Source organism: Gracilimonas amylolytica (assembly GCF_002911695.1).
Lineage (GTDB): Bacteria > Bacteroidota > Rhodothermia > Balneolales > Balneolaceae > Gracilimonas > Gracilimonas amylolytica.
Genome location: NZ_PQBS01000008.1, coordinates 1 through 89,027 on the forward strand (window position 1 = coordinate 1; position 89,027 = coordinate 89,027).

Genomic DNA, 89,027 nt, shown 5'->3' on the forward strand with positions numbered 1-89,027 from the left:
GGGGCTGAAGTAGCTAAGACTTGAATAAGGTGCTAAATTAGTTACTATGTATGAACGCAAAAGTCGATTAACCCCACACCAACAAAGCCGGCTGATAGAACATTTTGTAGCAGGTACTACGGCCCGTGCAGCCTCGGAATTGATTGGTGTTCAAGCTAACACCGCTATACGGTTTTTTATGAGACTACGTCAACTCATTGCAAGTAAACTACCCAGTTATGAATTATCTGGGGAAGTGGAAGCCGATGAAAGCTATTTTGGAGGCAAGCGTAAAGGTAAGCGTGGCCGTGGATCTACCGGCAAAGTAGCTGTATTTGGATTACTTAAGCGTGGAGGTAAAGTGTACACGGCTATTATTCCGAATGCTAAAACAGAAACCTTGCTACCAATTATTCAACAGAATGTGCAGCCGGATAGTATTGTTTATACCGATACTTTTCGCTCCTACAATGCCCTGGATATCTCTGAGTTCCACCACATGCGAATTAACCACAGTGAACTCTTTGCAGATCAACTGAATCACATAAATGGAATAGAGAATTTCTGGAATCAAGCCAAGCGTCATATGCGCAAATTTAACGGCATCAAAGCAGATAATTTTTACTGGTTTTTAAAGGAATGTGAGTGGCGCTTCAACGGAGGCAATCATGCAGAGCTCTTAAAGCAATTAAAATCATGGTATAAGCAAACCAAACATTAACCCTTAGCTACTTCAGCCCCTATGATTATTATAAGGGAACTTTAAATATTTGAATATTTATGTCCCATTTCTCCAAATGGCAAATGAAATGGTCTCAACTGGGATATATACATTCTATTGTTTTACCTCTCTTTATTATTGTCCGCAACAATCTCTATATCTGATTGAACTTGTGAACTTCCAGCCAACAAAGCAATCACCCCATACACATATCCAATAGCTTCAACGATTGCCAGAATAATAAGTACCGTCTCATCCATTTCTCCAGCATTAATTCGTCCGGTTGTAATCACTCCAGAGATACCTAAGCTGGTTAGCCCGCTTTTGGCAATGTCTTTTCCTTCCTGCGGGGTTTCTTTTCTGAAAAGCGTAATGAGTGTTGGTACGGATTTGATGACGTTTCTAAGTAGTTTTTTCATGAGTAATAAGACTAAATTAGGTTAATAAGGCTTATTCACGCCCTCGTTCAAGGGATTGAATGCGTTGTTCGTGATTGGTTAGTTCCTGGTCGGTTTTAGTTTGAAAGACCTCGATGGACTGCTTCAATGATTCCAGGTCAACGCCCTGAATCTTCTGCTCAGCACGGATATTGATCATTAGCTCGTACCACCGTTTGATTTCAGCTGTTTGGTTGTTTATCGAGTCATAAATCCCGGTCAAAAACAGGCAAATAATGGTCGTAATGATCAGCTCTTTATACTTGCTGAGGTAATGCTCGGGCTTTGGTGCTTTGCTCATAGCTTTGCTCGTAGTCCTGAATGGCTTCTGGAAGCGTTATGGTTTGTTTGTTCTGTCGGCAGTAAAACCGTCCGGTTTTCGTCGACTGGTAGTAGTAATGACCATCAATCCGTAGCCATCGCAGTGGTCGCTCGTTGATCTGCTTGCCACTCCACCCGTCCACATGCAAGCCAATAGCCGGGATCTTCTTTTGGCTTAGTTTATGTGTGAACTCCCAATCGAGATACAATCCCACTCCCTGAAAGGGCCACGTGGTTGCAAGCAGCCAGTGCTGAAGCGGGCTTGCCTGCTTAATAAGCCACTCGGTAAAGAGCAGGCAGTCAATGGCCAGGCCTTTTCCATGTGATTTTGGATCACCATCTCGCCAGGCGGAAGTGATCAGGGTTTTGGTTCCCGTCCAATCTCGCCAGGCTAAAAAAGACCGTAGAAAATCCACATCCATTCGGGAGATATCGCCCTGGATTTCAAAGTCGGGCAAGGAAAAATTGCCCCCATAGCTTTCTATAAGGGCAATGTAGTCGCCTCGTTTCATGGCTATTTCTTGAACTTTAGCCACAGAAAGCCAGCGCCAAGGGCAATGGCAGCCGCTTTGTACTTCATCGGCACGTCGCCGTTGATATACTTTTTGGCTGTATCCACCAAGTCCATTTTGGTGTTTTCGGCTTCGGTATTTTTAACGGCCACAACGGGGGAAGAACCGATTCCGGCTCCGTTGCATCCGCAGCCGCATCCAAGGCCGGTATCAGAGGTATAGCTTGATTTACTCATTGGTTTTCAGGTTAGGTTAGCGTAAGATTTTAAAGAGGATTCCGGCTCCAACGATACCGGCCCCGGCCAGTGCGATCATCTTCTTACTAATCGGTTTTTTTTGTGTGGCCACCGGCTCGCTTTTGGTTGTAGAAGGCTGGGCCGTTGCCGTAGGTTTTTTGGTCAAATCACGAACAACTGGTGTCACTTTTGTTGGTTTGATCTTAGGCAACCTTGGCAGAACCGGTTTCCTGATTCTGGGAGAAATGGAAATGGTGGGTCGTATTCTGCTGATGGATGAGACCGGTTGGATTGCCGTATTTAGTTCTGTGGGTAAAGTCGGGTCAAGCATCATACGCCCCAAACCGGGAGAGCTTTCCTCGCTGTAGATGTAACCGGAAGATGATTTCATAGTGGTTATTGAGTGTTAAAGATTTGGTAGGAAATAAATCCTGTGATGATTAGTGGCAGAATTACCATGCTGGCCGTGGACGCTTTGGAAATGCCCAGCGTGGACTCGACGATTTCTTTTCGGCGGAGCACATCGGAGGCGTAGTTTTGCCCGGTGGTTACCAAATTGGGATCAATGCCAGCACTTATCGTATTTCGTACTTTTGAGTAGCCCGCGTTGTACGCCGCCACGGCTGGGGTAAGCTTACCTCCAAACTTTCTGATCAGGTCTGCAAGGAACTTGCTGCCATAGTGGATGTTGGCGCGATGATCATTATTGGCATGGGAGCTCGTAAAGTCCGAATGATACCGACGGTCAATTTGCATGATACCGATGCCGTTTCCGTTGTCGCCCGTCCAGTTGCTGTCCAACGTCAGTCCCATATGGCTTTCCCTGGAGGCAATAGCCAACAGCAGGGAAACCGGCACATTATTCGCCCGAGAAGCCTCATAGAAATGCCCCATGATGCCTTTCACACGGATGTAGCTGAGCTGGGAGGATATGGACAGCGCGCTACTCACTTATACAATCGCCTTGCAGTTGAAGGTGACCTTTGCCGTTTCGCCTGCTCCGATAGTAAACTGATCGACAGGAGCCAATGCTTTACGAGCCAACAGGTGCGGGGAAATCTGGTTTGAATTATTTTTGTTTCCAAATAAACCAATCTCGCGAACCGTAATCGGTGTTGCGCCTCGATTTTCAAAAATGCGCTCGACTGGGAAGTACACTTCATTAGCTACGTCATCAACGACAAGCTCGCCGATATGCGTGCCGTGATGTACCAGTTCCCCGTCTCCATAGCCATGTGGAACACCGTTCACTTCTGCATTTTCCGGAGTCAGTGATTGGTCGGTCATGGAAACAAACTTGTTGGACTCACCCACACGAACGCCAAATTTCCAGCCGTCCAGGTTACGATAATAGTCAAAATTGACACCTGTGCCCCCACCACCCAATCCAGCGGTAAAATGATACTCGTTTTCCCAATTGTGAGCTGCACTTGGGTTAGCAATACGATGCAGGATGTACATGAAATTCTCCGTCCACCCGCCATTGGTTCCATTAGCGTCCGTGTCTTGATTGAAGTTCTCAATCATGGAAATGATCTCATAATCCAGCGACAAGGTGGAAGTGTCTCCAAGACTGATGGGTGCCCCAAGTACGTCGCGAGCCATTAGCATATAGGCGCTGCGGTAATCCCCTGACATGATTCCAATTTCTTTAATATCACGAATAGCTCCAGACATGTTCGTGAACGGTCGGGAGAGCGTAAATTTGGAGCTTTCCTGATCGGTTATAAGCGAGGTTATGGATACCGCCCCTTGGGTGCACCCCCGCTTGAAATACCCCGGAAGGCATAAATCTGAGGCTTTCACGGCCTGGTCGCTCATGCCAATAATGGGATTCCAGTTAATTGGCAAGTGATAATCATTAGACGCCCACTGGATTCGGTATTTAGCCGCAATCGAAACCCCTGAATTTCCATCCCACACCCCGGTCAGGTGAGGCACAATTCCTCGAATGAAATACTTGTACCGGCTATGGCGGTCAAGCGGAAATGGCCCCTTGGTGTTGTCGTGATAGTACACCCCGTTTAATCCCTCCAGACCAATAACTCCCTGAATGGTAATCAGGTCGTGATCCACGGTGCTGTATTCGTGGTAGTCGGAAAGCTCAATAATTAAATCATCACCGGATTCAACGATGCTAATGATGTTGGTGATGAGTTTTCGGGTATTATGGCCATCCCAGTACTCGTCCTGATTCGTTTTACCCATTTGGATGCGCATCCATTTGAGCAGGTTTCCTACAAAGCTTTCGCATTTCATGCGGTACAGGTGCCGCTGTTCCAGGGACAGGTCGCAGTACATGTCGAGACCGCTGGCCGTTTTTCCGACGTTTAAATCCGTTCTAATGATTTTCATGGGGGTTTGTTTATGCAAATATGAGGTTATGTAATGGTGTAGCTGATGTTGGTAGTCAGAGAACTGCTGTTGTTGGCATTAACCTCTTTCACCTGGTCCAGTGGCTCGGGTTGAGAGTACTCGTGATCAAAAGCCGCTGGTTGATCGGAGGCAATGGGTTCGGTTCGGTAACCCGACAAAGAGGTGACTGGAAAGTTCGTGCAGTCGATGCTGGTGGTTTTGACCAGCACCAATTCCAACTCAATCTCAGTAGCCATTCGGCCCCGGTTTTTTATGTCCAGATCCGGAGGAACCACGACCATATAGATATCCGAGATCCCGATTTTCCCATGCTCGGTTCGCGAGCGCACACGGAAATAATGTCGCTGATCAACCAGCGTTTGAGGCAGGTAAAGCTGGTGATAACGCACCATTTCTTCCGGTTCGGCGTGAACTTCAGGTGTCTGGAAAGGAACCGAGTCGTCCCATCCCCAGTCAATCTGGCTTGATGCCGGTTCTCCGGTGGCCCACGAGATCAAAATGGAGCCGTCCACGAGCATTCCGCTCACGACCCGCATTTTAAAAGCCTCGTTTAGACCAAATTCCTGTCCGCTAATCTTACTCATCTCAGCTTGTCCAAAAGATTTCGGTTACCAGGGCTTTGGACTCCGCTCCCGGATTGGTCGCCTCATCCCACAGGCCCATAAAACCACCTTTGTAGAGTTCCCCGAACCGGCGAAGATCAAAATGCAGAGTTTCACCCGCTCGCAGTTTGAAGGTGTAGTACTTGTCCGATATCCGCTGGCTGTCCAGGGCAATCATAAGCTCGCCTTCGCTGCTGTTTTGAATAATCACTCCAAGCCGGTATGGGTTTTCGTTGACAAGGCGAACGGGCGCTTCGCCCTGTTTCATCACCGGGGAAATGGAGGAGGCAATCCGGGCCTGACTGGGCTGAGGACCTTCAGTTTTTTGCAGGTTTTTAACCAATGCTTCTACGTTAGCAGCCAGCTCGCAGAGTACTTTAATCAAGTCGTTGAGCATGTCTACTCCGCTGAATTGAATCCAGTGTTAGCCTGCACGTAGCTCTCACAAAGAAAACTTACCTCGGCAGGCTGGGCACCGTAGTTGGAGGCGTACACGTCAAAAGGCACGTTTGATCCTACCACAAAAGGCACGTTGATATACTTGTCGTTGAACTCGTCATTCACCTGCTCCAGGAATACTTCATCCCGAACCGTGGTATTGTACACTTTCATTGAGGCGGTTATAGCTCCGGGCTGGTTACTGCTCATGGCCATGCGGCGAACCTGCACGTCCACGCTTTTGCTTTTCACGCCCAGATCAATGTTGAGCCCGCCCGCTGGAACCGTGCTATGTCCATACAGGAACCGGGGCACTGGAACCGAAGCTCCAATTTGCTGGTAGGCCGCGCTGAGCTTTGCCAGCGCAAACTGGTCGAAGCCCACAAGCTGAATGTTTACCGTTTGCTTTGCAGCACCGGTATTGGTGAGTTCAAATACAATGTGGTTATTCTTCTGAATGATGAAGGGAGCGAACAGCCCGTCAATGGATTTGAACAGGTTGTGCACTACTGAGAGCTGCACATCGCGAAACAGGTAGAGGTCTTCATTCAGGCGGGCCGAGATCAAAATGGCATTCATGTTGGCGCTGAACGGGAGAATCTTTCGGATGCCGTAGCGCTCTCCACCCATGCCGTTCATGGTAAGGTGAGCGGTTGCACCGGGTTGCACCTCGACCGATTTGGCCGGATTGTAGGCCGAACTTTCTTTAGGAGGTAAAAAATTAGAGATAATCTTCATGGCGTTGCTTTGAGGTAGTCAGGATTTATTGCAAAAAGAATCCCGCCGGAACCGAAGAATCGGAACCGGCGGGACGGGATGGATTACTCAACTTCTGCGACTACCATAGAAGCTCTGAGCCACAATTCTCCCTGACCGGATTGGTTCCAGTTCTCGGAAGTTGGAAACACCGAGGCATCATCAAAGTGCACGGCAAGGGAAACCGTCTGGTTGATGGCCAGATCAAACGGGTCGGCCAGGCGGTACTCGCTGGCTGATTTCATGGTAACAAGCCGGCGATATTCAGCTACAGCGTCCACGGTATTATTGGTGGCCGAGGTAAACTGAATGCCTGTGCCTGCAAAGTTGGAAAACTCGCTCATGGGAGCGCGGAGAAACTCCTTGTTATCGTTGTCGGCCTGAAGCAGGATGGCGGCGTCTTTGAGCCCGTTTACAATGGCTCGAGCGTCAATGCCATTAGCCGCATCGTCTTCGATGAACTGCTTGGTGAGTTCAAAGGACAGACCCAAAATTCGACGTTTCATAGCTCCCGGAAATGGGTTACTTACGTAGTTGTCCCGCGTGAGCTTTCGATCTGCATTGGCAGGAAAAAAGTTAAGGACCGATTGGTTTTGCTGCACTTTGCGCGTGTCAAAATATGTTTTGATGCGTGCGGTTGCTGGAACAAGTGCTTTTTTGGAAATTTTGTTGCTCATATTGGTGTGTTAAAAGGTTTAGAATGTGGCGGTTTGCCGTTTCGGTATTACCAGTACCCCTTTTGCAACCCAGTGCGAACAAATGGAATTTTTACACTTCGATGGTGTTATCAACCTCTGCCGAATGTTCCACTTCATCCACGTGATGTGTTTTCTCCTGGATTTCAGGCAGACTGTCATATACGTACCCGGAGCCATCCATCAGGCCTTGCTGGGGCGTCCAGTCAGGGGTAATAAATTTGATAACCTCCATTACGCCTTGCACGCCCATGCCCATGGCCAGTCCGCGAACGTGTTTGTTTTTGGAGAGGAGTGTTAGAAGTACTCCTGCGGTGAGAGGGATACCGGCTCGTGTTGCTTGTTGAATGGTTGCTGAGGCGTTGCCTGTCAGCAGAGGGACGGCCAGGACATTCATCTGTGCGGCCACCGCTTGTCCACCAAGAATATATCCGGCGGTGATGGCCTGCTGCTTGAACTCAGAGACCGCCTTCTCGGTAGTGATTTTGCTTTCTTTTGTCATGTTACTGCGTCGTTTGTTTGGGTTTTCGATGATTTGTAGCTCGGAAGGGTTCTTGGCGAACACGCGCTCTTTCATAGGTGCCTTCGTTGTTCTGGCGGGTGGTTCAATTAAGAATGCCCCTGCCGTCTATGTTGACGTTAGCGATGATGTACACATCACCGTATTTAAACACCGGTCGCTTGCCCGTATCGAAGTAGTGGAAATAGTGATTGTCTTTGCCTTTTTCGTCATCGGCGTAGATAATCTTATCGCTCACGTACATAATGCGGTCGGCGAAACCGGCACTGATCAGTTTCTCACCCGTGGGCGGAAACAGCTCATAATCGTAGTCGTCTGCCGGGAAATGATGAAACTCCTCAAACATTTCGGCGGCTTTCGGGTCGTTGTAAGTTCCCTTAGAGAGCCTCATTAAACTGGTGGGAAACACATAAATAGTGGTGCCCTTGGCGTTGATGATCATGGCCAGATCATCAGATTCTGCTTCCATGCGCTGCATGTAGCCTTTGGCGTCGATGTACTCCAGTTCTTTGACGATGCCCGAATACACCAGCGGTTCTTCGTAGAGGGTTTTGAGAACGCCGTGCCGTTTGGTGGTTTTTGCTGGCACACTGTCCGCCTTGTTCTCCCGAAGTTGAGGCGAGCCTTTGGGCGCACTGCCTTTTAGCGAACCCACATCACGGACAGTGATCGTTTTGCGGATCTTGTATTTCGGGGCGATGCGGTTTATCTCCTCATAGAGTTCATTTCGGTCATCGTAACTCACCGCCACCAGCTGGTTGACCACATCGTTGAGTTCGATTACGGTCTTCTGGTTGTTCTCCCGAGCGATTTTGGCCGCTTCCAGCTCGGTTTTGGTACCTGCCAGTACCTTTTGAAGTTCAGCCAGCGTTTTCTCGGTCTGCTTCAGCTCACTGCTTAGCAGTTCCATGCGGCTTTCAGAGGTTCTGATCCAGGCTTTTTCAAGTTCCAGGAATAGCTCCGCCAGTTTTCGGGTGATGATCGGTTGCCACTTTTTGATGGTAAACATCCCGGCGGACTCTTTGATGGCCTTGAAGCTTTGCTCGTTTCCAGCCTCGTCTTTTTTAGCTTTTTCGGCTTCAATGTCGAGGCCGTATTCCGCGTAAAAGTCTTCCTCCGTGGCAATAATGTTGCCGAGATTGCCAGAGATGGATTTGCCTTGCCCGGTCTTTTCTTCCAGCGTCCACCCAAAGGCGTTGCCAAGCTCTTTGGAGGCCATGCGCTTGATCGACCCCCACGTCTGCTTGTTGTAAAACGAGCGGTCAGCGATATTGCTGTCCGGGATCAGGTGAAACCACACGCGCCCATTGGCGTTGTTTTCGGGCACGTCCAGGACTGTTTTCATGCGGTAGCCGGAAATGCGTTTGGAGTCGGCGCTTAGTTGGATATCAAGCTGGTACGGCTCGCCGTTCCACCCGTACTGCACGTCAAACAGGTTCTCTTTGAGGGCTATATCAGCGCTTTCGGGAAGCTTCGAGTTTTGCAAAGCCGATTCCCGCTCTACCACACTTTTCATGCGATCCTGTCTCGTCTGGATATCGGTGGTCGCCTGCGTTTGGCTGGCCTGTAGTCGTTGTACTTCAGATTCCAGGTTGTCAATCCGGTCATCGAGTACGTTCTTTTGAGCTAAAGCTTCGAAAAATTGTTTTACTCGCGGATCGGAGTTGGTCGCGGCGACCATCTGCTCGTATTCCAGTGACTCTGAGTCGCCACCGGTAGAGACTTCACGCCCGGTGCCAAAGAACAGGTCATCAATCCAGCTTTGCTTTTTGGAGACCAGTTCGAGGCGGTACTGATCAAAGGAGTCCTGCATCAGGTAGTAATGAATCTGTACTTCGGGGTACTGGTTCCCCTGACGAAGTCCGCGCCCATTGCGCTGCTGGATTTGCGAAGGCGTGTAGGGCACGTCCATATGGTGCATGTCGGTGGTCCACTTCTGAAGGTTCATGCCTTCGGCAATGGACTGGTTGCCAATGACCACCCGGTACTTGCCCTGGTTAAAATCATCCTGCACTTCTTTCTTAAGCGCTTCCTTGTCGTCTTTGTTGCTCACAAAATAGTCTTTGCCGTCTTTGCCGGTGCCAATGATTGCCCCGTTGATGATCGCAATCTGTTCTTTGGGGATTCCAGCTTTGACCAACTCGGATTTGATGAGCTGATGGAAGCTCCCTCCCTGAGATTGATGAAGGCTGATCCAGTCGCAGAAAATAATCTGGTTGCGAATGGCAGGGTTATTCGGGTTGGAACGGCTGGCTTTAATCTGCTCCCATTCTTTGTTGAGCTTTTGGGCGCGCTGGGTAGCTTCTTTTTCGCTGCCAAAGATGCCTTCGCTCCATGTGTGTTCTGATTTTTTGGGCTCCAGTATATGCCGGGGCTGATAAATTTCTTTCTTCTCATCCCATACCACCCAATAGCCGCTTTTTTCTTTTACCACGCCCTTGCTGGTAATGACTTCAATATGGGATGGGTTCTGGCGCAGGTGCGGAGGAGTGACAGCTATCTGTCCTCGTCCAGGCCGGTGAAAGTAGTCGCCGTACACATCTTCCGGCACCAATTCGGGAGCCGGATTGGAACGGGCACCATAAGAAGCGGCCACGTTTTCAACCATCGCTCCAAGCTTGAGGTAGGAGCGATCAATACCTTCAAAATCCTTGTCGTACACCCGCAGGTCGGTCGCAATCTTGCTGCCATCACCAGTAATTACGAGGAAGTTGTCGCGGGTCTCACACTGCCGGTCTTTCATGCAGGCAATGACCTCGTTGGCTCGGAGGATAATGTCATCAAAAAGCAGCTTATGCAGCTCGCTGGGTTCAATAATCACGTTGCGAGTGCTGGCCTTGGGGCGCTTGAATTTGGGCTGGAGCACCTTGGGCTTTCCGTCTTTACCATTGACCGTGTTTCCGGATTCGTCCTGAATGTAGTCGGGAAACTCTTTGTAGAATCCGATGAGCTGATCGTAGCTCTTGATGTCCATCACCTCGTCAATGATCTTGCGCATTTCAGGCAAGTTGTAATATCCGGCCACCACGCGCTCGGAGCGGTATTCCCCGTTGGTCTTTTTGACGATCTTTTCTTCTTCCCGGACAAACAGGTTGATGAAGTTATCGAGGTTTTCAATTTCGTATGTGGTCAGTAGATCCGGGGCGCACAAATTGAGCATGTGCCACACTTCCACGGGGGAATTCACTACCGGGGTTGCGGTAAGCACAAACACGTTTTTATGGCCCACTTTGCTGAACAGCCACCGCGTTTTTTGCAGGGCGTCTTCGGCCCGCTGGGAAGGCTTGTTGGCCGAGATTCCCAGCTTGGCAGCTTTAGCAGATCCAAGGGCGTTTTTATAGAAATGCGCCTCGTCAAAGAACAGGCAATCCACGCCCAGCTCGTCAAAGAAAATATCGGTTTCCAGCCGTTTGGAATGCGCCACATTGCGAAGCTTGGTTTCCCATTCTTCCATCTGCTTTTCCATGCGTTTCATCATGGAGGTTTTGGCCGCTTTCGAGATGGCCTCGTCTTCCTCAAGCAGGTCCTCGAAATTCTCCAACATCTGGTTGAAGTAGTCGATGCGCTCCTGGTAAATGCGAGCTTGCTCAGCTGGGGATAGAGGAAGCGATTTAAACGCGTGGTCGGCGATAAAGATAGCGTCCCAGTTGTAAAGCTGGGCCATCGTAAGTTCTTTGTGCTTGTCGCCACCCACCATTTTCATGTTGAGGACTTTGGCGTCAGGAAACAGCATCAGGTATTCTTCCACCCATTTTTCCTGCACCTTTCCGGGTACGACAAACATCGGTTTTCGGGCGGCTCCCTGCTGGAGGAGCACTTGGGAGGTAATAATGGAAGCCAGCGTTTTTCCCGCTCCCACATCGTGACAGTTAGCCCCTTTACCATTCCACACCAGTTTTTCGGCAATGGCCCGGTTGTGCTTGTACACGGTAAAGTCTTTCACCCCGTAGAAGGTGTCGCTCATGCCGCGAACTCGAAGGGTGCGCCCGTCAAACGGCGGGTTTATTACCGCGTTGTAGGTCTGGTTGTAGGCGGCCTCGATCAAACTGCGGACTTCGGACGAAGCTTTGGTGCGCACCCAGTTGTTGAACTTTTTGGGCACATGGGTCAGCATCCGGTTGTTGTTTTGGCGCTGTATTTTCCGCGCCCGTTCGATGAGCATTTGGCCCCGTTCGCCCTTCATGGATTGCGCCTCTTTGAGCGTCATCGACGGCACCAGGTTATCGTCTTCATCATAGAACTTCAGTGGAAACGTGCTGTCCTGAATGTAAGAGGTAATGATCTTGGTGAACGGCGTCTCGCCCCAACCGAGGTTGATATCGTCCGGGGTCTCATCGCCGGTAGAAATGTACCGTCCCCATTTTCGCAGCTTCATGTAGAACCGGTTGCCGAGATCCGCCTTGTCTTTGACCAGGCCGATTTCCACCTTGTCATAGTTCATTTCATCTTTAATCCACTCTTCAATGGCTTTGGCAGGCAGGTAGGTGAACACGTGCTGCGGGTCCACAGTGATATTGTACACGTCGATCCATTCGGGCACGACTTCCTGCAGCGCCTTGATGTTCTTTTCCAGCTCGTGCTCTTGGGCGAGTTGTAATTTTTCTCGCACATTACCGGACAGGTACTGGTAGCGAAACTCTTGGTTTCCTGTTGCCGGGTTCCAGTAAAAGTCAGGGTGATCCTGGAGCGCTTTTACCAGCTCCTCTTTGCTGGCTGTTCCTCCTTTGTACACCGACTGGTAGAAATCCACGTCCAAAGTTTCACCAATGCTTCGGCCAAACATGGCCAGCTCAGCCAGATCATCGGAGTCTTTGACGGCGGGCACATAGTTGCGATTGAACATAGAATCGGCGTCGATGATGTCTGCATGCACCAGCTCCTCGTTAAGTGGATCTCTCTTTACGAGCGTCGTGAGCTTGTAGAGCCGGTTATCGAACTTGAACACCTTGCGAATGTCCTCATCTTCATCAGGAATACCATACTGCTCGATGTGCCCCGCAAGCAACTGCTTGAATTCGGCACGGAGGGCGTCCTTTTCGCTGGTTTCCTGCGCCAGTGCGGTTATATAGTCGTCGTATTTATCCAGCAGCTGACAGGCTGAACGAATGCGGGCTTCCAGTCCGGAGCCGCCTTTGAGCGTAAGCCGCTTGAAAAATCGTCGCTGTTTCTCGTAAAAATGGTTCTCGTGGAAGACGATATTTCCCGGATGGTAGTGTCGTGGCAAGTCGAGCATAATGCCATCATCGGGAATGTTGTACAAAGGCATTTCGCCCGGAAGCGCGTACGGAAAGCGTAGCCCGTCAGATAGTACCTTTTGAATGAGACCTTCAGTAAGGTCACCTTTTACGCCCATTCGGGAATAAAACTGCACGTGGTGCCCCTGAATGTGTTCGCCCAACACGTGGCTTGGGTGTTCTTTGAAGTAGGGATTGTAATAGGCCGTGTAAGTTTCCCCGTTATAGGATACCTGACTTACAATCAGATCTTCCTGTGCAAAAAGTCGGTTGAGTTTCGAATCCACGTCCGGATGAATTTCTCCCTGGTGCTCCCCGTACTTCTGAAAAAACAGAATATCGGTCGTTACCGTGGTATCGGCGTTGTCTTTGAAGGCCGTTGAAGGCAACCGGTAGGCTCCGACAAAACGCGCGCGTTGTACCATTGCCTGCCGAATGGACGGGTCTTTTTTGTCCATTGTGCCGGTTGAGCTGATAACAGCCAAGTAACCACCGGGCTTAAGAGCGTCCAGGGATTTCAGGATAAAATAATCGTGAATACGGGGGCTAAGGGGTGCCAGCGGGTCGCGGGAGGTATGAATTTTCAGATCGCCAAAGGGCACGTTCCCCACTACGCCGGTGAGGTTGTACAGGGAAAGGTCGGTGCCCGCAAAGTTTTCGTGGCGCACGGTCTGCATCGGGTATAGCAAACGTGCTATGCGGGAGCTGATGGCCGAACGCTCCACCATAACCATGCGAAACTTCTCGCGGTCGGGAATGAATCCGGCAAAGTTGCCCACGCCGGAACCCGGCTCCAGAATATTACCACCCGTGACGCCCATCTGTTGAAGCTTATCCCAGATGAGTTTGACCACCGGGTACGAGGTATAGTGCTCATTTAGCAGGCCCCGTTTGGACTGTTCGGTGGATTCGGTGTAGCCTAACCCACCTGCCCCGGTGTAAGAGCGTAGCACGTCCAGATCGCCAGAGGTAATCGCCCGGTCTTCTTTTTGAAGTACGGCGATAGCTGCTTCGTTGGCCTTGCGACGTTCGGAAGCCGTCAGCTTGATGGGCGCAAATTCCGAAAGCTCGATGTCACTAAACCTAAAAGTTGATTGACCTGATTTCTTTTTGGACTGCTTGGCAGATGCCAGCTTCTCTGGTGTGGCTCGGTTAAATACCCCGTCAAAATCGACGCCGATAATGCGACCGTGTGCCCGGAAAAGCTCCAGGGCTTCCTCTTTATGCTCTGCCGGAAACTTGTCCAGCTGAAACGCCAGTGCCAATTTGCCTATGGTAAGCTCAAAATTCTGCTGCAACTCTTGGAGTTCACTGCCCGGATTAGCCCGAAGGGTAAGCTGGGCTTCAAGGGCGTCCAGATCAGCCAAATAGGGTTCTAGTTTTTCCGCCGTTTTGGTGTCGCCTTGGTCGGCTTTCCACGCCAGCTGGGTCAATTCTTCCAGCAGCGCTCCATTGAGCTGGCCCACTTTATAGGGCTGGTGCGAGGCCGCCGAGATCATGGACATACGTTTGGTTTTTACCTGGATTTCGACCGGGTACTGCTCGTCCACTACGAGGATAAAATGATGGGCGCGGTAGCCGTTTTCAGGATTTTTATACTTGTCTTCGTGCTCCCAGACTTCACCTAATTCGCCCGAAAGGATACGCTTCACCATTTGATCCACTTGGGCCTGCGTTTCAGCAATCGCCATACAGCCCGCCACATCGGTCAGGCCGGTGGTATATTTTTCTCCGGCTTTGGTAGCAATCTTTTCGGTAAAGGGGAACCGCTTGCGTATGAGTTTGCCTAAAGTGGAATACACTTCTTTAATGCGGCCCTTTACGACCAGCGCCAAATTCATCCCAATAAGGCCGTTCATAACTTTTTTCAGGGCCGGGATATAGTTGTTTTTCGCCTGGATCACTGCCTTGATTTGCGGGGCCAGTTCAGCCTCAGAAACCGGGGCGGTATCGCCCGGAATAAGCGGGTTGGGATCATCAATATTGACAATCCCGTCGGTATCCCAGTCGCCTAGCCAGTGATCAAAGTCGCCGGTGGACAGGTGGGTAATCTGGTCGATATTTGTTTTAACTTCTGGCATGGCTTAGCTAAGGACTTTTTCTAAAAAGGCGTCGAGTTTGGCCTGGCTTTTTCGGGCGGCTTCCAGATCTACTTCAGCCTTTGGAGTGGCCTGCTTCTTAGGCTTAGGTGCTGGTTTGGATTTCTTTACCACCGATTTTTTTTTGGCGGTTTTCTTCTTGGGCGGAGTAGGCTTGCGCTTAGGTGTTTTCTTGGCTTTGGCTTTGCCGGTTGGTGGGCAATCCGCGGTGCCATCTTGCAACTTTTCCTGCCTCCGGTATTCCCGCGCGCCCAACACTTTCTTCGCGTGATCCTGGGCAAGAATCTGCACTTCCAGATTGCCGTGTTTTTTCACCAGCTCGGCCCAGGAAGCGGTGAATCCGCCTTTGGCCCCTTCGGTGCAAATCTGGGTTTTCAGCTCTCCGTCAATAAGCAGCTCCACGATATAGCGTTTGTTGTAATAATCTGGCACGTAGCGAATGCTAAGGGTAGCCCGTTCGGACTCCCCGGAGTGCTGTTTGGCGTAGCACGGCATCTTGGAGCCGAGCAGGGAATTCACCCGTTTCCAGGAGCGCAGTTTGTGGAGGGTATTGATTTTTTTGAGTGAGATCGTAAATGGCAACTCTACGGGATTTTCGCGTGGCTCGCTGTGCGTGGGATTCATCAAATAGCTTCCTCTTTTTGAGGCCCAATGGGCTGCCTGCTGTTTAGTGAGACCAAATTCATCCTGAAAGAAGTCGATGAGTTCCTCATCTGTGGAGGTCTCATTATTAGATAGCTGGTCTTCCACTCCTTCATACTGGCTTTGCGTTAGCGGGGGGATAGTTTTTAGAGTTTCGGCAGTACCTGACGAGCCAAAAGGAACGTTGATGGCATTTAATAACTGATAGCGGTTTTTTTCGGTCTCAGCCAGTCCCTCTTTGGTTACTTTAATTTCAATGTCGCATTCGTGTGCGATACTGGTGTTGCCCTTATACTTGCCATCTTTGGTCGCATGGGCCACCATGATGAACCCAATGCCTTGTTCGCGGCACCACTGTGCCAGTTCTACCGTGGAGGCGTCTTTGGCGTCAATGACAGAAATAGAATCCAATACGCAAAAGGCAGATCTGTTTTTCAGCAGGGTTTCCTTTAGCGATGTGAGTGATTTCCACTTGGTAAAGTTCAGGTTGTTGTGGGTTGCTTTTAATCGCTTGACACGGTCAATGAGTGTTTTACCGAAATGTTCTTCGGCTGGTATATATTCGACTCTACCGTGCTGTGCAAGAGCGTTTGCAAGGCCTAAACTGAAGGTGGACTTTCCGGCCCCTTTCTCACCCCAGATAAAGATGACGGCATTTTTCTCCGGTTCCCCAAGAAGTGTGCCATAGGGCTGGGCAATCTTGATGCCTTTGATGTTTATTTTTGCCAGTTCTTTGGCGCTCAGAGTGTTCTGGATGTCCATATCAACGGTGCCTCATTTTTTTAGCGATCACAATTAAAGCACCGATGGCAATGCCAGCCAGAACAGCTTTAGTCAGCATGGTTTTTTTATCTGTTTTCATGTTTAATGGAGCATTGGATACCCCCAGTTTTGAAAGTAGTGTTGGCCCGGCCTCTCCGGTTACCGGAAGAGAATACCTGCGTTGAGCTTTCATAACGGCAGATTGTGTTTCACTTCCAAATTTTCCGTCAATACCATATTGAGGTAGATCAAAGCCTGCTTTTTGCAATCCTGCTTGGAGCCTGATTACCTGTTGTCCTGAGGCGCCTTTACTGAGAGTCATTTCTTCGATGTTGAGTTATACGTTCGATGTGCCAGCATACCTATTGTGATACCGATCAGAAGTGTAGAGCTATACTTTATCAGTGGTGATTTAGCTGAGGATGATAAAGGATCATCGGTAGTTAATTTCTTTGACAGAGCCACCAGATCCACATACTCGAAGTAGGCGTCAATAACTCCGGCGTGCTGTTCATATACCCTGTTGATACCTGCTTTACTAGTGGTCAGGTTGGCCAGGTTGAGTCCCATCGTGGCAAGCTGGCCGCGACGACCGCTTGTGGCACTCTGAAGTTTCCCCGCAAACAGCTTGAAAGCATTCTGCGAGGTGCGCTGCAGGTAATCGTCCATGCCATGCAGGCCGGTGCCGGTATGTGGTACATACCCAGTTCTCATTCGGCACCTGCTTTTGGAGCTAAAGCTTTGATACCCGCTCGAAGTCCGGGGAGCATCGGGGCAAATAGATATAATCCTCCAAATATTCCGCCGATGACAATTGTTCGCTTGATTAACTTATTAACTTCGCTAAGAGTGTTACCTGGCCCAAGCTCGGGTATCTTGTACCACGACTCGGTGGGTGGAGAATACACCCCGGACTGCTCGCCGGTTTTCTGGTCAAGGTCGAGGGAAATGGGTGCGGACTTTGCAATGAGATCGGAAGCGGATAGCTTGCTCAAATCAACATCTTCGGGGTACACTTCAAAAACCACTTTATGGTCCGAGGTGGGAACAAACGAACGGTCAAAAACGAGTCGTCCCTGTGCGCGGCAACCGTCCATCATCGACGTTCCGAACCGCTGGAAGCCTAATACAGACGCAGTCTGCACCGAGCGAACCACCACAAGGGCGTCGGGGCATTGCCCCCAGCTGGCCATAAACGGCACAAAAAGCACTTTAGCCCAGTTGCGGAAGGTTTCAACCTCAAGATCGAGGGAAAACGGAACCCCGCTGGGCGGGTTCCCTGAGGCGGGGTTGCGTCCGATAATGCGAAGCTCTACCGCATCAGAGCTTATGATATTGCTGGACAGGTTGAGCTGCCCAATTCCGGTGTCGATATATCCTGATTGCGCGTTCATCTTAACTCCGTAGCAAGCGGTAGCCCATATAAAGGCCACCTGCGATTAGTAAGGTGTTCTGGTTATTCCGAATCCACTGCGAAAGTGAAATCGGCTGCTCCTGAAGTCGCTGGCATAGTTTTTTCGCTGTTGGCTGCTCGCCTTCGCCCACTTCAATGACCTGCATATCGGGCTGCTCGTAAGAAGTATCTTCTACCTCTGGCAATACCATAGGGGCATGTCCACCTGGAACACCACCATCTAAATACGTTGAAATTCGTCCTGCTTGCATACTTACTTCTTCAGCACTTTGAGTAGAATAATGCCACCGCCAATGGCGATGCCTGCTATGCCCGCATACTTGATCAACTCTCCCGAGCCGCTGGGAGCAGGTGCGCCTTGGCCGGGATATAGCACCGGCGGTTGTCCGCCTCCAGACTTGTTACCGCTCTTGTTGACGACCCCATCTATGGTCACCACGGTATCAGTCGCGGTCTTAAGTAAGCCGCTAATAGAGGTTAAAGCCGAGCCAAATTTGGTTTGGGTAGGCTGGGTAACGATAGCCGCTTTCTGGTTGAGAAGATCAAAACTGGTATAACCGCTGGGTTGTTTGGTCATGGGAAAAGCCTGCTTATTTAGAAGATTTCTTTTTTCGTTTCAGCATCAAAACCGCCAAGGCAATGGCTCCGGTAAGGGCGACTCCCCCCACAGCAATACCCGACTTCATGGTCGAGTTGGCTGTTTGCTGCTGGGAAGCGGTGGTGGTAAGATTGGTCTGGAGCGCCTGCATCATTTCCTCGCGCTGGCCTTCCCACTGAGCTTTCTTTTGTAGGGATGCTTCGTGCGCTTTGCATAGCGCCTGACTTTTCTCGCGTTGACGTCGGCAGCTTTTCAGCTTGCCAAACATTTTGCCTTTACAGCTTTGATTGGCGTATCGGCACGGGTCAGATTCTTCCCAGTTGCCGAGTCCCGGACTGATGGCTACGGCAATCACCGTGTCTTCCTCTCCAATGACAGTATCCTCTAAGGGAATGATAAATCCACTTTTACTCATGGTCTATTTATTTAGAAGCATATACCCGCCACCAATCAGAACCAGGGTTCCAATGGCAAGACCGGCATACAGCCCCATTTTTTTGGTTTTATTTGCTGCTTGTTGTTGAGTAACCCAAACCGGGGAAAGTTGCCCGTAGCGATTCAGTTGCTGAACCGCCGGGGCACCAAGTTCATCTATAATCTGTGCGTAGCGCTGAAGGGAGGCATTGTCTTTTTGGGAAAGACTGATCACCTCGGATTGCACGCCCCGCTGCATGAGGTAGTCTCGCAGGGCACCGCGCAATTGACGTTCATCTTTATCTTTGGCTCCAAATATGCTGGACAAGGTATTTTTAAGCGTCATCCCTGTACTGGCCATTGTGGTAGCCGTGGTGAGTAGCGTAATGGGATCAAGCCCCAATCCTTCCGGCATCTGGTTGGTGACGTGCCTGGATTTTTTAATGAGCCGCTCATCAAATACATAGCCGGGATATTTCAGTACGGTGGTATCGAATGATTTCCACCCCGCAGGTGATTGGTACACCGCGTAAATATGGTCAAAGTGGCGTCCGGTTCGTGAGACAATACGAAAACCCGTTTGAATACCTAAGCTTTGCAGTAAGGCGGCTCCTAAAATGGCATGATCGTCGCAGTCACCTGCCCGTTGGGTTATGGTGACAAAGGGCGACTGAATACGCTCGACATCCCACGGATCGCGCACATAATTCACGTTGCGCACCATCCATTTGTATATGGCGGAGGCAATGGCGTCAATGTTTCGCAGGTCGGGTTGTCCGGTAAGCCGGTGCCGTCGGATCGTACTTGTAATTTTGAGGGCGAGTGAACGAATACGCTCGTCGCCGGTATATTTGGTAACCAGCCTGCTGGCCGCCGATAGCACGCTTTCTACACCGGGGTACGCCTGGCGTCGAGTAGAAAGAGGTACTGTGGATGCTCCCAAAGAAGCATCCACAGCCCGTGCTCTGGTGTATTGCTGCTGGGTATCTGGTAATATCTGTACATAGCCACTTTGCATCAAGGCATCAACTCCTTAGTAAGCTGGGTAATCGAGTAGACGGGATTTTCCTTGATTCTTTTATGAGTTAAGGATGCCAACCCATCTGTGGGGAAATTTTCGGTAATTAGGACTCCAATAAATTGTCCATTTCGGGTCACGGTGGTAATCCTTGCTTCCTCGGCTATGGAGAACAGCTGATTTCGCAGTTGGGAAATCGTTTTCGTTTGTACTGTGCTCATGAGTGGGCAATTGGATTAGTTCGTGTTATGTATAGCTTCTGCAGTTCTGCAATTACATCAACCAATAGCGCTTTTTCTTCTGGTCGGAGTGAAAAAGTACCCGACCAAATGAGTAATAGGTTGGTGGCAGCACTGGCAGAGATACCGGCATAGGTCGAAAATTGCCCTGATCCATCCACTAAGGGATATATACTTTCTGCAATTCGTTTCGCGCCGATATCTCTTTCCAATGCCCTTCTGCCCAATTCAATAGCGATACTGATCCAGTCCTTGGCCGTCAAAGGTCTGTTTTCAATGCCCTGAATGATTCCAATTTGTGATTGTATGGCCCGTACATAGGTTATATAGCGAGCCGCAGAGGGGGAATCGATAGCCATAAAATCCAGGGCAGCCTGTATTAATTTTTGATAAGGGAAGTGCATGCTCATTGATTGGGGGTAGTTGGGTTATTTGCCTGAGTTTGCTCTTCCGGCTGAGCTTCCTCTTGAAGGGGCTCTGGTTGTGATGGCCTGGAAGTTTCAGGAAAATGCTCTATAGGTTCACCAGATGAGGGTGCTTCGTTTTCAGGTGCAGTGTTAATGGTCTCCGAAGGAGGTGTATAGGTTGCTATAGGACCTAATCCATGCCGCTGCCCAACGATGATGCTTATTAATCCGCCAAGGGTATCAATTACCTCCGGGGTTTTTTTGACGAACTGTTCTACAAATTGATTTCCTGGAGACTGCTGAGCATTTTGATATTCCAGGTCTTTTTTGAACTGTTCACGGTCCAGTTTTTCAATTTCTTTTTCCAATTCATGGACCTTTGACGTGTTAGCTTCTTTATGCCCATCGAGTTTATCTCTGAATTCCTCCTTCAGCCTGGCGATCTCATTCTGGTGGGCTAACAGTAATTCGGTTTTATCTTGGGAAAGGTCTTTTCTGGCTTGAAAAAGCTCGTCGGTAATCTGTTGGATTTTGCGATTCGCATCCGTTAGTTGTCCTTCGAGCTGGAGGCAGCGCTCGTGGTAATAATTTCCAGCCATAGAAAACTTAGCCGGAATATTCATACTCGAATAAAACTCAGCCGGCGGCCGGCCGGGAGAAGCTTTTATAGCTCCGCCTATTTTATCATCAGCAAGCGTGTCGTGTATATGTTCTGAATGATCTGCCATCTGTGTTCTGTTTGGTTCGAACACAGAATAGGCAGGATATAAATGGAGTTAAATGGCCCTTGGAGCAATAGCTGGGGATGTGAGCAAGTAAAAATTTTCTGTAAGCACAAAAAATTGGAAAAAATTTATTGAGTGAATTGGAATTATTCTTTTTTACTCAATTTGTTTTTTCATGCTGAAAATGACCTGCTCAACTTGTTCTTTAGCAACTACAAAATGAGCGGGTTTTCGGGTGCGTTGATTGATAGCCATGGGACGGGGAGAAAGAAGAGGACGCACGCAATCATAAAAAAGGCTGCTTTTCATCCCCGTTTTTTGCTCTACATATACCTGGGCTTCTTTGATGGTCATAACTTCGCGGTCAATTATTTCTTGCATGGATTTTTCAGTCTGCATGGAGTTTCTAATTAGTGATGGTTATGTATTGATTTTCCGGTAAAACTCATTTTATTCCAAAAAAATGTTTCAAATACCTAAAAATTACACTAAGGCATATTTAAAGGCTGATTTCTATGAAACATTTCCTGAAACATGCCTGTTTCACGATGGATTGCGTTTATTTTTGGAGTAAATAATTTCAATGATTTAGAAGAAATACCCGTGAAACACAGATGAAACATTCCTGTTTCAGTAAAAAGGGTGAATGTTTCATGGTGTTTCATAAATGTTTCAGCAAAAGTTTCATAAAAAAGTGTATTAAAAGTATCATAAAGTATGTTTTTAGTATTTTGAAACATTGAAACATAGATTTTCTTCTTTTTCGGTCTTTTCTATTCTATAGCTAAAAAAATAGCTCACGCCGAAGCTATTTCTTCTTTAAACAGTTCGGTGTTTTCCGTCCAGGGCTGGCTTCCAGCAGGCTTAAATTTGTCCCAGTTAAAGGCGTTGCGAAACAGCTCGTTTTCTACCGCATTCGGGAGGTAATAGCCCCGCTGACGAATGGTATCGGTCTTTAGGTTGCTGTAACTGTCAACAATGGTCCAGTTCACCACCTTAAGTTCGCCTTCCGGAGTCAAATCGCTTAAATCCCGAAGCTTCTCATCCACGATATCACGGCGAACCATGCCATCGGTGCCTCTTTTTTCGTATTCGTAGATGTCCCAGATCGCCTTGGCCCAAATTTTGAGCGTGCCGTCCTTGGTCCAATTGAAATGATGTACGGTAACCTTCAAAGATTGGATAAGTGTACCGATGGTTTCAATAAATTCGGTAAGTGGATCTTGGGAAGAGTACCGGATGGCTGTCTTAACCACTTCATCCCGAGCAAAAAGGAAAAGATCTTCCCCGGTAACCGAGAGAAGCCGTTCCTCATTACGTTCCTTGGTGAAATTGCGGTAATAATCATCGTACATGGCTTTGTCTTTGATCTCTTCCAGCTCGTCCAGCGAACCCGATATCAGGTTCCGGTAGTTAGGATTTAGCCAGTAGGAAACCGTAACCAACGAGGCAAACTGATTTATTTGCCGATCTTGGAGTACCACATCTTTCATTTTATCACCCAGCTCGGTTTTAACGGCATCTTTGAGCTTGAGCCGGATACGTTCCATATCCCGAATGAAGTCTTTTCGGTTGAGAAGATGGTAGTTTTTTAGAAAAGAAAGCATAAGACGCTGAAGGGTTACCCGATCATTGAGCAGCTCTTTTACATGATCTTCAGGCCCTCGCGTCTTTTTGCTGTAATGAATGATCAGCGATCGGCTAAGCAGGTGATCGGTGGCGGGCAAAAAGTTGCTGCAAAAAAGTGGCATGGTACGCACGACTTTATGTTCCTTTCCCCATTTGTTGCCCTTTTTGATGTTAGTAGGTCGTGGCTTGAGTTCAAACCAGGAGTTCCAGATTTGGTCTTCAATCTTGGCTTTTTTGCCAGGGACTTGGGGAACGTGCTCATCAATCCACTGGGGGATGTGGGATTTTTGCTCCAGCGCCTCATCCACCGACCGAGCCGGTGGTGTATTCAAACTATCGAGGTGATTTATTCCAAAAAAATCCTGAATAAGTTTGGCCATTTCTCCTTTACCCACGTTACCCTCCCCATAGAGGTAAAGGAAGATGACATGCTTATGAAGCGTATATATCTCGTCAAAAAACACAAACGCAAACACGTAAGCGATGATAAATTTCCCCCAAAGCCTAAATTCCGTAATGCCTCCAATCATGCCACAAAAGTGATGCTCGACTTCCACCAATTTTTTATAAAATTCCTGGTCATTGTACAGGCTTTCCTGAGCATTTTGGAAATAACCATCAGTATTGGCTATTCCTAAATCGTAATGCGGTAAGTGAATAGCATCTTCCGGGGGCTTTAAAAACTTGTTATCGCCAATAGGAAAAGCACCGTCACGTTGGGCAATGAGTTTAATGTGATCAGATGGTTTCTTTGGAAAGCTTACCAGCACATTACCGGCAAGTAAATACCGGGTTTTTTCAAAAGAAATGATCCCAAAGTGATCAAACTCACGGACTATGCGGGGTTTAAACTCGATGTTTACATGCAGCCAGAAGCTGCGCATGTCCTCGTTTTTCATGTTTTTTACCTGGAGCACGTCTTTATTCCATACGCTTTTGGAAAATTCCTCCACGCTGTGGGTTTGTCCAGGTTCAAAATTGAAGGGTTTGTACATCGGAATGCCTCCCCGAAGGTAGCGGAGCTGGCCAACATAGGTGCGTTCCCATTCTTTCTTTTCCGGATTCCATTTTTCGATTATGGACTCCAGAATAAGATCAAAATCGGTTACAGGCACCTTTTCGCCGCCCCGCTTGCGTACCCATTGGTAGTTATCGAAGTCACGTTCGTATTCTTTGGCCGCGTTTTCTTGAAATTTTTGGGCCAACCAGCGCTCATAGTCAACGGCCAGGTTCATTTCCGCATACTGCCGTTCGGAGTCCTCTTTTATGGCAATAAATTCAATCATATTGAATTCATTGCCCTCGGAATCAGTACAAATTTCCGTGTCGAGGTTTAAGGTGAGAAACGAATCGGGATTGTTTTCAGAAAATACATTCGGAATTCGTTCAATAAGGATGGTTGTATCTGCTAAATGGGTAAATTCTTTAAACTCTTTACGCAGATACCAACGCCAAAAATCGGCGTTAAACATTGGGTTTGTCATTGTGTAGTCAATTCTTTGAAATTATCTGTTGCATAAGTGATGTACACAGATCGGGTGATGTTGTCAGGTATTCCTGCAATAAGCTGTATCACATCTTTAGTTGTAATTTTTTGGGTAGTCTGAGCAGAGCAATAGTCCACCCAGTCCATTTCCTGGAATTCGTTGGAATAATCTGGAATAGCGAATACTTCCAGTTCTGCTTTTAAAGCCGCTTCAAAGGAGGGCTTAAGTATTTTCCACGTAGTATCCTGAGCAACGAATATGATTTTCTGAGCTCGTTTTTTTAAAAGTTTAGCAGCATCAAGGCTTAGCTGGCCATCTATGAAAAGAATAGGCGTGAATGGCGCGTCGCCTTGTTTAAATGCTACGTAAACTATCTTCGTCTTCAGGATTTCAGACTTTACCGAGGAGTAACCCGGAAGTATATCATCTTCTTTTTTTATTGCCTGCTGGGATTTCTTCCTACTTTTATTTGAAATGGTTAGGTGATACCGGTCGGCTAATAAATAAATGACTTCATTAAAGGTCAGTCCATCATAAAACTCAACAAAACTAATCGCATCACCCCATGCCTGACAGCCATAGCATTTATAGGTTCCTTTTATTTCATGAACATAAAAAGAGGCTGTCTTTTCAGAATGAAATGGACAACATGCTTTGTAGTAACTGCCAGATTTTTTTAAAGGAATGCGTTCAGAAATGATTTCGATAATATCATTTCTGCATGCTTCTCTCACATGAGGTATCGCTTCGTAGAATGTCAATCAGGTTTGATCTATTGCAAGATCACTCGGTTAAGTTTTTGTTTAGCCTCAATCAGAATAACTGCGACTTTTTTGATATCTGAGTTCTTTTTATCCCGAATCAGTATTGAAAAATCATTAAGATTAACTTCGCTATCTAAGAATGCGGCAAGTCCCCAAATGGTAGTTCTGAGATCTTTTGTAAGTGGTTTCATACTCATAACGAGTGCCTCTTTAGCTCCGAAATATGTATCAGGTGATTGCCGTGGATATCTCTCATTGTTTTTTCGTACTTACCCTTCCCAGCATTATTTGAAACTGATTTGGGTTTGACATTAGCTAAAAGCGCAAATTCTTTTGAATTCAGCCATTCTTTGTTTTGGAGGAGGGTATCGTTTACCAGTGAGCGTATAAGCTCCAATTGATTGGATAAGCCATCAATTGCATTAATTATTTGTTTTTGTTTTGTCTGAGTCATTTCCTTTCAAAAATTCTTCCCAAATGCTTGGGTGCTTCCTTTTGCTTTGATTAATGGTTCTATTAATTACTTCACGTATCCAAGGGGTTTTGTCAGTGTCTTGCGCTACCCGAATTAAAGCGGCATGTGAAATTCCAATGGAACCATCTGGCTTGGTAAGAGTGTTAGCAAAACCTTTTAAACTTCTTTGACTGATACCCAACGCAAATTTTAATTGTGAATGTGTATTAGGTATTTGATTAGACATAATTATATTTAGTTACTTACACAATGTAAGTAGATGAATTATAGTTAATTAACGAATAGACGAAATTACAGATTAAATGCAATCAAGCACAATCGAAAAAAACAGTATTGCCGAAAGAATTATTTTAATTAGTAATAGATATGGATCGGCTAAAGAATTTCTTATGAAATGTGGAATTAACAATTATTCGTTAATTACTGATTTGAAATATGGAAGAATTAAGAAACCGGGATCAGAAGTACTGGCTCAAATTGTACTTGGATCTGGATGTGATGGGACTTGGCTTCTTACCGGAAAGGGAGAAATGTATGGAAGCATATCGCCAAGTTCAGATTTGACCATTTCTGAAAAAGAAAAAATGGAAAACGCCTTAACGCTTCTCCTGAATTTTGATTTTAGTGAAAGTCGGAAAGGAATTTCAGAAGCGAGGGAACTTGAAATAAAAGTTGCGGAGGCACTTGTACGGCTTCTCAAAAAACACTCAAAATTAGATTGAACCGAGGCGCTTTTTATTTCTATATTTACTTACACAATGTAAGCGAACAAAAAGGAACAGAATTGTACACAGTTAAAAACATAAAATCTCATTCTAATGCCAATGTACTATGTACAATCGGTAAAGAAAGTAGAGCTATGTACAATACTATGTACAATTTTGATTCAGTTTTGGCTTATAAGGTTAGAAATCGTTGTTTACGATATCTCAGGATCCGTAGCTCAGTTGGTTAGAGCAGTCGACTCATAATCGATTGGTCGGGGGTTCAAGTCCCTCCGGGCCCACTTTTATCATATCAAGCCGCTTAAATTTATTTTTGAGTGGTTTTTTGTTTAATCCTTTGAACATCTTAGTTCAATTTAGCTCTGAAAGCTTTAAAAGGTCGGGTCAGTTGTTCGATTTTTATATAATGACTTGGAGAGGATAACCACACTATGAACTATATCCCCACGATATAAAAGAAAAGAAAAAAGAAGCATAAAGAGGACATGCATCGGCACAGTTATTGGGTAGCTGAAATTAATTTGTGCTTGTTAACCTTCATCCCCTTTATGTTCTTATGGAGATCAATACTGCTAAGAGAGATCCCCGGTATGTTAGAGCGGTCTCAAATCAATTCCTTACAGAATTTTTTAATTTATTTTTTTGGATCTGTTTTTATCCCTCTATCAGCCACGCCCCGGGTGGCACGATCCCGGTTACCTAAAAGGAACTTTGTTCATCCCAAATTAGAATTGCTTATTTGCTAAAAATCCGATTATATATCTAACAGGTTTTCGGACATGGATTTAGGCTGCCTTAACATATCACCCATTCTAAGTAAGCATACCACAGCGATCAATGAGGATTGTTTTGCCATCTGCTGGATCAAAACTGAGGTGGATCATATTGAGATCAATGGAATCCGATATACAGATGTAACAAACTCTATCTTTTTTCTGTCTCCTGAACACAATTGGCAAATTGTAAGACAGGAAACCGTATCATCCTCAGGCTATGTGCTTAATCTCCCAAAAAAGATCCTGGATCAACCTACTTTCAGTGATCTGCATATAAATCAGGTCAGGCTTTTCAACTCCAAAGAGATTCCCAAGATCCATCTCTCACCGGGTATCGAAATTCGGATTCAGTCCATTCTGGAAATGATGGATGAACTGATCAGTACACATCTGAACCACAGAGAAGAAGCACTCCTAGCCCTGTTAAAAACCTTCTTCATTTATTGTGATGGAAAGTGCAATATTAGATCCGTCATATCTGAGTCTAATTCCAAGGCCTCACTGGTTTATAAATTCAAAAAATGTATCGACCAAAAGATCTCAAAACTTCATGAGGTGAGTGAATATGCCAGTGAACTGAATATTTCGGATAAGTACCTGAATGAATGTGTTAAAGAGGTATTGGGAGTTAACGCAAAAAGTCTCATTGATGAACAACTGACCATGCGTTCACGGCACGCCCTCAAATTCACAGACAAGTCTGTTAAAGAGATCAGTTACGAAATGGGATTTACCTCTCCTGAATATTTTAGCTATTACATCAAGAAGCATCTTGGCCATTCCCCTTCCCGGGTTCGCAGTACCTGACAGTTCCGAAATTCTAAGGTTTTACCGTGCTATTCACATTTTTTAGCTTACCGTCCTCTGTTACATTTGTACAAAACAAAAAAGGGTTCATGTACTATGAGGTTAAATAAATTCATTAAATATCCGATCTATGTCTTAGGGGTTCTGTTCCTGGTTTTGATGTCAGTTCTGACCTATGTCTCAATTGCATTGCCAAATGCCGGTGAAGTTCCGGAGCTTGAAGTGTCGCTTACCAAAGAAAACATTGACCGTGGTCGGTATCTGTCTTACCACGTAATGATGTGTGCCGACTGCCATTCACAGCGTGATTTTTCTTTGTTTTCCGGTCCACCAACACCGGGCACTGAATTTGTAGGCGGAGATGTATTTGATCAGTCCATGGAATTCCCGGGCACCTTCATTTCCGCAAACATAACGCCGTATGGAGTGGAAGACTGGACGGATGGTGAGTTGTTTCACCTGATCACCACGGGTATAAAAAAAGATGGAGATCCCATTTTTCCTGTCATGCCCTATCATAGTTTTGGTAAGATCGATCCCAGGGATGTTGAAGCCGTTATTGCCTATCTGAGAACGCTTGAACCGGTAAAAACCGATCATCCTAAATCTAAAGCAGATTTCCCGGTCAACCTGATCATACGAACCATGCCGACTGAGCCACAATTTACGGAACGCCCACCGGTAACGGACCGTATTGCCTACGGAAAATACATGACGACCGCTGCTGCCTGTTTTGACTGCCACACCCGTTTTGAAAAGGGTAATTATGTGGGTCCTCAGGGTGGAGGCGGAAGAGCATTCAAATTCCCGGATGGAAGCGTTGTTCGTACTCCAAATCTCACACCTCACGAAACCGGACTAAAGAACATGACGAGGGAAACATTCATCGGTCGCTTTAAGCAATATGCTGATTCATCCCATTCATTGGCGCAAGTAAAACCGGGGGAGTTCCAGACTTTGATGCCCTGGGTGATGTACAGCGGCATGACTGAAGAAGATCTTGGTTCTATTTACGACTACCTAAGAACTTTGGAACCCTACGAAAATTCCGTGGAGAGATTTACTTCTGCCAGTGCCAATTAGTGGATGTTTAGGTCATGATACTTTAGCAATACCGTTACCCAAAATACGTGAAATGTTAATGGCCCTGTTTTTAATGGCAAGGGCTTCTGCTCTTTTTTTTAATTTTTGATCCATTTGCTCAAAGCCGGCTTTAAATGGTTGGGCGAATTTTTTCCAAAAAATAGGTGACAGTATGCCCGAAACCTGACATTTCTGCCTCAGGATACAACTGTCTTTACTCAGAAAATGCAGTTCTGTAATTATCTCAACTGTTAAAATCCCCGGAATCAGAAATCCTCTTTTTAACCTGATCTCGTGAAGATAATCAACCTTTGTTACTGTAGGAAAGAAGGTCTGTATTTCTTCTTCCAAATTGATTAGGACTTCGAGATCCTCTCCTTCCTTTACTTTACCAGTGACCTTGTTAACGAAAGGATTCCAATTCAAATATTCCTCAACATCCGTCAGAATTTCCCATACTACACCGGTGTCGGCGTGGATAACTACTTCCGTCATTAACTCCTTCATAGCTTTGATTCCTTGAATCCCCTAACAGATCCTAACTAATTACTGGCTTTTTGAACAAGCGTCTCAGCATTGCCTATACCCTTGCCAACATCATTATTTATATTGATCACAGGTTAAATTATTCTCACCTCTTTTTCTTACAGAATTTTTTAATCATTCAAACCACCATAAAAAAACCCGTACATGTTTCCATGCACGGGTTTCTACTTCTATCTATATCAACCGGAGGTTAACCGGGTCTTAAGGTCATCAATGGTTTATCAAGATGTTGGGCCACAATGGCTGTTGTGGAACCCAGCAATACTCTTGCTATACCTGTTCGACCATGTGTACTCATCACCACAAGATCAGAATTCTCGTGAGCATAATCTGTGATCTCGGTGTGTGCTGAGAAGCCTTTTTTAACGATGCTCAGTACTTTCACCCCTTCAGAAAAATCTTCATCACCTTTAACAAGGTAATCCTCGAAGTCCACTTCGTTTCTCTTGATACTGAGTTCCAGATCAGGATTGTCATCAAAGTAATAACTGATATTTTCGATCAGTGACTCATATACATCCTTATCATCATCTATGGTCATTGGCATTACTTCCATGCCCAGGGTGTAGGGCTCAATAATATGCATGAGCACGATCTTGGCATTGAATGTCTTAGCCAGCTCGTAAGCTTCAACCAATGGTTTGGCAGATTCATCTGAACCATCAACCGGTACAAGGATCTCATGAATGGCATTTTTATCAAATGCTTTATCGATCGATAAGACGGGTTTTTCAGAATAACGGATCACTTTTTCGGTTATACCGCTTCGGATATCATCGGTCTTGTGTCCCCCTCTGTTAGCCATTATGATCAGATCATACTGACTTTTATTTCCCTGCTCAGCAATAACCTGAGCCGGTTTTCGGCCTACCATATTGATCAATTGTCCGCGATGCTCTTTAGGAATGTATTCCTCAGCCATTTCATGGAGCTGCTCACTGGTTTGTTTCATCACCTTAGGATAAATATCCTTTTCCATATCAAATGGAACTCCCAGATGTTGCATACTCTCATCGTAATAACTGATGAGCGGAATGACATGGATCAGGTCAACGGTACTGCCATACCACTCTACAAACTTAGCAGCCATCTTCAACGCTTCCAGTGAAGCTTCAGAAAAATCAGTTGGGACTAAAATATGACGGGCTTTCATTTCAACCTCCATGTTGATTAGCTGTTACGTGAACCTAACAGAAATCTGTGAAGGTTGAATGAAGATTTTCAGCCCCGAATCAGGTTATTTTTTGAGATCCGGCTTAATTGTGATCTGTGGTTTATTGAGATGCTGGATCACCTGTTCGGTAGTGGAACCCAGCAACATTCTGGATAACCCGGAACGACCGTGTGTACTCATGATCACCAGGTCGGCATTTTCGTTGGAGTAATCTACGATCTCGTGATGGGCAGCGATCGACTTTAGCACTTTGGTTTCCAGTGATACTGACATTTCCTTTCCTTTTTTAGCCTGCACCAGGGTATCCTTGTACAATTCATCGCCGTCAACTACACTAAGATCATGATCCTCTTGGTCAGCAAAATAGGATTTGAGTCTGCTTTTGATTCCACCATAAACGGCTTTTTCATCGATCCCGAAGGTCGTCGGTTCAATGCCATGAATATCATGAGAGTACATCTCGATCACATTCAGAAGCTCTATCTTTGACCCAAATTTTAGAGCCAGGTCAAATGCCAGCGGGATAGCTGCCAGCGAATGCTCAGAAAAATCACATGGAACCACTATGGTATTGATCTTATCCATTAACATTGTTTCGGAAACGGTCAGTACCGGCGTTTTCGATCGACGAATTACTTTATCTGTCGCACTTCCATGGAAGAAATCCGCAAAATGTGCCCCCCTGGCACTCATCATCACCAGGTCGTAATTACCTTTTTCAATTTGATTCAATATGGAATCAGAAGGCTTTCTGTCGATCGTTACGATATACTCTCCGCGATTCTCTTTCTTTTTTATATGCTTGTTGGCAAATGCACTGAGTTCTTTGCGTTGTTTTTCTATGAGCTTGGGATACACATCCTTATTCATATTCAACGGTACCCCGATCTTATCAAAACTGTCTCCCAGATATTTTGACAAGGGTATCACATGCATCAGGTCAACCATACAATCAAACGATTCAATGAAGAGATCGGCCGAGGCCAGAGCAGCATTGGATTTTTCAGACAGGTCGGTAGGTATTAGCACTCGTTTGATATTCATTTGGACTCCCATTTTGGATTTACGTTATACCTTAAAATATATCAGTCCCTGTTAATCTTACAAACCATTATCGTACTTGTTGTAAAATTCCTTGAACAAACTTGAAGGTCCTACTTGTCACGTAGACGCTCCAGGCCACCTACCATCACTATACCAACTAAAATTCCAATGACACCGCCCCAAACATTTGGAGAATCCTCTTCTTTTGAACCGACCCATCCGGGTATGAAAGGCTCAGATCTGATCATTTTGTTTTTGACCGTCTGGATCTCAACCTGCTTCATCTCATCAAATGTAGAATCCGCATTTTTGATCTCTCCCAGTCTTTTATACTCCGGAAGGTTTTCATTTGGCGGTTCACTCTTCAGTTCCTGAACGATCGGGTCATCCATATAAACCACATCTGATACACTTACTTTTTGCACATATTCTCTATGCTGATAGGGCCAGATCACATATAATGAACCTATAAGAAAACCGATCAGTACTGCAATGGTCTGTGGGTGATATTTTGATAACAACCAGGACAGAAACCGTGAGAACAGGGCAAGTCCAACCACCGCTCCTAAAATAAAAGGAAGCAGTCCGATCAGTCCATCCATGGTTTCAACTCCACCCAGCATTCCGATCTGAGATAGCAGGTAGTCATATTTTCTCATGATAAGTAAGAGGTATGAACCTGAGATTCCGGGCAGTATCATCGCACAGATCGCGATGGATCCACTTAAAAACACAAACGCCGGATGTTCGGGAGTATCAGCCGGTACCAGAGAAACGATCCAGATGCCAAATGCTACTCCGATTATCAATGCCACGACTTCAGCTTTTGTAAATCGCTCAAGGGCTTTGATCAGGATATAGATCGACCCGAGGATCAGCCCAAAGAAAAGTCCAAATACGATCTCCGGATGAGTAAACATATAGACCTGCAAGGGCACCACCTTTGTGAAAAACCCAAGTGCCGCAAATATTCCGGCAAATAAAAATACCAAAAACAACAGGTGGATCTCATTGAATGCCTCTTTCCACTTCAGCCTGAAGAATAATTTTATGAATCTGACATTTACGCTCTTTATCGCATTCAGTAAGCGCTCGTATATGCCCACTATCAGTGCCATGGTCCCACCACTTACACCGGGTACAATATCCGCAGATCCCATCAAAAAACCCTTCAGGGCTAAAAATGGGGCTTCTTTTAAGGTTGTGATATCTTCAGATCGATTCGCCTTTTGATCAGCCAAGTTTATTCTCCCCACCCTTTTTCCCCGATGAGAGGTACAAACTTGAAATCGGCCAGTTCTTCCCGCTCATAGTCATTTTCACCTACCCGGGTAATACGCAACATCATCTGTTTTTCATCGTCCCCAACCGGTATAACCAGCCGTCCTCCAATATTCAGCTGTTGAACCAGGTCATCCGGTACAACCGGGGCGCCTGCGGTTACCACTATACCATCATAAGGTGCATAGGTTGACCAGCCAAGGGTTCCATCCCCCACTTTCAGCATAGCATTGTAGCCAAGATCTTTGAGTGACTCTTTGGCCCGGTGATAAAGATCCTTATGCCGTTCCACACTGTAAACATCGGCCCCCATTTCACAAAGTACCATGCACTGATACCCCGAACCGGTCCCGATCTCCAGAATTTTATCTCCGGGTTCTATAGCCAGTAATTCGGTTTGAGCCGCAACCGTAAACGGTTGAGAGATCGTTTGTCCCATCCCTATCGGCAGGGCCGTATCTTTGTAGGCTTTAGGATACAAAGCCGTGTCAATAAGTTTATGACGAGGGATCTTGCCTATAGCTGCAAGAACCTTTGGATCTTTGATCCCCTTCTCTTTTAAGTGCTCAACTAATTGCCTTCTTGGTCTAACAAACCTTCGATCTTGTTGCAAAATACACCTGTTAATTCACTGTTGATCTGTATGGCAAGTATAGGCATTTGAACAAATAAATGAGGGACGAAAATCTGCTAAATTTCCAGTTTAACCCCATTTTTCATGAACTCTTTTTACCCTCTCTTCTTAACAACATCTTTGAAGCATCCTGCTTCAAAGTAAAAGCTACCGGAGGCTGTGTCTCCACTTGCAAGAAGAAAAATAGTTCTGGTATATCATTCTAATGCTTACCCGGTTGCCCTAACGGAAGGCGAAGCCTTCCGGTGCTTATCTCCTGAAGCTGAAAGCTTCGGAGATTTCGAGGAGGTTTCGAATAAATGAGTGTGCAGGGTTTAGATTCTAAATCAATAGCTCATCAATTTCTATCAGGCCTTTCTTATCCATATACCACCTTGCACTGCTGTAGGGATAATCCTGCGGTTGATAACATAGTCCTTCTTTGACGGGGTTATGATGTATGTAATTCATTTTTTGAGTAAAGAACTTTTGGGATCTGATTTCCATTGGACGATTGTTATGTTGCCAGAACTGAAAATTCTCATTATTCCTGCTATATCTACCGGCTTGCCTGAACATCCATAGCATCCATTTCCTTCTGCTTTCTTTCCGGTTGTTTTGCAAATCATCAAGTATGGTTTTGGCGGTATGTCGTTTCATATCCCTAAGAATTCCCGATAAACTTGCCCCGTCTTCAGCACTAATTATCAAATGAATGTGATTGGTCATTAAGCACCATCCGTGAATTTTTAGTCCTTTATTCTTCTGACAAAACTTTAGACTTTCTACCACCACTTCTTTATAGATCGGCCTCACAAACACATCGATCCAATCAACGACCGAATAAGTAATGAAATGAGCCAGATGCTGATTATGTATTTTGTACCCTCCCATGGTTTCAATTTAGAATTTTACGTATTCCTGTCAAGCATTTTTTAGCCATACCAATCTTTTACCCAAACTAAACCAATATAGTCTGATGCAGATATGGATATGAACCTACATCCCAAATCTTAATAAGGATCTTTGAAGCATCCTGCTTCAAAGTATAAGCTACCGGAGGCTGTGCCTCCACTTGCAAGAAGAAAAATAGTTCTGGTATATCATTCTAATGCTTACCCGGTTGCCCTAACGGAAGGCAAAGCCTTCGGGTGCTTATCTCCTGAAGCTGAAAGCTTCGGAGATTAACAGATTAACAAATTAGACTATCTTTGAATTGAATTTTTTTATGATACACAGCTTCTTATTTTCAGGTCATAAATTTCCATTCAACCAATTTTATGATACTTGCACTACTTGATAATTTAACCTGGGGTATTGATCCTGAGATCTTTTCATTAGGTCCGATCGCACCCCGCTGGTATGGTCTTCTTTTTGCCGGTGCCTTCGTTTCCGGTTATATGTTTGGCGTCAAATTATGGAAAGACGCCGGTCGCAAAGTTGAGGAAATGGAAAGCATCCTCACCTGGATCCTGGTGGGAACCGTGATCGGAGCCCGTTTAGGCCACGTGATCTTCTACGACCCATCTTATTATTTACGCAATCTTGATCAGGTGTTGGCGGTTTGGAACGGGGGATTAGCCAGTCATGGTGCCGCCATCGGCATTGTCCTGGCAATGTATTATCTGGCCAAAAAAACTCCGAAAATGAGCTTTTGGTGGCTGGCTGACCGGGTTGTTATTCCAACGGCTATTGGCGGAGCTTTTATCCGTACCGGTAATTTCTTTAACTCAGAGATATATGGACATGAAACAGATGCACCCTGGGGCATCATCTTCACAAATCTTCCGGGGCCTTTGGGCATGGTTCCCCGCCACCCTACCATGCTGTATGAGGCCCTGCTTTGCATTGCGGTATTTGCCGTGCTTTGGTGGATCTACAGATCCTACAAAAATGCCCCGCCTGAAGGCTCTCTCTTTGGTACCTTCCTGATACTGCTGTTTTCAGGTCGGTTCTTCCTGGAATACACCAAAATACCACAGGCTGATTTCGCAGCCGAATGGTCTATAAACATGGGACAGCTACTAAGTATTCCAATGGTACTGATCGGTATTTATATACTGATCAAGGTCGTTGACTGGAAAAAGGACACACAACAGGAATGATACCGTTTCCTAAAAAGGGTATTTAATTTACAAACAGTGTAAATAGAAAAATAGCCTCTTCAACAGAGACTATTTTTCTTTAATTGAAATGAGATAAGCATGATGTTGGTCAGAAACCAATATGCATGGTCATCACCAGACCGTGATCTTTGAATTCTGCATTATTGTTCAAAGGCATCAGGTAATTGATGCGAAATCCGGTTTCAGTGGTTGGGTTTCCCTTATATCCAATAAGTACTCTATCCCGATCAATTCCGGTTCCCAGTAGATCTGATTGCAATGTCTCATAACGCGCCATAACAGTTGATCTTTGATCAAATTTGTAGCCACCTGTTAGGTGAAATCCATATACATTATCCGATTCGGTAAACCCTGTGTATTCGAGGTTTGCTGCTAACACTTCGGCAGCGAGGATCAGGTTTTCATCCTCATAGCGCACATCACCGCCATAGGTAAATCTATCTCCATCTATATTTGGAAGAACACCACCTGCAATTGTAGTATTGGTCATTTCACCGTAAGAAAGGTTTACACCACCTTCAATTTGACCGGTTTCACTTTTATCAGCTGTAAAACCTAATCTTCCCGCATAATAAAAGTTATTGTCATTATTTGGAGCCAGCCCGTTTCCATTAAACATTCCTACACTATAGTTAACAACATCCGTCAAATCACCGGCCAAACGAATGCCAAAATCACGCTCTTGTGCAAGGGCAACCACCGGATAGGACCGGGTGTAGAAATCGATCTTATGCGGCCCTGTTAAAAATTCAGCACTGATCCCCGGTTGCTGTGACCCTACTATAACTGTTGCTTTTTCTGATAGTTCATAGCCGATCTCAGCATCCAGCAAGGTAAACTGATCGGCAAAATCGGCCTGTATCTTATAACTGAAGCCTCCATCAAGGTTACCATTCAGTATAAACCGTACCTGCGGAACTGTAAATCCCCTGTTTCCTGCGGCTGCATCTTTATCAAAAGCAAAATCCGCCTGTGTCAGGATCAGTGCTCCCATATTAAATGATTCACTTTTTAGTTTTTGCCTGAGTTCCTCAATGTTTTCTGTGGTATCAGGATCACCCTGAGCATTGACCCCATTTATACCAGATGTAACGGCTAAGATCAAAATGAATAGAATACTGTTTTTAAGAGAGTACATGTTAGGTTCTGTAGATTTCAATATTTAATTGATGTTAAATTTTGGGTTACAAGAAAAACAAAAGTTATTGAATAATGTGTGAATTTCGAGATATATCCCTTCATTAGTTTCACATATTCAGACCCGGAGTTTAAGACCTCTTATTTAGTTAGTGTATAAAAATCATTATACCTATTATCGCACCTCATCATAATTTTGATATTTATGGATCTGGAATTTCTTTCTGCACCTATAACTCAGGTTTTTTTGTACGCTTTGTTAACGGCTGTTACAACAGGACTTGGAGCTGTACCATTCTTTTTTATCAAAGATATTTCACCATCACTTTTGGGTAAATCGAATGCCGCTGCTTCCGGCTTAATGCTGGCAGCCAGTTTTAGTCTGATCATGGAGGGATACAACGTGAGTGAATGGATGACCGTTGGCGGTATGGCGGCCGGAGTAGTCCTCGTGGTTGTGGCTCACAAATGGATGGAAAATCGTGGAGAGGTTGGTGTCAAAGACCTGATAGGAGGTAAACGTAAACAGATGCTTATGTTCCTGGGTATCATGACCGTGCACTCCTTTGCTGAAGGTGTTAGTGTAGGCGTATCATTTGCAAGTACCATGGAATTTGGGGTCTTCATAGCTATAGCTATTGCCATACATAACATCCCCGAAGGACTTGCCATCAGCCTCGTAATGGTGCCACAGGGAACCTCTCCCCTTAAAGCGGTTTGGTGGAGTATCTTTTCCAGCCTGCCACAACCTTTGATGGCTGTTCCAGCCTTTCTGTTTGTGGAAGTTTTTAAACAATACCTACCCTTTGGACTTGGTTTAGCGGCCGGAGCCATGATCTGGATGGTTTTTACGGATCTTATCCCGGAAGCCCTGGAAAAATGTGAGGCCAAAAAGGTAGGACTTTGGGTTACCATTGCTGTACTCGCAATGAGTGCCTTTCAGATTTTACTTTCACACTAAGAGTACTTTAGCCTCTAAAATACCTCTTCATTGTTATTACCTGTGGTCCATACTATCAGGTTAAGGATCTCGTTAAGTCGCTGTGAGAAAGTGACTAACCGTTAAAAATTTTTGCAACGGATTTTAGTTTTTTTTGCAAAGCTTAATGGTCACCTTCTCTATATTTGCAATAAATATTTTAACGCTCCATCTACAGATCATTGACCTACACTCAAAAACTAACTCAGCTCTTTTTACTTGTTCTGTTTTTAATCCCTTCGTTTGCACTTGCTCAAAATGTTGAACAACGTTCAAGACAAACCATCAACGTATATTTGGATTGCCGGGGTTGTAGCAGCAGTTTCATTCGATCGGAAGTAAACTACGTAAATTTTGTTCGGGATCAGGAAGTTGCAGAAGTCCATCTGTTGGTTACCCTTCAACAAACCGGAAGCGGTGGATGGGAGCATACCCTTAATTTCATGGCACCCGGGCACTCTCCGGATGAAGATCATACCATCGTATTCATTAGTCCACAATCTGACACCAATGATATGATGAGGCGCCGGTTAGTTGAACACGTCGAACTTGGACTGATCCACTTTCTCACAGATCGGGGAGTATTTTCTGACCTTAAAGTAAATTTTACCGGTACCATTTCTGAAGATGAAGAAGTGGTTGAGATCAATGACCCCTGGAATAGCTGGACCTTTGAAATTGGACTGAGCACCAGCTTTAGCGGGGAGCAATCCCGTGAGAATTTCTGGCTGGGTGGGAATTTTGATGCAAGACGAATTACAAATGACTGGAAACTGGACTTTTCTTATCGACAAAATTATGATCGTCGGACCTTCAGAAATGAAGAAGACGACGGCACAACATCCACGGATATCTTTACCACAGAAAACCAAAATTTCACCGGACTCATAGCCAAAAGCCTGGGTGACCATTTGACTGTTGGCGGATATACAAGAGTGCGGTCCTCAACCCAAAACAACATTGATCTGAGTATCGGAGCCACTCCTTCCATCGAATATAGCCTCTTCCCATATAACGAATTCAACCAGCGGGAAGTAACCTTGAGATACGGTCTGTTAGGCTCCCATTACAACTACTCAGAAACCACCATTTTAAATGTTGATGAAGAATTTCTCTGGAGAAATGAGCTCAACTTTCGGGCCGATTTCACCCAGCCCTGGGGTGGTGTGTACGGATGGGCAGATGCCGGAGCTTACATGCACGACCTGAGTAAAAACAGGATCAATATGGGCTTCAGAGTCAACATGAGGATCATGAAAGGCTTGTCCGTATTTTTCTCAGGAAGATATTCACTGATCAACGATCAGATCAGTCTGGCAGCCGGTGAACTGACTGAAGAGGAACGGCTCCTGAACCTAAAGCAACAAGCTACCTCCTATAACTATGGTGGCTCCATCGGTTTTGAGTTCAACTTCGGTTCTATCTATAACAATGTGGTCAACTCCAGATTTTGATGGTCATTTCTAAAGTGACTACCTTGGCTCATGCCGCGTTATAAAACCTACAGCCGATCAACGATCACCGTCTCCGGATTAGAGATACAGGTTCACCATAAAAATGTGAAGAACCTGAATCTGAGGGTATACCCGTCAAAAAAGGAAGTAAAAGTATCGGTTCCCAAGAGAGCACCTGATTCAGTTATATATAATTTCTTGGCAAGCCGGATCTTGTGGATAAAAAAACATCTGAACCGAACTTCTACAAAACCGGAAGCGCCAACTCCTACATTCAAAACCGGTGACACAGTTCAGGTTTGGGGAGATACTCTTAAACTGGATATCATTTTTAAAGAACAGGCTCCAAGGGTTTTTCTGAAGAATGCAAAGGAGTTGGTCTTACAAGTCAGGCTGGGAACAGATCGGATAAAAAGAGAAGCCATATTCAATGAATGGCTTCGTGCTCAAATGAAGGAAGTGATCCCAAAGCTGATCGCAAAATGGGAACCCGAGATGGGAGTTAAAGTCAATGAGTTTGGAGTAAAACGCATGAAGACGCGATGGGGAACCTGTAATACCCGGGACAAACGGATCTGGCTGAACCTGGAACTGGCAAAAAGACGGCCGGAGTTTCTGGAGTATGTGGTGGTCCACGAAATGGTTCACCTACTGGAAAGATTACACAACGATCGGTTTTATGCTTACATGACCCGGTTCTACCCAAAATGGCCCTCTCTCAGAAAGGAATTAAAGGGCGATCACCCCCTTCAGGATTGCTGATCAATTTTAAGGCGAAGGTTTATTGTCTTTCCGGCATCTAATTAAATGAACAAATAATAAGATGCGGAGAGCACCATGAAAAACATTTTAAAAATATCCGTTTTATCAGCTTTATTGATCGGCCTGACTGTTGACGTTTCTGCCCAACAGCAAAACAGAAAAATGCAGAATAGAGCTAATGGCGACTGTCAGGGACAAATGATGAATCGCGGTGACAAACAAGGTCAAAACCAACAGCGCATGATGACTCAGCTCAACCTCACTGACGATCAAAGAGCTAAAGTTGAAGAAATTCACCTGAACGGTCAAAAAGGGATGATCCCTCTCAGAAATAACATTCAGGAGAAAAATGCTCAATTGCGCACGCTCAGAATGTCAGATGACTATGATGAAGCTGCTGTCAATGCTTTGATCGATGAAATAGGTGAACTGAGAACAGCCATGATGGCTATGAGAACCGGCCACCAACAGCAGGTCCGTGAATTACTGACTGAAGAACAACGCATTAAGTTTGATAGTATGCAGCAAATGCGTGGTCCAAAACAACAGGGTCAGCGAATGAATAAAAACAACAAAAGAGGACGATCCTTCTAACCGTTTTCCTGAAATGCAGGGTATAACTTCCCTGCATTTCATTAATACTTTTCGGTTCTTATAATGCCATTAACAAAAGTTCAAACAACTTATAAAGCCACCAAAAGGATCGAAGAATCGGCTCTTATAGAACAACTCAGTCAGGGAAGTGAATCGGCTTTCCGGGCATTGGTTAATGATCATAAAGATCGTGTTTATAACACGTGTATGGGTTTTCTGCGAAACCCACACGATGCAGAAGATGTTTCGCAGGAAGTATTTATTGAAGTCTTTGATTCGATCGGTGATTTCAGGGAAGATGCCTCTCTTTCCACATGGATCTATCGTATAGCCGTGACAAAATCACTTGAATTGATCCGGTATCGAAAACGAAAAAAGCGATCCGGTTTTTTTCAGGCATTGAATGCCATGTTCAGTGAGCCGGATGACAACATTGATGAGGCAGAGTTCATGCACCCCGGTGTTGAACTTGAAAACAAAGAGCGGGCAAGGATCCTGTTTGATGAAATTGACAAACTGACTGAAAAACAAAAAGTAGCCTTCACTCTTCAAAAAGTTGAAGGGTTAAGTTATCAGGAAGTGGCTGATGTAATGGAGATCAGCTTACCGGCCGTTGAATCATTGATTCACCGTGCCAAGGAAAACCTGAAGAAACAACTTCATTCCTACTATCAACAAAATGAAATAGACTGATCATGAAAAAACGAACGAACAAACATGAGGAAGTGGAGAAAACACTGCGGTCGCTGGATGAACTTGAACCGGCAAAAACCGATGCATTTTTCTACAGCCGTCTTACAGCCAGGTTAGAAAACAGGAATGAAGGCCGGTACGAACTGAATGGCAAAACTGAATTTGGTTTCAAAGTAGCCGTTGCCGCTGTTTTAGCCATGGTGTCCCTGAATCTGATATCGCTCATACAGTTCCAACCGGCTCAAACCGAAACGGCTGAAGTTGAAGCTACAACTGAAGACTGGGCTGAGGAATTTACAGCCAGCTATCAGGTCCTGGACCTGGATTATTATGAAAATCTTGAACAAGAATAACATGGATATGTCAAAAAAATATAAATGGGCTCTTTCAGGACTGATCATCATGACGGTTTTGAATGCCGTTATTCTGGTCTTCGTATGGATGGACCATAACGATGGGCGCGACTGGCACAAACATCGCAGCAATGACCGTGATAAGAACAGCTCCCAGCAATTTATGAAGAATGAACTTGGGTTATCTGATGAACAATCTGATAAGATCTCAGCCCTGAGGCGAGAACACTTTGGTGAGATCCGCTCTATTAAAAAAGAACTGGATGACACACGCCGCTCTTACCTGAATTATATTCTCATGAACGAGGATCACGAACCCCAAATGCGTGACTCTTTAGTTAACACACTTACCAAAGGTTATGCCGAGATCGAGGAATCCCTTTATGTGCACATGCAGGATATCCGCGAGGTCCTGAACGACGAGCAGGCTCAACGTTTTAAAGAATTTATGCAACGGCACGGGCAACAGGAAAATGACCGAAACAGGAAAAACAGACGTGACTGATCTGCATATCTTTTACTCTTTTCCATTTAGTTGATCAGTTCGAAGTTCGGGGGATTTATCCGTATCTTCAGGGTCTATGACTATTACTGACACGACCCAAAAAACCGACCTGAAAGCACTCACTAAAGACGAACTGAATCACTTTTGTTCAGAACTTGGTCTGCAAAGCTTTCGCTCCGATCAGATCTTCCAATGGCTTTACCAGAAAGGAGTCTCTGATTTTGAGGATATGACCAACCTCTCCAAAGATCTCAGAGAAAAACTGCGTGAGATCGCCACGATCAACCGGATCAAACCGGTTCAGCAGCAGGAATCGCAGGATGGAACCATAAAATTTCTGTTTCAACTCACAGATGAAGGAAAAGATTATAAGATCGAAGCCGTTCTGATACCGGATTTCTTTGCCGATGGAGCCGCTCGCCGTTTAACCGTTTGTGTATCCTCGCAGGTAGGTTGTGTCTTTGGATGTGCCTTTTGCGCTACCGGTAAAATGGGATTATTCCGAAACCTCACGCACGGTGAGATCGTGGATCAGGTTCAGTACATCAATGATCTGGCTGAAGAAAAATATGGCAAAAAGATCACTAACATTGTCTATATGGGGATGGGTGAACCGCTTCACAATTACAAGGCCATCGTCAATTCCGCTCATATCATCTCTGACCCACTGAGCATTGAATTATCTCCTAAACGGATTACGGTTTCAACGGTTGGGCTCACCAAACAGATCAAAAAGCTGGCGGATGATCAGGAAGAATTCAACCTGGCCATTTCTCTTCACGCCCCTACCGATGTAAAACGTGACGAGATCATGCCGATCAACAGCTCCATGAATCTGGAAAGCCTGGAAGAAGCCGTCCGATACTACTACAAAGCTACTGAGAAACCGATCACGTATGAATACCTGTTGTTTGATAATTTCAATGACACTCCTCAGGATGCCCGTGACCTGGCTAAGATCGTTAAGTGGGTACCCAGTAAGGTAAACATCATCATGTACAACAATGTGGCCGGTGTAGAGCTTAAACGGGCAAGAGAAGAACGGCTTGATAACTTTATGCGCGAGCTCATCAAAAATGATGTAAGAGCAACCGTTCGCCGAAGCCGGGGAGATGACATTGATGCCGGCTGTGGGCAGTTAGCCATTCGGGAAGGTGCCCCCAAGGGTAAGACCATGGCGAAGAAATAAGAAGAAAAGAAATCAGGACTCAGAATTCAGTTTTCCAAGCGGGTCGCTTGAAACAGAATTAGACGGGATGCTTAAAACTGGTGTAAACCGGATAAATCTTAAATCCTGACAATTCCTAATCGATCAGTGTGAATACTCTGTCAAATTGAGGCACCCAGTCTTTGATAGAGAACCAGACAATAGTGGCTTTCCCGATCAGGTGATCTTCAGGTACAAATCCCCAAAAGCGGGAATCCATACTGTTATCGCGGTTATCACCCATTCCGAAATAATAATTCTGCTGAATGGTATAGGTGTTGGTCTCTTCACCGTTGATGAAGACCTTATCCCCTTCTCTTCTTAGCTCGTTATTTTCGTAACGCTCGATAATATCTTTATAGACAAACCAGTTCTCATTGTTCAGTTCGATCTGTTGTCCTTCAAAGGGAACCACGATCTCTCTCATTTGATCCGGATTATTGAAGGCCCGGGAAAAATCGCCCTGACTCTGAGTATAATTTCGGTCAACGGCATTAGGATCCATCACATTCAGATACATCGTATCGATCTCTGCCCAGCTACGGACCTGCTCTGCCACCTGATCCGTCATATTCACAATGTAGGTACTGTTATTGTCGTAACCGACCAATTCACCCCCAACAGACTCCATTTTGGCACTGCTCAACCTGATGCGGTCGGCCATTTTAAGTACATAGTGTTTTTGCAGGCCTTCATGTTCTTTTTCCCTCTCTCCGTTGATGTATAACACCTTATCCTTTATAGACATGGTGTCTCCCGGAAGAGCCACAGCCCGTTTGATATAATTCGTTTTTTGTGATACCGGCTTAACTTCCCACGGTACATTGAAGACAAAAATGTCATTCCGTTCTACATCCCTCAATCCCGGAAGGCGGGTCCATGGCAATTTAACACCGGGTACACAGGCTCCCTGTACAAAAGGAATACAAAGCCCCATAGGTGTTCTTGGCCCGTAAGTTATATTGGATACGATAAGCAGGTCACCCGTCATCAGGGTTTTTTCCATTGATGGGGTCGGGATCTTGTAGGAACCAAATAAAAATGCCCTTAGGATCGCTGCAGCAACAAATGCAAACAGGATCGCATCCAGCCACTCCCTCAGCCAGGATTTAGCTTTCTTGTTTTCTTCCTCTACCTTCGCCTTCTTTTTTTGCCAGTATGAACTGTTATCCTGATCTTCAGGCGTCTTATCGTCTTTCAAATTCTAAGCTATTTTGTATTAATGTGTGAAGGTTTTTTGATCTCTTCCTTCTTGTATTCACCCGCCAGGTACGACACTTTATACCACTGACTTCTTTCCGGCGAATAAAAATAATCCACGTATTCTTTTGGTGACGCGTCTCTTAATTCTTTGGTCAAGGTACGCTTAACCTGTGGCATCAGATCCACATAGCGGCTTGCTCCAACATATACCAAACCATTGTCGAAGGGGCCCTCAAGATCCAGCACCATCATCGGAATGTAGCCATCTATGATGAACCAATATTCAAATTGAATGGATTTACCATCTCTGAGATATCCGTCCTTTTCAATGATATCTTCCACGGTTTGAGTGGGATCGCCGTAGGCACTCTGAAGTACCGCACGTATCTCGATGGCCGGCATTCTATCCAGCTCGTTAAAGTTAAATCCCTGCCCGGTCCATTTGATATCTGAGAACTGCTGCTGAAATTTAGCCCGGTCTTCATTGCTGACCTTCTTGATGACCGGTTCCTCAAACTGTGCCTGTGCGGCCGTTGAGATCATGACCATCATGATGAAAAAGAACAATACACGTTTCATTAAATTCTGCATAATTTTTTACCTGTCGTCTTCGTCCATGGATAAAACTGCGAGGAAGGCTTCCTGCGGAATTTCCACAGTTCCTACCTGCTTCATTCGTTTTTTACCTTCCTTTTGTTTCTCCAAAAGTTTTCGTTTTCGTGAGATATCACCACCATAACATTTTGCGGTAACATCTTTACGCATAGCACGAACGGTATCGCGGGCAATTACCCGGTTTCCGATCGCCGCCTGTACAGCTACTTCAAACTGTTGCTGAGGAATAAGTTCCTTTAATTTTGCACAAACTTTCCGACCAAGGTGGTAGGCCTTGTCTCGGTGCGTGATACTTGACAGTGCATCCACCTGATCTCCGTTCAACAATATATCCAAACGTACGAGATCGCCTTTTCGGTATTCAATAAATTCGTAATCCAGTGAGGCATATCCACGCGTTCCGGATTTAAGTCGGTCGTAGAAATCAAAGACCACTTCCGCCATTGGTAGTTCATACGTTATTTCAACGCGATTATTTTGCATGAATAACTGATTCACGTAAATACCACGGCGATCCTGACACAATTTCATCACAGGACCGATATAATCGGCCGGGGTGATGATACTCGCTTTGATATACGGTTCATAGATCGCTTCAATATCTCCAACCGCCGGCATCTGACTTGGGTTATCAACCTGAATGCGGTCTCCTTCCACCAGTTCCACCTCATATTGCACGTTAGGAACCGTGGTAATGATATCGATATCAAACTCACGGTCCAGGCGCTCCTGCACGATCTCCATATGCAACAGCCCCAGGAATCCGGCTCTGAATCCGAATCCAAGTGCTTTCGAGGTTTCCGGTTCGTATGTCAGAGAAGCATCATTCAGCTGCAATTTCTCAAGGGCAGCACGCAGGTCTTCAAAATCATCGGCATCCGTCGGAAATATTCCACTGAATACCATTGGCTTAGCTTCCTGATATCCCGGAATAGGTTCCTTGGCAGGATTATCAACTTTAGTAATGGTATCACCGACACGCACATCCTGTAAGGATTTCACACTGCCGATCACATACCCAACCTCTCCGGCCCGAAGTTCTTTGGTTGGCTCTTGTTTCATTTTCAGATAGCCGATCTCTTCCGCGTAGTACTCTTCAAGATTCGACATAAATTTGAAAAGATCGCCTTTTCTGAGAACGCCTTCCATCACCCGTACATAAGCTATAGAACCGCGGTAGGTGTTGAAGATCGAGTCAAAGATCAAAGCACGCAATGGCTTATCTTCCTCTCTTTTGGGTCCCGGAACCTTATCCACAATTTCTTCGAGTAGCTCATCCACACCCTCTCCGGTTTTACCGGACACATGCAGAATATCCTCATAGTCACACCCGATCAGATCCACGATCTGCTGACCAATATTCTCAGGATCGGCTCCCGGAAGGTCGATCTTATTCAAAACAGGAATGATCTCCAGGTTTTGCTCGATGGCCTGATAGAGGTTAGAAATGGTCTGTGCCTCAATACCCTGAGCCGCATCTACCACCAAAATAGCTCCTTCACAGGCTTTCAGAGCACGGGAAACTTCGTAGGCAAAATCCACGTGACCGGGGGTATCGATCAAATTGAAAATGTAATTCTCACCATTTGGCCGTTTATAATCCATGCGAATGGCGTGACTCTTGATGGTAATACCACGTTCACGCTCCAGGTCCATATCATCCAGCATTTGCTCTTTCATGTCCCGTTCGCTAATAGCGCCGGTCTTCTGTAAAAGGCGGTCTGCCAGAGTGGATTTCCCATGGTCAATATGGGCAATGATGCAAAAATTTCGAATGTTATTCATGAATTGAATAGGATAAGAGTGCGTCTCACTTTAATCAATAAAGATACAAATAAGGCGGGAGCTGTTAAAATGCGGTTAACGGTTATTTGAGAAAATGTTTAACCGTTTCAAAACCCTTGCAAACCTAACATGCCCGCTCACAATTATTTACTCACCGATATGCTTGTGAGTCCCCTTACTGTGGCGTTTTCGAAGCTTTTTAATGACCTTATGGAGCGGAATTTCTTTCTCAGCCAACAGAAGCATCAGGTGAAAAATCAGGTCGGCTGACTCGTTGATCGTCTCTTTGTCCTTCTTATTCTTTGATGCGATCACCGTTTCTACCGCTTCCTCACCTACTTTTTGGGCGATCTTATCAATGCCTTTTTTGAACATAGAAGTAGTGTAAGAGCCATCCGGCATCTCTTTTTTGCGGTCGTAAATAAGCTCTTCCAGCTCAATTAAAAATTCAAAGTCTTTTTGTGTGATCGTTTTAATATCAGCCATGTCTATTTGTTTTGTGCAATTTTTTGCGGTTGTGAAGTTCTCCATTTTAAGCCTCCTATACAACGAATTTCCTAAAATTTAACACGGCTTTTTAAAACACGTGGGATCTACCTTACTTCATTATTCTCGTTTTCCCCATATCCGGTCATTTCAACAAAACCATTTCCTGTAATTTCTTCCCCATTCATAACCCCTCTCAGCCTAAGCACCCCTTCAAAATATCGAACCGAAACATCCATTTCCTGATCGGGAAAGGCTGTTTCTACCTGTAGATCTATATTCTTTCCGGGAATGCTCAGGTTCCAGGTAGATGGATAATTTGCTCCGCTGTGAGGACTTTTCCAGGTATCCAACACCTCAAGAGTTACCTCTCCCGTATCAAAATTCACTTTATTGCCATCCGGATCTATGACAGAACCATTGGTAAATTCACTGACTGATCCATCAGAATTTCTGAGCTGATAGTACATGATCTCATAGTTATTGGATAGCTGAATGGAAAACCAATCCCACCCTTCCTGATCTTCATCAAGGGCAGACGTACTCCATTCATGATCCATCCAGCTATCACCGGAAACACGATATTCCTGTCCGTCTTTAGTGATCACCCCGTTCGTCTGCATTCTTGTGAATGCCAGGTAGTAGGAAGCATTTCCTTTTTCAGATCCTTTTGGGTCGTATCCTTCCTCCCCCTGAAGTACCAAAGGCTTAGAGGGAGTAATATCGAAATTAATGGAAGTCCCATCTTCCATTTCAGCTTGTATATTCACCGTAAAATTCTTGCCATCGCCACTTTCAGTTTCGATCCGTATGATCTCCCAATCTTCAAGCCAGATTCGATGAGGGTCTGCCTGAGAACCGGCCAACCCGGCCGCTCCACGACTGTATCTTTCCTCAAACACATGGTCTTCTGCTTCAACATCAGACACCGCAAAATGCCCAAGGTATAAATGATTGGTATTCCAATTTTCATTAAATGCGTTATCCTGAGCACCTGAATCGGGCGGTGACATCTGACTTCTGAATATTGTGAATTGATATCCAAATTGCCGGCCATCTTTCGTGAACACATTTCCGGTGTAGTACCACCATTCTGTTCTGAAACCCGGATGCGGACCATGATCGTCCGGAAATACAAACTCCCTGGGTCCTGTGGCTCTCAGATAACCCTCTTCATCTCCGCCCCCCATCGCTTCTGCAACAGAGATCGATGCCCGGATCTCCTCTTCTTTTGATATCTCCCAAATACCATATCCGATCAGCGCCACGGTAAGGATGATCACGATAAACCAAATACTTTTCTTCATTATTAAAAAGATTTCTTAAACATATTTATCATTCATTTCTGAGTGCATCAGCGGGATTTGCCTCGGCCATTTTTTTGGAAGGATAGACACCTGCCAAAAGCGCGGCAATAAATGCGAGTCCAACAGCTTGAAGCAGTACATCCGGAGTGATCATAAATTGCAGAGTCCAACCAAATGACCTCAGGTTGATCACATAAACGAGGATATAGGCCATCAGGATCCCAAGGGGTACTGAAAGAATTCCTGCCATGAGGCCCATCACACCGGTTTGACTGATCACATAATTCCAAAGTTGTCCCGGGGTCATACCATTTGCTCTGAGTACTGCCAGCTCTCTGGATCGTTCTAACTGCAAGGCCATGAGGGCACTTAACACTCCCATGAAAGCCACGATGATGGCAAGTAGCCGAAGGACCACTGTCACGGTAAAGGTTCTGTCAAAGATCTCAATGGAAGCTTCCCGTAACCCCCGGTTTGACCTGATGAAAACCTCCTGCATACCGTCTGCCCTGACTCTTAGCCGATTTACCAGTTCATTTACATCAACATCCTCTTCAGCATACAAAGCGAGACCTGAGATCGCATCATCATTGAAATAACGGTTATAGATCTTTCGGTTCATAGTAACGGTCCCAATGTCAGAAGCGTAGTCAAAGTTTATGGCTTTGATGGTGAAAGGAACTTTACCCGCATCTGTCTGTATGATCAGCGTATCATTCAATCCGATATTCTTACGATAGGCATAAACTTCTGAGATCATAACAATTGGTTCGGTATCGTAAACCTCCCAAAAGGCATTCTCCCCCACTTTCAACTGATACGCTTCTTCTGCGGCATCGCCATGATCAATAGCTACCAGATTATCCGTACCAAAGTTTGTTCTGATTTGTACGCTTCTCACAGACCCGGCCTGCTCAACCCCTTTTGTGGCCTTCAATACCTCAATCAGATCAGGTGCAAGCTCTGAATCTGCCGTTCTGGCTACAGAACTTGGGGGCTGAATATAAACATCAGCCTGAAGCTGAGATCCTAACCAGGATACGACCGTGGTCCTGAAACTGTCTACCATTACACCTACACCGACTGTTGCCGCTACGGCCACCACCAGGGCGGCTATTGCCACTGAGGTTCTGCTCAATTCAGTGACCACTCCCCGTACGGCCATTTTACCGATCATTCCGTTTACTTTACCAAATATCGGCCTGAACAGCTTGGCCATTCCAACGATCAAAGCCGGCACGATCAGTGAAAAACCCACGATCATAAAAAGTAATGAGGAATACCCGGCCGCAATTCCGCCATTTGGCACCAACAATATCAGCCCACCAATGCTGCCAACCAATATACCTGCGCCTGCCAATGGAAATATTCGGCTCAGGATCTTTGATTCATTCGAAGATCGTTTCAGAACTGTAGTAACTTCGGCTTTTGAAGCTTCCCTTGCCGGCCAGTAGGCAGCTATCAGGGTCGCCCCAAGTCCAAGTAACAATCCTTTTGTTATTGAATAAGGATCGATCGACAATTGTTGAACCGAGAGGACAAAGTAGAGATCATTGATGGATTGGGTAACCAGTTGAACCAACACCTGTGCCAGAAAAATACCGGCAATAATTCCCAATAAGGTTCCCAAAAACCCAATGAAGAGGGCTTCCTTTAAAATGGTAAATAGGATCTCGTTGCGGGATACTCCGAGAGCTCTCATCCGACCGATCAACGGTCGCCTCTGTACCACAGAAAAGGTCATGGTATTGTAGATCAAAAACATGCCAACCAGCAACGCCAGCATACTGAGTGCCTGCAGGTTGAACTCAAAAGCCCGTGTCATTTGTGCCACTGTTTCGGTACGGGATTCCGAGCGCACGATCGCGGCCCCTTCTGGTAAAACGGATTCAATGCGTTGTTTTATGGTTCCTTCCTGATTTTCATCTATGATCAGGTCAATGCGGGAAAGCTGCCCTTGCATCCCAAAAAGCCGTTGTGCAGTATTGATATCTATGAGGAGAATACTCTCCAGTGCTTGCCTGCTGCGCTCATTTTCTACTTCGATCAGTCCGATTAGCTGGATGTCGTGATATACCCCGGCAACTTCTGTTACCAATGTATCTCCGACCTCTACTTCCATTTCCTGAGCCGTATTTTGAGATATCAACCCTGTGTTTCTACCACCTATGAACTTGGAGAGATCTATTCCAGCTTCCTGACTTGCAAAATCTCTAAACGGAGCTTCAGCGATCGGATCCACTCCCAACACCTGAACGGTTCGGTTCAAACCCTGAATCCTTCCATAACCTTCTATAACAGGAGCCGAGCTCCTGATTCCGGCTTCGATCCTAACCGAACGGTAAACTGATTCATCCAGATCCTCTGAGACTCCCTGAATTTGATGGGTTGCCTTACCTGTTACCGCTTCAGTAGATAACTCAAAAGCTTTCTCTGCGCTTGAATTGGACAAATCTATGGACACAACCACGGCAACTCCCAAAGCCACCCCAAGAATAGACAGACCAAAATGCCAGGGATGTCTCAGCAAAAACCTCAGGCTTGATAACCAGATCAGATCTTTGTTTTCTGAACTCATCAGGCTCCTTCAAATTCAGTTACATCATGAAGTTGACCGCTCTGAAGTTCAACCACACGATCTGCGATCGAACATATATCACGGTCATGAGTGGCCAGGATGATCGTTCTGCCGTTTTCTCTGACAAGCTTATTAAGGATATCCAGTATCTTTTTTCCCGTTTCATAATCAAGGTTACCGGTGGGTTCATCTGCCAGTATCAGCATAGGTTCATGAGCCAGGGCTCTCGCTATGGCTACCCTCTGCTGTTCTCCTCCTGATAACCGATCAGGGTAACTGTCACCGCGGTCACCCAGGCCTACTTCATTAAGAAATGACCCGGCTCTTTGCAGTAAATTCTCATCTTCAATTCCTTTCAATTTAAGGGGTAGTAATACATTCTCCTCTGCTGTCAGAGTTGAGATGAGATTGAAGGACTGAAATACAAATCCGATGTTCTTTCTCCTGAAAAGTGTGCGCTCCTTTTCACTTAACTTAGCCAGATCTGTATCACCAATATTGATCTGACCGGAATCGGGCTGATCAATACCACTGATCAAATTAAGTAGGGTACTTTTTCCGGAACCGGATCTTCCCAAGAGGACGATCATCTCACCTTCATTAATCGTCAATTCCATATCATTCAGTACCGTCCTGACATTCCCTCCTTCCTGATAACTCTTATTCACCCTTAGCAGGGATATATGTGATTCGTTTTTCATGCAAATAGTTGATTTGGTTGCTCCGACCAAACACCCGACTCACATGAATTGTTCCTTTTATCAGGACTATGAAATGAATCTAATCTGTCCCAGCCAAAACCCACTAGCGCAAGCGTCTCGCTTGTGCGTGGTTAATTTGGGTTGATTTGTAATCCACTGGTCCAAGCGGGACGCTTGAATCAGGTGTGTAAAGAAGTTAAACTAGTTGTGGATAGGTATCGGAATCAAAAATAGAAAGACAGCATAACCTGTTTATTTTATCAGGACATAATGCAACCCCAATTACCCAATGTTTTTCGGGTAACTCTAAATACATACCCATAACTTTAGGGTAAACTAAATTATCGTATTTATGCAAACCATTCCTGCCATCGATCTTTTGAACGGTGAGGCTGTCAGGCTTCACAAAGGTTCGTACGAAGAAGTTACCGTTTATGACAAATCCCCTTTGAATCAGGCCAGAAAATTCAGTGAAGCCGGGTTTGATCATATTCATGTGGTTGACCTTAATGGTGCCAAGGAAGGTACATTTGTAAATCTTCCGCACATCAAAGAGATCATTTCAGAACTTGGAATCTCGGTACAGACCGGAGGTGGTATACGTTCTTTTTCAGATGTTGAGATGCTGCTTGAAGCCGGACTTTCAAAAGTGATTTGCAGCTCGATGGCCATAAAAAATGAAGAGGACTGGCTAAGGTCTCTTGAAAAGTACCCTGAGAATATGATCCTGGGTATGGACTTAAAGAATGGTAAAATAGCCTACTCCGGCTGGCTTGAAACGGCTGAAGAATCAGTGGAATCATTTTTGAGCCGGATGATCGAACATGGCCTACAGGAGGTCCTTTGCACCGATATATCCAAAGACGGCACCCTATCGGGCCCAAATTTTGACCTTTATCAGGATCTTCATAAAAACTTTCCGGATATCAGATTGATCGCCTCGGGTGGGGTATCATCCCTGGCAGATCTAACCAAACTCAATGATGCCAATATTGATGCCGTAGTGGTTGGCAAAGCCTATTATGAAGGGCGAATTTCGTTGGATGAAATGGCCGCCTTCAACAGTTAAACAAAGGCTTGCATCAGGCCATCCCTTGAAAGATCCTTTAGTATTTAATGATCTATTTAATTACATCTTTCAATAAAAAGGACAGAAGATATTTTTCTATATTAATGCCCGTAAATATCCTCTCAGGTATTTGTGATCGGTTTTTTAGAATACCAATAAGTTTATGTTAACAAGAAGAATTATCCCCTGCCTTGATATCAAGAACGGGCGAACAGTTAAGGGTGTCAATTTTGAAGGTCTGCGTGATGCCGGTGATCCGGTGGAACTCGCCAAACGTTATAGTGAGGAAGGTGCAGATGAACTGGTATTTCTGGACATAACCGCTACTCTCGAAAAACGAAAAACACTTAAAGATCTGGTGGTTAAAATTGCCCGAGAGATCAATATTCCGTTTACCGTTGGCGGAGGGATCAAAACGATCGATGAGATCGAAGAGCTTCTCAAGTCGGGTGCCGATAAAGTCTCCCTGAACAGCAGCATCGTCAAGAATCCGGATCTCATTAACGAAGGTTCCCGAAATTTTGGAGCCCAAGCCATCGTAGCCGCCGTTGATGCCAAAAAAACCGGAAACAGCTGGCATGTTTTTATCAAAGGTGGAACAGAGGATACCGGTATGGATGCTCTTGAATGGATGCAGGAGGTTGAACGACGCGGTGCCGGTGAGATCCTGCTGACCAGTATGGACCGGGATGGAACCAAAGCCGGCTTCGATCTGGATCTGCTGGAAAAAGTAAATAAGCTGGTACGCATCCCTGTTATTGCCAGCGGAGGTGCAGGAAATATCCAACATTGTGTGGATGCCGTTCTGAAAGCTGATGCCGATGCCGTGTTGGCTGCCAGTATCTTCCACTTCAGGGAAGTAGAGATCAAAGACCTCAAAAATGAAATGCTGAAAAACGGGATCGAAGTCAGGCCATACCTAAATTAAATTAACGATCTGTAACCGCTTTACTGATCCACATCCAGCAGGTACACATCGCTCGCCACGGCATGCCCAACAACCTGCTCACTTTCACCTTCCAGCCTGATCTTGACCGGACCATTGAAAGGGGCTTTTTCAAGGATCTCAACCCTGACCCCGGGTATGATCCCGATCTGCTCGAGATATCTCAACTTTTCCGGATCCTGATCTTTCACTCTCCCCACTACATAACTAACGTTGACTTCTGCTTTTGTGATCGATAGCCTCGCCATTTCGGGAACTACACCATCTTTTGTGGGAATGGGATCACCGTGTGGATCATGAGTGGGGTGATTCAATAGTTCAGCAATACGATCCTCAAATTGTTCAGAGATATGGTGCTCCAGGTTCTCCGCTTCATCATGTACCTCATCCCATGAATATCCCATCACATCTTTTAAGTACAATTCCAGTAACCGATGATGCCTGAGTACTTCCAGGGCGATCATTTTTCCGGCATTGGTAAGCGTAGCTCCTTTATATGACTGATACTTTAAAAGGTTCATCTTAGCCAGCTTTTTAAACATATTAGTGACTGATGCTGAGGAAACATCCAGAGCATTGGCAATGTTTGTAGTGGTTGCCGTCTCTCCTTCTGTCTGTAATATGTAAATTGCTTTGAGGTAGTCCTCTACAGACTGACTAAGTGCCATGAGTAAAACTGATTATGAAATTGTGGTGCGGATGATCACAGCCCAATGATACGGAAAATTCCCTTACTGATTGGCAGAAGCATCCGCTTTTATGATCACAAGCGTCATATCATCGTGTTGCTTGGCAAGACCTTTAAATTCGTTCACATCACTTACAATTCGCTTCATGATCTCTTCTGATGAACCGTCACGAATATTCCTGACCAATTCCTGTAAACGATCTTCTCCATAAAATCGCACTCCGGCATCCAGCATTTCACTGATCCCATCGGTGTATAGAATCAAGACATCACCTTCTTTCAGTTTCAGCTCAGCCTCTTCTATATTCTCGATGAAATTATCTCCTTTAGTGACACCAATACCCAACCCCTTGGGTTTGATCCACTCTGATGTGCCGTTTTTTCTAACCAATAACATCGGATTATGGCCCGCCCTTGCAAAGGTGAAGGTTCTTTTTTTTGCCTCAAGAATACCATAGATCATAGAAATAAAGGTTCCTCTTGTGGCATTTTCATTGAATAGTCTATTCAACTGATTTAACAACTCCACCGGAGAAAGGATGAGTGCACTCAGGCTATGTAGTACTCCTTTCGTGAAGGTCATGTAAAAAGCTGCACGGATTCCCTTCCCACTTACATCCCCTATAGCCAGCGCAACACGCTGCTCTCCCAGTGAGATCATATCGTAATAATCACCCCCGGTTTCCTGAGCAGGGATACATATTCCAGCCATATCGATACCGGGAAGACTTTGAATCTTAGATGGTAAAAATGTGTGCTGAACCGCACGGGCAATTGAGAGTTCCTGCTTTACCCTCTGTTCCTTGGCCTGATCTTCTATGTACGTTGGCACATACTCAGGCAATTCCTTTCGTTCGCTTCCTTTAAGGATAAAGTAAATACCAAGCATTGCGGCAAATACCAGCACCACTAAAAACAGGTAAAAGGTATTGGCATCCGGAGAACTGCTTAAAACCCACCCTTTTAATGTTGAAAGGAAATTCAGGTAAACAAAGAATCCCAGGATCACGGTCAGAAAATCATGGCGCAGATAGAAATACCCCAACAATAAACCAACCACACTTCTCATGAGGCGATTCAAAAGATCCGGTTCAATATTAAATGGCAGAACATCCATCAACCCAAATAAGACTGCACTGAGTACCGGTATGATGTAGTCCTTGTTGATCAATCCCTTGATCTGATTCCCAATGATCAGATAGATCGCCACAATAACCAGTAACACGGTGATAACCGTAACCAATAAATTTGCTACCGAAGGAAGAATAAATTGATCGGAAAGCAGACCGTTTCCTGCTGATATATATGCATCGGGAATGAAATTCAAGAATAGGCCGGTGATACCCGCTAACAGACCGCCAATACCGATCCCGTTAACGATTGCCCAGCCTACCGGCTTATTGATAAACAAACCATTCCTGATGAGGTCCCAACTCTTCAATTTCTCGGGCCAGTATTGTCGGGTTACCGAATCGCTTACGGCCGTCAACACAAAAAATGCAACCGCACTGATGGCCCCCATCACTCCAATAAAAAGCATTCCATTTAAAACCTGACTCAAATCAAGTACCTGTAGTATGAAATCAAATGAGTTCAGAAACTGAAGAACCCAGAAACCCGGTATGGCAAATCCTGCCAATACTGCCACCACCATGGCCGGGCGCGTATCGACAGCACGAGCCTTAATGCGCAGGTAGAAAATGAAAAATAGCCAGATCACAAAAATAAAGATCACAAGCATGGCCAAAGAATCAAATACAGCTGACAGCCCCGAACTGCCTGATCCCACTTGTGGCATTAAAGTGTAGTTCATCCCCATCAAAGCTCCGCCGGCAACAGGTCGAGAGTCAGGGAAACAGAAGCCTCAGATCGCGGATCATCTAAACTGAAAAACGCTTTAGCGTATCTGATATTAGCTTCATCTACAAAGCGGACGGAATCCTGAGTAAGTTCAAAATGATCCCAGACCGACCGCTTCAGATAGAAATCTGCGTGCCTCCATACCAGTTTTTCTGTAAAAAACTCTGCTTCAGGACTATCACTGAATATTCTAAACTGTTCAGGTAAAACACTGTTTTGGTTTCTGTACTGTACGGAACCGTTCAGATGTTGAACATTGAGCAGGTCAGTGATCAGTGAATCTTCCAGAATACGTGAATAATTTGGGATCTCCTCCTGATAAACATGCTGAATGGCCGTTCTGTTAAATGGCCTCTGTTCAAGGATCAGATACTCATTGGAGTTAAAGGCAGCTACCCGACCTTGTGTGTCTAACCTCAGATCGAGGGTGATCTCCTCTTCCACTTCTTCGTTATATACTTCATTTACCCGCCAAGTAAAGATAGGCAAGTGCTCAAAAAACTCAGATTCCTCTAAAAACTCATCCAGTTTCTTTTTTCCTGTTTTCTTCTGAAGAGAATCCATGAAACCTGATTCTGCCTGAAAGTTAGCCACAGGATAAAAGGACTGCGTTTGATACTGCCAGTTTTTTAACACCGAATCAGCTTTGGCGAGAATTTCCTTGGGCGGTACATCAACTTGTGTCACTCGGAAGGGATGCACGCCCGACATAGTGAAGAAGTAACAGATCATACCGGCTATGCCGATGATCACGATCAACAGATCCCTAAAGTCTTTTTTGCCCTTTTGCATGTACTACTCTACGAAAAAATTAAAATAGGTTTCAGAATATGCTTAGATTCATCAAAAATTACGAAGTTAATCTTATCCTTTTATATGTGCCTGATCACATTTGCCTACAAAGCCCACCCAAAATATGAGCTGATCCTGGCAGGTAACAGGGATGAATTTTATGGACGCCCAACCCGCCCTGCTCAATTCTGGACACAAGAAGGTCACCCGGACATACTGGCCGGAAAAGATCTTGAAGCCGGTGGTACCTGGCTGGGTATTCACAAAGATGGACGCTGGGGAGCACTTACCAACTACCGTGACCCGGCTAATGTCAGGGAAGATCCACCTTCAAGAGGCGAGCTGGTCATGAATTATCTGACCTCAAATCAACCGGCCATTGAGTATCTACAGGATCTTTCTGAGACGGCTCAGGATTACAACGGTTTTAATCTGCTGCTTTGGGATAGTGGACACTTTTATCATTTTTCAAACCAAAGTAAACGGATGACCGTCGTTGAACCGGGGGTACACGGGCTAAGCAATGCCTTGTTAGATACCCCGTGGCCAAAACTGAACGCTGCCAATAAGCAAATGAAGGAGATCATAGACTCAGACCGGATCAACAAAGAGAAGCTTTTTGATCTGTTGCAGGATCAAACCAAAGCTGATGAGGAAAACCTGCCTGTCACAGGTATTCCCCGTGATCTCGAAAAAGCTATTTCTTCCATTTTTATCAAAACCGAGAATTACGGAACCCGCTGTTCCACGGTTTTGCTCATTGACAAGGAAGGTAAGGTTGAATTTTCGGAGCGTACATTTTCACCCGGAAGTACAGATATAAAGCACGAAAACCATTTCTCTTTTTAGGCGGTTCGTAAAAAGTTTTGGCTCCGCTTAACTTTTACTGAATAATTCATTAAATAGGCGACCTGCTAACATCAGCTGAATTTTCACGTTGTAAATTCGATCAAATCAAACTAAATGACCTACAAATACTCTAAACCAACCCTGTTTCAGGCTTTTGTCCCTATCATTTTCCTGATCATTGCACTTTTTATAAATGTGCGCATATTCGGGGATGCTTCGCTGGATGGTTCCAATCAGATCATTTTAATGCTCTCAGCGGCTGTTGCAAGTTTAGTCGCATTCAGGTTAGGCTTTAACTGGCGGGAAATCCGATCAGGCATTGTGAAGAGTATCAGTTCCGCTATGTCATCCATCATCATTCTGCTTCTTATCGGCTCACTGGCCGGTACATGGCTGCTCAGTGGTATTGTTCCGGCCATGATCTACTACGGGTTGATGATCCTTAATCCCACTATCTTTTTATTTGCAGCCTGTGTGGTTTGCGCGATCGTAGCTGTGGCTACCGGTTCCTCATGGACAACCGCTGCCACAGTAGGTATTGCCCTGGTAGGTATTGGAACCGCACTTGGACTTAACCCAGGCATGGTTGCCGGTGCCATTATTTCTGGCTCTTATTTTGGCGATAAGATGTCGCCACTGTCTGATACCACAAACCTGGCCCCCGCCATGGTGGGAACCGACCTGTTCACCCATATTCGCTACATGGCTTATACAACGGTTCCGTCTATTAGTATTTCATTAGTGTTGTTTTTGATCCTTGGCTTTATGTACGGCGGTGATGCACAGGTTATGGATACTGACAAGATCCTTGCAGCCATTGATGGCGCATTTAATATTAATGGCTGGCTATTTATTGTGCCTGTCATTGTCGTTTTCCTGATCATCAAAAAGATCCCGGCCATTCCTTCCATTCTTTCGGGTGCTCTTTTAGGTGGATTATTTGCCCTGATCTTTCAGCCTGATGTGGTTCATGTTGTATCAGGTTATGAGCAGCATTCCTGGGAGTCCAGTTATGTTGGGGTGATGATGGCCATGTATGGCGACATCAGCATTGTGACCGGTAACGCTATCGTGGATGACCTGCTAAGCTCAAGTGGCATGTATGGCATGCTTGGCACCGTCTGGCTGATCATATCTGCCATGATATTTGGCGGAGTTATGGAAGCAAGCGGCATGCTGAAGCGTATCGCTGAAGCTGTGATCACTCTGGTTAACTCAACCGGTTCATTGATCGCCTCAACCGTAGGTACTTGCGTGTTCTTTAACGTGACAGCCTCCGATCAGTACCTGGCCATTGTGGTGCCCGGGCGAATGTACACCGACACTTATAAAGAAAAAGGACTGGCACCTGAGAACCTGAGCCGAACCCTTGAAGATTCCGGTACCGTGACATCCGTTCTGGTTCCGTGGAACACCTGTGGGGCTTATCACGCTAATGTACTGGGGGTTTCAACCTTTGCCTACTTCCCTTTCGCCTTCTTTAACTTGATCAGTCCATTCATGACGATCTTTTATGCCTATGCCGGCATCAAGATCAGGTCACTGGCTGAGGCCAAAGGCAAAGAATCCACTGAGGATGATTTTGATAATCCCTGATCAGGTCTGTTCACATAAAGATTTTTCAAATAAAAAAGGCGAGTCATATGACTCGCCTTTTTACTTCTACAGGTTTTTATAGAATTGGACCGTTCTTAAAGTCTTTCGAGAGCGGTGTCAATTCGTTTCAGTACTTCCTCCTTGCCGATCAGTTCTAAGGCCGGAAACAGATCCGGACCGAAACCCTGACCGGAAACAGCAATACGCAATGGCATCATCAGTTTTCCAAAGCCTACTTCATGCTCTTCGATGGTTTCCTTGAGCTTATCTTTAAGAGTGGCGGCTTCAAAATCTTCATCCGATAGTTGCTCGATCTTCGCTTTGTAAGAAAGCACCAGCTGTGGGCTGTCATCCTTCCATTTCTTGAGAGCATTTTCATCATACGCCTCAGGAGCTTCAAAGAAGAAAGCACCCATGCTTACGAATTCATCTACTTTAGAAACCCGTTCGTGCAACAACTCGATCACGGTAGTCAGGAATTCATCGCTTGGGATGTCAAAACCTTTACCCAGGAACAACGCCTCAACCCGCGGTTTGAGTTCTTCAACTGAATGCTCGCGAATATAATTCTCGTTATACCACATCAGTTTTTTGAAGTTGAAAACGGCTCCCCCTTTGGAAACCCGATCCAGTGTAAACAAACCACATAATTCTTCCATGGTGTGGATCTCAGAATCATCGCCCGGACTCCATCCCAGATAAGCAAGGAAATTAACCAGGGCATCCGGCTCATAATTACCTGAGATATAATCTTTTGTATTAACCGGAATGCCTTCGCTTTCTGCTTTTCGCTTGGAAAGCTTACCACCGCTCGGGCTCATGATCAGTGGCAAATGCGCCATTTTTGGAGCCTCCCAGCCGAATGCATCATACAACAGCATATGCTTTGGTGTACTGCTCAACCACTCCTCACCACGGATCACATGGGTGATCTCCATGGTGTGATCATCCACCACATTAGCCAGGTGATAGGTTGGCATACCATCTGATTTAAGCAGTACCTGATCATCCAGCCCTTCCGTATCAAAGGAAACATGGCCACGGATCTCATCCTCAAAGCGGATCGTCTCCTTTCGAGGCACTTTCAATCTAACCACATACTCATCTCCATTTTCCAGTCTCTTTTCAACCTCATCCTGAGGCAGGGTCAGACTGTTTTTCATAGACTGACGCGTGATGGCATCATATTTCGGGGATGGGTTCCCGGACGCCTTCAGTCGTTCTCGCATCTCATCAATTTCTTCTACCGTATCAAAGGCATAATACGCCTGACCCTGTTCGATCAGCTGCTTGGCATACTTATGATAAATATCTTTGCGCTCACTTTGCCGGTAAGGTCCATGTTCACCGCCTTTGCCGGGCCCTTCATCTATTTCCATTCCGGCCCACTCCAGGGAATCGATGATATCCTGTTCAGCTCCCTCTACGTAACGGGACTGATCGGTATCCTCAATTCTGAGAACAAAGGCACCATCATTATGACGGGCAAACAGATAGTTGTAAAGTGCGGTCCGGAGGCCGCCAATGTGTAAAAATCCGGTAGGTGAAGGCGCAAATCGTACGCGAACTGACATGTGTTATTTTGTTTAGTTGAATTCTTCTATTTTCAGCCTATAAAGATAAGAAATTTTAACCGCTAAATTTAAGCCATTGAAGCTGGCTCTGCTCCAACCACAATTTGCTCCGAACCTCTTTGACCTGGCCTCCATGCTTAAAGCGGATCAGGTGATATGGAACGACCTCGAAAGGTGGTCAAGAAAAGGACGTACTCATCGGGCAGCGATCAAAGGGGAACACGGACTGCAGTGGATCAACATCCCCATCAGGACCGAAGACAAAAAGAAAGCCATTGGCGAGGTTTGTATTGATCATACCGAGGATTGGATCGAACCATTCTGGAATGCCCTGCTTCATAACTATTCTGATGCCACTTGGTTCGATTTTTTTGCGGAAGAACTTGAAGCCGATATTCGGGATTTTCACAACTTTGAGAAGTTGATAGACCTCAATATCTCATTCTTTGAACAACTAAGTTCTTACATGGAATATGAGGTCAATTTTCAGCTTGCGAGTCAGATCACAGAATTCGATCCTGATCCCGATATATTTTCAAACAATCTAAATGCTGAAGTCCTTTATCAGGAACATGAGGCAAAGAATTATCAGTGGTTAAGTGATCGTCATGTTCAGGCACTCAAAAAACACCCAGTTTATCGGCAGGGGCGTGGTAATTTTATTCCGGGACTGAGTATCCTTGATCTTCTATTTCATTACGGCAAAGAAAGCTTTCGGGTTTTTGATCACCTTTAGTTGAACTTGTTTAGCTTGCCCAATCTGGTAACACACCGATCTCGATCCCAAAGAACCAGCTTACGATCGTAAGTGCGGCAAGTGAGATCAAGCCGATCATTAAGGCATTAAGCCAAAGACCGGCTTTCGACATTTGAGGTATGGTGATCTTATCGCTTCCATAAACAATGGCATTGGGAGGTGTAGCTACCGGAAGCATAAAGGCACAACTTGCACCAATGGCGGTTGGAATAGCCAATAAGAGTGGATTTTCTCCCAACCCAATTGCAACGGAGGCAAGAATAGGCAGAAAGGCAGCAGTAGATGCCGTATTGCTCGTCATTTCTGTCAAAAATACGATGAGTGCCACAACTATTATTACAATGACCCAGACCGGCCACGTACTGAAACTTCCGATCCCTGAACCGATCCAGGCGGCCAGCCCGGTTTCGTTGATGGCAGATGCCATGCTCAACCCTCCTCCAAAAAGTATCAATACTCCCCAGGGTAATGTTCGGGTATCTTCCCACACCAATAACACTCGCTTTTCATCTCCACCCGCCGGTATAATAAATAAAAGCACGGAGGCCCCGATCGCAATACCTGCATCTGATAAGCCCGGGATCAAATTGGATAATAACGGGCGAAACATCCATAATACCGCCGTTAAAACAAATACGGCTGCTACTCTTTTTTCCTGAACAGATAGCTTTCCAAGGTTTTTGATCTTTTTCGCGATCAATTCGGCTCCACCCGGCAGTTCATCAATTTTAATGGGAAATACGATCTTGGTCAGAACCAGGTACATGAGTGGTAAACTCACCAACACCAATGGAATTCCGATCTGCATCCACCTGAAAAAGCTGATCTCATATCCATAGTTCTCAAGCATGAAACCGGCAAGTAATGCATTTGGTGGAGTCCCGATCAATGTTCCGATCCCTCCAATGTTACAGGCATAGGCAATACAGAGTAACAGAACGATCTCAAAATTTGTCGGCCCATCCGAATCATTACGAACATTCAAATTGAGTATGGAAAGCGCAATGGGCAACATCATGATAGCCGTTGCTGTATTGCTCACCCACAAGCTTAAAAAGGCAGATGCTATGATGAAACCAATGATTATTTAAGATGGCTTTACTCCAACAGTATTTATGATAGAAAGTGCAATCCGGCTGTGTAAATTCCATCGCTCCATGGCCACCGCAATGATGAATCCTCCCATAAACAGGAATATAAGTGGATTAGCGTAGGGAGAGGTGGCATCGGAAATAGGAACAATATCAAATACCGGGAATAATACGATCGGTATTAACGCCGTAGCAGAAATGGGGATAGCCTCACTTATCCACCAGCACCCCATTAACAGGGTAATACCGGCTGTTCTCCAGGCTGCATCAGTAAGCCCTTCCGGAGCAGGAAATATAAATGGGATCAAGAATGCGACTATACCAATAAAAAAACCGAGGAACTTTCCTGTTTGTTTCATCATTGTGACGGTCAGCCCTTTTTTGATTTGGGTTAATATTAGCGAATACTTTCAATAATAGATCACAATAACTATTATCTGGCATGGAAGAAAAAAATACTGACCAAAAATTTGATACCGAATGGCGTGCCGACTACACCGTAGTTGCCATACTTGGTGTTGTTTACATACTCCTTTTCTTTTGGTTCACTTCAACGTTCAATTTGCCCTAAATGAGCTGGATCGATTGGTTAGTACTTATTGCCTTTCTGGGATATACCATCTGGGATGGAACCCGTCGCGGAAAAGATGCCTCTACTATTGAGGGATACCTGCTTGCAAACAGATCCATGCCCTGGTGGGCAGCCGGACTGTCAGTCATGGCTACCCAGGCCTCAGCCATCACATTTATCGGTACTACCGGCATTGCCTATGTTGAAGACATGAGATTTGTACAAACCTATCTGGCTATTCCTTTTGCCATGATCTTCATTTGTATGTTTCTGGTGCCGTTTTTCAGTAAGATGCAGAATTTCACGGCCTACGAAGTCCTTGAAGAACGTTTTGGCCTAAAAACCCGACTTACCACTTCCGGCTTGTTTCTGATCTCGCGGGGTTTGGCTCTCGGAGTTGTGATCGCCGCCCCTTCTTATGTTCTATCCTTATTACTCGGGCTTCCACTGAATATCACTATCCTGATCATAGGCATCATTGCAACCATGTACACTACAGTTGGGGGTATTGCCGGGGTGATCAACACCGATGTCAAGCAAATGATCGTGATGATGTTTGGCCTGGTTTTTTGCTTTGGATTGATCTGGCACCACTTACCAGAGGAAGTAGGCTTTGACGGGGCTCTTTACTTAGCCGGTTCCCTTGATAAGTTAACCGCTCTGGACCTTAACTTTGACCTCACTGAAAAGTATAATGTGTGGAGCGGTGTGATCGCTGCATTCTTTTTAATGGCCTCTTATTTTGGAACCGATCAGACCCAGGTTCAGCGTTATCTCACCACTGATTCAGTAAAAAACGCCCGGAAATCATTATTACTGACGGCCTATGCTAAAGTCCCTATGCAGTTTTTCATTCTGCTGCTTGGGGTGATGTTATACGTTTTCTTCATCTTCAATTCCGCCCCCGCTTCATTCCGAAGTTCCGAACCGGTCGCCCAAACCGAACAGCAACAACTGGCCGAGCAAAAGATCCTAAAAGATTATCAGGTTGCCCACCTTGCAAGAAAAGAAGCCGCCTTTGAGGCTGTTGAAAATCGTAATGAAAGTACCAAGCGGCTATTTGTAGAGACCGATGCGCAGCTAAATGAGGCCCGAAATGCGGAACTTTCCCTGCAGGCTGAGATCAGTCAGGCCGATGTGAATGACACGAACTACATCTTTCCCTATTTCATCCTTAATTTTGTTCCCATTGGTATAGTCGGGCTCATTGTAGCCGGTATATTTGCCGCGGCTCTGAGTTCCATCGACAGTGAGTTGAATGCACTCACCACCGTTTCCATTGTGGACTGGTATCAGCGATTGAAGGGAGACCTGCATACGGAAGCTCATTATGTAAAATCATCCCGCGGTGTTACGTTTTTCTGGGGAGCACTGGCCACCGTTTCAGCACTTCTGATGGGAGAAACACGCTCTATCATTGAATTGGTGAATCAGATCGGCAGCTACTTTTATGGATCTATCTTAGGTGTTTTCATTTTATTGCTTTGGGTGAAACGAGCCACCGGAACGGGTGCATTGATTGGACTGATCTCCGGCATGTTTTCCGTGTTCCTCTTCGACCGACTTTTCTACAATGCTGCAGCCGGGGAGTATGCCTTTATCCTTCCCTGGAGTTTAATGCCCGAAGGGTACAACAAAGCCATTGAGTTTCTGTGGTTAAATCCGGTGGGTACCTTTGTGGTGGTAAGTGTTGGGATACTTGTTAGCCTGCTCTTACCCTCAAAGAAATAGCTTTATAATGATCAGTGCTGTCGAAAGACTTAATGAATCAGTACAGATCACTAGCTCTTTTCAGGATGAAAAGCCTGTTTAGAACATAATTTGATAAGTCAACACCCGTTATTTTCTACCCTTCGTGATCTCTATCTCCGAACTCTCCCCAAATTTAGCATCTGTTGGCGGGCGATAGGGCTGAAACGGGATCTTAAGAAGATTCCCAAGATTATCATTTTCCTCAGGATCCATATGGGTATCAATACCATACTTCAACTCTTTGATATCGTTCACTTCAGCAAAGGTTCCGAATATTCGGTCCCAGATCGCAAAGATGTTACCGTAATTGGTATCGGTTAGTGGCTGTGTGTAGTGATGATGAACCTTATGCATCAGCGGTGTTATAAAAACCCAGGAAATGGCCCGATCGATCTTTTTTGGCATATTGATGTTGGCGTGAGTGAGGTGGGCAAACAAAGCAGATATACTTTGATATAGAAAAATGATCCATATCGGCGCCCCAACGAAAATGACCCCAATGATCGTAAATACCATTCTGAACACGGCTTCACCCGGGTGATGGCGTAAACCGGTGGTTACATCTACAGTGGTATCGCTGTGATGAACCAGATGAAACTTCCACATGAATCTCACTTTGTGCTCGATCCAATGAATCAGGTATGCACCAAAGAAGTCGAGCAACATCACCCCAACCACGGCCTGTGCCCACACCGGCATCTCTATCCACTGCAGCACTCCAAATTCATTGGCTGTCACATATTCGGATGACCACACTAAAATACCCGCAAAACCCAGTCCTATCACCACAAAAAAGGCGTTCAGGATCAAATTCAATGCTGCATGCCTGACTTTTTTATACCCAAACTCAAATAAAGGGAACACCCCTTCAATCACCCAGAACAAGAAAATTCCGCCTACCAGAATTCCGGCTCTGAAGGTTGTGGGTACATTCTCAAAAAATTCGATGAGTCCTTCCATAGGGTTTTTTGCTTAACGTGACGTCTATAAATTTAAGATCATACTGAAATAAAGCAACCTGTCATTCATGCAGAATAACAGGTTACCTCACAACACTGATCAATTTCAGTTCTTCGTTACCGGATCGATCTTTTTAAACGGGCTTAGATCTGATCTTTCCACTGTTCGCTGATACTTGGGTTCTTTTGATAAATATCGATAGCATCAATAGCTGTGATCCGGCCACTCATTCCGGCAGGCCCGACATTTCTTGGCTCAATACCTTTCAGGAGTTCCATATTCAGATCCTGAGCCAACAAATTTTGAGTCGGTATCATCAACAGTACAAACAGTGTGATGATTGATAGAAATTTGAGGATTTGACGTTTCATAGCGCTTTATTTGATTTCGGTTTTATGGCGGAACTATAAACAACTCAGACACTTAATACAATTTTCGGGTTGTTAAATTTTTTAGCTGAACCGGATTCCCTCCATAAAAAAACCCCGTACACTTAAAGTGCACGGGGTTTGTAAGGTCTTAACTATCAGTAGTTACTGATCAGTCATTGCCATCCAGAATGTCCTGAACACGAGCCTGAATATCTTCCAGGTGCGTTCTTGTTGGACGATCCAGACCACCGGCTCTCAGAGCATTGGTGATGTCACGATTCAGGATGTTAAGCTGATTCCTGACATTGGCACGAATATCAGACTGGCTGACATCCACAGAGTTACCGGCCCACCAGCCGCCCTGTAGTTCTTCAGTCATCAATCCTTCCATTTCTTCCACGTATGCTCTCTGCAGGGCACGGCGGTGAACATCGATGTTCTCTCCGGCACGTACTTCGCTGAAGATGCCGTTTCGAACATCATCCATCATCTCAAAGGCAGTGTAAGTATCCTCATCAGAACGTCTTTCAAACTCTATAAGTCTGGCAATACGACGGCCATCAACAAGGCTACTTAATACACCGGCTTGTGCGCCTCTGAAACTTTCAACAGCCGTAGCCTGATTCACACGATCCAGGATCTCCTTATCAAAAGCCCAGCTTGGTGAACTGAAAGCATGTTTCTGAAGGAATTCCATAGCATCACGCTGGGTGGCTTCAGGAACGGCTTCATATACAACGCCTTCCTGATCATAGGTTTTGTGGTTTTCGTAAATACCACCAACATTGCTTAGCACATGGCCCATGTATCGGTTCCACTGACCAATGATATTCATGTAAAGCTCTTGAAGCTCTTCATAATTCTCACCATCACGTTCGGTCCATTCGATCAGGTTATCCGTGATCACCTGAAGGTTGGCAAGACCTAACTCACCGGCTTCCATGGCATTATTGGTCAAGTCTTCATTTTGTGAACGCGGATCTATCTTGGAACCGGTTTGAGCACCGTAGAAATAAATTGGGTCGTCGGCTCTTTCAACTACCCACTCATTCAGGGTTTCTTTGATCCTTTCATCACTCCAGTCTTCCGGGAACCAGGTGTAACCCCACTTGGCATTCCACTTGTCATATGGACCAACGGCCGGATAGAAATTGGTAACGCCGTCACCCGGCTGGGCAACATAGTTGAAACGGGCGTAATCCATAATAGATGGAGCCGTACCGTTGTTGGATGTAAACTCAGGATCTCTGAGCTGATCTACCGTGTATGCAAAACTGGATCCCCAGTTATGTGGGAAACCAAGCGTGTGACCTACCTCGTGAGCAGATACAAAACGGATCAGTTCGCCCATGATCTCATCATCAAATTCAACACCACGTGCATCCGGGTTAGCCGCTGCCGTTTGAATGAAGAACCAGTTTCTGAGCAGGTTCATCACGTTATGGTACCAGCCAATATCACTTTCCAGGATCTGACCGGTTCTTGGATCATGAACGTGAGGACCGTAGGCATTCTGAATGGGTGATGCATAGTAGCGGATCACAGAGTAGCGTACATCTTCCGGGCTGAATTCAGGATCTTCTTCCGGAGAAGGAGGTAGTTTACCCATAATGGCATTTTTGAAACCGGCGGCTTCAAAAGCTACCTGCCAGTCATCCACACCTTGTAATAGATACTTTCTCCATTTCACAGGAGTGGCCGGATCAACGTAATAAATGATCGGATTTTCCGGTTCCACCAATTCATCACTTTCGCCGTTCAGCCATGCGATATAAGCTTCCTTATCTTTAGGAACGAGCTTCCATCGGGTAATGTGGCGAATCGCTTTTGCCTTTTGGGCATCTTTGGTGAATTCAGTTTTTTGTACACTGAAAAATCCAACTCTTTGATCGTAATCACGAGGTCTCATTTTATCAGCAGGAAGCAGGATCATACTGTGATTCACTTCCATGGAAATGGTACCGGTTGAAGAATTTGATGGAGGCTCACCGGCATCATACGTCAACACGTTACGTGCTTCAACGTTTTCAGGATAACTGTTGATGTGCTCAATAAAAGTTCTGCTGCCATCCAATCTACGAACCTGATAGGCTCTTCTGCGGCTGCTTTGAAGTCCCAGGGATGGAATATCAGAGGTAAACAGGCTGGTGATCTCAACCACAGATCCGGTTGAATCCTCATTCAAAGCTTCGATATCAAATGAAGAAATGATCGGCTCGAAATTTGAATTCTTTACGGCTTCAAAAATCGGTTCTTCCTCTGAGGCTACGTTCTCGTACGAAACGTGACGAAGTAAGATCTTGTCATCTTTCTTTTCCCAGCGTACCACCTGAGTGTTCAGCTTTTCGCCACCGTAACCGATGTTATCGGCAGTTTTGGCCACACGGGTTACCAGAAGCATTTCTTTACCTAAATGCTCGTCAGGAATTTCGTAGTAATATTTCTCATCCACTTTGTGGACGTTGAAGAGTCCTTCATCTGTTTCAGCTTCATCTGTAATGACGTCACTGAATTTTTTCATTCCGTCATCGCTGCCTGCGCCACCCCGGGCACTGTTACTGCTTGACGGTTTGCTCGCCTGAGCTGCATTCTCCGCGGTCTTACACCCTGCAAAAACAAAGGCGAGACTCAGAAAAAGTACAGTAAGCGTTGTACCGTTGAATTTTCTATAGTTCATAAATATTAGGTTAGTTCGTATTGGTTAAATTATGTTTGAAGGTGTGGTTAGTTTGACATCAAATCAAGTCTTTAATCGAAATTACTGTGTAAAAAGTTTCATCTAAGACTATGACTTTACGGTTATTTACTTATCGGATCAAAAAAGAATCACCGTGTGTATAAATATCAAGGCTCAAACCCTCACCTTTAAAAAGCCCCGACTCAGTGACCGAAGGTTCTCCACTATTGCCATATAAAAGTACCTGAGATAAACCCACAACTTCAGCACGATCACCTCTTACTAAAATAGCGGTTGATTCATCAATTCCAACTCCTTTATGATCCGGATACTCCATTACTGCTGTGATGAGCCGGTTATTTCGAGCCCGTTTCACAAAATGTTGGTCCACGATGATCCCTTCAACCAGACCAAGTCCTTCATTGGTGACCAGATTATCTTTTTCAAGGTGATAGAAGGTTGAGGTGTATTCCGGATGCTTTGCCTGATCTCCGGTGATCATAATGCGGCTCATAATTGCAGCTCCGGCACTGGAACCGGATATGACCGCTCCACTTGAATAAGCTTCATAAATCGCTTCTCCTATCTCAGGGTGATCCTCAACTTGCTTCATGAAGCGACTTTGATCGCCACCGGCAATGTACATGAAGGCTGCGTTTCGAACAGAATCCAGGGCGCCGGACGTTACACTATCCTTTCTTCCGAGATCAAATGAATACATATTTTCGAAGCCATTATCCCTGAAGGGCTTTTCACCGTAAAAACCTGATGTGTCCGGATTAAAGCCTGACATGGTTAACACCAGGCCAAAGGCATCGGGATCACTCAGATCTGATTCATCCAGAATACGCTCAATGATCACATCGGGACGACTGCCTCCGCCTATGATCATAAGAGCCCCTTTCTCAGATAAGGGTTGACTTGAATCACAACCCGTTAGAAGTATTAAAAGTAGTATAAATGATTGATAGAAATATTTCATGGATTTGTATTTATTTAAGGACATAAAAAAAGCACCGGAGAACCGGTGCTTTTTTAAAATTTAGTATTCTATGCCTTCAAATTAGCAGGTAGGACCTGTATAACTTGCATTCTGACATAGATTTGGGTTAGAGTCGATCTCACGGCGTGGGATCGGAAGTACTAACTTAGGATCATCATAACTGCGTGTTCCTACAGTACCTTGTGTTCTTTTGATGTCATGAAGCAATTGACCTTCGAACATTAATTCCAGCTTTCGCTCTAAAAGAATATCATTAAGGTCGAATTCTGTTGGCAAGGTATAAGTAGGCAGGTTCACACGATCTCTCACTTCATTCAAATCATCGATCGGGTCTGCACCTACATAAGGTACTCCTTCTCTGAAATTTGCTTCGGCGCGAGTCAGATACATTTCTGCTAATCTAATCTGCTGGACGTTACCATTCACTCCATCATTCCATTTACCTGAGCGTAATACGCCATCACTCGGGTCATTATAGAATAAATTGAGTCTGTCATCACCAGCTTCATACTCATCCACATGAGCCTGATTTATATCAACATCACCACGACTGTCAGCACTATAGAATGTAAACATGCTATTTGCTCCATCCTGCGCACTTACCTGCATCGAGAAGATATCTTCAGTAGAATTCTCTACGTTATTAAATGCATCAGCATAAGTGTCTGTCAATGAATAATTACCTGACGCGATCACGCGATCGGCTTCAATACGTGCATTGTCATAATCTTCCATTTGAAGATACACTCTGGAGAGAACAGCACTTGCTACCATTGAATTCGCATAGTATGAACGAACAGGATTGACATCAGATAACAAACTTTTAGCGTCAGTAAGATCGCTGATTACCTGTGCATATACCTCACCAACCGTTGAACGGGCAACATTACTTGATTCGTCAATGGTGGTTGTAGGTGTTAATACCAACGGTACACCGGCCTGACCATTTGGGCCACCAGCTACGTATTGCGTTGCGTACAGACGTACAAGATCAAAATAGATCAGTCCTCTGATGAATTTAGCTTCACCTTCTACACGATCTCTTTCATCGCCTTCCAGAAGATCTAAACCATCCAATGCGCTATTTGCAATGTTTATCGCATCATAGGCATCAATCCAGGTTCCGGTTGCATTTGCATTATCGTACTGTTGTTCCTTAAGTCTAATTTGTCTCGGACCAAAAAAGGTTCCGGAAAAATCAAACTCATCATCGGCCGCTAGAAAATCCGGCATCATTAGGAACCAGCCACCATACAGGTCACCACCACCTATTGCATCGTAAGCACCAATCAGTACAGACTTTACATTCTCTGCATTTGTCAATGCCTCAGTGGCATCAATGGACTGCTTTGGAGTAGTATCCAGCAATCCGTCGCACGCTGTGAACAGAAATGCACTTAAGAAAAGTGTTCCTGCTATTAATTTTAGTTTTTTCATAATCATATAAACTTTTTTTTAAAAATTATCTGAATTAACCTGTTTTAGAATCCAATATTTATACCAAAGGAAATGGTTCTGGCCTGCGGTGCAGAATAGAAATCATTACCAATGTTAAGGTTATTAGACAGATCATAAAGGTCAGTATTTACCTCCGGATCCCAGCCTTCATAATCGGTAAAGGTCAGAAGATTCACACCAGACATATACACTCTGACATCTCTTAGTTGTAATCTGGAAAGAAGGTCCTGTGGCAAGGTATATCCTAATGTTACAGACTTAAGTCTGAGATAAGAACCATCTGAAATATATCTGGAGGATGGGTTACTACCATTGGAACCAAACAATCTTGCTTCAGGTATATCAGTTACGTCACCGGGATTTTGCCAGCGGTTAAGCTGATCTACGGTTTGATTATCAAAGAAGTCACCGTTAGCTGACTGATAACGTCCACCACCATTGTAGATGTCATTACCATAAACAAACTGCATTAAAACACCCAGATCAAAATTTCTGTAGTTAAAGTTATTTGTAAGTCCACCTACAAAATCAGGGTTAGGATCACCTATAACTACATTGTTGGCTATAGAATAATCATTAGTAGTTCCAGCATCATAGTCTTTGCCGTCTGCACTATGTAAGTAATACAGCGCGTCTCCATTGTCAGGATCAACACCGGCATATTCTTTTCCCCACATGACGGCAATGGGTTCACCTTCAACAGCGCGATTAAGGAATCCTCCTTCAATGACCTGACCACCTAAATTCGTGACCTTGTTCTTATTGAAAGCTATATTAAAGTTGGTGTTCCACCTGAAAACTCCTGTCGTATTTTGAGTATTTATCACAAACTCAAAACCTTTATTCTCCAGTTCTCCAACGTTTCTCAGCTGTGAAGTATAACCTGTGGTTGCAGGTACATTCACATTCAATAGAAGATCATCTGTTTTCTTCACGTAGTAATCAATCTCACCACCGATTCTGTCACTAAAGAGTGCAAAATCAAGACCGATGTTATACTGTGCCGTACGCTCCCATTTCAGATCCGGATTAGGAGTCTGTGATGGCACCAACCCGGAGCTGCCAGCATAACCGGTTCCACCGTAAAGACCACGTGATGGGAAGTTACCTACGTTAGAGTTACCTGTCAGTCCATAACTACCTCTCAACTTCAGGAAGCTAAGGGCTTCTACATCACTCAGAAAATCTTCCTGAGATATGATCCAACCGGCAGAAACTGCAGGGAAGAAACCATATCTGGAGTTCTCACCGAATCTGGAAGATCCATCCACACGGGCACTACCTGATAACAGGTAACGGTCGCTGAATTTGTAATTTGCACGTGCAAAATACGATAGGTATTTATATGCAGTTTCAGTTGTGTTACCACCAGTAATTTCAGCCGCACTGGCTAATTTTCGAAAACTATCAGTTGGGAAGTTTGTACCGGAAACAAAGGTTTGATATCGGTCAGAACTTTCCAATGTCACACCGGCAACGGTAGTCAGCTGATGGTTGTCATTGAATTGCTGATTCCAAGTCAGATAGTTATTCAATGTATAGTTAACCAGATTTACCCATCGTGAATCACCATAACCGCTGGTATTTTCACCAACGTTCGTGTTACTATCCGCAAAATAATCTTCATTTTGGAAAAGCAGATCCAAACCGGCTTCACTTCTAAATTCAAGATTACTTGAGATCTCATAGTTTGCATACAGATTACCAATGTTTCTAAATACCGTTTGGTTGTTATCCACACCCTGAACATGTCTCAGGAAGTTGTAGTACAAGGTATTTTCGTTTGGCACATCGCTGAAACCTGTCAAATTACCGTTCTCAAATTGTGGAGTATAAACGGGTGACAGCGGTGACTGTGCAATTGCCTGTAATGGAGTTGAGAAAGCGTTATCGTTTGATACACGAATATTTTCCGTTCTGGAAAGACCGAGGTTCATTCCAACTTCAAATTTATCTGAAGCAGAATGATCCAGATTCAGTCTGGCATTCATTCGGTTGAACTCATTTCCACGAATAATACCGATCTGATCACTGAATCCACCGGATACAAAGAAACGGGTCTTTTCAGTACCCCCGCTTATCTGAACACCAAAATCCGTATTGCTGGCATCCTGAAAAGCTTCATCCTGCCAGTTTGTATCTATCTCACGATTTTGCCAGTCAGTGCCCTGAGCAAAGAAATCAAACCAGTTATTTTCTAGATAAGATCCTGACAGATCGCCAAATGGTGAGCGCTCTGCAGCTTCTGTAAATAATTCAACATATTCATCAGCATTCAAAAATTCCACACGATTGGTTTCGGTACTAATGCCTCGCTCATAACTTACATTAATTCGAGTCTCACCGGCTTTACCTGATTTCGTAGTGATCAGAATTACACCATTCGCACCACGTGAACCGTAGATAGCTGCTGCAGAGGCATCCTTCAGAATGTCCACAGATTCAATATCATCAACATTAAGATCAGCAAGAGGGTTAGTATCAGCTGTTTGTGACTGACTTTCGGAGATCACCGGAATACCGTCGATCACGTAAAGCGGCTGACTACTTGCAGATATGGAAGATGTACCTCGAACACGAATGTTAATACCCTGTCCAAGCTTACCATTACTTTTTTGAATAAATACACCTGAGGTTTTACCCTGAAGTGCAGATTCAAAACTGTTAACAGGCACAGCAGAAAGCTCTTCACTGTCAACACTTGCAATATTACCGGTCATGTCTTCCCGGACAATGGATCCAAAACCTACAACAACTACCTCATCCAATAGCTGAGTATCTGTTGCGAGTTCTATATCAATGGTTTGGCGACCATTTACAGCAACTTCCTGACGGACAAAACCAACACCTGAAAACACAAGTGTTCCGTTTTGAAATTCATTACTTGTCAGTTCTAATTCATATTCACCGTCAAGATTAGTGGCTGTACCTTTATTGGTACCTTCAACCAAAACGGTAATATTAGGTAACGGTTCATTGTCTTCAGCAGAAACTACAACACCGGAAACTGTTTGTGCATGTAGCGTTCCAACTGAAACAAATAGCAGTAACATAAAGCAACTGCTAAGTTGTAGTAGCTTTTTCATCATAACTATTGATTTATTTGGGTTAGTGTAAGTACGTAGGACAATACTCTAATTTTTCACTAAATGAAACCTTAAAATATCAGTCAAATGAATGTAAGCGCTTCTTTTAGAGAGTTTTTACAAACAAAAAAGGCTGATCGAATGATCAGCCTGAATGAACCTGTGTGAGTTTAAATCGCTCTATTTAAGGTACTCCACAAACCAACCTTCCGTCCAATCTAAAACTTCAGCGAAGGGTTTTGGAAAATCTTCATCTTCAAATGGGTGTGCAGTTCCATAGGTATGTGTGCCATTGGCAACCAGTCTGAGTTCCTTTTCCTTGCCCTCACAAGCGATATGCAATTGCTCTGAGTCAGTGTGAGGAACCGATTCATCATCCCGGCCATGAATAAATAAGGTCGGAATCCTAAGTTCTTTCACGCGTTCAATAGCAATGACCCTTTCTGCATTATTTATGGAATCTTCGTAAACCACCTTTCCGACTTTCATTTTTTGCCCGGTACGGCTGTTTTCGATCTCAGTATATCCTTGTTCCTTCCAGTCCTTTTTCATCTCGTCTGTCCAGCGTTCTCGATAATCAGCCGGTGCAGACCATGTGACCAGGCACTGAACCGGGGCGTATTCAACGGCAGCAGCAATAGCTGTATGGCCACCACGGGAATGCCCAAGCAAACCAATAGTATCTGTATTTAGATTTGAGTGATTGTCAGAGATCTCCCCTTTTTGAAGGGCTTCGATCACCGTTCCAATATCATCCAGGTCCTGAGAAAACGTCTCTCTCTCAAACAGGTCCATTTCAGTGAATTCTGTTTTATTCTCACCGATCCCATTCAGTGAAAAATTCATAGCCACCACACCAAAACCGGCACGGGCAAGTTCTTCACACACATCCGGAAACGGGCCCCAGTCTTTGAACCCCTTAAAGCCATGTAGAAAAAGGATCACCGGAAAACTCAAACCATTCCGAGAGATCGGTGAATAGAGGTCATACCGGATCGGCAAGCCTTCGGTTGAGGGAACCTGTCCGGTTGAGATCGATATACTGCTAACTTCCATAAATAGTAAATTTATTTATTCTTATTGAAATCGAGAGTGTCCAGTTTAACCAATTTTCTGAGGTTATTAATTTCATTCTGCCTCAGAAACCTCCAGCGACCCATAGGTACATCCTTTAGAGTAAGCCCTGCGTATTCGATTCGCTTCAGCTTGGTAACCACCGTTCCGTGAAATTCTACCATACGTCGGATAAGGCGATTTCGCCCTTCAAAAACAGACATTTCAAAAGTATTCGGATCATCCATGAACTGGGTGATGTTATACCCCTTTGCCACACCATCTTCCAGCTTAACTCCATTCAGGTACTCTTCAAGCTGAGCTTCGCTTAATGGTCTGTCTGTGGTGATCTGATAGGTTTTTCGAACACTGTAACTTGGGTGCATCAGCCGATGAGCCAGGTCCCCATCATTGGTCAGGATCAGCAAGCCGGTCGTATTTCTATCCAATCGGCCCACCGGGTAAACGCGATATCCCGTGGCATCCTCGATCTGATCCATCACAGTCGTACGGTCTTTCTCATCATCCGTTGTGGTGATCACATCCTTGGATTTATGCAACAACAGATACACAAAAGGCTCCAGGCTCAGATTCTGTCCATCAACAACCACCGAATCCTTTCGGCGCACTTTGGTACCCAGTTCTGTGGTCACCTGACCGTTGATCATCACCTTTCCGGCAGATATATACTCATCCGCTTCCCGTCTTGAACAAAAACCGGCGTGGGCAATGAATTTATTCAGCCGGATCTTCTCATCCTGAGAATAATTTTGATCTACCGTTTGTGCCTTCTTGTTATCTGCTTTGTTCTTGTATTTTTTCTTACCGCCTTTACTCATTCTTCCTCGTTGGCTTCACTGTCTTTATTCTTATTAATTTCGTCGTCATCCGCTTCATCGGCTTCATCCGACTTACGGTTCATTTCTTCGGGTTGAACCGATCCTTCCTCTTCTTGTTTCTCCTCGATCATTTCTTCTACAATATCTTCAAGGGGATCAGAATCTTCCTCATCCATTTCATCGATCATAAGCTGCCGCTCCATCAATAACTGACGGTGCTCGGCCATATCATCATCCTTAAGGATCTCATCGATCTCACGTGGTTTTGGCAATTCATCTACCGAATTGATCCCAAAATGTCTCAGAAAATGCTTGGTAGTTCGGTATAACAGGGGCTTACCGGGACTGTCCGCTCTTCCGGAAACCTCGATCAGGGCTTTTTCCATCAGCTGCCTCAGGATGTATCCGGAATCGACTCCTCTGATCTGATCCACCTCCGGCTTGGTAATGGGTTGCCGGTACGCCACAATTGCCAGTGATTCAATGGCAGACTGAGACAATTTCCGATAGGCATTTTCGTGCTGAAAGATACTAAGCCAATAGTGGTACTTAGGCTCCGTCACAAAGGTGTAACCGCCGCCCAAAAGCTGGATACGAAAACTCAACCCGTTTTCGTCATATCTCTCATTCAGTTTATCTACAAAATCTGAAACGGTCTCTTCCGTGATCTCGATCTGTTCTTCATTTTCAACAATGATCTCACGGATCTTGGACCCGGGAATGGGCTCATCACTGGCAAATATCAATGCCTCTATAACCGATGAGAGCCGGGTTCCATCAATAAATTCATAGTCATTCTTCATTATGAAGTATCAAAAAATGTTCAAAGGTTTTATCACTAAAATCAGTCTATAAACATACACAATGTGTGAACCACCCGACAAAATTATTTTATGATTTTAATCCACCTTAAGATACACCCCGTTTCTGTTTATCGTTTGTAACAGATCAGTGTATGCGGATCTTTCCGGATCACTCTGTACCCCATCAGGTGAAAGATCTCCTTAACTAAAAATTTTGCAACTTTAAGATCTACTGTAAACACCCTCTCCTGTTCCTTTTCAACCCCCGGAAGCAAATGGAGGTATTTGTTTATAAATGAGCCACGAAGTTTGGACGACATTTCAAGCCAGAAGGCAGACCTTCCCTTTAAAATAAAAAAACCGTCATTGCCTTTCGTTTGGTACAAAGGCATGAAGATCAGTCCACTTTTCGGGGCATATATCGGCTCTCCTTTTTCATTTGCCAGAAGGTCACCTTTGTAAACCGGATCAAAATTCAAAAAACCCTCTTTCATTTTGAACTGTGAGGCATCGTCCACGTAATGATGATAGCTGATCTCGTAATAGCTGTCCTCAATCTCAGAATCCCCATGCATCATTTTTTCGTAGTAGTGAACCTCCCTGAGCTTGAGTGTGTATACCTGAATATGATGTAAATACAGCCACAGAAAAGCCTCCGTTCGATCGATCGAACTTATAGCTTCATGCTTGCCCGCTTCAAAACCAATGGCAGGATATCCAAGATCATTGATATAACTTAGCAGGGTTCCATGAATGGTTTCTTCGATTCCCAGTATTTGTGGAACCGGGAAGTAGCTGGCGCTTTTACGATTCTCTAGTGTGTCGTTAAAAAAAATGAAGGCGCAACTTTCGGCTGAAGTGGTGTGCAGGTCAATAAACTTGAGATCCTGCGTAACAAAACGGTGCTCATTGACAACCTCATTCAGAGTAGCAAGTAACTCATCGGCTTCTTCCAGTTCAGGAGAGCCTAAATCGTTACTTTCATTTTCAAGAGCTCCATTGGAAACCTCTCCCCAAAGCCTGTTAAGGTCCCGGTCAAGATATCTAACTCCCTCCCTTAACGCTTTTAGGTTCCCGCTTATCATATAAATAGAACCGTTGAGCCGATCTGTATTTTCAGAAAGGGATCGTGCGAGTCGCCGTGAGGCGTGTACTCCGGCTACTTCGTTACCGTGAATACCTGCAAAAATTACAACAACGGGACCGGTGTCCTCTTTATGGCTCCATATGATCCGGTCAACCGATTCCATTTCAAACGAGTCATCTTCACTTTTTACTAACGTACTTTGTTCCTGCAATGCTTTTAATCTGATTTATTTTCCAGTGTTTTCAGTAACCGGATCGTAATATTCATAAAATTTCCTTCTGTGATGATACCCACCAACCGACTGTTTTTTACGACCGGCAGGCATCCGATCTGCTGATCTTTCATGATGGCCATCGCTTCCATGATGGAGGCTTCCGGATGAATGGTGATCGGATTTTGTATCATCACATCCGACACCGTTTTGGACCCCGTATCATTTGTTTTCTCTTCAGTCCTTGAATATTCCCTGAGCAGTTGCCTCATGGTTATCAACCCAATCAAATGCTTCTGATCATCTTCAACCGGCAGGTACCTGATCTTACGCCAGTCAAGCAGGTTGGCCACAAATTCCAGGATATCATCTTTGCGAACGGTAAACAGATCTGTGGTCATAAACTCTTCCACCATCAATTTGGAGGGCTTCCAATGCTCGAGATCCTCCACACGGGCCATTCCCCATTTATGAACCGGCTCCCCTTTGTTCTGATTTTTGATCATGGCATTGGTGATGGCCGATAACGCCTGTTCCTTGTTTCCGTCCTTAATCAATTTACCATACGATTTCACCACCCAGTATGATCCGGTTTGAGCGGTATCAGCCCGGTCTTCAATGATACTGAGATAGGTATCTATATCTGATGAATCGATATTCGCTTTATTAAGTCCGTTCCGGGCAATGGGTAGTAATTCTTCCTTGATCAATTCAACCGCAGTGATCTTTCGGTCTTTGGTCCACACAAATTTTGTATCGAGCCCCATTTTTGAAGCCGCAAAGAAATTCATACGGGCATTATCGAAATCCATTTCCTGTGTTATATCGGGATACTCATCCTCAAAACCGTTCAGCAAGCCCAGCCAAAAGGCTGCATTGGCTACTTCATCCACTACGGTTGGACCTGATGGCAACACACGGTTTTCGATGCGAAGGTGTGGCTTTCCGTTACTGACCCCATAACAAGGCCGGTTCCATCGATAGACAGATGAGTTGTGCACATTCAATGCCATCAGCTCAGGCGTCATACCTTTTTCCATCAGCTCTTCAACTTCTTCCTCGATCTCTGCACTAAGCATCACCCGATACCTTGAAATATCTTCTTTGTAGATATCCAGAATGCTGTTTTCCAGCCACTGATTACCAAAAGTGACACGGGGACTTGAGTCCCGCAAATGCTCCCCCACCTGTCGTGTATCAATCGACTGATGAAATAAAGCCACCCGAGTTTCTGCCCAAAGTCGCTTACCAAACAGGATCGGAGAGTTTACAGCTGCCGCTAAAACGGGTGCCGTCACAGCCTGAGCAATATTATATCGGTTCACAAATTCAGAAGGTTTTACCTGTAAATGGACCTGAAATCCGGTATTACAGGCTTCCAGTAATGGAGAATCGAACTTCATCAGCAGTTCATCCATCCCCTGAATACGTAACTCAAATTCCTTCCCTCTCAGCTTATTGATAGCTTCACAAAGTGCCTCGTAACGCTTGAGTGGTGTGAGGTTCTCGATATCCACATCCATTTTACGGATGGTAGGCAGGATCCCAGTCAACAAGATATTGCCCCCCATCTCCCGCACGTTTTCCCTGACGTATTCAACTTCTTTGTGGAGATTATTCTCCATTTGTGACAAACAATCACCTCCAAATTTCAGCGGGTCCATGTTGATCTCAAGGTTGAACAGAGCGAACTCCGTGGTATAATTTCCCTCACCAAGCTTTTTTAGTACGTCCAACGATCGTGGAAAAACCTTGCCGTGTGCATCCACCATGCACAATTCCTGTTCTGCACCGATCCTCAGCGTGTCGGTTTCGAACCAGTTTTCATCCAGCATTTTTTGCAGGGCACGCAGATCCCGAAGCACATGCTTCATGAAGGTTTGGATCTGTTCATTATCGTCAGCAAGCTTTACGCGCTCTTCTCCCATTTCCTGATCAATTTGAGTGGTGTAGAACTACCCCACTAAATACCAATTTTGCCGGGGTATTTGCAAATTTTTTAGCCGGCCTGTTTTGAAACCTCTTAATGGGTCATTCATGAAGTTCTGCCTACTTTTTTACTGAATAGCATCCACATTTACATTTATCCGGACGGAGGAACTCTTTCCTTTTGAAGCGGCATTATACACCTCAAACACCTTTTTAAGTAACATTTCTATATATGAACCGCCTTTTTCGGGCTCGATCTTTAGAGTCACTTCCCATATAAATTTTTTATTGAGCCATGGAATAGCGGCAGGTGAAGGTCCAAGAACAGGGATATCCGGCACCACCTGTTCAATCGATCGCTTCAAACTGTGCGCAGCTGTGTTCACCTGATGTTCTTTGCTTGATTTGATCTCAAACTTGATCAATCTGGAATATGGGGGATAGTACAAGGGTTTTCTAAACTCCATTTCCTGTCGTGCAAATCCGCGATGGTCGTGTTGTTTGGCAAATATCAGTGCCGGGTTTTCCGGCTGACGGGTTTGCAGGTAAACCGTTCCGGGTTTATCACCCCTTCCGGATCGGCCTGAAACCTGACTGAGTAACTGATACATCCGCTCCGTTGCCTGAAAGGATGGAAAAGCCAACTCTGTGTCGGCATTTACAACCCCGACTACCGTTACATTTGGAAAATCGAGTCCCTTAGCCACCAGCTGAGTCCCGATCAGAATGTCTGCTTTACCTTCTCCGAACTCTTTAAGAATGCGTTCATGAGCTCCTTTCCTGGAGGTTGAATCCCGATCGAATCGAATAATATTGGCCTCCGGAAAAAACGTTTCAAGCTGTTCCTCCACATTCTGTGTACCCGATCCCTGTACTTTAAGGTTTGGGGAACCGCAATTTTCACAGTGAGTATCCTTTCTCCTGGCATAGCCGGTGTAGTGATCCATCAGCAAGTTTTTACGCTTATGGAAGGTCAGGCTGACCGAGCTCTCAGGGCTTTCAGGAATATGCCCGCAATCCTCACATTGAAGGTAACTGGCATAACCTCGGCGATTGTATAGCAAAATGATCTGCTCTTCTCGCTTCAAAGCCTCTTCTATGGCAATAAACAGCGACGCAGAAAACTCGCCCTTCATGGCTTTGCCCTTGTACTGCTTCAGGTCAACGATCTCAACTTCAGGCAACACAGCATTGGCATGGCGGTTTTTTAGTTCCAGCATGTCACATTTACTTTTGGCGGCCATGTTCAAAGCCTGCATGCTTGGGGTGGCCGAACCCATGATCACCACGGCGTTATTCTTCTGTGCTCGAACGATAGCTGTTTCCCGGGCATGGTACCTGGGCGCCGGATCCATTTGTTTGTATGAGCTGTCGTGTTCTTCATCTAATATGATGATTCCCAGATCCTGCACCGGAGCAAATACGGCTGAACGCGGCCCGATCGCGATCTTTTTCTTCCCTGAATTCAGGTCCTTCCAGGCCTGCAATCGTTCTGCGGCCGACATCCGGCTGTGTAATAATGCGATCTCATCACCAAAAATTCGATAAAACCTCGATACGGTCTGTGGTGTTAACGCGATCTCAGGTACCAGCACGATGCCCCCTTTCCCGGCTTCGATCACCTGCTTGAGAGCATGAATATAGACTTCCGTTTTGCCACTTCCGGTAATGCCAAACAACAGGTAATTGGCAAACTCATTCTTCTGAGTAGACTCACTGATCTTATCAAAAGCCTGTTTCTGATCTTCATTCAGCGTTTTGATGGATCCGGGATCAAACTCCAGACCCTGTATATCGGACTTTTTGTCCACTTCCCGGAATGAGATCCATCCCTCATCCTGCAATTTTCTGATACTGTACGAATTGAACAGGGGATCATCCGGCAGGTCAGACTGTCGAACCGGGATCAAGGATGAGATCTCAGACAGGGCTTTGGTCCATTTCAGGGATTCATTGACCTCCTCACTATCCAAAAATTCATTGGCAACTTTCGCTGATTTCCCTTTTGCCCAGATCCACTCTCTTTCCGTTGTGACCGAAACTTTCAGATCCGGTTCTTCCCAGATCTCGATCATTTTATCTTTTAATAATTTCTTGAAAACTTTATTTAACCCCGTTCCCTTCCAGCGTTTTTTGGCTTCATCCAGGGTGGTCTTGTTTTCACTTAGTTCGGTGATTATCTCTTGTTCATCTTCAGTCAGACCATCCTTACTCACCTTATCTGTTACATTCAGGTATTTTCTGGATACAAAGTTGAGTCCTGCAGGAAGAGCGGCTTGTATGGTTTCTCCCCAGCTGGCATAGTAAAATTTTGAGATCCAACCGGTCAGCTCCAATAACTCTTTGGAAAGCAGCGGTTCTTTGTCCAGTATCTTTCGAACCGGCTTGGTCTTAAATGAAGAGACCTTATTATGTACCCGAACAATAACTCCGATCGCATAAAAATTCCGAAATGGGATCCACACCCGTTGTCCTTCCTGAACGTGGGGTTCAAGCTCATCGGGAACATGATACGTAAACTGCCTGCGAACAGCCGCCGGAAGAGCAACATCAACAAATGTGGACAAAACGCCGGATCTGGTTTGGAATTAATTTTGAAACGAAAGCTTATCCAATTTTCCACCCCGAATCAAACGATTTATACGAACATTGAACATTCAACTCTGAACATTCAATGTTTATCACTTGGTCTTCATATTCTGTTTTGCTGTACTAATGCTTTTCACAAAAATTGAAATTAGTTCCTCACACTCAGCTAGTAAATCATCAAGCAATTGATCTTTTAATAAGGGTTTCCTCTTAATGATCTTCATACATGTTGATGACTCTCTTAGCTCTTTCAATGCTATCTTAAATTTATGGACAAAATCTTTTCTAGATTCAGCACTTTTTGCCTCTGAGTAATGAAATGCTGGAGACGTACCACTCCGAACCAATTGATTTGCAAAATACTTCCCTGTGTAAGACTTTGGAAGCTTCTCAATTAAACTGATGATATTAATCGAAAATCTGATCAACCTATCCTCAAGATCATATACTCTTTTTGTACTGTTATTTTCCATTTTACTTTTGATTTGAATGTTCAATGTTCCTCACCCCAACCATCCTTCTCTATCCAGACTTCGATACTGAATGGCTTCGGCTACATGGTTCGATTTAATGTTTTCAGAGTGATCCAGGTCGGCGATCGTTCTTGAGACTTTGAGTATGCGATCATAGGCACGAGCGGACAGACCGAGCGTTGTGATGGCTTTTTTGAGGATCTGTGATCCGGTTTCATCCAGTTTGCACATTTTGCGAACCATACGCGTACTCATTTGGGCATTACTGTACACTCCCTTCACTCCCATAAAGCGCTTTGACTGAATATCTCGAGCCTTTATCACCCGCTCCCGAATATCATTGGACGATTCACCTTTAGCCTTACCTGATAGTTCCTCATAACTCACTTTATGCACTTCAATATGCAAGTCTATCCGATCCAGAAGCGGACCACTGATCTTACTTAAGTACCGCTGCATTTGTTGAGAGGTAGTACCACCCATATCATTAGGGTCATACCAGTCACCTGAAGGAGATGGGTTCATGGAAGCTACCAGCATCACGCGACTTGGATAGGTCACACTCATCCGTGCCCTCGAAATAGAGACAAAGCCATCTTCCAACGGTTGTCGCATCACCTCCAAAGCACTGCGTTTGAATTCAGGCAATTCATCCAGAAACAGCACCCCATTGTGAGCCATTGAGATCTCCCCGGGCATCGGGATGCTTCCTCCCCCGACCAAAGCCACATCAGACACCGTGTGGTGCGGCGACCGAAACTGCCGATCAGTGATCAACGCTTTACCCGATTCCAATATACCTGAAACGGAATGGATCTTGGTTGTTTCGAGGGCTTCATCCAAAGTTAGTGGTGGTAAAATAGTTGGAATGCGCCGGGCCATCATAGTTTTTCCTGAGCCGGGAGGTCCCACCATCACCACATTATGTGAACCGGCTGCTGCGATCTCCAAGGCTCGTTTTACATTTTCTTGTCCACGCACATCACTGAAATCCAGTGGATTGTGTTTTCCGTTCTGATGAAAATACTCCTGAACATTACTTCTGAGCGGATCCATGCTGCCCCTGTTTTCAAGCCAGTCCTTTACCTGATTTAAATGTTCAAACGGAAACACCTCGACCCCCTCAACCACTGCGGCTTCTCCCCCATTTTCTTTAGGCACTACCAGATATTTGAACCCTTTTTTAGCGGCTTCAACGGCAACCGGCAATACCCCTTTTACCGGACGGATCTTGCCATCCAGTGCCAGCTCACCCAGCATTACCGTATCATCCAGTTTATTGGTGTGAAGCTGACCTGACATATTCAGGATACCCACGGCGATCGGCAGATCGAATCCGTTACCTTCCTTTGGAAGATCGGCCGGGGCCAGGTTTACGGTGATCCTGCCCAGCGGATAGTAAGAACCGGTGTTTCGAATGGCAGCCTCAACCCGGTCGCGTGATTCCTTGACCGCCCGGTCAGGCAATCCAACCAAAAAATAGGCAACCATCCCGTTGGTATGATGGGTTTCTACGTCAATGATCTTTGCATCTACACCGACGGTGGATGCACAATAAACTCTTGAAAGCATGTTTTGTACCTGAATCTTTTTTATTCTCTTTACGTAGTTAGAGCGGTGGGAAAGCAAATCCTTACAAAAAATTTTCATAAATCATACATATCATGAAAAAAGAAGAAGCTAAATCCAAGGCAAAAACGATCTATCAGGAGATACAGGGCGGTGTTAATGAAGTGATCAGTCAGATCCGAAAAATGATCAAAGAAGGAAGTGCCCGTAAGCTTATCATCAAGAACAAAGAAGGAGAGATCAAGTTTCAGACGAACCTGACAATGGGTGTGGGCGGTGTGACCCTGGCAGCAGCTATGGCTCCGGTTATTTCAGCGATCGGTATGTTTGCGATGTTCATCAACGATTATCAGATCATCGTGGAGAGGGAAGTCACCGACGAAGACGAATATTCAGTAGATGCCGAATTCATTGATATAAAGGATGAAGACGAAGAAGAGGAAACTGAGACTGATACAGCAAAGAAAACAAAGTCTAAATCTGACTCAGATCCTAAAAAAGAAGAAGAGAAAGACGAAAAAACGGTAGGTAAAAAGAAAAGTGATTAAGTAATGAGTAATGAAGTGAGTTTTAAAAAATCGACTCACTTCATCACTTTCTCACTTATCAATTCAATTATTTCCAATGTGACTCGGCAATAGCTTCTCTGCTTTCCAGCTCTCCGAGATAGCGCTCAGCATCCAAAGCCGCCTTACATCCGGTTCCGGCCGCAGTAATTGCCTGCCGGTAAACCGCATCCATAGCGTCACCACAGGCAAATAGTCCGGGTTGGTCCGTTTCTGTTGATTGTGCTTTAGTCTGAATATATCCCACATCATCCATCTCAACCACACCTTTGAAGAGATCGGTATTAGGCTTGTGCCCAATGGCTACAAAAACACCGGTTACATCATCAAGGGTAGTAACTTCATTTGTATTCCGGTTTTTGACTTTGGCTCCTTCCACAACATTGTCACCCAGGACCTCAACCAGCTCACTGTCCCACATGAATTCGATCTTATCGTTGTTAAAGGCGCGCTGTTGCATGGTTTTGGAGGCACGTAATTCATCACGGCGATGTACAACCGTAACCTTACTGGCAAACTTGGTTAGAAATGTGGCCTCTTCCATCGCAGTATCTCCACCTCCGATCACAAGAACATGCTGATCCCGGAAAAAGGCACCGTCACAGGTTGCACAAGCAGATACACCTTTACCGCGCAGTTTTTGCTCACTTGGCAAGTGCAGCCATTTCGCCGATGCTCCGGTAGAAGCGATCACGGAGTGGGCAAAGATCTCCACATTATCATCAATGGTGAGGATATATGGCTTTTGGCTGAAATCAATATTCGTCACCATTCCGTAACGGCAATCGGCCCCGAACCGAGTGGCTTGCTCACGAAAATCCTGCATCATTTGTGGGCCCATTACTCCTTCAGGATAACCGGGAAAGTTTTCAACATCAGTGGTGGTCATAAGCTGTCCACCGGGTTCCGGTCCCTCAAAAACGATCGGTTTCAGGTCGGCACGAGCTGCATAAAGTGCCGCTGTTAATCCGGCCGGACCACTTCCAACGATTACAACTTTGAATGTTTTTCCTGCAATATCTTCCATAATAATTTCCTTATTTAATTCAGCTTTAATTATAAGGTTTAATCAGCAAAATAACCCCTCAAATTATCCTATCTAAATCATAGACTTTGCTTATTCCGGATTCATTGTTTCTTCATTTATTATACAAACAATCAAGCTTATAGAAACTACTTCCTTTTCATCCTTAGAATTCAGGGCAGGCGAAAAGACCTACTTCCCAGCAGGCGGATGAGGTTGACAAGTGGAATATCCAAAACTCAACAAGGAATAATGAGTATCGAACTAAATCCTGTAGAATGTTTTCTAATCCTGTAAATCCCGGTTCAAAACAAGATAGTAACTAAAGATTTTACTGCACTACCGATTTACCAGGCATAACATAAAAGGCGTCCTTCTCCTTGAGAAGTAGAAGACCTACCTCAATCGGCAGGCAGGCAAATGAGGTCGTGAAAAGGATAATTCAGGCTGTGCGGATCCTTCTCCCGAATGCTCTGTTAGACTTTAAGTATTGAGAAAGGCAGTCAACTCTGCTTTTTTATAATACCAGCGAGCCGGAGACAGGCTAACCGAGTGTGTCGAGCAGAACTCGAAATCCCGAATCAGCCCCTCCGGCTTCGGTATTATCCAAACCTAAATAGCATGCTAGTAAAACACTACGAACAGAGTCAGGTCCGATAATACCTAGCTGGCATACGTCATTAAGGTTAATCAAACATGAGGATTTTTTATGGATCTCACAAATCTAACCCACTTTATTGGTATAGATATTTCTAAAGATACCCTGGACTGCTGGCACCGTCCTTCCGGGGAACATATGCAGTGCGCAAATTGCGAGTCCGGTTTCCAACAACTAAACCAGTGGATAACCGAGGCGGGATGTACCGACCAGAACAGTGTTATTTGTATGGAGGACACCGGAATCTATGGTAAACGACTATTGGTTGCGTTAACCCAAATGGGATGGAGATGCTCGGTAGAAAAGACCACCATATTGGAAAAGGTGGGCCCGGACCACCATCGTAAAGATGACCAGTTTGATGCTCAGCTACTGGCTGAATACGCGGATCGTTTTGCTGATCAGTTATCACTGAGCACCCCGGCAGAGCCGGTATTAGATCAGCTTCAACAACTCTATGCTGAACGTCGCCGGCTGATACGCCAGCAAACGGCCACCAAAACCAAGCAAACGCAATCGGCCCAACAGCCGGACTGCCCGGAGCTGGTGCGCCAGGGGTGGGAAGAGCAACTACAGTTATTTGACAACCATATTGCCCAGTTGGAACAGCACATTCGGCAGTGCATACAAACCCATGATGGGCTGCAGGAATACTACGACTTGCTGGTCAGTATTCCTGGTATTGGAGAAGTTACCGCCTGGATGTGGCTGATTCTCTTTTTTGGAGAACAAAAATTGAATCCTAAGGCTATTTCCTCCCGTTTTGGAGTAGCTCCCCATAGTCATAGTTCAGGAAGTTCGGTGCGTGGGAAAACGCGTTCTTCCGGCCATGGAAGTGCAGAAGCACGTTCTACGTTAACCATGGCAGCCCGCTCGGCCAGTACACACAACGATAAATTCAGTGCCTATAAACAGAAAAAACTGGAGGAAGGTAAGCCTTGGCCGGTAGTTCGTAATAACCTGGTAAACAAATTAATCACTATTATATGTGCCATATGGAACAGCCAAACTTGCTATAAATCAAACCATGAATCCAGATTCGACAAACAAAAAAAGGCTGCTTAGTACTTGATTAAGTCATAGCATTCGGGA

General features: G+C 45.1%; 83 protein-coding genes, 1 tRNA gene and 1 pseudogene. 23 read left to right on the forward strand and 62 right to left on the reverse strand.

Translation table 11 applies throughout. From position 1 onward, the window contains the following. Window positions 1-46: 46 nt before the first annotated feature. Entirely contained in the window at window positions 47-700 is a 654-nt protein-coding gene (locus C3B73_RS01810; protein WP_103663931.1) for an IS1595 family transposase, read from the forward strand. Between the two features lie 122 nt (window positions 701-822). Here the strand turns inward: C3B73_RS01810 and C3B73_RS01815 are convergent, their stop codons facing one another. From C3B73_RS01815 to C3B73_RS01955, 28 genes are all read right to left on the reverse strand, one after another. Beyond that, a complete protein-coding gene (locus C3B73_RS01815) occupies window positions 823-1,119 on the reverse strand; it encodes a hypothetical protein (RefSeq protein WP_103663932.1) in 297 nt (98 codons plus the stop codon). Window positions 1,120-1,150: 31 nt separating this feature from the next. Further along, window positions 1,151-1,438: a hypothetical protein gene (locus C3B73_RS13890; RefSeq protein WP_157939392.1), complete on the reverse strand. Its 288-nt coding sequence runs from the start codon at window positions 1,436-1,438 to the stop codon at window positions 1,151-1,153. Then, complete coding sequence (locus tag C3B73_RS01820; protein WP_232802922.1) at window positions 1,395-1,994, reverse strand: hypothetical protein; 600 nt, start codon at window positions 1,992-1,994, stop codon at window positions 1,395-1,397. Before C3B73_RS01820 ends, C3B73_RS13890 begins: the two co-directional genes overlap by 44 nt. After that, window positions 1,973-2,206: a hypothetical protein gene (locus C3B73_RS01825; protein WP_103663934.1), complete on the reverse strand. Its 234-nt coding sequence runs from the start codon at window positions 2,204-2,206 to the stop codon at window positions 1,973-1,975. Before C3B73_RS01825 ends, C3B73_RS01820 begins: the two co-directional genes overlap by 22 nt. 16 nt (window positions 2,207-2,222) lie before the next feature. Continuing rightward, window positions 2,223-2,597 (reverse strand): hypothetical protein, encoded by a 375-nt coding sequence (locus tag C3B73_RS13895; RefSeq protein ID WP_157939393.1) that lies wholly within the window; start codon window positions 2,595-2,597, stop codon window positions 2,223-2,225. 5 nt (window positions 2,598-2,602) lie between these two features. Then, a complete protein-coding gene (locus C3B73_RS01830) occupies window positions 2,603-3,157 on the reverse strand; it encodes a transglycosylase SLT domain-containing protein (protein ID WP_157939394.1) in 555 nt (184 codons plus the stop codon). Further along, window positions 3,158-4,561 carry a hypothetical protein gene (locus C3B73_RS01835; RefSeq protein ID WP_103663936.1) on the reverse strand — a complete coding sequence of 468 codons (1,404 nt, stop codon included), beginning with the start codon at window positions 4,559-4,561 and terminating at the stop codon, window positions 3,158-3,160. 26 nt (window positions 4,562-4,587) lie between these two features. Continuing rightward, the gene (locus C3B73_RS01840; protein WP_103663937.1) at window positions 4,588-5,166 is read right to left on the reverse strand and encodes a hypothetical protein; all 579 of its coding nucleotides are present in this window, start codon (window positions 5,164-5,166) and stop codon (window positions 4,588-4,590) included. 1 nt (window position 5,167) lies between these two features. Further along, window positions 5,168-5,581, reverse strand: coding sequence for a hypothetical protein (locus C3B73_RS01845; RefSeq protein WP_103663938.1), 414 nt, complete (start codon window positions 5,579-5,581; stop codon window positions 5,168-5,170). Window positions 5,582-5,583: 2 nt separating this feature from the next. Beyond that, entirely contained in the window at window positions 5,584-6,360 is a 777-nt protein-coding gene (locus C3B73_RS01850; RefSeq protein WP_103663939.1) for an O-fucosyltransferase family protein, read from the reverse strand. Window positions 6,361-6,443: 83 nt separating this feature from the next. Next, window positions 6,444-6,884 carry a hypothetical protein gene (locus tag C3B73_RS01855; protein WP_232802923.1) on the reverse strand — a complete coding sequence of 147 codons (441 nt, stop codon included), beginning with the start codon at window positions 6,882-6,884 and terminating at the stop codon, window positions 6,444-6,446. 262 nt (window positions 6,885-7,146) lie between these two features. Next, complete coding sequence (locus C3B73_RS01860) at window positions 7,147-7,650, reverse strand: hypothetical protein (RefSeq protein WP_157939395.1); 504 nt, start codon at window positions 7,648-7,650, stop codon at window positions 7,147-7,149. Between the two features lie 28 nt (window positions 7,651-7,678). Then, window positions 7,679-14,908 (reverse strand): helicase-related protein, encoded by a 7,230-nt coding sequence (locus C3B73_RS01865; protein WP_103663942.1) that lies wholly within the window; start codon window positions 14,906-14,908, stop codon window positions 7,679-7,681. A gap of 3 nt (window positions 14,909-14,911) precedes the next feature. Then, window positions 14,912-16,330: a hypothetical protein gene (locus C3B73_RS01870; RefSeq protein WP_103663943.1), complete on the reverse strand. Its 1,419-nt coding sequence runs from the start codon at window positions 16,328-16,330 to the stop codon at window positions 14,912-14,914. Window position 16,331: 1 nt separating this feature from the next. After that, complete coding sequence (locus tag C3B73_RS01875) at window positions 16,332-16,652, reverse strand: peptidoglycan-binding domain-containing protein (RefSeq protein WP_103663944.1); 321 nt, start codon at window positions 16,650-16,652, stop codon at window positions 16,332-16,334. Beyond that, complete coding sequence (locus C3B73_RS01880; RefSeq protein ID WP_103663945.1) at window positions 16,649-17,044, reverse strand: hypothetical protein; 396 nt, start codon at window positions 17,042-17,044, stop codon at window positions 16,649-16,651. Before C3B73_RS01880 ends, C3B73_RS01875 begins: the two co-directional genes overlap by 4 nt. Next, entirely contained in the window at window positions 17,041-17,724 is a 684-nt protein-coding gene (locus C3B73_RS01885; protein WP_103663946.1) for a hypothetical protein, read from the reverse strand. Before C3B73_RS01885 ends, C3B73_RS01880 begins: the two co-directional genes overlap by 4 nt. 1 nt (window position 17,725) lies before the next feature. After that, window positions 17,726-17,995: a hypothetical protein gene (locus C3B73_RS01890; RefSeq protein WP_103663947.1), complete on the reverse strand. Its 270-nt coding sequence runs from the start codon at window positions 17,993-17,995 to the stop codon at window positions 17,726-17,728. Window positions 17,996-17,997: 2 nt separating this feature from the next. Next, a complete protein-coding gene (locus C3B73_RS01895) occupies window positions 17,998-18,321 on the reverse strand; it encodes a hypothetical protein (RefSeq protein ID WP_103663948.1) in 324 nt (107 codons plus the stop codon). A gap of 13 nt (window positions 18,322-18,334) precedes the next feature. Next, the gene (locus tag C3B73_RS01900) at window positions 18,335-18,757 is read right to left on the reverse strand and encodes a hypothetical protein (protein ID WP_103663949.1); all 423 of its coding nucleotides are present in this window, start codon (window positions 18,755-18,757) and stop codon (window positions 18,335-18,337) included. A gap of 3 nt (window positions 18,758-18,760) precedes the next feature. After that, complete coding sequence (locus C3B73_RS01905) at window positions 18,761-19,774, reverse strand: transglutaminase-like domain-containing protein (protein ID WP_103663950.1); 1,014 nt, start codon at window positions 19,772-19,774, stop codon at window positions 18,761-18,763. 217 nt (window positions 19,775-19,991) lie between these two features. Further along, complete coding sequence (locus C3B73_RS01915; RefSeq protein WP_232802925.1) at window positions 19,992-20,423, reverse strand: hypothetical protein; 432 nt, start codon at window positions 20,421-20,423, stop codon at window positions 19,992-19,994. Then, window positions 20,420-21,148: a hypothetical protein gene (locus tag C3B73_RS01920; RefSeq protein WP_232802926.1), complete on the reverse strand. Its 729-nt coding sequence runs from the start codon at window positions 21,146-21,148 to the stop codon at window positions 20,420-20,422. Before C3B73_RS01920 ends, C3B73_RS01915 begins: the two co-directional genes overlap by 4 nt. 153 nt (window positions 21,149-21,301) lie before the next feature. Then, entirely contained in the window at window positions 21,302-21,544 is a 243-nt protein-coding gene (locus C3B73_RS01925) for a hypothetical protein (protein WP_232802928.1), read from the reverse strand. 398 nt (window positions 21,545-21,942) lie between these two features. Further along, window positions 21,943-24,258 carry a hypothetical protein gene (locus tag C3B73_RS01935; RefSeq protein WP_103663954.1) on the reverse strand — a complete coding sequence of 772 codons (2,316 nt, stop codon included), beginning with the start codon at window positions 24,256-24,258 and terminating at the stop codon, window positions 21,943-21,945. Beyond that, entirely contained in the window at window positions 24,255-25,022 is a 768-nt protein-coding gene (locus tag C3B73_RS01940) for a CHC2 zinc finger domain-containing protein (protein ID WP_103663955.1), read from the reverse strand. Before C3B73_RS01940 ends, C3B73_RS01935 begins: the two co-directional genes overlap by 4 nt. Before the next feature lie 11 nt (window positions 25,023-25,033). Beyond that, a complete protein-coding gene (locus C3B73_RS01945; protein WP_157939396.1) occupies window positions 25,034-25,216 on the reverse strand; it encodes a hypothetical protein in 183 nt (60 codons plus the stop codon). A gap of 231 nt (window positions 25,217-25,447) precedes the next feature. Next, entirely contained in the window at window positions 25,448-25,726 is a 279-nt protein-coding gene (locus tag C3B73_RS01955; RefSeq protein WP_103663958.1) for a hypothetical protein, read from the reverse strand. Window positions 25,727-25,802: 76 nt separating this feature from the next. On the opposite strand from C3B73_RS01955, the gene C3B73_RS01960 reads away from it, so the two are divergent. The 4 genes from C3B73_RS01960 to C3B73_RS01975 all read left to right on the forward strand — a co-directional run bounded on the left by C3B73_RS01960 (window position 25,803) and on the right by C3B73_RS01975 (window position 28,891). Further along, window positions 25,803-26,222 carry a hypothetical protein gene (locus C3B73_RS01960; protein ID WP_103663959.1) on the forward strand — a complete coding sequence of 140 codons (420 nt, stop codon included), beginning with the start codon at window positions 25,803-25,805 and terminating at the stop codon, window positions 26,220-26,222. A 210-nt stretch (window positions 26,223-26,432) separates the two neighbouring features. Then, a tRNA-Ile gene (locus tag C3B73_RS01965) sits at window positions 26,433-26,506 on the forward strand. 498 nt (window positions 26,507-27,004) lie between these two features. Beyond that, on the forward strand, window positions 27,005-27,808 hold the full coding sequence (locus tag C3B73_RS01970; protein WP_103663960.1) for a helix-turn-helix domain-containing protein: 804 nt from the start codon (window positions 27,005-27,007) through the stop codon (window positions 27,806-27,808). Between the two features lie 96 nt (window positions 27,809-27,904). After that, window positions 27,905-28,891 carry a cytochrome c gene (locus tag C3B73_RS01975; RefSeq protein WP_103663961.1) on the forward strand — a complete coding sequence of 329 codons (987 nt, stop codon included), beginning with the start codon at window positions 27,905-27,907 and terminating at the stop codon, window positions 28,889-28,891. Window positions 28,892-28,903: 12 nt separating this feature from the next. Here the strand turns inward: C3B73_RS01975 and C3B73_RS01980 are convergent, their stop codons facing one another. The 6 genes from C3B73_RS01980 to C3B73_RS02010 all read right to left on the reverse strand — a co-directional run bounded on the left by C3B73_RS01980 (window position 28,904) and on the right by C3B73_RS02010 (window position 34,443). After that, window positions 28,904-29,398: an SRPBCC domain-containing protein gene (locus C3B73_RS01980; protein ID WP_157939397.1), complete on the reverse strand. Its 495-nt coding sequence runs from the start codon at window positions 29,396-29,398 to the stop codon at window positions 28,904-28,906. Between the two features lie 229 nt (window positions 29,399-29,627). Further along, on the reverse strand, window positions 29,628-30,602 hold the full coding sequence (locus C3B73_RS01990) for a universal stress protein (protein ID WP_103663964.1): 975 nt from the start codon (window positions 30,600-30,602) through the stop codon (window positions 29,628-29,630). A 72-nt stretch (window positions 30,603-30,674) separates the two neighbouring features. After that, window positions 30,675-31,655 (reverse strand): universal stress protein, encoded by a 981-nt coding sequence (locus tag C3B73_RS01995; RefSeq protein WP_198597253.1) that lies wholly within the window; start codon window positions 31,653-31,655, stop codon window positions 30,675-30,677. A gap of 110 nt (window positions 31,656-31,765) precedes the next feature. Continuing rightward, window positions 31,766-32,896 carry a DUF368 domain-containing protein gene (locus tag C3B73_RS02000; protein WP_232802930.1) on the reverse strand — a complete coding sequence of 377 codons (1,131 nt, stop codon included), beginning with the start codon at window positions 32,894-32,896 and terminating at the stop codon, window positions 31,766-31,768. Window positions 32,897-32,898: 2 nt separating this feature from the next. Further along, window positions 32,899-33,549, reverse strand: coding sequence for a protein-L-isoaspartate(D-aspartate) O-methyltransferase (locus C3B73_RS02005; protein WP_232802932.1), 651 nt, complete (start codon window positions 33,547-33,549; stop codon window positions 32,899-32,901). A 342-nt stretch (window positions 33,550-33,891) separates the two neighbouring features. Continuing rightward, complete coding sequence (locus tag C3B73_RS02010; protein ID WP_103663968.1) at window positions 33,892-34,443, reverse strand: REP-associated tyrosine transposase; 552 nt, start codon at window positions 34,441-34,443, stop codon at window positions 33,892-33,894. Between the two features lie 386 nt (window positions 34,444-34,829). Here C3B73_RS02010 and lgt point away from each other — a divergent pair, with 386 nt between their 5' ends. After that, on the forward strand, window positions 34,830-35,654 hold the full coding sequence (gene lgt / locus C3B73_RS02015) for a prolipoprotein diacylglyceryl transferase (protein WP_103663969.1): 825 nt from the start codon (window positions 34,830-34,832) through the stop codon (window positions 35,652-35,654). 109 nt (window positions 35,655-35,763) lie between these two features. On the opposite strand, the gene C3B73_RS02020 is transcribed toward lgt, so the two are convergent. Further along, entirely contained in the window at window positions 35,764-36,834 is a 1,071-nt protein-coding gene (locus tag C3B73_RS02020) for a porin (RefSeq protein ID WP_232802934.1), read from the reverse strand. 189 nt (window positions 36,835-37,023) lie between these two features. Here C3B73_RS02020 and C3B73_RS02025 point away from each other — a divergent pair, with 189 nt between their 5' ends. From C3B73_RS02025 to rlmN, 8 genes are all read left to right on the forward strand, one after another. Beyond that, window positions 37,024-37,773, forward strand: coding sequence for a ZIP family metal transporter (locus tag C3B73_RS02025; protein ID WP_103664010.1), 750 nt, complete (start codon window positions 37,024-37,026; stop codon window positions 37,771-37,773). A gap of 200 nt (window positions 37,774-37,973) precedes the next feature. Then, entirely contained in the window at window positions 37,974-39,245 is a 1,272-nt protein-coding gene (locus tag C3B73_RS02030) for a hypothetical protein (RefSeq protein ID WP_103663971.1), read from the forward strand. Between the two features lie 30 nt (window positions 39,246-39,275). After that, entirely contained in the window at window positions 39,276-40,007 is a 732-nt protein-coding gene (locus C3B73_RS02035; RefSeq protein ID WP_103663972.1) for a M48 family metallopeptidase, read from the forward strand. A 75-nt stretch (window positions 40,008-40,082) separates the two neighbouring features. Next, a complete protein-coding gene (locus tag C3B73_RS02040) occupies window positions 40,083-40,601 on the forward strand; it encodes a Spy/CpxP family protein refolding chaperone (protein WP_103663973.1) in 519 nt (172 codons plus the stop codon). Window positions 40,602-40,664: 63 nt separating this feature from the next. Beyond that, complete coding sequence (locus C3B73_RS02045; RefSeq protein ID WP_103663974.1) at window positions 40,665-41,294, forward strand: RNA polymerase sigma factor; 630 nt, start codon at window positions 40,665-40,667, stop codon at window positions 41,292-41,294. Window positions 41,295-41,296: 2 nt separating this feature from the next. Continuing rightward, window positions 41,297-41,647 (forward strand): hypothetical protein, encoded by a 351-nt coding sequence (locus C3B73_RS02050; protein ID WP_103663975.1) that lies wholly within the window; start codon window positions 41,297-41,299, stop codon window positions 41,645-41,647. A 7-nt stretch (window positions 41,648-41,654) separates the two neighbouring features. Next, on the forward strand, window positions 41,655-42,152 hold the full coding sequence (locus tag C3B73_RS02055) for a Spy/CpxP family protein refolding chaperone (protein WP_157939398.1): 498 nt from the start codon (window positions 41,655-41,657) through the stop codon (window positions 42,150-42,152). 76 nt (window positions 42,153-42,228) lie between these two features. After that, the gene (gene rlmN / locus C3B73_RS02060; protein ID WP_103663977.1) at window positions 42,229-43,341 is read left to right on the forward strand and encodes a 23S rRNA (adenine(2503)-C(2))-methyltransferase RlmN; all 1,113 of its coding nucleotides are present in this window, start codon (window positions 42,229-42,231) and stop codon (window positions 43,339-43,341) included. A gap of 115 nt (window positions 43,342-43,456) precedes the next feature. Here rlmN and lepB read toward each other — a convergent pair whose 3' ends face one another. The 7 genes from lepB to C3B73_RS02095 all read right to left on the reverse strand — a co-directional run bounded on the left by lepB (window position 43,457) and on the right by C3B73_RS02095 (window position 52,034). Further along, on the reverse strand, window positions 43,457-44,560 hold the full coding sequence (gene lepB / locus C3B73_RS02065; RefSeq protein WP_103663978.1) for a signal peptidase I: 1,104 nt from the start codon (window positions 44,558-44,560) through the stop codon (window positions 43,457-43,459). An 8-nt stretch (window positions 44,561-44,568) separates the two neighbouring features. Then, complete coding sequence (locus C3B73_RS02070) at window positions 44,569-45,153, reverse strand: hypothetical protein (RefSeq protein ID WP_103663979.1); 585 nt, start codon at window positions 45,151-45,153, stop codon at window positions 44,569-44,571. 6 nt (window positions 45,154-45,159) lie between these two features. Continuing rightward, entirely contained in the window at window positions 45,160-46,962 is a 1,803-nt protein-coding gene (gene lepA / locus C3B73_RS02075; RefSeq protein WP_103663980.1) for a translation elongation factor 4, read from the reverse strand. Window positions 46,963-47,109: 147 nt separating this feature from the next. Further along, complete coding sequence (hisE, locus tag C3B73_RS02080; protein WP_103663981.1) at window positions 47,110-47,448, reverse strand: phosphoribosyl-ATP diphosphatase; 339 nt, start codon at window positions 47,446-47,448, stop codon at window positions 47,110-47,112. A gap of 107 nt (window positions 47,449-47,555) precedes the next feature. Next, window positions 47,556-48,755, reverse strand: coding sequence for a lipocalin-like domain-containing protein (locus C3B73_RS02085; RefSeq protein WP_103663982.1), 1,200 nt, complete (start codon window positions 48,753-48,755; stop codon window positions 47,556-47,558). A 28-nt stretch (window positions 48,756-48,783) separates the two neighbouring features. Further along, on the reverse strand, window positions 48,784-51,333 hold the full coding sequence (locus tag C3B73_RS02090) for an FtsX-like permease family protein (RefSeq protein ID WP_103663983.1): 2,550 nt from the start codon (window positions 51,331-51,333) through the stop codon (window positions 48,784-48,786). Then, window positions 51,333-52,034: an ABC transporter ATP-binding protein gene (locus tag C3B73_RS02095; RefSeq protein WP_103663984.1), complete on the reverse strand. Its 702-nt coding sequence runs from the start codon at window positions 52,032-52,034 to the stop codon at window positions 51,333-51,335. Before C3B73_RS02095 ends, C3B73_RS02090 begins: the two co-directional genes overlap by 1 nt. Before the next feature lie 352 nt (window positions 52,035-52,386). Between C3B73_RS02095 and hisA the strand changes: the two genes are divergently transcribed. Next, on the forward strand, window positions 52,387-53,103 hold the full coding sequence (gene hisA / locus C3B73_RS02100) for a 1-(5-phosphoribosyl)-5-[(5-phosphoribosylamino)methylideneamino]imidazole-4-carboxamide isomerase (RefSeq protein ID WP_103663985.1): 717 nt from the start codon (window positions 52,387-52,389) through the stop codon (window positions 53,101-53,103). 163 nt (window positions 53,104-53,266) lie between these two features. After that, entirely contained in the window at window positions 53,267-54,031 is a 765-nt protein-coding gene (gene hisF / locus C3B73_RS02105; RefSeq protein ID WP_103663986.1) for an imidazole glycerol phosphate synthase subunit HisF, read from the forward strand. Window positions 54,032-54,051: 20 nt separating this feature from the next. Here the strand turns inward: hisF and C3B73_RS02110 are convergent, their stop codons facing one another. The 3 genes from C3B73_RS02110 to C3B73_RS02120 all read right to left on the reverse strand — a co-directional run bounded on the left by C3B73_RS02110 (window position 54,052) and on the right by C3B73_RS02120 (window position 57,389). Continuing rightward, window positions 54,052-54,717, reverse strand: coding sequence for a metal-dependent transcriptional regulator (locus tag C3B73_RS02110; RefSeq protein WP_103663987.1), 666 nt, complete (start codon window positions 54,715-54,717; stop codon window positions 54,052-54,054). 63 nt (window positions 54,718-54,780) lie between these two features. Beyond that, entirely contained in the window at window positions 54,781-56,550 is a 1,770-nt protein-coding gene (locus C3B73_RS02115; RefSeq protein ID WP_157939399.1) for a PP2C family protein-serine/threonine phosphatase, read from the reverse strand. Between the two features lie 5 nt (window positions 56,551-56,555). After that, window positions 56,556-57,389: a hypothetical protein gene (locus C3B73_RS02120; RefSeq protein ID WP_103663989.1), complete on the reverse strand. Its 834-nt coding sequence runs from the start codon at window positions 57,387-57,389 to the stop codon at window positions 56,556-56,558. Between the two features lie 84 nt (window positions 57,390-57,473). Between C3B73_RS02120 and C3B73_RS02125 the strand changes: the two genes are divergently transcribed. Together C3B73_RS02125 and nhaC are read left to right on the forward strand one after the other, a co-directional pair. Continuing rightward, on the forward strand, window positions 57,474-58,238 hold the full coding sequence (locus tag C3B73_RS02125; RefSeq protein WP_103663990.1) for an NRDE family protein: 765 nt from the start codon (window positions 57,474-57,476) through the stop codon (window positions 58,236-58,238). A gap of 114 nt (window positions 58,239-58,352) precedes the next feature. Further along, window positions 58,353-59,834, forward strand: coding sequence for a Na+/H+ antiporter NhaC (nhaC, locus tag C3B73_RS02130; RefSeq protein ID WP_103663991.1), 1,482 nt, complete (start codon window positions 58,353-58,355; stop codon window positions 59,832-59,834). Between the two features lie 95 nt (window positions 59,835-59,929). Here nhaC and gltX read toward each other — a convergent pair whose 3' ends face one another. Next, window positions 59,930-61,408: a glutamate--tRNA ligase gene (gltX, locus tag C3B73_RS02135; RefSeq protein WP_103663992.1), complete on the reverse strand. Its 1,479-nt coding sequence runs from the start codon at window positions 61,406-61,408 to the stop codon at window positions 59,930-59,932. Window positions 61,409-61,484: 76 nt separating this feature from the next. On the opposite strand from gltX, the gene C3B73_RS02140 reads away from it, so the two are divergent. Then, window positions 61,485-62,144 carry a WbqC family protein gene (locus tag C3B73_RS02140; RefSeq protein ID WP_103663993.1) on the forward strand — a complete coding sequence of 220 codons (660 nt, stop codon included), beginning with the start codon at window positions 61,485-61,487 and terminating at the stop codon, window positions 62,142-62,144. Window positions 62,145-62,154: 10 nt separating this feature from the next. Here C3B73_RS02140 and C3B73_RS02145 read toward each other — a convergent pair. After that, window positions 62,155-63,618, reverse strand: a pseudogene (locus tag C3B73_RS02145) (SLC13 family permease). A gap of 80 nt (window positions 63,619-63,698) precedes the next feature. Between C3B73_RS02145 and C3B73_RS14135 the strand changes: the two are divergent. Together C3B73_RS14135 and C3B73_RS02150 are read left to right on the forward strand one after the other, a co-directional pair. Further along, window positions 63,699-63,827, forward strand: a complete 129-nt coding sequence (locus tag C3B73_RS14135) for a hypothetical protein (RefSeq protein WP_269800972.1) — start codon at window positions 63,699-63,701, stop codon at window positions 63,825-63,827. Then, window positions 63,828-65,558: a sodium:solute symporter gene (locus C3B73_RS02150; RefSeq protein WP_103663994.1), complete on the forward strand. Its 1,731-nt coding sequence runs from the start codon at window positions 63,828-63,830 to the stop codon at window positions 65,556-65,558. 108 nt (window positions 65,559-65,666) lie between these two features. Here the strand turns inward: C3B73_RS02150 and C3B73_RS02155 are convergent, their stop codons facing one another. The 14 genes from C3B73_RS02155 to C3B73_RS02220 form a co-directional block, all read right to left on the reverse strand. Next, window positions 65,667-66,539, reverse strand: coding sequence for a sterol desaturase family protein (locus tag C3B73_RS02155; protein WP_103663995.1), 873 nt, complete (start codon window positions 66,537-66,539; stop codon window positions 65,667-65,669). A gap of 143 nt (window positions 66,540-66,682) precedes the next feature. After that, window positions 66,683-66,910: a hypothetical protein gene (locus C3B73_RS02160; RefSeq protein WP_103663996.1), complete on the reverse strand. Its 228-nt coding sequence runs from the start codon at window positions 66,908-66,910 to the stop codon at window positions 66,683-66,685. 169 nt (window positions 66,911-67,079) lie between these two features. Next, window positions 67,080-69,587, reverse strand: a complete 2,508-nt coding sequence (locus C3B73_RS02165) for a zinc-dependent metalloprotease (RefSeq protein ID WP_103663997.1) — start codon at window positions 69,585-69,587, stop codon at window positions 67,080-67,082. A gap of 130 nt (window positions 69,588-69,717) precedes the next feature. Next, window positions 69,718-70,569, reverse strand: a complete 852-nt coding sequence (locus C3B73_RS02170) for a cyanophycinase (protein WP_232802938.1) — start codon at window positions 70,567-70,569, stop codon at window positions 69,718-69,720. An 81-nt stretch (window positions 70,570-70,650) separates the two neighbouring features. Beyond that, complete coding sequence (locus C3B73_RS02175; protein WP_103664011.1) at window positions 70,651-72,027, reverse strand: RagB/SusD family nutrient uptake outer membrane protein; 1,377 nt, start codon at window positions 72,025-72,027, stop codon at window positions 70,651-70,653. 44 nt (window positions 72,028-72,071) lie between these two features. Continuing rightward, window positions 72,072-75,137 (reverse strand): SusC/RagA family TonB-linked outer membrane protein, encoded by a 3,066-nt coding sequence (locus C3B73_RS02180; RefSeq protein WP_232802940.1) that lies wholly within the window; start codon window positions 75,135-75,137, stop codon window positions 72,072-72,074. 177 nt (window positions 75,138-75,314) lie between these two features. Further along, a complete protein-coding gene (locus tag C3B73_RS02185; protein WP_103663999.1) occupies window positions 75,315-76,190 on the reverse strand; it encodes an alpha/beta hydrolase family protein in 876 nt (291 codons plus the stop codon). An 11-nt stretch (window positions 76,191-76,201) separates the two neighbouring features. Continuing rightward, window positions 76,202-77,026 carry a pseudouridine synthase gene (locus C3B73_RS02190; RefSeq protein WP_103664000.1) on the reverse strand — a complete coding sequence of 275 codons (825 nt, stop codon included), beginning with the start codon at window positions 77,024-77,026 and terminating at the stop codon, window positions 76,202-76,204. Then, window positions 77,023-77,829, reverse strand: a complete 807-nt coding sequence (gene scpB, locus C3B73_RS02195) for an SMC-Scp complex subunit ScpB (RefSeq protein ID WP_232802942.1) — start codon at window positions 77,827-77,829, stop codon at window positions 77,023-77,025. Before scpB ends, C3B73_RS02190 begins: the two co-directional genes overlap by 4 nt. A gap of 128 nt (window positions 77,830-77,957) precedes the next feature. Beyond that, window positions 77,958-79,127: a succinylglutamate desuccinylase/aspartoacylase family protein gene (locus C3B73_RS02200; protein ID WP_103664001.1), complete on the reverse strand. Its 1,170-nt coding sequence runs from the start codon at window positions 79,125-79,127 to the stop codon at window positions 77,958-77,960. A gap of 5 nt (window positions 79,128-79,132) precedes the next feature. Further along, window positions 79,133-81,055: a CBS domain-containing protein gene (locus C3B73_RS02205; protein ID WP_103664002.1), complete on the reverse strand. Its 1,923-nt coding sequence runs from the start codon at window positions 81,053-81,055 to the stop codon at window positions 79,133-79,135. 129 nt (window positions 81,056-81,184) lie between these two features. After that, the gene (priA, locus tag C3B73_RS02210) at window positions 81,185-83,623 is read right to left on the reverse strand and encodes a replication restart helicase PriA (RefSeq protein ID WP_103664003.1); all 2,439 of its coding nucleotides are present in this window, start codon (window positions 83,621-83,623) and stop codon (window positions 81,185-81,187) included. A 114-nt stretch (window positions 83,624-83,737) separates the two neighbouring features. Continuing rightward, complete coding sequence (locus C3B73_RS02215; RefSeq protein WP_103664004.1) at window positions 83,738-84,118, reverse strand: four helix bundle protein; 381 nt, start codon at window positions 84,116-84,118, stop codon at window positions 83,738-83,740. 30 nt (window positions 84,119-84,148) lie between these two features. Then, the gene (locus C3B73_RS02220; protein WP_103664005.1) at window positions 84,149-85,690 is read right to left on the reverse strand and encodes a YifB family Mg chelatase-like AAA ATPase; all 1,542 of its coding nucleotides are present in this window, start codon (window positions 85,688-85,690) and stop codon (window positions 84,149-84,151) included. Window positions 85,691-85,782: 92 nt separating this feature from the next. On the opposite strand from C3B73_RS02220, the gene C3B73_RS02225 reads away from it, so the two are divergent. Then, complete coding sequence (locus tag C3B73_RS02225) at window positions 85,783-86,235, forward strand: DUF4342 domain-containing protein (protein ID WP_103664006.1); 453 nt, start codon at window positions 85,783-85,785, stop codon at window positions 86,233-86,235. A gap of 67 nt (window positions 86,236-86,302) precedes the next feature. Here the strand turns inward: C3B73_RS02225 and trxB are convergent, their stop codons facing one another. Next, the gene (trxB, locus tag C3B73_RS02230) at window positions 86,303-87,280 is read right to left on the reverse strand and encodes a thioredoxin-disulfide reductase (protein WP_103664007.1); all 978 of its coding nucleotides are present in this window, start codon (window positions 87,278-87,280) and stop codon (window positions 86,303-86,305) included. Window positions 87,281-87,986: 706 nt separating this feature from the next. Between trxB and C3B73_RS02235 the strand changes: the two genes are divergently transcribed. Further along, window positions 87,987-89,000: an IS110 family RNA-guided transposase gene (locus C3B73_RS02235; RefSeq protein WP_103664008.1), complete on the forward strand. Its 1,014-nt coding sequence runs from the start codon at window positions 87,987-87,989 to the stop codon at window positions 88,998-89,000. The last annotated feature ends 27 nt before the right edge of the window (window positions 89,001-89,027 follow it).

Excerpts from the sequence above, each read along its gene's own strand:
- C3B73_RS14135 (WP_269800972.1), top strand. The coding sequence starts at position 63,699 with ATGGAAGAAAAAAATACTGACCAAAAATTTGATACCGAATGGCGTGCC.
- C3B73_RS01850 (WP_103663939.1), bottom strand. The coding sequence starts at position 6,360 with ATGAAGATTATCTCTAATTTTTTACCTCCTAAAGAAAGTTCGGCCTAC.
- hisE (WP_103663981.1), bottom strand. The coding sequence starts at position 47,448 with ATGGCTGATATTAAAACGATCACACAAAAAGACTTTGAATTTTTAATT.
- C3B73_RS01885 (WP_103663946.1), bottom strand. The coding sequence starts at position 17,724 with ATGAACGCGCAATCAGGATATATCGACACCGGAATTGGGCAGCTCAAC.
- lgt (WP_103663969.1), top strand. The coding sequence starts at position 34,830 with ATGATACTTGCACTACTTGATAATTTAACCTGGGGTATTGATCCTGAG.
- C3B73_RS01945 (WP_157939396.1), bottom strand. The coding sequence starts at position 25,216 with ATGAAACCACTTACAAAAGATCTCAGAACTACCATTTGGGGACTTGCC.
- C3B73_RS01845 (WP_103663938.1), bottom strand. The coding sequence starts at position 5,581 with ATGCTCAACGACTTGATTAAAGTACTCTGCGAGCTGGCTGCTAACGTA.
- C3B73_RS01935 (WP_103663954.1), bottom strand. The coding sequence starts at position 24,258 with ATGACAAACCCAATGTTTAACGCCGATTTTTGGCGTTGGTATCTGCGT.
- C3B73_RS01870 (WP_103663943.1), bottom strand. The coding sequence starts at position 16,330 with ATGGACATCCAGAACACTCTGAGCGCCAAAGAACTGGCAAAAATAAAC.
- hisF (WP_103663986.1), top strand. The coding sequence starts at position 53,267 with ATGTTAACAAGAAGAATTATCCCCTGCCTTGATATCAAGAACGGGCGA.
- C3B73_RS02225 (WP_103664006.1), top strand. The coding sequence starts at position 85,783 with ATGAAAAAAGAAGAAGCTAAATCCAAGGCAAAAACGATCTATCAGGAG.
- C3B73_RS02115 (WP_157939399.1), bottom strand. The coding sequence starts at position 56,550 with ATGAACTACACTTTAATGCCACAAGTGGGATCAGGCAGTTCGGGGCTG.
- C3B73_RS01925 (WP_232802928.1), bottom strand. The coding sequence starts at position 21,544 with ATGCAGACTGAAAAATCCATGCAAGAAATAATTGACCGCGAAGTTATG.
- C3B73_RS02010 (WP_103663968.1), bottom strand. The coding sequence starts at position 34,443 with ATGGGAGGGTACAAAATACATAATCAGCATCTGGCTCATTTCATTACT.
- C3B73_RS01955 (WP_103663958.1), bottom strand. The coding sequence starts at position 25,726 with ATGTCTAATCAAATACCTAATACACATTCACAATTAAAATTTGCGTTG.
- C3B73_RS01995 (WP_198597253.1), bottom strand. The coding sequence starts at position 31,655 with ATGAATATCAAACGAGTGCTAATACCTACCGACCTGTCTGAAAAATCC.
- C3B73_RS01980 (WP_157939397.1), bottom strand. The coding sequence starts at position 29,398 with ATGAAGGAGTTAATGACGGAAGTAGTTATCCACGCCGACACCGGTGTA.
- C3B73_RS02165 (WP_103663997.1), bottom strand. The coding sequence starts at position 69,587 with ATGAACTATAGAAAATTCAACGGTACAACGCTTACTGTACTTTTTCTG.
- C3B73_RS02110 (WP_103663987.1), bottom strand. The coding sequence starts at position 54,717 with ATGGCACTTAGTCAGTCTGTAGAGGACTACCTCAAAGCAATTTACATA.
- C3B73_RS01880 (WP_103663945.1), bottom strand. The coding sequence starts at position 17,044 with ATGAGAACTGGGTATGTACCACATACCGGCACCGGCCTGCATGGCATG.
- C3B73_RS01825 (WP_103663934.1), bottom strand. The coding sequence starts at position 2,206 with ATGAGTAAATCAAGCTATACCTCTGATACCGGCCTTGGATGCGGCTGC.
- C3B73_RS02220 (WP_103664005.1), bottom strand. The coding sequence starts at position 85,690 with ATGCTTTCAAGAGTTTATTGTGCATCCACCGTCGGTGTAGATGCAAAG.
- C3B73_RS01905 (WP_103663950.1), bottom strand. The coding sequence starts at position 19,774 with ATGCAAAGTGGCTATGTACAGATATTACCAGATACCCAGCAGCAATAC.
- C3B73_RS01990 (WP_103663964.1), bottom strand. The coding sequence starts at position 30,602 with ATGGAGGTTGAAATGAAAGCCCGTCATATTTTAGTCCCAACTGATTTT.
- C3B73_RS02170 (WP_232802938.1), bottom strand. The coding sequence starts at position 70,569 with ATGAAATATTTCTATCAATCATTTATACTACTTTTAATACTTCTAACG.
- nhaC (WP_103663991.1), top strand. The coding sequence starts at position 58,353 with ATGACCTACAAATACTCTAAACCAACCCTGTTTCAGGCTTTTGTCCCT.
- C3B73_RS01815 (WP_103663932.1), bottom strand. The coding sequence starts at position 1,119 with ATGAAAAAACTACTTAGAAACGTCATCAAATCCGTACCAACACTCATT.
- C3B73_RS01915 (WP_232802925.1), bottom strand. The coding sequence starts at position 20,423 with ATGAGCATGCACTTCCCTTATCAAAAATTAATACAGGCTGCCCTGGAT.
- C3B73_RS02235 (WP_103664008.1), top strand. The coding sequence starts at position 87,987 with ATGGATCTCACAAATCTAACCCACTTTATTGGTATAGATATTTCTAAA.
- C3B73_RS01960 (WP_103663959.1), top strand. The coding sequence starts at position 25,803 with ATGCAATCAAGCACAATCGAAAAAAACAGTATTGCCGAAAGAATTATT.
- C3B73_RS01855 (WP_232802923.1), bottom strand. The coding sequence starts at position 6,884 with ATGAAACGTCGAATTTTGGGTCTGTCCTTTGAACTCACCAAGCAGTTC.
- C3B73_RS02055 (WP_157939398.1), top strand. The coding sequence starts at position 41,655 with ATGTCAAAAAAATATAAATGGGCTCTTTCAGGACTGATCATCATGACG.
- C3B73_RS02180 (WP_232802940.1), bottom strand. The coding sequence starts at position 75,137 with ATGATGAAAAAGCTACTACAACTTAGCAGTTGCTTTATGTTACTGCTA.
- C3B73_RS01860 (WP_157939395.1), bottom strand. The coding sequence starts at position 7,650 with ATGAAAGAGCGCGTGTTCGCCAAGAACCCTTCCGAGCTACAAATCATC.
- C3B73_RS02120 (WP_103663989.1), bottom strand. The coding sequence starts at position 57,389 with ATGCAAAAGGGCAAAAAAGACTTTAGGGATCTGTTGATCGTGATCATC.
- C3B73_RS02040 (WP_103663973.1), top strand. The coding sequence starts at position 40,083 with ATGAAAAACATTTTAAAAATATCCGTTTTATCAGCTTTATTGATCGGC.
- gltX (WP_103663992.1), bottom strand. The coding sequence starts at position 61,408 with ATGTCAGTTCGCGTACGATTTGCGCCTTCACCTACCGGATTTTTACAC.
- C3B73_RS02095 (WP_103663984.1), bottom strand. The coding sequence starts at position 52,034 with ATGAAAAACGAATCACATATATCCCTGCTAAGGGTGAATAAGAGTTAT.
- C3B73_RS01865 (WP_103663942.1), bottom strand. The coding sequence starts at position 14,908 with ATGCCAGAAGTTAAAACAAATATCGACCAGATTACCCACCTGTCCACC.
- C3B73_RS02215 (WP_103664004.1), bottom strand. The coding sequence starts at position 84,118 with ATGGAAAATAACAGTACAAAAAGAGTATATGATCTTGAGGATAGGTTG.
- C3B73_RS02160 (WP_103663996.1), bottom strand. The coding sequence starts at position 66,910 with ATGAAACGTCAAATCCTCAAATTTCTATCAATCATCACACTGTTTGTA.
- rlmN (WP_103663977.1), top strand. The coding sequence starts at position 42,229 with ATGACTATTACTGACACGACCCAAAAAACCGACCTGAAAGCACTCACT.
- C3B73_RS01920 (WP_232802926.1), bottom strand. The coding sequence starts at position 21,148 with ATGGCAGATCATTCAGAACATATACACGACACGCTTGCTGATGATAAA.
- C3B73_RS02175 (WP_103664011.1), bottom strand. The coding sequence starts at position 72,027 with ATGAAAAAACTAAAATTAATAGCAGGAACACTTTTCTTAAGTGCATTT.
- C3B73_RS01840 (WP_103663937.1), bottom strand. The coding sequence starts at position 5,166 with ATGAGTAAGATTAGCGGACAGGAATTTGGTCTAAACGAGGCTTTTAAA.
- C3B73_RS01975 (WP_103663961.1), top strand. The coding sequence starts at position 27,905 with ATGAGGTTAAATAAATTCATTAAATATCCGATCTATGTCTTAGGGGTT.
- C3B73_RS01970 (WP_103663960.1), top strand. The coding sequence starts at position 27,005 with ATGGATTTAGGCTGCCTTAACATATCACCCATTCTAAGTAAGCATACC.
- scpB (WP_232802942.1), bottom strand. The coding sequence starts at position 77,829 with ATGAAGAATGACTATGAATTTATTGATGGAACCCGGCTCTCATCGGTT.
- C3B73_RS01895 (WP_103663948.1), bottom strand. The coding sequence starts at position 18,321 with ATGACCAAACAACCCAGCGGTTATACCAGTTTTGATCTTCTCAACCAG.
- C3B73_RS01810 (WP_103663931.1), top strand. The coding sequence starts at position 47 with ATGTATGAACGCAAAAGTCGATTAACCCCACACCAACAAAGCCGGCTG.
- C3B73_RS02150 (WP_103663994.1), top strand. The coding sequence starts at position 63,828 with ATGAGCTGGATCGATTGGTTAGTACTTATTGCCTTTCTGGGATATACC.
- C3B73_RS02035 (WP_103663972.1), top strand. The coding sequence starts at position 39,276 with ATGCCGCGTTATAAAACCTACAGCCGATCAACGATCACCGTCTCCGGA.
- C3B73_RS02205 (WP_103664002.1), bottom strand. The coding sequence starts at position 81,055 with ATGGGAGAAGAGCGCGTAAAGCTTGCTGACGATAATGAACAGATCCAA.
- C3B73_RS01835 (WP_103663936.1), bottom strand. The coding sequence starts at position 4,561 with ATGAAAATCATTAGAACGGATTTAAACGTCGGAAAAACGGCCAGCGGT.
- C3B73_RS02085 (WP_103663982.1), bottom strand. The coding sequence starts at position 48,755 with ATGAAGAAAAGTATTTGGTTTATCGTGATCATCCTTACCGTGGCGCTG.
- C3B73_RS02190 (WP_103664000.1), bottom strand. The coding sequence starts at position 77,026 with ATGAGTAAAGGCGGTAAGAAAAAATACAAGAACAAAGCAGATAACAAG.
- C3B73_RS02070 (WP_103663979.1), bottom strand. The coding sequence starts at position 45,153 with ATGCAGAATTTAATGAAACGTGTATTGTTCTTTTTCATCATGATGGTC.
- trxB (WP_103664007.1), bottom strand. The coding sequence starts at position 87,280 with ATGGAAGATATTGCAGGAAAAACATTCAAAGTTGTAATCGTTGGAAGT.
- lepA (WP_103663980.1), bottom strand. The coding sequence starts at position 46,962 with ATGAATAACATTCGAAATTTTTGCATCATTGCCCATATTGACCATGGG.
- C3B73_RS02090 (WP_103663983.1), bottom strand. The coding sequence starts at position 51,333 with ATGAGTTCAGAAAACAAAGATCTGATCTGGTTATCAAGCCTGAGGTTT.
- C3B73_RS01875 (WP_103663944.1), bottom strand. The coding sequence starts at position 16,652 with ATGACTCTCAGTAAAGGCGCCTCAGGACAACAGGTAATCAGGCTCCAA.
- C3B73_RS01890 (WP_103663947.1), bottom strand. The coding sequence starts at position 17,995 with ATGCAAGCAGGACGAATTTCAACGTATTTAGATGGTGGTGTTCCAGGT.
- C3B73_RS02050 (WP_103663975.1), top strand. The coding sequence starts at position 41,297 with ATGAAAAAACGAACGAACAAACATGAGGAAGTGGAGAAAACACTGCGG.
- hisA (WP_103663985.1), top strand. The coding sequence starts at position 52,387 with ATGCAAACCATTCCTGCCATCGATCTTTTGAACGGTGAGGCTGTCAGG.
- C3B73_RS02045 (WP_103663974.1), top strand. The coding sequence starts at position 40,665 with ATGCCATTAACAAAAGTTCAAACAACTTATAAAGCCACCAAAAGGATC.
- C3B73_RS02185 (WP_103663999.1), bottom strand. The coding sequence starts at position 76,190 with ATGGAAGTTAGCAGTATATCGATCTCAACCGGACAGGTTCCCTCAACC.
- C3B73_RS01900 (WP_103663949.1), bottom strand. The coding sequence starts at position 18,757 with ATGAGTAAAAGTGGATTTATCATTCCCTTAGAGGATACTGTCATTGGA.
- C3B73_RS02125 (WP_103663990.1), top strand. The coding sequence starts at position 57,474 with ATGTGCCTGATCACATTTGCCTACAAAGCCCACCCAAAATATGAGCTG.
- C3B73_RS02155 (WP_103663995.1), bottom strand. The coding sequence starts at position 66,539 with ATGGAAGGACTCATCGAATTTTTTGAGAATGTACCCACAACCTTCAGA.
- C3B73_RS13895 (WP_157939393.1), bottom strand. The coding sequence starts at position 2,597 with ATGAAATCATCTTCCGGTTACATCTACAGCGAGGAAAGCTCTCCCGGT.
- C3B73_RS13890 (WP_157939392.1), bottom strand. The coding sequence starts at position 1,438 with ATGAGCAAAGCACCAAAGCCCGAGCATTACCTCAGCAAGTATAAAGAG.